The 115343-nt window shown below is 65.5% G+C and carries 103 protein-coding genes, 1 other RNA gene and 1 riboswitch (2 of these 105 only partly in view); of the genes, 77 read left to right on the top strand and 27 right to left on the bottom strand.

Annotated features, from left to right (window positions below):
- Nucleotides 1–356 carry the beginning of a nicotinate phosphoribosyltransferase gene (locus C4E04_RS06090; protein WP_109595924.1) on the bottom strand. Its footprint begins 1018 nt before the window's first position, so only the first 356 of its 1374 coding nucleotides appear in the window; the start codon lies at nt 354–356; its stop codon lies beyond the left edge, outside the window.
- Nucleotides 357–772: 416 nt separating this feature from the next.
- On the opposite strand from C4E04_RS06090, the gene C4E04_RS06095 reads away from it, so the two are divergent.
- From C4E04_RS06095 to C4E04_RS06105, 3 genes are all read left to right on the top strand, one after another.
- A complete protein-coding gene (locus C4E04_RS06095; RefSeq protein WP_109595926.1) occupies nt 773–1840 on the top strand; it encodes an isocitrate/isopropylmalate dehydrogenase family protein in 1068 nt (355 codons plus the stop codon).
- 149 nt (nt 1841–1989) lie between these two features.
- Nucleotides 1990–2766 carry a glucose 1-dehydrogenase gene (locus tag C4E04_RS06100; RefSeq protein ID WP_109595928.1) on the top strand — a complete coding sequence of 259 codons (777 nt, stop codon included), beginning with the start codon at nt 1990–1992 and terminating at the stop codon, nt 2764–2766.
- Nucleotides 2767–3018: 252 nt separating this feature from the next.
- Nucleotides 3019–3291 (top strand): hypothetical protein, encoded by a 273-nt coding sequence (locus C4E04_RS06105; protein ID WP_109595930.1) that lies wholly within the window; start codon nt 3019–3021, stop codon nt 3289–3291.
- Here C4E04_RS06105 and C4E04_RS06110 read toward each other — a convergent pair.
- Together C4E04_RS06110 and C4E04_RS06115 are read right to left on the bottom strand one after the other, a co-directional pair.
- Nucleotides 3245–3883: a hypothetical protein gene (locus C4E04_RS06110; protein WP_109595932.1), complete on the bottom strand. Its 639-nt coding sequence runs from the start codon at nt 3881–3883 to the stop codon at nt 3245–3247. The two genes, C4E04_RS06105 and C4E04_RS06110, sit on opposite strands and share 47 nt — an antisense overlap.
- A gap of 55 nt (nt 3884–3938) precedes the next feature.
- On the bottom strand, nt 3939–4778 hold the full coding sequence (locus C4E04_RS06115; RefSeq protein WP_109595934.1) for an aldo/keto reductase: 840 nt from the start codon (nt 4776–4778) through the stop codon (nt 3939–3941).
- Between the two features lie 463 nt (nt 4779–5241).
- Here C4E04_RS06115 and C4E04_RS06120 point away from each other — a divergent pair, with 463 nt between their 5' ends.
- From C4E04_RS06120 to C4E04_RS06130, 3 genes are all read left to right on the top strand, one after another.
- Entirely contained in the window at nt 5242–5706 is a 465-nt protein-coding gene (locus C4E04_RS06120; RefSeq protein WP_109595936.1) for a MucR family transcriptional regulator, read from the top strand.
- A 149-nt stretch (nt 5707–5855) separates the two neighbouring features.
- Entirely contained in the window at nt 5856–6773 is a 918-nt protein-coding gene (locus C4E04_RS06125; protein WP_109595938.1) for a PepSY-associated TM helix domain-containing protein, read from the top strand.
- A 110-nt stretch (nt 6774–6883) separates the two neighbouring features.
- On the top strand, nt 6884–7258 hold the full coding sequence (locus C4E04_RS06130) for a hypothetical protein (RefSeq protein WP_109595940.1): 375 nt from the start codon (nt 6884–6886) through the stop codon (nt 7256–7258).
- 18 nt (nt 7259–7276) lie between these two features.
- Here the strand turns inward: C4E04_RS06130 and C4E04_RS06135 are convergent, their stop codons facing one another.
- The 9 genes from C4E04_RS06135 to C4E04_RS06175 all read right to left on the bottom strand — a co-directional run bounded on the left by C4E04_RS06135 (nt 7277) and on the right by C4E04_RS06175 (nt 18174).
- A complete protein-coding gene (locus C4E04_RS06135) occupies nt 7277–8536 on the bottom strand; it encodes an AGE family epimerase/isomerase (protein ID WP_109595942.1) in 1260 nt (419 codons plus the stop codon).
- Between the two features lie 60 nt (nt 8537–8596).
- Complete coding sequence (locus C4E04_RS06140) at nt 8597–10168, bottom strand: ribulokinase (protein ID WP_109595944.1); 1572 nt, start codon at nt 10166–10168, stop codon at nt 8597–8599.
- Nucleotides 10169–10212: 44 nt separating this feature from the next.
- Entirely contained in the window at nt 10213–10902 is a 690-nt protein-coding gene (gene araD / locus C4E04_RS06145; RefSeq protein ID WP_109595946.1) for an L-ribulose-5-phosphate 4-epimerase AraD, read from the bottom strand.
- Between the two features lie 84 nt (nt 10903–10986).
- On the bottom strand, nt 10987–11937 hold the full coding sequence (locus C4E04_RS06150) for an ABC transporter substrate-binding protein (RefSeq protein WP_109595948.1): 951 nt from the start codon (nt 11935–11937) through the stop codon (nt 10987–10989).
- Nucleotides 11938–12024: 87 nt separating this feature from the next.
- A complete protein-coding gene (locus C4E04_RS06155) occupies nt 12025–13050 on the bottom strand; it encodes a ribose ABC transporter permease (RefSeq protein ID WP_109595950.1) in 1026 nt (341 codons plus the stop codon).
- Nucleotides 13047–14576, bottom strand: coding sequence for a sugar ABC transporter ATP-binding protein (locus C4E04_RS06160; RefSeq protein ID WP_109595953.1), 1530 nt, complete (start codon nt 14574–14576; stop codon nt 13047–13049). The genes C4E04_RS06155 and C4E04_RS06160 overlap by 4 nt, the downstream gene beginning before the upstream one ends.
- A 155-nt stretch (nt 14577–14731) precedes the next feature.
- Nucleotides 14732–16216 (bottom strand): xylulokinase, encoded by a 1485-nt coding sequence (xylB, locus tag C4E04_RS06165; protein WP_109600839.1) that lies wholly within the window; start codon nt 16214–16216, stop codon nt 14732–14734.
- A gap of 143 nt (nt 16217–16359) precedes the next feature.
- The gene (gene galE, locus C4E04_RS06170; RefSeq protein WP_109595955.1) at nt 16360–17391 is read right to left on the bottom strand and encodes a UDP-glucose 4-epimerase GalE; all 1032 of its coding nucleotides are present in this window, start codon (nt 17389–17391) and stop codon (nt 16360–16362) included.
- Between the two features lie 180 nt (nt 17392–17571).
- On the bottom strand, nt 17572–18174 hold the full coding sequence (locus C4E04_RS06175; RefSeq protein WP_109595957.1) for a MarR family transcriptional regulator: 603 nt from the start codon (nt 18172–18174) through the stop codon (nt 17572–17574).
- A gap of 264 nt (nt 18175–18438) precedes the next feature.
- Between C4E04_RS06175 and C4E04_RS06180 the strand changes: the two genes are divergently transcribed.
- From C4E04_RS06180 to C4E04_RS06230, 11 genes are all read left to right on the top strand, one after another.
- Nucleotides 18439–20196: a type I secretion system permease/ATPase gene (locus tag C4E04_RS06180; RefSeq protein ID WP_109595959.1), complete on the top strand. Its 1758-nt coding sequence runs from the start codon at nt 18439–18441 to the stop codon at nt 20194–20196.
- Complete coding sequence (locus C4E04_RS06185) at nt 20189–21586, top strand: HlyD family type I secretion periplasmic adaptor subunit (RefSeq protein WP_245416252.1); 1398 nt, start codon at nt 20189–20191, stop codon at nt 21584–21586. Before C4E04_RS06180 ends, C4E04_RS06185 begins: the two co-directional genes overlap by 8 nt.
- Nucleotides 21587–21939: 353 nt before the next feature.
- Nucleotides 21940–22680, top strand: a complete 741-nt coding sequence (locus C4E04_RS06190) for a calcium-binding protein (RefSeq protein ID WP_109595963.1) — start codon at nt 21940–21942, stop codon at nt 22678–22680.
- Between the two features lie 60 nt (nt 22681–22740).
- Entirely contained in the window at nt 22741–24969 is a 2229-nt protein-coding gene (locus C4E04_RS06195; RefSeq protein WP_109595965.1) for a glycosyltransferase, read from the top strand.
- Nucleotides 24966–25799 (top strand): class I SAM-dependent methyltransferase, encoded by an 834-nt coding sequence (locus C4E04_RS06200; RefSeq protein ID WP_109595967.1) that lies wholly within the window; start codon nt 24966–24968, stop codon nt 25797–25799. Before C4E04_RS06195 ends, C4E04_RS06200 begins: the two co-directional genes overlap by 4 nt.
- Nucleotide 25800: 1 nt before the next feature.
- Nucleotides 25801–27060: a glycosyltransferase family 4 protein gene (locus C4E04_RS06205; protein WP_109595969.1), complete on the top strand. Its 1260-nt coding sequence runs from the start codon at nt 25801–25803 to the stop codon at nt 27058–27060.
- A 19-nt stretch (nt 27061–27079) separates the two neighbouring features.
- A complete protein-coding gene (locus C4E04_RS06210; RefSeq protein WP_109595971.1) occupies nt 27080–27838 on the top strand; it encodes a hypothetical protein in 759 nt (252 codons plus the stop codon).
- An 8-nt stretch (nt 27839–27846) separates the two neighbouring features.
- The gene (locus C4E04_RS06215; RefSeq protein WP_245416253.1) at nt 27847–30108 is read left to right on the top strand and encodes a hypothetical protein; all 2262 of its coding nucleotides are present in this window, start codon (nt 27847–27849) and stop codon (nt 30106–30108) included.
- Nucleotides 30105–31403 carry a glycosyltransferase family 4 protein gene (locus tag C4E04_RS06220; RefSeq protein WP_109595973.1) on the top strand — a complete coding sequence of 433 codons (1299 nt, stop codon included), beginning with the start codon at nt 30105–30107 and terminating at the stop codon, nt 31401–31403. Before C4E04_RS06215 ends, C4E04_RS06220 begins: the two co-directional genes overlap by 4 nt.
- A 41-nt stretch (nt 31404–31444) precedes the next feature.
- Nucleotides 31445–32632 (top strand): polysaccharide pyruvyl transferase family protein, encoded by a 1188-nt coding sequence (locus tag C4E04_RS06225; protein WP_109595975.1) that lies wholly within the window; start codon nt 31445–31447, stop codon nt 32630–32632.
- Between the two features lie 10 nt (nt 32633–32642).
- A complete protein-coding gene (locus tag C4E04_RS06230; protein ID WP_109595976.1) occupies nt 32643–33836 on the top strand; it encodes a hypothetical protein in 1194 nt (397 codons plus the stop codon).
- Between the two features lie 38 nt (nt 33837–33874).
- Here the strand turns inward: C4E04_RS06230 and C4E04_RS06235 are convergent, their stop codons facing one another.
- From C4E04_RS06235 to C4E04_RS21550, 4 genes are all read right to left on the bottom strand, one after another.
- Nucleotides 33875–34972 (bottom strand): ribonucleotide-diphosphate reductase subunit beta, encoded by a 1098-nt coding sequence (locus tag C4E04_RS06235; RefSeq protein ID WP_109595977.1) that lies wholly within the window; start codon nt 34970–34972, stop codon nt 33875–33877.
- 42 nt (nt 34973–35014) lie between these two features.
- Nucleotides 35015–37825 carry a ribonucleoside-diphosphate reductase subunit alpha gene (locus C4E04_RS06240; RefSeq protein ID WP_109595978.1) on the bottom strand — a complete coding sequence of 937 codons (2811 nt, stop codon included), beginning with the start codon at nt 37823–37825 and terminating at the stop codon, nt 35015–35017.
- 108 nt (nt 37826–37933) lie between these two features.
- Nucleotides 37934–38132, bottom strand: a riboswitch (cobalamin riboswitch).
- A gap of 90 nt (nt 38133–38222) precedes the next feature.
- Nucleotides 38223–38963 carry a bifunctional 2-polyprenyl-6-hydroxyphenol methylase/3-demethylubiquinol 3-O-methyltransferase UbiG gene (locus tag C4E04_RS06245; RefSeq protein ID WP_109600843.1) on the bottom strand — a complete coding sequence of 247 codons (741 nt, stop codon included), beginning with the start codon at nt 38961–38963 and terminating at the stop codon, nt 38223–38225.
- A 93-nt stretch (nt 38964–39056) separates the two neighbouring features.
- The gene (locus C4E04_RS21550) at nt 39057–39185 is read right to left on the bottom strand and encodes a hypothetical protein (RefSeq protein WP_256385776.1); all 129 of its coding nucleotides are present in this window, start codon (nt 39183–39185) and stop codon (nt 39057–39059) included.
- 328 nt (nt 39186–39513) lie between these two features.
- On the opposite strand from C4E04_RS21550, the gene C4E04_RS06250 reads away from it, so the two are divergent.
- From C4E04_RS06250 to C4E04_RS06305, 12 genes are all read left to right on the top strand, one after another.
- A complete protein-coding gene (locus C4E04_RS06250) occupies nt 39514–40710 on the top strand; it encodes an ABC transporter substrate-binding protein (RefSeq protein ID WP_109595979.1) in 1197 nt (398 codons plus the stop codon).
- A complete protein-coding gene (locus C4E04_RS06255; RefSeq protein WP_109595980.1) occupies nt 40707–41759 on the top strand; it encodes an iron ABC transporter permease in 1053 nt (350 codons plus the stop codon). The genes C4E04_RS06250 and C4E04_RS06255 overlap by 4 nt, the downstream gene beginning before the upstream one ends.
- Before the next feature lie 4 nt (nt 41760–41763).
- Nucleotides 41764–42561: an ABC transporter ATP-binding protein gene (locus C4E04_RS06260; RefSeq protein WP_109595981.1), complete on the top strand. Its 798-nt coding sequence runs from the start codon at nt 41764–41766 to the stop codon at nt 42559–42561.
- A complete protein-coding gene (locus C4E04_RS06265) occupies nt 42558–43346 on the top strand; it encodes a class I SAM-dependent methyltransferase (protein ID WP_109595982.1) in 789 nt (262 codons plus the stop codon). The genes C4E04_RS06260 and C4E04_RS06265 overlap by 4 nt, the downstream gene beginning before the upstream one ends.
- Nucleotides 43347–43448: 102 nt before the next feature.
- Nucleotides 43449–44573, top strand: coding sequence for an alanine racemase (locus tag C4E04_RS06270; protein ID WP_162559297.1), 1125 nt, complete (start codon nt 43449–43451; stop codon nt 44571–44573).
- A gap of 154 nt (nt 44574–44727) precedes the next feature.
- Nucleotides 44728–45819 carry an ABC transporter ATP-binding protein gene (locus C4E04_RS06275; protein ID WP_245416254.1) on the top strand — a complete coding sequence of 364 codons (1092 nt, stop codon included), beginning with the start codon at nt 44728–44730 and terminating at the stop codon, nt 45817–45819.
- Nucleotides 45812–46945: an extracellular solute-binding protein gene (locus C4E04_RS06280; RefSeq protein WP_109595984.1), complete on the top strand. Its 1134-nt coding sequence runs from the start codon at nt 45812–45814 to the stop codon at nt 46943–46945. The genes C4E04_RS06275 and C4E04_RS06280 overlap by 8 nt, the downstream gene beginning before the upstream one ends.
- 85 nt (nt 46946–47030) lie before the next feature.
- The gene (locus tag C4E04_RS06285; protein WP_109595985.1) at nt 47031–47864 is read left to right on the top strand and encodes an ABC transporter permease; all 834 of its coding nucleotides are present in this window, start codon (nt 47031–47033) and stop codon (nt 47862–47864) included.
- Entirely contained in the window at nt 47861–48760 is a 900-nt protein-coding gene (locus C4E04_RS06290) for an ABC transporter permease (protein WP_109595986.1), read from the top strand. The genes C4E04_RS06285 and C4E04_RS06290 overlap by 4 nt, the downstream gene beginning before the upstream one ends.
- 13 nt (nt 48761–48773) lie before the next feature.
- On the top strand, nt 48774–49616 hold the full coding sequence (locus C4E04_RS06295) for an endonuclease/exonuclease/phosphatase family protein (protein WP_109595987.1): 843 nt from the start codon (nt 48774–48776) through the stop codon (nt 49614–49616).
- Nucleotides 49617–49868: 252 nt separating this feature from the next.
- Nucleotides 49869–50165 carry an HU family DNA-binding protein gene (locus C4E04_RS06300; protein WP_109595988.1) on the top strand — a complete coding sequence of 99 codons (297 nt, stop codon included), beginning with the start codon at nt 49869–49871 and terminating at the stop codon, nt 50163–50165.
- A 336-nt stretch (nt 50166–50501) separates the two neighbouring features.
- Nucleotides 50502–51308 carry a DUF1194 domain-containing protein gene (locus tag C4E04_RS06305; RefSeq protein ID WP_109595989.1) on the top strand — a complete coding sequence of 269 codons (807 nt, stop codon included), beginning with the start codon at nt 50502–50504 and terminating at the stop codon, nt 51306–51308.
- Nucleotides 51309–51430: 122 nt separating this feature from the next.
- Here the strand turns inward: C4E04_RS06305 and C4E04_RS06310 are convergent, their stop codons facing one another.
- The gene (locus C4E04_RS06310) at nt 51431–51670 is read right to left on the bottom strand and encodes a hypothetical protein (protein ID WP_162559298.1); all 240 of its coding nucleotides are present in this window, start codon (nt 51668–51670) and stop codon (nt 51431–51433) included.
- 271 nt (nt 51671–51941) lie between these two features.
- On the opposite strand from C4E04_RS06310, the gene C4E04_RS06315 reads away from it, so the two are divergent.
- Nucleotides 51942–52481 (top strand): pyridoxamine 5'-phosphate oxidase family protein, encoded by a 540-nt coding sequence (locus tag C4E04_RS06315; RefSeq protein WP_109595991.1) that lies wholly within the window; start codon nt 51942–51944, stop codon nt 52479–52481.
- Nucleotides 52482–52659: 178 nt separating this feature from the next.
- Here the strand turns inward: C4E04_RS06315 and C4E04_RS06320 are convergent, their stop codons facing one another.
- The 3 genes from C4E04_RS06320 to dapF all read right to left on the bottom strand — a co-directional run bounded on the left by C4E04_RS06320 (nt 52660) and on the right by dapF (nt 54772).
- Nucleotides 52660–53253, bottom strand: coding sequence for a YdeI family protein (locus C4E04_RS06320; protein ID WP_109595992.1), 594 nt, complete (start codon nt 53251–53253; stop codon nt 52660–52662).
- A gap of 284 nt (nt 53254–53537) precedes the next feature.
- A complete protein-coding gene (locus C4E04_RS06325) occupies nt 53538–53891 on the bottom strand; it encodes a RidA family protein (protein ID WP_109595993.1) in 354 nt (117 codons plus the stop codon).
- Nucleotides 53888–54772, bottom strand: coding sequence for a diaminopimelate epimerase (gene dapF / locus C4E04_RS06330; RefSeq protein WP_245416255.1), 885 nt, complete (start codon nt 54770–54772; stop codon nt 53888–53890). The genes C4E04_RS06325 and dapF overlap by 4 nt, the downstream gene beginning before the upstream one ends.
- Nucleotides 54773–54970: 198 nt before the next feature.
- Between dapF and C4E04_RS06335 the strand changes: the two genes are divergently transcribed.
- From C4E04_RS06335 to C4E04_RS06450, 24 genes are all read left to right on the top strand, one after another.
- On the top strand, nt 54971–55405 hold the full coding sequence (locus C4E04_RS06335) for an OsmC family protein (protein WP_109595994.1): 435 nt from the start codon (nt 54971–54973) through the stop codon (nt 55403–55405).
- A gap of 79 nt (nt 55406–55484) precedes the next feature.
- Complete coding sequence (locus C4E04_RS06340) at nt 55485–56366, top strand: hypothetical protein (RefSeq protein WP_109595995.1); 882 nt, start codon at nt 55485–55487, stop codon at nt 56364–56366.
- Nucleotides 56367–56451: 85 nt separating this feature from the next.
- Nucleotides 56452–57699, top strand: a complete 1248-nt coding sequence (locus C4E04_RS06345; protein ID WP_109595996.1) for an extracellular solute-binding protein — start codon at nt 56452–56454, stop codon at nt 57697–57699.
- Between the two features lie 91 nt (nt 57700–57790).
- Complete coding sequence (locus tag C4E04_RS06350; protein ID WP_109595997.1) at nt 57791–58723, top strand: carbohydrate ABC transporter permease; 933 nt, start codon at nt 57791–57793, stop codon at nt 58721–58723.
- A 5-nt stretch (nt 58724–58728) separates the two neighbouring features.
- Nucleotides 58729–59571, top strand: a complete 843-nt coding sequence (locus C4E04_RS06355) for a carbohydrate ABC transporter permease (RefSeq protein ID WP_109600849.1) — start codon at nt 58729–58731, stop codon at nt 59569–59571.
- Between the two features lie 10 nt (nt 59572–59581).
- Nucleotides 59582–60283: an N-acetylmannosamine-6-phosphate 2-epimerase gene (locus tag C4E04_RS06360; RefSeq protein WP_109595998.1), complete on the top strand. Its 702-nt coding sequence runs from the start codon at nt 59582–59584 to the stop codon at nt 60281–60283.
- A 29-nt stretch (nt 60284–60312) separates the two neighbouring features.
- On the top strand, nt 60313–61383 hold the full coding sequence (locus tag C4E04_RS06365; RefSeq protein ID WP_109595999.1) for an ABC transporter ATP-binding protein: 1071 nt from the start codon (nt 60313–60315) through the stop codon (nt 61381–61383).
- A 127-nt stretch (nt 61384–61510) separates the two neighbouring features.
- A complete protein-coding gene (msrP, locus tag C4E04_RS06370) occupies nt 61511–62455 on the top strand; it encodes a protein-methionine-sulfoxide reductase catalytic subunit MsrP (protein ID WP_109596000.1) in 945 nt (314 codons plus the stop codon).
- Complete coding sequence (msrQ, locus tag C4E04_RS06375; protein ID WP_109596001.1) at nt 62455–63111, top strand: protein-methionine-sulfoxide reductase heme-binding subunit MsrQ; 657 nt, start codon at nt 62455–62457, stop codon at nt 63109–63111. Before msrP ends, msrQ begins: the two co-directional genes overlap by 1 nt.
- A 49-nt stretch (nt 63112–63160) precedes the next feature.
- The gene (modA, locus tag C4E04_RS06380) at nt 63161–63964 is read left to right on the top strand and encodes a molybdate ABC transporter substrate-binding protein (RefSeq protein WP_109596002.1); all 804 of its coding nucleotides are present in this window, start codon (nt 63161–63163) and stop codon (nt 63962–63964) included.
- Nucleotides 63961–64659, top strand: a complete 699-nt coding sequence (gene modB / locus C4E04_RS06385) for a molybdate ABC transporter permease subunit (protein WP_109596003.1) — start codon at nt 63961–63963, stop codon at nt 64657–64659. The genes modA and modB overlap by 4 nt, the downstream gene beginning before the upstream one ends.
- Complete coding sequence (gene modC, locus C4E04_RS06390; RefSeq protein WP_109596004.1) at nt 64656–65759, top strand: molybdenum ABC transporter ATP-binding protein; 1104 nt, start codon at nt 64656–64658, stop codon at nt 65757–65759. Before modB ends, modC begins: the two co-directional genes overlap by 4 nt.
- An 85-nt stretch (nt 65760–65844) precedes the next feature.
- On the top strand, nt 65845–67110 hold the full coding sequence (locus tag C4E04_RS06395; RefSeq protein WP_109596005.1) for an aminopeptidase: 1266 nt from the start codon (nt 65845–65847) through the stop codon (nt 67108–67110).
- A gap of 168 nt (nt 67111–67278) precedes the next feature.
- Entirely contained in the window at nt 67279–69162 is a 1884-nt protein-coding gene (locus C4E04_RS06400; RefSeq protein ID WP_109596006.1) for an ABC transporter ATP-binding protein, read from the top strand.
- Between the two features lie 26 nt (nt 69163–69188).
- Nucleotides 69189–70715, top strand: a complete 1527-nt coding sequence (locus tag C4E04_RS06405) for an ABC transporter substrate-binding protein (RefSeq protein WP_109596007.1) — start codon at nt 69189–69191, stop codon at nt 70713–70715.
- An 87-nt stretch (nt 70716–70802) separates the two neighbouring features.
- Nucleotides 70803–71723 carry an ABC transporter permease gene (locus C4E04_RS06410; RefSeq protein ID WP_109596008.1) on the top strand — a complete coding sequence of 307 codons (921 nt, stop codon included), beginning with the start codon at nt 70803–70805 and terminating at the stop codon, nt 71721–71723.
- Nucleotides 71724–71728: 5 nt separating this feature from the next.
- Nucleotides 71729–72586, top strand: a complete 858-nt coding sequence (locus C4E04_RS06415) for an ABC transporter permease (RefSeq protein ID WP_109596009.1) — start codon at nt 71729–71731, stop codon at nt 72584–72586.
- Nucleotides 72583–74325 (top strand): M14 family zinc carboxypeptidase, encoded by a 1743-nt coding sequence (locus C4E04_RS06420; RefSeq protein ID WP_109596010.1) that lies wholly within the window; start codon nt 72583–72585, stop codon nt 74323–74325. The genes C4E04_RS06415 and C4E04_RS06420 overlap by 4 nt, the downstream gene beginning before the upstream one ends.
- 41 nt (nt 74326–74366) lie before the next feature.
- Nucleotides 74367–75065, top strand: a complete 699-nt coding sequence (locus C4E04_RS06425) for an SDR family oxidoreductase (RefSeq protein WP_109596011.1) — start codon at nt 74367–74369, stop codon at nt 75063–75065.
- A gap of 209 nt (nt 75066–75274) precedes the next feature.
- Nucleotides 75275–76615, top strand: coding sequence for an erythromycin esterase family protein (locus C4E04_RS06430; RefSeq protein ID WP_174219254.1), 1341 nt, complete (start codon nt 75275–75277; stop codon nt 76613–76615).
- Between the two features lie 540 nt (nt 76616–77155).
- Nucleotides 77156–77446, top strand: coding sequence for a hypothetical protein (locus C4E04_RS06435; RefSeq protein ID WP_162559299.1), 291 nt, complete (start codon nt 77156–77158; stop codon nt 77444–77446).
- 387 nt (nt 77447–77833) lie between these two features.
- On the top strand, nt 77834–79486 hold the full coding sequence (gene ettA, locus C4E04_RS06440) for an energy-dependent translational throttle protein EttA (protein ID WP_109596013.1): 1653 nt from the start codon (nt 77834–77836) through the stop codon (nt 79484–79486).
- Nucleotides 79487–79491: 5 nt separating this feature from the next.
- Nucleotides 79492–80178 (top strand): SDR family oxidoreductase, encoded by a 687-nt coding sequence (locus C4E04_RS06445; RefSeq protein ID WP_109596014.1) that lies wholly within the window; start codon nt 79492–79494, stop codon nt 80176–80178.
- Between the two features lie 75 nt (nt 80179–80253).
- A complete protein-coding gene (locus C4E04_RS06450; protein ID WP_109596015.1) occupies nt 80254–81732 on the top strand; it encodes an AMP nucleosidase in 1479 nt (492 codons plus the stop codon).
- A gap of 6 nt (nt 81733–81738) precedes the next feature.
- On the opposite strand, the gene C4E04_RS06455 is transcribed toward C4E04_RS06450, so the two are convergent.
- The gene (locus C4E04_RS06455) at nt 81739–82275 is read right to left on the bottom strand and encodes an AAA family ATPase (RefSeq protein WP_109596016.1); all 537 of its coding nucleotides are present in this window, start codon (nt 82273–82275) and stop codon (nt 81739–81741) included.
- A gap of 191 nt (nt 82276–82466) precedes the next feature.
- On the opposite strand from C4E04_RS06455, the gene C4E04_RS06460 reads away from it, so the two are divergent.
- The 5 genes from C4E04_RS06460 (at nt 82467) to C4E04_RS06480 (ending at nt 90176) form a co-directional block, all read left to right on the top strand.
- Complete coding sequence (locus tag C4E04_RS06460; protein ID WP_109596017.1) at nt 82467–83480, top strand: metalloregulator ArsR/SmtB family transcription factor; 1014 nt, start codon at nt 82467–82469, stop codon at nt 83478–83480.
- 2 nt (nt 83481–83482) lie between these two features.
- Nucleotides 83483–84385: a methylenetetrahydrofolate reductase [NAD(P)H] gene (gene metF, locus C4E04_RS06465; protein ID WP_371682054.1), complete on the top strand. Its 903-nt coding sequence runs from the start codon at nt 83483–83485 to the stop codon at nt 84383–84385.
- Nucleotides 84386–84533: 148 nt separating this feature from the next.
- Complete coding sequence (gene metH / locus C4E04_RS06470; RefSeq protein ID WP_371682055.1) at nt 84534–88250, top strand: methionine synthase; 3717 nt, start codon at nt 84534–84536, stop codon at nt 88248–88250.
- A gap of 305 nt (nt 88251–88555) precedes the next feature.
- Nucleotides 88556–89101, top strand: a complete 546-nt coding sequence (locus C4E04_RS06475) for a hypothetical protein (protein WP_109596019.1) — start codon at nt 88556–88558, stop codon at nt 89099–89101.
- A 70-nt stretch (nt 89102–89171) separates the two neighbouring features.
- On the top strand, nt 89172–90176 hold the full coding sequence (locus C4E04_RS06480; RefSeq protein WP_109596020.1) for a hypothetical protein: 1005 nt from the start codon (nt 89172–89174) through the stop codon (nt 90174–90176).
- A gap of 286 nt (nt 90177–90462) precedes the next feature.
- Here the strand turns inward: C4E04_RS06480 and C4E04_RS06485 are convergent, their stop codons facing one another.
- The 6 genes from C4E04_RS06485 to C4E04_RS06510 all read right to left on the bottom strand — a co-directional run bounded on the left by C4E04_RS06485 (nt 90463) and on the right by C4E04_RS06510 (nt 95781).
- Nucleotides 90463–91695 carry an ABC transporter permease gene (locus C4E04_RS06485; RefSeq protein WP_109596021.1) on the bottom strand — a complete coding sequence of 411 codons (1233 nt, stop codon included), beginning with the start codon at nt 91693–91695 and terminating at the stop codon, nt 90463–90465.
- Nucleotides 91692–92408 (bottom strand): ABC transporter ATP-binding protein, encoded by a 717-nt coding sequence (locus C4E04_RS06490; RefSeq protein WP_109596022.1) that lies wholly within the window; start codon nt 92406–92408, stop codon nt 91692–91694. The genes C4E04_RS06485 and C4E04_RS06490 overlap by 4 nt, the downstream gene beginning before the upstream one ends.
- 10 nt (nt 92409–92418) lie before the next feature.
- Complete coding sequence (locus tag C4E04_RS06495; protein WP_109596023.1) at nt 92419–93879, bottom strand: efflux RND transporter periplasmic adaptor subunit; 1461 nt, start codon at nt 93877–93879, stop codon at nt 92419–92421.
- 39 nt (nt 93880–93918) lie between these two features.
- A complete protein-coding gene (locus tag C4E04_RS06500) occupies nt 93919–94689 on the bottom strand; it encodes an N-acetylmuramoyl-L-alanine amidase (RefSeq protein WP_109596024.1) in 771 nt (256 codons plus the stop codon).
- Nucleotides 94690–94693: 4 nt separating this feature from the next.
- A complete protein-coding gene (locus tag C4E04_RS06505) occupies nt 94694–95419 on the bottom strand; it encodes a TerB family tellurite resistance protein (RefSeq protein ID WP_109600856.1) in 726 nt (241 codons plus the stop codon).
- 83 nt (nt 95420–95502) lie between these two features.
- The gene (locus C4E04_RS06510) at nt 95503–95781 is read right to left on the bottom strand and encodes a glycine zipper domain-containing protein (RefSeq protein WP_109596025.1); all 279 of its coding nucleotides are present in this window, start codon (nt 95779–95781) and stop codon (nt 95503–95505) included.
- A 294-nt stretch (nt 95782–96075) separates the two neighbouring features.
- On the opposite strand from C4E04_RS06510, the gene C4E04_RS06515 reads away from it, so the two are divergent.
- From C4E04_RS06515 to ftsZ, 18 genes are all read left to right on the top strand, one after another.
- Nucleotides 96076–96708, top strand: coding sequence for a transglycosylase SLT domain-containing protein (locus C4E04_RS06515; protein ID WP_109596026.1), 633 nt, complete (start codon nt 96076–96078; stop codon nt 96706–96708).
- Between the two features lie 72 nt (nt 96709–96780).
- Nucleotides 96781–97158: RNase P RNA component class A (gene rnpB, locus C4E04_RS06520), an RNA gene on the top strand.
- Between the two features lie 311 nt (nt 97159–97469).
- On the top strand, nt 97470–97967 hold the full coding sequence (gene mraZ, locus C4E04_RS06525) for a division/cell wall cluster transcriptional repressor MraZ (RefSeq protein WP_109596027.1): 498 nt from the start codon (nt 97470–97472) through the stop codon (nt 97965–97967).
- The gene (rsmH, locus tag C4E04_RS06530; RefSeq protein ID WP_109596028.1) at nt 97964–99013 is read left to right on the top strand and encodes a 16S rRNA (cytosine(1402)-N(4))-methyltransferase RsmH; all 1050 of its coding nucleotides are present in this window, start codon (nt 97964–97966) and stop codon (nt 99011–99013) included. Before mraZ ends, rsmH begins: the two co-directional genes overlap by 4 nt.
- Nucleotides 99010–99405, top strand: a complete 396-nt coding sequence (locus C4E04_RS06535; RefSeq protein WP_109596029.1) for a hypothetical protein — start codon at nt 99010–99012, stop codon at nt 99403–99405. The genes rsmH and C4E04_RS06535 overlap by 4 nt, the downstream gene beginning before the upstream one ends.
- Nucleotides 99406–99479: 74 nt before the next feature.
- Entirely contained in the window at nt 99480–101174 is a 1695-nt protein-coding gene (locus tag C4E04_RS06540; protein WP_245416299.1) for a penicillin-binding protein 2, read from the top strand.
- Nucleotides 101171–102637, top strand: a complete 1467-nt coding sequence (locus tag C4E04_RS06545) for a UDP-N-acetylmuramoyl-L-alanyl-D-glutamate--2,6-diaminopimelate ligase (protein WP_109596031.1) — start codon at nt 101171–101173, stop codon at nt 102635–102637. Before C4E04_RS06540 ends, C4E04_RS06545 begins: the two co-directional genes overlap by 4 nt.
- Nucleotides 102634–104067, top strand: a complete 1434-nt coding sequence (locus C4E04_RS06550) for a UDP-N-acetylmuramoylalanyl-D-glutamyl-2,6-diaminopimelate--D-alanyl-D-alanine ligase (RefSeq protein WP_109596032.1) — start codon at nt 102634–102636, stop codon at nt 104065–104067. The genes C4E04_RS06545 and C4E04_RS06550 overlap by 4 nt, the downstream gene beginning before the upstream one ends.
- Nucleotides 104068–104070: 3 nt before the next feature.
- Nucleotides 104071–105156, top strand: coding sequence for a phospho-N-acetylmuramoyl-pentapeptide-transferase (gene mraY, locus C4E04_RS06555; protein ID WP_109596033.1), 1086 nt, complete (start codon nt 104071–104073; stop codon nt 105154–105156).
- 4 nt (nt 105157–105160) lie between these two features.
- Entirely contained in the window at nt 105161–106555 is a 1395-nt protein-coding gene (gene murD, locus C4E04_RS06560; protein ID WP_109596034.1) for a UDP-N-acetylmuramoyl-L-alanine--D-glutamate ligase, read from the top strand.
- A 5-nt stretch (nt 106556–106560) separates the two neighbouring features.
- Entirely contained in the window at nt 106561–107709 is a 1149-nt protein-coding gene (locus C4E04_RS06565; RefSeq protein ID WP_109596035.1) for an FtsW/RodA/SpoVE family cell cycle protein, read from the top strand.
- The gene (gene murG / locus C4E04_RS06570) at nt 107706–108824 is read left to right on the top strand and encodes an undecaprenyldiphospho-muramoylpentapeptide beta-N-acetylglucosaminyltransferase (protein WP_109596036.1); all 1119 of its coding nucleotides are present in this window, start codon (nt 107706–107708) and stop codon (nt 108822–108824) included. The genes C4E04_RS06565 and murG overlap by 4 nt, the downstream gene beginning before the upstream one ends.
- The gene (murC, locus tag C4E04_RS06575) at nt 108821–110236 is read left to right on the top strand and encodes a UDP-N-acetylmuramate--L-alanine ligase (protein WP_109596037.1); all 1416 of its coding nucleotides are present in this window, start codon (nt 108821–108823) and stop codon (nt 110234–110236) included. Before murG ends, murC begins: the two co-directional genes overlap by 4 nt.
- Nucleotides 110236–111150 (top strand): UDP-N-acetylmuramate dehydrogenase, encoded by a 915-nt coding sequence (gene murB, locus C4E04_RS06580; RefSeq protein ID WP_109596038.1) that lies wholly within the window; start codon nt 110236–110238, stop codon nt 111148–111150. Before murC ends, murB begins: the two co-directional genes overlap by 1 nt.
- A gap of 60 nt (nt 111151–111210) precedes the next feature.
- The gene (locus tag C4E04_RS06585) at nt 111211–112134 is read left to right on the top strand and encodes a D-alanine--D-alanine ligase (RefSeq protein WP_109596039.1); all 924 of its coding nucleotides are present in this window, start codon (nt 111211–111213) and stop codon (nt 112132–112134) included.
- A complete protein-coding gene (locus C4E04_RS06590; RefSeq protein WP_109596040.1) occupies nt 112101–113078 on the top strand; it encodes a cell division protein FtsQ/DivIB in 978 nt (325 codons plus the stop codon). The genes C4E04_RS06585 and C4E04_RS06590 overlap by 34 nt, the downstream gene beginning before the upstream one ends.
- On the top strand, nt 113075–114397 hold the full coding sequence (gene ftsA / locus C4E04_RS06595; protein ID WP_109596041.1) for a cell division protein FtsA: 1323 nt from the start codon (nt 113075–113077) through the stop codon (nt 114395–114397). Before C4E04_RS06590 ends, ftsA begins: the two co-directional genes overlap by 4 nt.
- Nucleotides 114398–114502: 105 nt before the next feature.
- Nucleotides 114503–115343, top strand: partial view of a cell division protein FtsZ gene (gene ftsZ, locus C4E04_RS06600; RefSeq protein WP_109596042.1) — the 5' end (the start) only. Its footprint extends 896 nt past the window's final position; only the first 841 of its 1737 coding nucleotides appear in the window; the start codon lies at nt 114503–114505; its stop codon lies beyond the right edge, outside the window.

Below are 115343 nucleotides of genomic sequence, written 5' to 3' on the forward strand. Positions count from 1 at the left end.
TCGAGAAGCGGCTCGTTCGGAAAGACTGGCGTCCCTTCCGGGACCGCATAGACATCGCCCGTGAACTGGAAATCTCTCAGCTGATCGATGAACGTTTGGGGAAACAGGGGATGCGATGACAGGTAAGCCAGATCCGTCTCGCTGAAGGATAGGTTTTCCAGATCTTGTAGAAAGGGGTTGAGGCCGCAGGCCAGAAGATAGTTCCGCTGCGGGGGCAGCTTTCGGAAGAATAGGTCGAACACAGCAATGTCGCGCATGCTGAGTTCGCTGTAAGCGCGCAGCATCGTCAGTTCATAAAGATCTGTGAAGAGAGCATCGGTGCCGCTTGCACTCTCGGTCCAGACCGAATCGGGCATGATCTCACCTGAACCACTGGGTGGATCTTAGGGCCTGCCGCGCACCGTAATACGGCCCGTCAGACAGAAGCAGGACATGCGTCATGGAGTAACTCTCCACGCTATCGCAACAGCTTAAGGGAAACCCTTGCGACTCGCCTGACCTTGAGATTTATCAAAAGCAGGTTTGCGGGAAGGCCGGGCCATATTACCCGGATTGCTTCGCTGCGGACATCAACCCGGGAGGCAACCTGATTCCGAAATCCGTGGGTGGGCCTCCGTCTTTACGAGAATTGAACGCCGGAAGGGCAACCCAAGTGCTAAACAGGCCCGGCGTAGGATGCGGTGACGCGACGCTGACTTCTCTTCAGGGTGGAAAGACGCCGCGAGTAACCGTCCCCTAATGATTGAAATCTTATCTCGTGAGGTTGCTGAACATGAAGATCCTGGTTCTCCCCGGTGACGGAATCGGCCCTGAGATCACCGCCGCCACGACCAAGGTTCTTCAGGTTCTCGATGCAAGGGTTGGTCTTAACCTCAAGCTCGAAGCGCTGGACATTGGCCTGGTGACGCTGAAGTCGCAGGGCACGACCTTGCCCGACACGGTCATGAAGCGCATCCCGGAGGTGGATGGCGTCATCCTCGGACCCGTGTCGCACTACGAATATCCATCGCGCCAGGAGGGCGGCATCAATCCGTCCGGCGAACTCCGCGTCAAGTTCGAGCTCTACGCCAATATCCGCCCCTGCCGCTCCCGGGAGGGGCTGACGATCCTGCGCAAGCCCATGGATCTGGTGATTGTCCGCGAGAACACGGAAGGATTTTATTCAGATCGTAACATGTTCGCGGGCAGCGGCGAGTTCATGCCCGATCCCGATATGGCGCTCTCGATCCGCAAGGTGACGGCCAAGGGCTCGGCGCGGGTCGCCTGGGCCGCCTTCACGCTGGCCCGGGGTCGACGCAAAAAGGTCACGGCGGTTCACAAGGCGAACGTCCTCAAGCTCTCGGATAACCTCTTCCTGCGCGAGGTCCGCAAAGTGGCTCAGGACTTCCCGGACGTTGAACTGGACGACCTGATCGTCGATGCGGCGGCCGCGCATCTCATCCGCACCCCTGACCGTTTCGATGTCATCGTCACCACCAACATGTTCGGCGACATTCTCTCCGACGAGGCGTCGGAGCTGTCCGGCAGTCTCGGCCTTGGGGGCTCCATCAATGCCGGTGACGAGATCTGTGTCGCCCAGGCCCAGCACGGTTCTGCTCCTGATATTGCCGGGAAGAACATCGCCAACCCGACATCGCTCATTCTCTCGGCCGCGATGCTCCTCGACTGGCGCGGCCGGCGTGATGCGAACGAGAATCTAATCCGCGCGGCCGCTCTTCTCGAAGCCTCCGTCGAGATGGTCCTGGATCATCCGGCGACCCGTACGCGGGACATCGGCGGCACCCTCGGCACGGATGCCTTCGCGGAGGCCGTCTGCTCGAGCATCAGGACAGCGAACTGAGCCTCTCTGTCATTGACCAATCGCAATCCAGCGGATGGGGGCTCGGCTACTCTGTCTCGGCAACCCGTCTGGGATGCGATCCATTCGGGGCAACGGTCCGGCGGGAGGGCCGCCGGCATCGGCGCATGTGATCACGGGGAACGTTTGGGATGAACCGGGTCAAGGACAAGGTCGTGATCGTCACCGGAGCCGCGCTCGGTCTCGGCCACGCCTCCGCGATGATGCTGGCGCGCGAGGGTGCCAAAATCGTGCTCACGGACATCAAGGATGCCGAAGGCGAGGCGGCGGCTCAAGCGATCCGCGAGATCGGCAGTGAGGTGTTTTACCTCCACCACGATGTCTCCAGCGAGCCGCAATGGCAGCACGTCATGGCTCAGACACTGGACAGGTTCGGTCGCGTCGATGTTCTGGTCAACAATGCCGGCGTTGCCGATGGGTGCCCTCCCGAGGAGGAAACGCTCGAGCACTGGCACTGGCTGATGAGCATCAATCTGGACGGCGTTTTCCTGGGAACGAAGCACGCCATCCGCGCCATGAAGGCAGGAACGCCGCCCGGAGGCGCGATCATCAACCTGTCGTCCGTCGCCGGCATGATCGGCATTCCCGATCTCGGCGCCTACTGCACGTCAAAAGGCGGCGTCCGGCTCTACACGAAATCGGTCGCGCTTTATTGCGCCAAGGCAGGCTTGAACATTCGGGTGAACTCCATCCATCCCGGGTACATCTGGACGCCCATGGTGAAGAACTACCTGGCTCAGCACGGGGATGTGGAGGTGGGTCGCCGGACCGCGGACGAGCTTCACCCGCTCGGCCATATCGGTGAGCCGGACGACATCGCCTATGGCGTGGTCTATCTCGCTTCGGACGAATCCAAGTTCATGACAGGGGCCGAGCTTGTTATCGATGGCGGTTATACGATCCAGTGAATTCCTTCCGCTCCAGGAGCGAATACTAAGCCAGGTTTCATCGATTCTGATGCGGAATAGTTCTTTCCTCGCCGGCGCCATGGTTTAGCCCTGTCCATGGGGGAACCTCGGCCGATATCCGGGGTTCTCGCCCCATAAATACTTCGTGGCGCACAAGCACAGACATGCCCGATCTCGCCTCATCCCTCCGCTGTGCCCGACCAGGGCGTGCTGGCGCTCGGATGGCCGGGAGGGGCGACGGCGGAGAGTGACGTGGCGATCTCGCAATACCGGAACCTGATGTGGGACCTGGCGGTGATCTTCGCCGTGCTGTCCCCGTTTACCCTCATCATGGGCTATTATTCCCGCAGGAGGTTCCATGCACTCCTGAAGGCTCCGCTGAATGAGGAGGTCGAACAGGAGACCCATGACTGGGAGCACCGTGTTCGCCGCTGGACCATTCTGGAATTCCTCGTGCCCGGCCTCTCGATCCTCTCGTTCATCGCCTGGCTGGTCCTATCCCATCTCTCGGCCGGCGTCTCGTGACCGGCCCCAGGACCGGCGCAAGCGCCTGAGCGACGAAGAAAGCCATCTGCGGAAGGACCAGAAGAGCATCCCGGATGCCGTAGGCGAGTCCGTAGAGAAGAAGTGCCGGAAGTGACAGGACAGCAACGCTGAGCAGAAGGAGCGGCCGCCTCAGGAGTTCGACCTCGAAGGCAAGTTCGCCGAGACGGCGGAAGCGCGGGTCTTCGCCGATCGGAGCCGACCCGTCCACGCGCTGCGTGAACTCATGGGTACGGAACCGCTCCCATTCGATGTCCTCCAGGGGTGAGGGCCGGCAACTGGGGTGCCGACGGGCAAGTCCCATTTCCGTCATACCCCTCACGGCCAAGGCCAGGAGCGAGGCCGGCACGGCGGCAAGCAGGACCAGGGCCATGCCCGGTCCGAGAAGGGGCTCGAGGCTCTCATTCACACGGGCCCGGTCCGCCTCCCCATAGCGAGGATCCTCCTTCAGGGCGCGCGTGAGGGCCTCAAGCCGCGCATGGCGGCGGCGGGCGAACGGCGCGGTCGCAAGCGCCAGGATCCAGCCGGCGACCGGCACGGCGAAGAGCAGAAGGACGATCACGGACGACGTCATCGGGCCGCTCCCAGCAGACCAGCATACAGGGCCGGGTGGAGCCGGAACAGGGCGGTCAGATCATCGGCAGCGAGCGAGGTTTGGGACCGCGCGGGAAAGCGGCGTCGATCTCCGCAATCTCGGCGTCTGATAGGACAAGATCCCCGGCGGCTGCGTTCTGCCGCGCATGGTCCGCCGTGGAGGTTTTCGGAATGGCGAAGAGCGAGGGCTTGCGGGTCAGGAATGCGAGCGCGATCTGGCGCGGTGTGGCGCCATGCGCGGCGGCGATCTTTTGGAGCACTTGGCCCTTCGCCGTCCGCGGTGCTGGGAAATCGCCGCTCCCGAAAGGCGAATAGGCGACGAGCGCAACGCCGTGCGTTTCGCACCAGGGAAGCACCGCGTGCTCGATGGCGCGCTCCTCCAGATGGTAGAGCACCTGATTGCAGGCGATCCGGCCGGGGCCCGCGAGGGCCAGAGCCTCGGCGAGGTCCGCCTCGTCGAAATTGCTGACGCCCCAGGATAGGATCTTTCCGCTCTCGCGCAGGGTTTCGAGTGCGGCGACCGTTTCTTCGAGCGGAATACTGCCGCGCCAGTGCAGGAGATAGCAGTCGAGCCGGTCCGTTCCGAGCCGCGCAAGAGATCGCTCGCAGGCCGCAATCGTACCGCGGCGGGACGCATTTTGCGGCAGGACTTTCGACACCAGGAAGACCTCGTCGCGCCGACCGGCGATGGCGTCCCGGATCAGGGGCTCTGCCTCGCCATACATCTCGGCGGTGTCGATGTGGTTCAGGCCAGCATCGAGACCTGCGCGCAAAGCCGCAGCGGCTGTCTCGCGAGGGGCTTCGTCGAGACGCCACGTGCCCTGGCCAATGACGGATACCGGACACTCGAGAGGCCCAAAACGGCGGTGCGGCATGGTTGGCTCCTGAAAGCTATTCTCATGAATGACGTGCTCTTGTGCATCCCGAAGTCTCGTGATGCACTTGTCGATGCTGAAGTTCTGAGCTGTCTCGGGCGAATTCTTGAAGGTACCGTTTCAAGCGCGGCTCTTGCTGGAAGAACGTTAATTGCGGATTCTTTTCGCATATAGGGACTTCAAATACTTGTGAGAATGAGGGCGGGCGACATCGACGCAGTATATCGGATGTAGAAGCGATCCGAGGTTATAGGGCCCTATTTACCCTTTTCGGATAATAAAAACTGGAACAATTAGGGAACACTATCGAATTGCATCTTGCCAAAGCTGGTTTTCGGACATATTTCGCCTCTGCGTCTCAGGATTTATGACGACGAGGACCGTTGATCCTGCGACGCTGCGGAACACTCTCCCTTACTTCATCAATCCCAATGGTTCCTGCGTGGCTAAGGATAACAACATTATGAGCGAGAACGTGACCTCTCCGAACTTCATTGAGCTTGCTGCCGATATCGTCTCGGCCTACGTGAGCAATAACTCCGTTCCCGCCACCGATCTGCCGCTGCTTCTCAACTCGGTCCATTCGGCTTTGACGAAGACGGCCCAGGGTATTGCCGAGGCGCCGCAATCCGCGCTGACGCCCGCCGTGCCCGTGAAGAAGTCCATCACGCCGGACTTCATCATCTGCCTCGAGGACGGCAAGAAGTTCAAGTCGCTGAAGCGTCACCTGCGCACGACCTACAACATGACGCCCGAGCAGTACCGCGCTAAGTGGGACCTGCCCCGCGACTATCCGATGGTTGCTCCGAACTACGCCAAGGCCCGCTCCGAGCTCGCCAAGACCATGGGTCTCGGGCAGCAGCGCCGCAAGGCCGAGGACGAGAAGCCGGCCGCCACTAAGGGCCGCCGCAGCAAGAAGGCCGCCTGATCGGCGAAGCCTTTCCGGAATGAATGCAAATGCCCGCCTCCGGCGGGCATTTTCGTTTTGCGGATTCGCATTACCGATCCGTAACTTGCGGGCGCCCCATGGCGCAGCGATCATGGACTTGTCTTTTCTCAAGTCTGAGCTCGTCATCCATGAACAAGGCTTTGCTGTTGCGGCTGCACCGTTGGGTGGCCCTCGTCTTTGCGCTGCCGCTTCTCGCCGTCATCCTTTCGGGTCTGGTCCTGTCCTTCGAGCCGCTCGTCCTCCAGAACGCCATTGTGCCCGGCTCGCTCCCGGTCCAGACGGTCGAGGATCTTCTCGCGCGCCACGATACCCAAGGCACCGCCCGGGCTCTCTTTCTGCGCCCCTTGGAGGGGACGATGTCGATCGGCAGAGGAGCGGGCGGCACTGAGATCGATCTGTCGAGCGGCCAGCCGGCGGTTCGTGACGGTATGACCTTCTCGGATGTCTTCGGCACGGCGCGCCGCCTCCACGAGCATCTCATCGTCCGTGCAGGCTGGCTCGTGACGACCTCGACAATCGCGATGCTGGCGCTGATCGTCCTCGGAATCCTGATGGGCTTGCCCAAGCTGCGCAACACGATCCCGGGCTGGCACAAGGGGGCTGGCTGGCTGCTGCTGCCGCTGGTCATCCTCAGCCCTCTGACGGGCCTGCTACTGGCCCTTGGCGTGACGTTCGCATCGGCTCCTGCGGCGGCTCCGTCCTCCGGCCCGCCGACCTCGCTGCGGGAGGCTGTCCGCGTGATCGGGGCCGACCACGATCTCGCGGGGCTGAGCTGGATCCGTCCCATCGGCCGAAACCTCATGGCCCGTGTCGCCGAGGACGGCGAGATGAAGACCTATGTGCTGACCCGCGACGGCGCCGTTCCGGGTAGCCGGAACTGGCCGCGCCTCCTGCATGAGGGGACCTGGGGCGGCATGGTTCTGCCGGTCCTGAACGTTGTGACATCCGTGGCCCTGTTGGGGCTTCTTCTGACAGGCGCCTGGATTTGGGCACGCCGCAAGCTGCGTCCCAGACCGAACCGGCAGCGCATCGCTCGGGTGGCATGAGGGCGTTTTCGCGAGCCTGCTGGACGGTCCGTTAATGAGATCCTTACGGGTCCCGACGTTTCCTGCTCGGAAGCTATGACGAGAGGATCCGGGCCAGAGGGATTTCGCGGATGACGGACGAGAGCGCGTGGCGTCGCGACATCAAGCATTTTCTCGACGGTGCCCGCTACCGGATCCGGCACCATACGGGCCTTTACGCCGACGAGGACCTGATCGGCGCCGTTCTTCATGCCTGCCGGCAGGCGGAACAGGGCTGCGCGCCGGACCTGCGTCTCGAGGAAGCCAGACGCGAGATCGAGGCCCGCTGCAGGCGGCTCGCTCAGGCGGCCGACCGTTTCGCAGACCGTGATTTCGCCCGCCTCGGGGCCCTGCGCTCGCAGGCGCTCGCAGCCGTAGACACCTTTCAGGACATCGTTCTGCACAAAAGCCGCCTGCGTGAGGCAGGCCACAGCGCCGGCGCATTCCTGAGACGGCAGGCGCTCTGAGCGCTACCGGCCGAGGGATCACGCCTCGGTCCGGTTCTCCTGCGCGATAACGCGCGTGAGGCTTCCGGTTGCCGGGTAGAGGGGAATGAGGCAGGCCTGGAGCGCGTGGTAGAGGTCCGGCTTTCCGGTAAAGAGCGTCGATGCGGGGCGGAGCGTCTCTGAGAGTTCCGGATGCCATCCCCGATGCTGCTGGTCGATGAGGTGGAGAGCCGCGAAGTCCCATAGGTGCCGGTACCAGCTCTCGTGGAAATCGCTCGGAAGATGATCGCACAGGAAGGATGCGGCGCCGATCGCCTCCGCGCAGGGCCACCAGAGCTTCTGGCGAAGGGCCGGCCGGTTCTCCCAGTCGAGCGTATAGAAGAAGCCCCCGTTCTCCTTGTCCCAGCCCAGTTCGACCGATTGCCTGAAAAGGGCCGCGGCGGCGTCCCGCATCCAGGCATGGCGCCGGTCGCCGAGCACCCAGAGCTGGAGCAGGAGCCTGCTCCATTCGAGCCAGTGGCCGGGTGTCGTGCCCGCGGGGCGAAAAACGTCCGATCCGCGATAGTCGCGGTCGAGACTCCAATCCTCGTTGAAATGCTCCGCCACCCGGTGCCTGAGGGCAGTCGCATGACGTCCGATGATCAGGCTCGCGATGCGTTCCGCCTTGTCCAGATAGGCGCTCCTTCCGGTGGCTTCGAAAGCGGCCATGAGCGCCTCGGTCAGGTGCATGTTCGAGTTCTGGCCGCGGTAGCGGGTGAGAGGCGTCCAATCGCGGGCGAACTCTTCCGCCACGGCTCCGTGCCGATCCTCCCAGAACTTCTCCTCCAGCACCTGGGTCACGTCGTCGATCAGGCGATCCGCCAGGGGATGGCCGACGACCTTCGCGCTCGAGGCTGCGAGCAGGACGAAGGCATGGCCATAGGCCTGCTTGGTGTCGTCCTGGAAGCGCTCGCCGTCCAGGGACCAGACATAGCCGCCATGGTCGGGATCCCGGTGATGCTTCCAGAGGTAGTCCACACCGTGGTCCACGAAGTCAGCGCAGCCGGGCCGCCCGAGGAGGTGTCCGATGGCGAAGCAATGGACCATCCGCGTCGTGTTATGGATCTGGCGGATAGGGCTGCCGTCGTCGATGGGCTTGCCCGTTGTATCAAGGTCGAAGAAGCCGCCCTTCGGGTTGATCGCGCTGTGCTGGAAGAAGCCCAGGAGATCGGCCGCCTGGCCCGCGAGCCATTCCCGATGGGTCCGCCGCGCCCGCCAGGGCGAGCCGTCGGGGGGAAGAACAGGCAGGGACGAGGGCATGGGCGAACTCCGCTGGGCTTGGCTGCAATAAAGGCCGAAAGGGTTCCGCGCGCAACTCGCCTAAGGCGCAGGGCGAGCGAGGCGCTTGAGCTCTGGAAGAACCTGGTCGAGCGATACCGGACCGGTCTTTCCGCCGAAGCCGAAATAGAGCGTCCGGTAGAGCCCGTAGAGTTGCTCGTAGGTGTCCCGCGTCGCTGGGTCGGGCTCAAAGGTCCGGAAGGGACGGCAGATCGCTGCCTGGGCGCTCTCCACATCCGCATAGGAGCCCGCCGCGAGGCTCGCGAAGATGCTCGATCCGAGCCCGGTCGGCAGTCCGTCCGGGACCAGGACCGGCCGTCCGAGAACATTGGCGTAGACCTGGTTCAGGACAGGGTTGTTCTGCGGAATGCCGCCCGCATTGATGACGCGCTCGACCGGCACGCCGCCCTCGGCCATACGTTCGAGGATGATGCGTGTGTGGAAGGCGGTTCCCTCGATGGCGGCGAACAATTCGTCCTGGGCTGTGTGCAGCAGGTTCCAGCCGAGCGTGATGCCGCCCAGATCGGCCCTGACGAGCACTGTTCGGTCGCCGTTGTCCCAGGTAAGCCGCAGGAGGCCCGTCTCGCCGGCCCGGTAGCGCTCCAGCCCCTCGGAGAGCGTCCGGATATTGGTATTGGCCCGGCGCGCAATGGCGTCGAAGATGTCGCCGGTTGCGGACAGGCCCGCCTCGATTCCGACGAGGGACGGATGCACGCTTCCCGGCACGATGCCGCAGACACCCTGGACAAGGCCAACCTCCGGCCCGATGGCCATGACGCAGGTGGAGGTTCCGACCACGTTGACCACGTCACCGACGCTGCATCCCGCCCCGATGGCGTCCCAATGGGCGTCGAGCGCGCCGACGGGCACAGGGATGCCGGCCGGCAGGCCGAGGCGCTCGGCCCATGTGTCCGAGAGCCGGCCCGCGACCATGTCGGACGTCTTGTAGACCCCGCCGAGCTTCTCGCGAATGCCGTCGAACAGCGGATCGACCTTGGAGAGGAAGTCCTGCGAGGGAAGGCCGTCCCAGCGTGGGTTCCACATCCATTTATGGCCCATGGCGCAGATGCTGCGCCTGAGCTGTGAAACATGCGTCACACCCGTCAGCGTCGCGACGATCATGTCGCAATGCTCCAGGGCCGTGCCGAACCGTTCCCGCTTGTCCGGGTTGTGTCGCAGCCAGTGAAGGAGTTTCGCAAGGCCCCATTCGGAGGAATAGACCCCTCCGCACCAGCGGATGGCCTCAAGGTTCTCCTCATGCGCCAGCGCCGTGATCCGCGCCGCCTCCGCCTTCGCCCGATGGTCGCACCAGAGGTAATAATCGCCCAGTGGCCGCAGGTTCTCATCGACCGGGATGACCGTCGATCCGGTCGTGTCGACCGCGAGCGCTGCGACGCAGTCTCCGCGGATTCCCGCGGAGGCCAGCGCCCGCTGCATCGCGGTGACGAGCGCGTCCAGGTGATCCGCATGGGACTGGCTGGCGTGGTCCGGGTCGTCCCGCCTCCGGTGGAGCGGGTATTCGGCTGTGCCCAGCCCGAGCGGCCCCGTGTGGTCGTCCACGAGGGTTACGCGTACGCTGAGGGTGCCGAAATCGACTCCAGCGACGATCGCCATTCATGCTCTCCGAAAGACAAATGAGGTGAGGGGCGGCAGGGATCTCATGACTGCCCGTATGTAGCGGCCGCGCCGTGCTTCCTGAAGTAATGCCGGTCGAGGAGATTCTGGGAGATGCCCGCCCTTTCCGGAGCGAGGGAAACGGTATGGCTCGCCATGCGGGCGACCGCCTCCAGCACCACCGCGTTGTGCACGGCCTCGTCGGGGGTGCGGCCCCAGCAGAAGGGGCCATGGTCGGCGACGAGCGCCGCAGGCACCTCCAAAGGATCGCGGTTGCCGAAGCACTCGGCGATGGCGACGCCGGTGGCGCGGACATAGTCCTTCTCGATCTCCTCGGCGGTCAGCTCCCGCGTGACCGGGACGGGGCCGTGGAAATAATCCGCATGGGTCGTCCCCAAGGGCGGAATGGCGCGCCGTGCCTGCGCCCAGGCGGTGGCGAATTCCGAATGGGTGTGCACCACACCGCCGATTTCGGAGAACGACCGGTAGAGGTGAAGATGCGTCGCAAGGTCAGACGAGGGCCGCATTTCGCCCCAGACCTGCCGCCCTTCGAGGTCGGTGATCACCAGGTCGTCCGCGCTCATGCGCTCATAGGGAACGCCGCTCGGCTTGATGACAACGAGGTTCTCGGCACGGTCGATGCCACTAACATTGCCGAAAGTGTAGAGGACGAGCCCGCGGCGCACCACTTCCAGATTGGCTTCCAGAACCTTTTCCCGAAGCTCCCTGAGCATGTCCGTTTCTCCAACCGCCATCCCGGCTTCTCAAAAACGAACGGCCATGATCGCCGATCATGGCCGCCGTTCATGCCTATGTGCTCAACGCGCGGCCGTCCATCCTTTGTACTCTCCGACATTCTCGGCGGTGATCAGCTTCGGATCGAGCAGGATCACGTTCTTCTCGGGCTTCTTGCCGTTGAGGATGCCGGCTGCGAGTTCCAGGGCCTGCCCAGCCATCACGTAAGGATCCTGCGAGGCCGAGGCCTTGATGAGGGAGTTGCCGGATTTCAGCTCGGATTCGATGTCCGGCGCGCCGTCGACGGACGTAATGATGAACTCGTTCCGATTGAGCTGCTTGGCCGCAAGGCTTGCGCCGATGGCGGTCGGGTCGTTGATCGCGAAGATCGCGTCGATCTTCGGAAAACGGGTCAGCAGGCTCTGGGTCACGGCGAAGCCGCCGTCGCGGGAGCCCTTGGCGTCCTGGTTGTCGGACAGGATCTTGATGCCCGGGTTCTTGTCGAAGACGCCCTTGCAGCCCTTTACGCGGTCCGTGATGGAGGAGACCTGGGGACCGTTCACGATCAGGACGTCGCCTTTGCCCTTCAGGTGATCGACGATGTACTGGCAGGCGATCGCGCCGGCCTTGACGTTGTCGGTCATCACGGTCACGTCTGCGCCCGCTGCCGCCACGTCAAAGGCTGCCACCACCATGCCGGCCGCCTGGGCCCGCTTGACGGAGGGCTCGATGGCGACCGGATCGACCGCGTTGAGCATGAGGATGTTCACGCCGGACGCGATGAAGTTGTCGACCTGGGTGAACTGCTTGTTGAGGTCGTAGTCCGACGAGACCGAGGTGATTTTCACGTTCGGGTTGATGGCCTTCGCCTTGTCCTCGATGCCCTTGATGGTGGCGACGAAGAACGGATTGCCGAGGGATCCGACCGAGATGCCGACGCTCGTCAGGTCCTTGGCCAGGACCGGACTGGCCATGCCGGGAATTGCCAGGCCGGCAAGGACGGCGAGGCTGCAGGTAAGCCGGGACAGTTTCATCGTTTCCTCCTTGGTGACGGCGATCCGCCGAGGTTTCGGCCCCGGTCCTCGCCCGAACCATCGCCCTGCCGGGCCATGGAATCCGCTTCAGGTGCGCGCCGATCCCTTGAGGCGGTAGCGGTCGAGCGCCACGGCCCCGATGATCACGAACCCCTTGATGATGAATTGCCAGATGTCGGACACGCCGACGAGAATGAGCCCGTTCGACAGGATAGCGATGATCAGTGCGCCGATCAGCGTGCCCCAGATCGACCCGATGCCGCCCACGAAGCTGGTACCGCCGAGGATGACGGCCGCGATGGCGTCGAGCTCGTAGGATTGCCCGAGCTGCAGGCCGTTCGCCGCGTAGAGGCGCGCCGCCGACATCACGCCGCCGAGGCCGCTCGCGAGGCCCGAGATGGAATACACGAACAGCAGCACGGCCCAGACCTTGATGCCGGTGAGCCGCGCCGCATCGGGATTGCCGCCCACTGCGTAGATATGCACGCCGAGCACCGTCCGCCGCAGGATGAACCACGACACCAGCACCACGACGAGCGCGATTACCACCAGCCACGGAATGCCGAAGAGATTGCCGTTGCCGATGAACGCGAAGGGAAGCTGCGGGTTGAACTGGGTCGTGTCTCCGCCGAGAAGGCGCGCGAGGCCGCGCACGGCCGTGAGTGACCCAAGAGTCACGATGAAGGGCGGCAGCCGCATGAAGGCGATCAGCGCGCCGTTGATCGCCCCGAGCACGAGTCCTACGAGCAGGGCGGCCGGGATGCCGAGCATGCCCCAGTCAGGAACCTTGGATCCGATGATGGCGACCATCGCGGCCGCCGCCAGGATCGAGCCCACCGAGAGGTCGATGCCGCCGGTGAGGATGACGAAGGTCATGCCCGCCGCAAGCACGATGTTGATGGAGGCCTGCTGCGCTACGATGGACAGGTTCTGGACGCTCATGAACCGGCCGGACATCAGCTCGAACACGACGCCCAGGATGATGAGCACCGGCAGCATGCCGACGGCCTGCACGGTGGAGCGCCAGGCCAGGCGGCGCTGGCGCGCCTGTGCGCCTGCATCGGCGGCTCCCGGGCCGGGGATGGATGCGCCGGTCTCGTTCGGAGTCGTCATGCTGCTTCTTCCCTCACGCCTGTCGCGATGGCCACGATGTTTTCCTGAGAAATGGCGGGATGCCCGGTCCCGCCGACCTCGCCGGCGATCCGCCCTTCGCGCATGACCAGGACCCGGTCGCAGATCCCGACGATCTCGGGAAGCTCGCTCGAGATGACGATGACGCCGACGCCGTTGCGGGCGAGATCGTCAATTAGCCGGTAGATCTCGGACTTGGCGCCGATATCCACGCCCCGCGTCGGCTCGTCGAGGATGAGGATGCGCGGCCTCGTTTCCAGGAGCCGGGAGAGAAGGACTTTCTGCTGATTGCCGCCCGAGAGGCTGCCGACCGGCACCGCATCCCCCGCCACTCGGATGCCGAGCGCCCGGATGGCCGCCGCGGCACGGTCCTTCGCTGTCTTGAGGTTGAGGACACCGCCCGGGCGTGCGTCGCGGCCCAGAACGCTCAGGTTGATGTTCTCGCGCACCGTCAGGTCGAGGAACAGCCCGAGATGCTTGCGGTCCTCCGTCAGGTAGACCACGCCCGCGTCGATGGCATCCTGCGGAGAGTGGATCGAAAGGGATTGCCCACCGAGGAGGATTTCGCCGCCGGTGCGCGGATCGGCCCCGTAGATGAGACGGGCGAGCTCCGTGCGCCCGGCGCCGACAAGGCCTGCGATGCCGAGCACCTCTCCCTGATGCAGGTCGAACGAGCAATCGTGGACGCGCTGCCCGTCGCGCATGTCCCTGACGGAGAAGATCACGGGGCCGCGGCTGCCCTTGGCATTGTGCTCTTTCTTGTAGAACGACGAGAGGTCGCGCCCGACCATCATCCGCACGAGGCGCTCCGCCGAAATCTCCTCCCGCGGGAGCGTGCCCACATAGGTGCCGTCCCGTAGCACCGAGACCCGGTCGGCCAGCTCATACACCTCGGCCATGCGGTGGCTGATATAGATGATCGCCATGCCGTCTGAGCGGAGCTGGCGCACGAGGGCGAAGAGGGCGTCGGTCTCGCGGGACGAGAGGGAGGTTGTCGGCTCGTCCATGACCAGGATGCGCGAATTGGCGATGAGCGCGCGGGCAATCTCCACCAGCTGCATCTCAGCCATCGAGAGGGTGCTCACCCGGGTCGAGGGGCTGAAGGTCACGCCGAGCCGCTCAAGCACGGCCCGGCAGGCCTGCTCCATGGATCCCCTGTCGATCATGGGGCCGCTGCGGTGCTCCCGGCCCAGCAGTATGTTCTCGGCCACTGTCAGGTTCGGCGCGAGGGAGAGTTCCTGATAGATGGTCGAGATGCCGTGATGGATGGCGGCGAGCGGGTCCGTAATGGCGATGGGGCTACCGTCGATCCTGATCTCGCCGCCGGCATCCGCCTGATAGGCGCCTGACAGGATCTTCATGAGGGTCGACTTGCCGGCCCCATTCTCGCCCATCAGAGCATGGATTTCGCCCGGATAGACGGTGAGGGATACGTCCTTGAGCGCCTTCACGCCGGGGAATGTCTTGGAGATCCCCGTCATCTCCAGGATCGGGGCCGATCCTGTCATGAACGCACTCCGGGTCCGCGATCACGGTCAGCGGGCGCCGTGAGGCTGAAGGTTTCGCAGCTCCAACGCACGCTTTCCTCCCTCAAGACTTTGACGCGAAGTCCAGTCATTCTTCTTTTCAGGAAGAAGAAATACTATGGCGGCGGCGCATCCTGTCAATTGTCGCGTTGGGATGCCTTAGAGAACTCCGGTCGCAAAGCTTTGTACAAGCGCCGGAATGCCTCGATTCTCGGCCCATACCGCTCCACGCGCTCCGGATCGGGCACGATCCGGTCGAGGACGGGCGGCGCAGTGCAGACGGCTTCAGGCGCTGCCCCGGTGGCAGCCAGCATGGCGAGCCGCGCGGCCCCGAAGGCCGGCCCCTTCTCGCCGCCGCGGAGGCGCACGAGGGGCAAATCGAGGATGTCGGCCAGGATTCGGGTCCAGAAGGCGCTGCGGGATCCGCCGCCGATGACGCCCGCCTTCGACAGCTGCGCACCGGCCTGGACAAGGCAATCCTTCGCATCCGCGAAGCTGAAGGCCACGCCTTCGAGAACGGCCTGCGCCAGTTCCGCCGGGGTCGTCTCCGGCGAGAGGCCGAAGAACACGCCGCGCGCATGGGGATCGTTATGCGGGGTTCTCTCGCCTGTCAGGCAGGGCAGGAAAAGAACCTGCGACGGACCCCGATAGGAAGCCTCGGCGTCGCGCAGAAGGGTGTCTATGTCCCGGTTCAGAAGTCCCGACAGCCAGGCAAGGCAGCTTGCCCCGTTCAGCATCGCGGCCATCTGGAACCACAGCTCTGGGAGGGCATGGCAGAAGGCATGGACCAGCCTGTCAGGGGCCGGGCGGAAGGCTTCCGTGGCGATGAAGAGCTGACCCGAGGTGCCGAGCGACAGGAAGGCTGCGCCGTCGCCCGTGGCCCCGAGGCCGACCGCGCCGGCGGCCGCATCCCCGGCGCCCCCAGCAACGACGATTCCGGAGGGCAGGCCCCAGCGCGCCGCCAGGTCGGGCCGCAGGAAGCCCGCGGGGGCAGAGCCCTCGACCAAGCCCGGCATCTGCCGCCGATCGAGCCCTGTGGCAGCGAGCGCCTCGTCCGACCAGGCGCGTGCTGCCTCATCGAGCCACCAGGTGCCTGCCGCGTCCGACATGTCGGTGATGCGCTCGCCCGTCAGCTTGAGGCGGATATAGTCCTTGGGCAGGAGGACAGTCCCGACGGCGCGGAATATCTCCGGCTCATGCCGCGCCACCCAGAGAAGCTTCGGGGCCGTGAAGCCCGGCATCGGGACGACGCCCATGGCCCGGGACAGGTGGGGATGCAGCCTGCCCAGCTCCTCAGCTTCCCGGAACGAGCGCCCGTCATTCCAGAGGATCGCAGGGCGCAAGGGGCGGTCCCGGTCATCGAGCAGGACTGCGCCATGCATCTGGCCCGAGAGCCCGATGGCGCGTAAGTCAGCCCATGCGGCCGGCACGCTTGCGCGCAGCGCCTCGACGGCGCCTTCCACAGCCTCCCACCAGGATTCCGGATCCTGCTCGGACCACAGGTCACGCGGGCGGGAGATCGCGAGGGGCTGGCTCGCCTCGGCGAGCACCTCCTGCTCCTCGTCGACGATGACGGCCTTGACGGCCGAGGTCCCCACATCGATGCCAAGATATGCCGGCATGCCGCTGCTCCGTGTCCCGCCGATCGGCTGCGAATCGCTGCCGAGCTTTGCAGCTTCGGGCGGAGCGTTCAAATCCACGGGGGCTTCGTCACCCTGATGGGCGGCATGGTGACGAAGCCGAAAGGTGCAGACCTTCGGCGGGGTCAGACGGCCTGGGCCAGGGGGGCTTTGCCGGCGGGCGAGGTGCGGTCGTCGAAGCCCTTCGGGTGAGCAGAACGCCAGGCCCAGGCAGTGCGCACGATGTCGTCGAGGGAGGCGTATCGGGGCGACCATCCGGTATCGCGGCGCAGGCGCTCGTTCGAGGCGACGAGGACAGGTGGGTCACCGGGGCGCGGCGGGCCGAACCGATGGGGCACCTTGCGGCCCGAGACTCGCTCCACCGCGTCGATGACCTGACGGACCGAGTAGCCCGTGCCGTTACCCACGTTGTAGCAGCCGCCCTGACCCTCGGCGAGGCGGTCGAGGATCCGGCAATGGGCATCGGCCAGATCCGTGACGTGCACATAGTCGCGCACGGCGGTGCCGTCGACGGTGTCGTAGGTATTGCCGAAGACGGTCAGCTCCGGTCCAAGGCCGAGGGCTGCGTTGATGGCCAGCGGAATCAGGTGTGTTTCCGGATCGTGATCCTCCCCGAGCCTTCCTTGAGGATCGGCCCCCGCCGCATTGAAATAGCGGAGGGCGGACCAATGGAGGCCGTGGACCTTTTGCGCCCATTCCAGCCCCCGCTCGGCCATCAGCTTCGACTCCCCGTAGGGCGACAGGGGGTGGAGCTTGGATTCCTCGTCGATGGGAATGCGGTCCGGCATCCCGAACAGCGCCGCCGTGGAGGAGAGAACGAAGCGCATGCAGTCGGTCTTGATGGCGGCCTCGGCAACGCGCAGCGTGTTGCTCACGTTCTCGGAGAGATACATGAGCGGCTCGCGCATGCTCTCGCCCACGAGGGAACGCGCCGCGAAGTGAACGACCCCGTCGAAGCGCCAGCCTGCGAAGATTTCGTTGAGGCGGCGCGTATCCGCGATGTCCTCGACGATCAGCTCGACACCGGGCGGCACCGCTCCCCGATGCCCTTGGGAGAGATTATCGACAACGACGACATCGTCGCCGCGTTCTGCCAACGCGAGAACCGTGTGGCTGCCGACATATCCGGCACCGCCGGTGACAAGAAATCTGGCCATGTTGCAACTCGTGAAAGAAAATCCCCAGACGCGCGGGGCAGCCGGAGCACCTTTGAGGGAAAACTAGAGCATTTTTCGGCGAAGGGGATCCGGCCCCGGCCAAAAAACGCGGGAACGGAGAGCAGGCCGGTTCCAGACGGGTGGAAACGGCCGCGGGAGATGGAGGCGTAGGGGAGGGGGTCAGGCGATGCCGGTCTCTCCGTAGCGGAGGGCGCCGGTCCAGACATTCTCAAGGCGCTGCAAGGTCCTGAAGGCCGTCTCCAGGTCGCGCTTTTCCTCGGCATTGCGCGTCACGAGACGGTGGTAGGATTCGTCCATCCGGCGGACGTCCTCGCAGAGCTTGCGTCCTTTTTCGGAGAGGCGGATGCGCGCGGAGCGCCGGTCGCGCTCGGAGGCGCTGCGGTCGACATAGCCGCCCTCGACCAGACGCTTGAGGTTGTAGGATGCGTTGGAGCCGAGATAATAGCCCCGGTCGATGAGATCGCGGACCGTGAGCTCATCCGAGCCGATGGTGAAGAGCATCATGACCTGCGAGGGGCTGAGGTCGCTCACGCCGAGGCGGCCGAGATCGAGCCGGAACAGATCGAGGTACCGACGATGAAAGCGCTCGACCACGCGAACGAGGTCGAGGTGGGTGATGCCCGGCGGCTCGTCCGCGGACGAAGCGGATGCTTCCGCATCATCCTGTCCCTTGGCGGACCGCAGGGCTGGCGGCAGTTCGGCCAGGCCTCCGGTCGACACCTCCCGGAACAGGCCGATCTCATTGCTGTACTTGGGTTCCATGCCTTGTCTTCTCCTATCTCTCGATAGTGATTATTTCGAATTTCGAACTATTCGAGGGCGATTTCCCTAAACTTCTAAATTATTATGTTGTGTTGCGTTATAAAGGGAGTGCTTAGTCGGAGGTGGCATCCCGAAAGATCACCCTAGGAGGGTATAGAGATTTATCAACGTGTAAAGCGTGCGGAATTTATCCTTCCTTCGGATTGCTGATTACTCATTTCATCGTCATATTTTCGACGAACAAATCACTGCAGGAAGGGTCGCATGAACAAGGCGACTGTTTCCGGGGGAGCCGCGGACCTCATCCACCGCGGCCGTAAGGCGTTCTTTGTGGGGCTCGCCTATGCGGGCCTTTTGAGCGCCGTCATCAATGTCCTGCAGCTCACCGTGCCGCTCTTCATGCTGCAGGTGCACGACCGTGTCGTGAACAGCCAGAGCGTCGATACGCTCGCGATGCTGATCGTGATTGCGGCGGTGGGGCTGATCCTGTTCGGCGTCCTCGATTATGTCCGCGCCCTGACGTTTCAGGTCATGGGCAGTCTTCTGCTGCGCCGGCTGAACCTGCCGGTCCTGCAGGCCGCCGTGTCGGCTTCCGTCCAGAAGGGGAGCGGCCGTGCCGGGCAGGCGATTCGGGACATCAACGACCTGAGGGCCTTCATCACCGGCAATGCGATCGGCATTCCGCTGGAGGCAATCTGGTGCCCGATCTTCCTTGTGGTTCTGTTCGCGCTGCACCCGCTCTACGGCATCGTCGCCCTGATCTCCGCCACGATCATCGTGGTGCTGAGCCTTGTCTCGGATCTTCTGACGCGGCGCACGCTCAAGCGGGCCAACGAATCGACGATCCAGGGCATCGGCGACATGAGCGCGAGCCTCCGTCATGCGGAGGCCATCGAGGCGATGGGAATGTTGCCGGCCCTCGCGCGCCGCTGGCGCCACGGGCAGCTTCGTGCGCAGGACCTGCTCGATACGGCCACGCGGCGCGGACGCGCCATGTCGTCCCTGACGCGGACCTGCCGCTACATGATGCAGATCGCCGTGCTGTCCACCGGTGCGATTCTGGTCATCCGGCAGGAGGCGAGCCCGGGCTCCATGGTGGCGGCCAGCATCATCATGGGACGTCTTCTCCTGCCCTTCGATTCGATGGTGGACGGATGGCGGCAATGGGTGCTCGCCGGGGCGGCCTGGAAGCGAATCGTGAGCCTGCTCGAAGACGAGACGCCGCGGCGCGACACGCAGCCGACACCGCGGACCTCCGGCGAGCTCACGGTCGACCGGCTCGTTTTCGCTCCGCCCGGTTCCGATGTCCCGGTCCTCAAGGGGATCTCGTTCTCCCTGTCGCCGGGCGAGGTGCTGGGCATCGTCGGTCCCTCGGCGGCCGGAAAATCGACCCTCGCGCGCCTTCTCGTCGGCGTTCTGAAGCCGACCACGGGCGGCATCTATCTCGACGGTCACAACGTCTTCCTGTGGGAGCGCGAATCCTTCGGACGAATGGTCGGCTATGTGCCGCAATCCGTGTCGCTGCTGGAGGGGACCATTCGGGAAAACATCGCGCGGATGCAGGACGCCAATCCCCAGGCCGTTCTCGAAGCGGCGCGGCTCGCTGACGTGCACAACATGATCGGGCGCTTCCCGCTCGGCTACGACACCCGCCTCGGAGACAGCAGCTTCCTTTTGTCCGGCGGCCAGCGGCAGCGCATCGCGCTTGCCCGCGCGCTCTATGGGCGGCCGCGCATGATCGTCCTCGACGAGCCCAACGCGAATCTCGACACGGAGGGCGAGCGCGCCCTCATCCGGGCCATCGAGGCCGCGCGGGCGGACGGCGCCATCGTGATTCTCATCGCGCACCGGCCGTCGATCATGCAGGCGGTCGACAAGCTTCTCGTCCTCCAGGATGGCCGGATCGCCCAGTTCGGGCCGCGGGCCTCGGTGGTGGATATCGACGGACGCGGCGAAAGGATCGCCAAGCCCGCTCAGGCACAGCCCGTGCGGGCCGTTCAGGGAGATGCAACTCGTGGCTAGCACCGAGATTCTCGTCCAGAGCCGGCCCCGGGCCGCGCAGCTGCCGGTCCCGCATGAGCCGGACTCCATGCAGCCGTGGGCCGAGCGCTTCGAGAGCGAGGAGCGCGATGGCCCGTCCCTGCGCACGCCCCTTTTGGCCGGAACGCTTGCCATCGTGTTGGGGCTCGGCGGCTTCGTCGGCTGGGCCTATGCGGCGCGCCTCGACAGCGCGGCCGTCGCGAACGCGACCGTGATCGTCGATTCCAAGCGTAAGACGGTCAGCCATCTTGAAGGCGGCATTCTCAAGAGCCTGCTGGTTCAGGAAGGCGACGTCGTCCAGGCGGGGCAGCCGCTTCTGCAGCTCGACGACACCCGCGCCAAAGCGGAGCTCGAACAATTGAGAGCGAAGCGCATCGGTCTCGAAGCGCGCCTCGTGCGCCTGCGGGCGGAACAGTCCCGGCAGGATCAGCTGACATTCCCCGAAGAGGTTGTGGCCTCGACGAGCCCGATCACGGACGAGGTGCTCAAGGCGGAGCGAAACGTCTTCTCGTCGCGCCGCGAGATGTTCAAACGCAAGGTCGATATCCAGCACAAGACCGTGCAGCAGCAGGAGGCGGAGCTGGCCGCGATCGAGGCCCAGACGGTCGCCAATACCCGCCAGGCGGAACTCCTGAACCGCGAGCTACAGGCGGTCGCGTCCCTGGTGGAGAAGGGCTATGCGCCCCGTCCACGCCTTACGGAGCTTCAGACTCGTGAAAGCGAGCTCACCGGGCGGGCCGCCGAGCTGGTGGCCCGCAAGGCGAAAGCCGAACAGGCAAAATCTGCCGCCGAGCTCGAGATCCTGTCCATCGAGAACGATTTCCAGCAGCAGGTTGCGGCGGATCTCCAGGCGGCACAGCTGGAACTCGCGGAAACCATCGAGCGGATGAGCGCGGCCGGCGACGTCCTGCGCCGGATCGTGGTCGTGTCGCCGCAAGGCGGCATCGTGACGAACATCCGCAGCCGCACGCCTGGCGGAGTCATTTCGCCAGGGCAGCCCATCCTCGACATCGTTCCCGAGCAGGAGCCCCTGATCATCGAGGCGAAGGTAGGGTTGCGGGATATCGATTCCGTTCATGTGGGAGCGCCCGTGCAGGTGAGACTGACCGCTTACAACAACCGCAGCACCGCGCCGCTGGCGGGAACGCTGACATATCTCTCGGCCGATCAGCAGCTCGACGAGCGCAACGAATCCGCCTTCTATGTCGTGCGGGCATCGATCGCTCCGGAAAGCCTGGCGAACAATCCGTCCGTCAAACTCTATCCGGGCATGCCGGCGGAAATTCTCATCATCAACAAGCCGCGCCGAGCTGTCGATTATCTCCTCGCACCGATCACCGAGAGCTTTAATCGCGCATTCCGTGAAGAGTAATCAATTCTTAGCCCAGATCCTAATGCAGTCATGGAAATTATGCGGCCGACCAGGCAGGGAGGAATATTGATAAAATATTTCGAAAGTAAAACTAAATTTGACTTAGTTTGAATTCTATTTTGTTCCATAAGTAGACTTATTATTTAGCAAGCTATACTTGATCTTTCTGGAGTTTTATTGAATTTTGCGCTTTACAAATCAGTCTGTCTTGAGCAGTGTTTTTCTGCGGCGAACAGAACTGCGCATTCGCGCGGCCGGCATTTGGATATGCCAAGGGCGTTCGCCTGCATCGACTCCACCAATCCATCCGGCGGGCAGACGTCCCTCCGGTCCCAGCCAGCAAGGAGACAGGTATGGCAACTCTTGAAGGCGGTGCCTATCACGACACGCTTCACGGTACCCATTCCCCGGATGTGATCTTCGGGAATGGAGGGGATGACTTCCTCTTCGGCGGAGGGGGCAACGACGCCCTCTTCGGCGGTGAGGGCGACGACCTTCTCTTCGGCGGCAACGGCGAGGATGCGCTGTTCGGCGGAACGGGCGACGACAAACTCTTCGGCGGCAACGGCAATGACGTGCTGCAGGGCGGTGAGGGCGACGACGTTCTCTTCGGCGGCAATGGCGACGACGTGCTGCAAGGCGGCGCCGGTGACGATTACCTCCGGGGCGGCAACGGCAACGACGTCGTCCAGGGCGGCGATGGAAACGACATCCTCGAGGGCAATTCCGGCAACGATCTGTTGCAGGGCGGCGCCGGCGACGACGTCATCCGTGGCGGCTCGGGCGACGACATCATCCACGGCGGCGCAGGCGACGATGTTCTGTACGGTAATTCCGGACAGGATGTCTTCGTGTTCTCCGGCGGCGGCGGCAACGACGTCGTCATGGACTTCAAGGTCGGCGAGGACCTGCTGCAGGTCTCCAAGGGAATCAACGGTACCGACATCGCGTCGGCCGACGATCTCGCAAGCCGCGTTCACCAGGTGGGTGGCAACACCCTCGTCGATCTCGGCAATGGCGACACGGTCACGCTCGTCAATGTCAATGCGGACGACGTGCAGAGCAACCCGAACGACTACTTCTCGGTCCATTAACCTGTCGGGGCGCTGCGGCCACACGCTGCAGCGCCTCCTCCTACGAGGTGTTTGAACGGCATGGCGCTGCTCGATCTATCGGACGTGGTTTTAACGGAAAACGAGGCGGATCTGCCACGGGCCTTTCATCTGGGCGGCGCGGCGATGCTGATCGTCTGGGATGTTCCCGAGCCGGTCCAGGTTCCCGCGTCTCTGTCGGTCGCGGATGCGGTCGTTGCGCCGACGGCATCACTGCGCCTTCCGCGCCAGGATGGCGGAACCCGTCTTCTTTGGGTCCTGCGCCGGCCCGAGCGTGTTTCCCTGCGGGCCGTACTGTCGGCGGAAAGTCTCGGTTTGAACACCGAACTGTCGCTGGCGGGTGATGCGCCTCTTCCGGCATTCGATGCGGCTGCGCTCCTCGACGATCTTGAAAGACAGGCAGGCGCCACGCTCGTGTCCACCCTGCTGGGCCTATGGAGCGGCCTTTTCCGTCTTCAGCGCAACACGACCTTTCTTCGCAACGTGAAGATGCTGCTGCGTCGGCTGGAGCCCTCGCCGCAGCCGGCCGCCATTGTGGCCCGGGCGGTCGACGGACTCGTCCTGCTCCAGACCCCTTTCCCGGCAGGCTTCGGGACGATCCACGCAATCCATCGGGTTAGCCCTCGTGGCGTGGAACGCCTGAAAGGGCAGCCGCATCGCTCGCGCCTGGGGCGGGGGCGTGAGGCGCTGCATCTCCTGACCGTGGCCGAAGAGGCAGGCGAGCAATCCGACTGGCTCGTCTTCACCGGGCCTGACGGTCTCCAGGCAAGAACCATCCTGCGGCCCGACAAGAAAATACAATCCTTGACGGCGTGGCTGCGCGAGCATGGCAAGCGCGCGGCCGGCCTGCGTGAACATCTTCTGATGGAGATGCCGGGCCTTACGACTTCGGGCGATGTCGCGTCCGTGGAAGCGCAGCTCGGCGCCCCTCTGGACCGTCAGCGGGTCACGGGTGCGGGCCTCTCTGCCGAGATCGCCTGTGCGCTGTCCACCGCGCGCGGAACGCTCGTGACGGGCTGGTTCCGTGACCCGCTGAATCTCGTCGCCGGCGTGGCCGCCATCGGGCGGGACGGCACGGTCCATGATCTGACCGGGGAGCTGCGCCGGTTTCCGGTTGCTGCCGAGGATGCAGGGGGCGGCCGGGTGAGCGCAGTCGGCTTCGCGGCCCTGGCGCCTGCAGCCGGCGGAGCGGCGCCCCTGCTCCAGCCGCGCTTTCGCCTGCTTCTGCGCTCGGGCGCCTATCATCCCCTCGTTCCTGCCCCGCAGTCGGCCGATCCGGTCGAGGCCCGTGCAGCGGCCCTGCGTGCCGTGCCGCCGCAGCACGTGGACGAAGCGCTCCTGGCGGATGTGCTCGCGCCCGTCATCGCCGACCTTCACGAGAAGGCGCGCGCGGGCACGAATGAGCCGCGCGTCCATCAGATCGGCCAGCCGCTGCTGCGCCCGAAAGTCTCGGTCGTCATCCCCCTCTACAAAGCGCTGGACTTTCTGCGCTTCCAGATCGCCGCCTTCGCGACGGATCCGTGGTTCAGGCAGAATGCCGAGCTGATCTATGTGCTCGACTCGCCTGAGCAGGCTGCGGAGGTCGAGCACCTGATCGGCGGACTGCATCTCGTCTATGAGCTTCCGATTCTGCTTGCCGTGATGGAGCGCAACGGCGGCTATGCCCGCGCCTGCAATGCGGGCGCCGCCCTGGCGCGCGGCGAGGTTCTGGCGCTCGTCAATTCGGATGTGGTCCCGGTCGCGCCGGGATGGCTCGAAGCGCTCGTGATGCGGCTGTCCGGCCGCCGGCGTGTCGGCGCCGTGGGTCCGAAGCTCCTCTTCGAGGATGGCTCCCTTCAGCATGCGGGCATGTATTTCGAGCGCGACCACCGCGGACGCTGGCTCAACCACCACTACTACAAGGGCATGCCGCGCTTTTATGCTCCAGCGACGGAAGAGCGCCTCGTGCCCGCCGTGACCGGAGCCTGTCTGGTGATGTCTCGGCCGCTCTTCGAGACGGTCGGCGGCTTCACGGAGGATTACGTAATCGGCGATTATGAGGACAGCGACTTGTGCCTCAAGATCACGGCCGCGGATCGCCGGATCCTCTATGCGGCCAATGTCGAGCTCTATCACCTGGAGCGCAAGTCGATGACGCTCAGCAGCGACTACATGAAGGGCGTCGCCTGGCAATACAACTGCGCTCTTCATGCCTCCCGCTGGGGAGACAGGATCGCGGCCATCATGAACGCGCAGCTCCGAACTTCAAAAAACAAGAGGACAGCCGCATGAATGCTCAGGTTGGCAGCAAGGTCAGCGCCTATCGGCCCTTGCTCTCCCCCGCCGAGGAGGCACGCCTCTCGGTCACCGTCGAAGGGATCACGCGCAACCGCTTCCTTCCTGCGCCGCCGCCCGAGAACGTCTTCGTCGGGGATGGGGATTATCGCGCGATCGGAGCGGAATATCTCGGTCATTTCGTGCGCCTGGGCGGCCTCAAGCCGACGGATCGCGTTCTCGACATCGGCTGCGGCATCGGCCGCATGGCGGTGCCGCTGACCCAGTATCTGGATGGCCAGGCGGGCTGCTACGAGGGCGTCGATCCCGTGCGGGAAGGGATCGAGTGGTGCGTGCAGAACATCACGCCTGCCTATCCGCATTTCCGGTTCTGCCAGATCGACTTGGCGCACGAACTCTACAATCCCGGCGGTTCCCTCGCGGGGCACGAGGTGGTCCTGCCGTTCTCGGACGCGAACTTCGACTTCGTCGCCATGGTGTCGGTCGCGACGCACCTGCCGGTGTCGGAGATCGCTGCCTATGCACGCGAGGTCATGCGCCTGATGGCCCCGGGCGGGCGGCTTTTTATGACGGCCTTCCTGGTCCTCGACGGAGATGTGGATAGGGCAAACGCACGCCCCCGCTTCACGGCCGGCAAGGAGGAGGGAACCTGGTACGGCGATCCGGACGCGCCGCTCGCGGCGATCGGCTTCGACCGTCACCTGGTCGAGCAGGCCGTGCGCGAGGCCGGACTCAACATCGAGCGGGTCAGCCTCGGCCACTGGCGCAACATCGACAGCACTCATTACCAGGATGTGGTGATCGCGACGAAACCGGAGGCCGCCTGACATGCGGGTTCTCGTCGTCGCCCATAACCATCCGGACCTGCATCCAGGAGGGACCGAGATCTTCGCCCACGACCTGTTCCGCGAACTGCGGACACGGCCTGGCATCGAAGCTCTGTTCCTCGCGGCTACCAACAGGGTTCACCGAGAGCCGCGCCCCGGCACGAGCTTCCAGGCCGTGACGGATGCTCCCGACGAGGTGGTGCTCTGGAGCGGACATTTCGATCATTTCTACCTGAGCCAGGTGGACACCTACGGGGTCGTCCCGCAGCTGGCCGCGCTCCTGCGGGAGTTCCGTCCCGACGTGGTTCATATCCACCATGTCCTGCTTCTCGGCGTGGAGTTCATTGCGCTCATCCGGCGCGTGCTGCCGCAGGCGCGCATCGTGATGACGCTCCACGATTACTACGCCATCTGCGCCCATGACGGCTTGATGATGCGGACCAAGGGACGCGAGCGCTGCGAGCGCGCCTCGCCGAACCGGTGCAGCGGATGCTTCCCTGACATTCCCGCCGACCGCTTCCTCCTGCGCGAGCGCTATCTCAAAACCCTGCTCGCACAGGTCGACCGTTTCATCGCGCCGAGCCGCTTCATCAAGGAGCGTTTCGTCGCCTGGGGGTTGCCTGAGGCCGTCATCGACGTGGTGCCGAACGGTCGGCCCGAAGCTCCTGTGGCCGCACATCGTGCCTCGCCAGACGGACGACGCCCCGTCTTCGGCTATTTCGGCAACCTGAATCCCTGGAAGGGGGCGCCCGTGCTGCTGCGGGCCGTGCAACGCCTGATCGCCGAAGGTCGGGAGGATTTCGAGCTGCGCATCCATGGCGGCGCGCCGTTTCAGGCGGAGAGCTTCGTCGAGGAGGTCGACGACCTCGCGCGTGCGGTCGAGCCTCACGTGGTGCGCCTCGGTCCCTATCGCCGGGAGGAGCTTCCGGCCCTCATGGCGGCGGTGGACTGGGTCATCGTGCCGTCCATCTGGTGGGAGAACGCGCCCCTGGTGATCCAGGAGGCCTTTCATCATCGGCGCCCCGTCATCGCGAGCGGCATCGGCGGGATGGCAGAGGCCGTGACGGACGGCCGGGACGGGCTCCACGTGCGCCCGGACGATCCCGTCGCGCTCGCCCGCACCATGGCGCAGGCCATGGACGAGCCGCAGCTCTGGAGCAGGCTGGTCGAAGGGATCCGGCCGCCTCCAACCATTGCCGAAACGGCCGAACGGCATCTTCGCCTTTATGGCGACCTCGATATTTCCGCACAGGCAGCCTGATGCAGGGAGGGACGACCTCATGAGCATGGCAGAAGTCAAAGCGCCGATCCGGCAGGCTCCGGAGCCGACGGGTGGCCAGATCCAAGGACGGCTCGATGCCGTCGAAAGCCGGCGCCTCTACGGCTGGGTCTGGGACCGCGCGCAGCCACAGGAAAGGCTCCTCGTGCGCGTGCTCTTCCGGGGGCGCATGGTGGCCTCTGCCACGGCCGACCGTCCGCGTGTCGACCTGAGGCGCAACGGCATCGGCGACGGGGCCTATGCGTTCGAGGTCGAGCTGCCGGTCAGCGTCAGCCAGGACCTTGGAGATCTTGAGGTCGTGGCGGTCTCGCGCAAGACCGGGGAGGAGATCATCCTCCCGGCACCAACCCAGGACGAGCGTGCCGCGGAGGCGGCGATCAGCGCTCCGCTCAATCGGGTCCTTCAGCAGCTCGAAGTGCTGATCACCGCGCAGCACCGTTCGCAGATCATCCTGCGGGAAGCCGTGGAGGGGATCCGTGAGACGGCCGGGCAGGTGGAGCGCATGGCCTCTCAGGAAGACGGCATCGGTGCGGCCCTGGAGGTCGTCCGTTCCAACCACGGCGAGCTCGCCCAGCGCATTGCCGACGTGGAGGTGTTCCACATGCGCTTCGACAAGATGATCGCCGGCTTCGACGAGCGGATCGCCGAGCTGGCGAACGCGGCCGACCGGCCCATGCGCCGCGCCGTCGCGATCCTGATCGCCCTGGCGGGCATCTCGGCCGCCAGCGCCCTTTCGACCCTTGTGATTGCGCTGCGATAGGAGAATTCATGACGATTGCAGTCCGCCATCCGCCGCAGAGCGATGTGCCGCGCGCCGTTCGCGCCGACCCTGTCGGAGGTGGCGCCTTTCTGGCCGATCCCCTGAGCCTGCCGACCGACGGCGAAACCGTCATCGCCGCACCCGTAGGAGAGGACCTTCTGCTCCTCGCGGGCGTGACGGACGCCATGTCCCGCTCGGTCCCGGTCCTGCTCAACGGCGACCCTGCGCTGTCGATGACCGCGAACGTGGTCACATGGGTGCGCAAGGAGGCGCCTCCGGAAGCCTGCATCGGATTCGTGGCGGTCGTCCCGGTCAAGGTCGCGGGCCGGGTCCGCATTCGCTCCATCGTGATGCGCCGCAAGGGGCAGCCGCTCCGCTACACCCTGGTGAGGCGGGCCCTGCCGCTCATGGGCCTGATGAACATCGTCGCTGTCGATGCCGAATCCGAGTTTCCGAAGGTCGCGGACGGCGTCGCCCAGGCTCTGGTCAGCGGACGGTCGGATCCCAAGCGCGTGGCAGCGGCCCTGTCCATGCTCACGGCGGCCGCACGGGCGGACGGTTTCGTCGAGGTCATGGGCGCGCTCGATACAGGCGAGATCCTGCTCCAGGGCTGGTCGAGCGAGTTGCCCCTCGATCGCTCACGGCTGATCGTCTCCCATGAGGGCCTCACGTCCGGCGACTTCGCGGCCGCCAAGGTGGTGCGCGACGATCTGGGGGAGCGGGGATACGGCTTCGTCGGCGTCCTCAACACCGGCGAGGCGACGGTCGACCTCGAAAGATTGCAGCGGCTCTTCTTCCGTGGGCCGCAGGGCTGGCGAACGCTCGAGATCTATGACAGGCGCGTTCGCCTCGCACCGATCGACGTGCCCGCCCATATCCGCGATGTGCTTCCCCGGGCGGCCGCCGAGGCCGAAACGTTGGCCCTGCTGCAGAAGATGGGCGCGCGTTACGACGGGCGCGACACGGTCTCATCCCTCAAGGAGCCCGTCCGGATCGGCATGGATGCGGTTCTGGACCTGGCGAAGGGAGGCATTCTCGTCAGCGGCTGGATGCTGGACCCCGAGCAGGCCGTCAGGGAGGTCATCCTCCATGCGGGCAAGCAATCTGCCCGCATCGACGGAACATGGACACGCCTGGCCCGGCCCGATGTGACGGCGGCCTTCCAGCACGATCCGGCCTTCGGCCACAGCATCGATCCGCACCGGCACGACCACGGCTTCCTGGCTTTCGTGCCCGGGCTCGCCCCCGGGAGCGAAGATCCGGTCTATTTCGAGATCGTGACGGGGGAGGACACGTCCGCATTCTATCCGCTCAAGCCCGTGCGGGCCTCGTCCCGCCGCGCTCTGGACCGGATCGTGGCGGCGCTCGATCCGCGCTCCGCCGCGACCGGTATGGCGATCGAAACCCATATCGGGCCGATGATCCAGGTGTTCGACCACCCCAAGCCGCGGCCCGTGGAGCAGCGCGATTTCGGCTATGATGAGAGCGCATCCGGCCTCGCATTGGCGCTCGGCGGCCGCCGTGACGGTGAGGAGGTGCTCGTCACTCTCTCGCTTCTGGCCCTCGACCCCGCGATGCATGACATTCCTATCATCGTCTGCGTGCCGATGGAGCTCTACGGCAAGATCGCCGCGGAGGTGCAGCGTCTTGCGAGGTTCTACGGCCTCGGCGTCAGGCTCGTGGGCGCCGAGGGCGTGCAGGATGCGTGCGACGCTCTCGATGCGGCCGCCCAGGCCACGAAGGTCGAGACGCTCGCGTTCCTGTCCGCCGGCGTCATGCCGCGCCGCTCCGGATGGCTGCCGGTTCTCGAACGGGCCCACCGCAACCGGAACGGAAAGGCCCTGGTCAGCCCGACGATCCTGTTCGAGGACGACTCAGTCTGTTTCGCCGGCACCATTCTGGACCCGCGGGAGCGGCGCCTGGTTGACAGTTTCCTGGGCTATCCGTGCGACGTCATCCGCGGCGCGGAGCCCATGGAAGTCATGGCCGGGTCGAGTGCCTGCTGCATCCTCTCCCGCGCGGCGTTCCACGATATCGGCGGTTTCAGCCAGTCCTATCTGAGCGTCCGGGAAAAGAGCCGCGATCTGAGCCTGAAACTGAAGCTCGCCGGCACGCCTTCGATCTGGCTGCCGGACATCGAGATGGTCGCGGCGGATGGCGACCCGGCCGAAGTAGGCCTCTCGTGGCAGCGGCTAGTGCAGCACGTGGACCGCTGGAGCTTCGACCGGCGCTGGTCTCTCCTGGTCGCCAACATGCGAGGAGCCGAATGACTGTTCACCCGTTACGCGTTCTCGTGGTTTCCCACGGCCATCCGAGCCTGTCCCTCGGTGGCGCGGAGGTCGCCTCCTATAACCTCCACAAGGGGCTGAACACCCTCGAGGATGTAAATTCCCGCTTCCTTGCCCGCGTCGGCCATCCGGTCGTGCGACATGGGGGGACGGCGCTTCTGAGCCTGCGCCAGAAACAGGGAGAGATTCTCTACCACGCCGACGATTACGACCATTTCTTCCTGTCCAACCGGAACACCGAGGAGGTGGAGCGCGACTTCATGCGCGTGGTGCTCGACCTCAAGCCGGACGTGATCCATTTCCATCACTTCATCGGCCTCGGTCTCGAATGCCTCTATGCGGTCCGGCGGGCCCTGCCGGACACGGTCATCGTCGTGACGTTCCACGAGTTCCTGTCCATCTGCCACCACCACGGCCAGATGGTGAAGACCGGCAACGGCAACCTGTGCCGGCAATCCTCTCCGGCCGATTGCAACGCCTGCTTCCCGGACATCTCGCCCGCGCGCTTCCTGCGCCGGGAGAAGTTCGTGCGCGGGCTTTTGGAGCTGGCGGACCATTTCGTCTCGCCGAGCCACTTTCTGGTGGACCGCTACGTGGATTGGGGGCTCGACAGATCGAAGTTCACGGTGATTGAGAACGGCCTCGACATTGTGGAGCCGACGCCGCCCCGGCCCCTGCCGCCCGGCGGTCGCCGCGCCCGGTTCGCCTATTTCGGGCAGATCACCGCGTTCAAGGGTGTCGACGTCCTGCTCGATGCGGTGGCGCGCATTCCGGAATCCGTCTGGGGCGACGATGCCCAGCTGATGATCTTCGGCGGCAATCTCGAACGGCAGCCGGAAGCCTTCCGGCAGAAGATCGAGAAGCTCGTCGAGCAGGCAGGCTCACGGGCACGCTTCTACGGCGCCTATCAGAACGCCGAGATGCCGCGCCTCATGCAGTCCATCGACTGGACCGTCATTCCGTCGATCTGGTGGGAGAACTCGCCCATCGTGATCCAGGAATCCTTCTTCCACGGTCGCCCCATGATCGCCAGCAATATCGGCGGCATGGCCGAGAAGATCACCGACGGGGTCAACGGCCTGCATTTCAGGGTCGGATCGCCCGAGGACCTGATCGACCGGATGGTCGAGGCCCTGACGGATCCGGGACTCTGGGACCGGCTTCGCGCCGGCATCGCGCAGCCGATCAGCTACCGGGACTGCGCCCAGAAACACCTCGACCTCTACTACACCGTCGCGGCGAACCGCGACTCCGTACCCGCCGTGCGTTCGGCCTGACATTCGCCCGGCATACGCCTATAACCAGAAGGAGAGACAACGTGGCCCGCATTCTCGTGATGATCCCCTCAGGGGAAGTCTATGACCACGACAACGTTCGCTGGTACCGCTACAAGGACGTCCAGAACCACATCAACCACTACCACAACATCGGCGACGCCTTCGTCTTCGACTCGTCCCTGAAGCTCCTGAACTTCGACAAGCTCGGAGTCCTGCCGATCGCGAACCCCAATCTCGACGACATCGACCGGCTCAACGAGGAATACGACTACGTGTTCCTGCGCGGGTCCAACTATGTCCACAAGGACATGCGCTGGAGCCAGACCATCGAGGTCCTCAAGCGCCTCAAGATCCCGGTGATCGCCTACGGAATCGGCGCCCAGGCTCCCGTGAAGGGCAAGATCGAGCTGTCCGAAGAGACCAAGACGGTGCTCCGCATGATGGCGGATTCGACCACCTCCATCGGCGTGCGCGGCACCTATTCGGCCCAGGTCCTGTGGGATATCGGCATCCGCAACGTGCGCATCATCGGCTGCCCGACCGCGTTCCGGAGGAACAACCCGAACCTGTCGATCCAGCTGCCGTCCCTCGACAAGGTCCGCTATGCGGGCATCACCATGCGGCGGGAGGTCTCGCCGGCCTACGCGCAGGACATTAAGCGCTATCTGACCTTCCACCGCGACCTCGTCAAATCCCTGGCGCAGCGCTTCGACGTGGTCCTCATGGCCCAGGGCGAAGTGGAGGAGAAGAAGATCGTCTTCGGAACCCAGGAGCAGAAGGAGGAAGCCTTCGCGGCCCTGCGGGCGAACAAGTGGGTCTCCGACTGGTACATGGACGAGACCATGGAGCAGCTCCACCGCGAGCGCCTGTTCTATTCCGACGTGGTCTCGGACTACGAGGACCTGGTGCAGCAGAAGGACCTGGTTCTCGGCTACCGCCTCCACGGCAACCTGATGGCCCTGTCGAACGGAACGCCGTCGATCTACTTTACCTATGACAGCCGGACGACGGAATTCGCCGAGACCTTCCAGATCCCGAGCTTCGACGTCTTCTCCGGGAAGGACTTCGTCCTCGAGGATTACTGGGACCAGTCCCTGTTCGACAAGTTCAACCGGGCCTATCACCACACCTATCGCGAGATGCGGCAGTTCCTGGTCGAGAATGGCGCCGACACCAAGATGGTCGACGTCATGGAGAAGGTCCAGGAGCCTGTCCAGAAGGTGGCGTGAGGGCACACCGATGAAGCGGCCGCTGGCGCTTCTCGCTCTCTCTCTCCTGGCGGGAAGCGCGCTGTGGACCGGCGCTCGGGCCGAAACGGCCGGGCGCCGGGACTTCACCCTCGTGCCGTCCGGACCCGTCGAGACGGTGTTCGACTGGTCACGGGATGCCTGCGCGAAAAGCCACGTGCCGGATGCTTCGGCGCGGGCCTTCCGCGACGCGGACGGGGAGGTCCGCGTGATCGCGAGTCACAACGACAACCGCGCCTTCGTAGGGCCGGACCTCGATGCAGTCCGTCCCCGCTGCGACGTGGTGTATCAGGGAAGTCGCTCGGCCCGCCTTGCCGATTTCGACGACCTGAGCTGGATCGGCGCCGTCTACACCCGGGATGGCCGGACCGTTTATGCCCTCGCGCATACGGAGTTGCGCGGCGAGCGCACGCCCGGGCAATGCCCGGCGGGGCGCTACAGCGCCTGTCTCCTCAACACCGTCACGGGCCTCGTCTCCCACGATGGCGGCCGTCGGTTCGAGAAAGCCTCCGCCACACCCCCGGTCGTGGCGACGCTGCCTTACGCCTATCCCACGGACCGCAAGGCGCGGGTCGGCTATGCCAACCCGTCGAACATCATCGAGCGAGACGGGTGGTATTACGCCTTCATTTTCGCGGACGGCTACCGGGACCAGCGCAGGGGCAACTGCCTCATCCGCACCAAGACCCTGGACGATCCGGGCTCCTGGCGCGCCTGGGACGGAAAGGGCTTCACGGTCACTTTCACTGACCCGTTCCGGGCGCCTGAAAGCGATGTCGCCTCCCATGTCTGTCAGCCGGTCGCCCCCAACGTGATCGGCCGGATGATCGGCAGCATCTCCAAGGTGCGCGGGACGGATGCGGTCGTCGCCGTGTTCGGCGATAAGCGCCGCACCGCGGACGGGCGGACGATCGAGGGGTTTTATGCGTCCACCTCCGGCGATTTGCTGACATGGACGCCACCGACCCTCGTGATGGAGGCGCAGCTTCTCTGGGACAAGGATTGCGGCCGGCCGGAAGCCTATTTCTATCCGAGCCTCCTCGATCCGCAGGCACAGACGCGTTCCTTCGAGGATGTCGGTTCCAAGGGGTATCTCTACCTGACCCGCTACCAGCTCACCGGTTGCAAGGTTACCTGGGACCGGGATCTGGTGCGTGTCCCCGTGGAGGTCCGCACGGCTCCCTGACGCGACGGGGAAGGGCTCCCCGCCGCATCGCGCCGTTTTCAATCCCAGGCCAGGGAGCCGCCGTTCTGGTAGTCGATGACCCGGGTCTCGAAGAAGTTCTTCTCCTTCTTCAGGTCCATGGCCTCCGACATCCACGGGAAGGGGTTCTCGGTCGGCGCAAAGACCGGCGCGAGGCCGAGCTGGGCGCATCGCCGGTTGGCGATGAAATGCATGTACTGCTCGCACTGGGCCGCGTTGAGGCCCAGGAATCCGCGCGGCATGGTGTCCCGACCGTAGGCCGCCTCGAGCTCCGCCGCCTCGGTGAGCATTCCCCGGATCTCGTCCTGGAATTCCGTCGTCCAGAGATGCGGGTTCTCGGCCCTGATCTGGTTGATCACGTCGATCCCGAAATTCAGATGCAGGCTCTCGTCGCGCAGGATGTACTGATACTGCTCGGCAATGCCGACCATCTTGTTGCGCCGCCCCAGGGCCAGGATCTGCGCAAAGCCCGTGTAGAACCACATCCCCTCGAACACCACGTAGAACGCCACGAGGTCGCGCAGGAAATCCCGGTCGCGCTCCGGCGTGCCGGTGCCGAATGACGGATCGTCGAGATGGCGGGTGTGCCGGAGCGCCCAGGCGGCCTTGTCGGTGATCGACGGGACCTCCCGGTACATATTGAACAACTCACCCTCGTCGAGGCCGAGGCTCTCGACGATGTATTGGAATGTATGCGTATGGACCGCCTCCTCGAAGGCCTGACGCAGCAGGTATTGCCGGCATTCGGGGTTCGTGAGGTGCCTATAGATGGCGAGCACAATGTTGTTGGCCACGAGGGATTCGGAAGCCGCGAAGAAGCCGAGATTGCGCTTGATCATGCGTCTTTCGTCTTCTGTCAGCCCGTCCTTGGCCTTCCAGAGGGCGATGTCCGCATGCATGGAGACTTCGGTCGGCATCCAATGGTTGTTGCAGGCGGCAAGATATTTCTCCCATGCCCATTTGTATTTCAGGGGGAGGAGCTGGTTCACGTCGGCGCGGCAATTGATCATCGCCTTGTCGTCGACAGTGACGCGCCGCCCCTGGCGGTCGATGTCGCCAAGTCCCGTGGGCGTAAGAGAGGCGGGCGCGGCTGCGCGGGTGTCTGCCAGGTCGAGCATGGCTGTCCTTTCGGGGAATGAGAGCAAGAGAAAGGCGCCGCCTTACTGGCAGGCCTCGCAATCCGGGTTGTCGATGGAACAGGCAAGCGCCTCCGGAGACGGAACCGGGGCAGGCGTGATGCGCACGGCATTCAGGCTGCCGTCCGTCGCCGTCAGGGTCGACTTCTCCACATGGGTCGCGGCCGTGGCGCGCAGGTAATAGGTGGTCTTGAGGCCACGGTGCCACGCCAGCTTGTACATGGCGTCGAGAGCGCGTCCGTTCGGGGTGGCGATGTAGAGGTTCAGGGACTGTGCCTGGTCGATCCATTTCTGGCGCCGGGCCGCAGCCTCGATCAGCCAGGATGAGTCGATTTCGAAGGCGGTCGCATAGAGCGCCTTGAGGTCGTCCGGGATGCGGTCGATCCGGCTGAGGCTTCCGTCGAAATATTTCAGGTCAGAGATCATCACCTCGTCCCAGAGACCCCGCTCCTTCAGGTCGCGGACCAGGGCCGGGTTGATGACCGTGAAATCCCCCGACATGTTGGCCTTCACGTAGAGATTGCGGAAGGTGGGCTCGATGGACTGGGACACGCCGCAGATGTTGGAGATGGTCGCGGTCGGCGCGATGGCCATCACATTGGAATTGCGCATGCCGACGGTTCTGACGCGCTCGCGCAGGCTCGCCCAGTCAAGCCGCGAGGAGCGGTCGAGGTCGAGACCGCCCCGCGCCTCGGCGAGGCGTTCGAGCGAGTCGATGGGCAGGACGCCCTGGGACCAGAGGGATCCCTCGAAGCTCGGATAGCGCCCCCGCTCGGCCGCAAGGTCGCAGGAGGCCGCGATGGCATGATAGCCGATGGCCTCCATGCTCTCGTCCGCGAAGGCGACGGCCGCATCCGATCCCACCGGCAGACGCAGGGCGTAGAGTGCGTCCTGGTAGCCCATGAGGCCGAGGCCGACCGGGCGATGGCGCAGGTTGGAGCGGCGCGCCTCCGGAATGGTGTAGAAGTTCACATCGATCACGTTGTCGAGCATCCGCATGGCGGTCCGCACCGTCCGGGCGAGGCGGTCGTGGTCGAGCCCCTGCGGCGTCACGTGGTTGGCGAGATTCACCGAGCCGAGATTGCACACTGCCACCTCGTCGTCGGAGGTGTTGAGGGTGATTTCCGTGCACAGGTTGGAGGAATGCACGACCCCGACATGGCCCTGGGGCGAGCGGAGGTTGCACGGGTCCTTGAAGGTGATCCAGGGGTGCCCGGTCTCGAACAGCATGGTCAGCATCCGCCGCCATAATTCGATGGCGCGCAGGCGCTTCCAGACCTTGATCTCGCCTCGTGCGGCGCGCTCCTCGGCGACCCGGTAGGCTTCCGCGAAGGCGGTCCCGTAGAGGTCGTGGAGATGGGGCACTTCGTCTGGCGAGAACAGCGTCCAGTCCCCGTCCTCCAGAACCCGCTGCATGAACAGATCCGGAATCCAGTTCGCGGTGTTCATGTCATGGGTGCGGCGGCGTTCGTCGCCGGTGTTTTTGCGCAGGTCGAGGAATTCCTCGATGTCGATGTGCCAGGTTTCGAGATAGGCGCAGACTGCGCCCTTGCGCTTGCCGCCCTGATTCACGGCAATGGCCGTGTCGTTTGCGACCTTCAGGAAGGGCACGATGCCCTGGGATCGGCCGTTCGTGCCGCGGATATGGGCGCCGAGGCCGCGCACGCGCGTCCAGGAATTGCCAAGACCGCCGGCATATTTGGACAGGAGCGCGTTGTCCTTGATGGCCTTGAAGATCCCGTCCAGATCGTCGGGAACCGACGTGAGGAAGCAGGAGGAGAGCTGCGGCCGCGGTGTGCCCGCATTGAAGAGGGTCGGGGTGGAGCACATGAAGTCGAAGGACGACAGCAACTCGTAGAACGCGATGGCGTGCTCCTCCCGGTCCACCTCGCGGATCGCGAGCCCCATGGCGACGCGCATGAAGAAGGCCTGGGGCATCTCGAAACGGATGTCGTCCCGGTGGAGGAAATAGCGGTCGTAGAGGGTCTGAAGGCCGAGGAACTGGAACAGGTCGTCCCGCGCGGGCCTGAGCGCCCGGGCGAGGCGGGCAAGATCGAAGCGGGCAAGCTCAGGATCGAGCAGGCCGGCCTCGATGCCGGTCCGAACGAAGGCCGGAAAGTAGGCGGCGTAGTCGGGTGTCTCCCGGACGAAGCCCGTGGCCGAAAAGGCTTCGCGCTTCAGCTTGCCGAGGAGGAGCCGTGCGCTGACGAAGGAATAGTTCGGCTCCTGCTCGATGAGAGTGCGGGCCGCCATGATTTGCGCCAGGGCGAATTCCTCGCTTGTGATCCCGTCATAGAGATTGCGCAGGGTCTCCTGAAAGATCGGCTCCGCCGAGACGCCTTCGAGCCCTGCACAGGCAGCCTCGATGGCTCGCTTGAGGGCATCAAGATCCAAGGGGGCCGTGCTCCCATCGGGCTGGCGGATCGTCAGGCGCGGAGCCGGGGAGGGGGCCTGCGCTCGCTGCCGCTCGCGGGCGCGCTCCTCCCGGTAGAGGACATAGGCGCGGGCCACCTTCTGGTGCTCGGCGCGCATGAGTGCGAGTTCCACCTGGTCCTGAACCTCCTCGATGTGGAAGGTCCGGCCCGAATCCGCCCGGCGCAGGAGCGCCGTGACGACCCGGTCCGTGAGCTCCGCGACCGTTTCGTGGATGCGGCGCGAGGCGGCCGCGGACGAGCCCTCGACGGCCAGGAACGCCTTGGTGAGTGCCACAGCGATCTTGTTCTGGTCGAAGGGCGTCACGCTGCCGTCGCGGCGGATGAGTCGGTATTCCGGTGCGGTGAACGGCGGTGCAGAGGCCGGCAGATGCGCCGGCATTGGGTGAGTGGACAGAGACATTCGGCAACCCCTTTGAAGCAGGGGAGTGGGCCGAAGGAGCGCAGATCAGGATTACGGACGCAGAGGGACGCCGCCATCGGATTGCGATCCAACGGGGCACCCCGCCCGTGACGATCGAAACGCGAAGGCAGGTCTCCTGGCTCGCGGGTCAGTGCCGCTGTCGTCCTTCCCGGCGCGTCCACGCCAGTGGTTCGTTCGACAGATGCTCGCCGCTTACAGTTGCGGGGGCAGCCTCGGTATCGCACCGAGTTCCCTCTTAGCCTCCGAGCCCGTGCGACTCGGAAGAACCTTCGCTAGATATGGTAGGGATGCGGCCGGGCATGTCAATATGTGGATGGCGCATGGGTTGCCATGCGCCATTCCCGCATGATCCGGACGGCCATGCCGCGGCGCCCTCTTAACGCGCTTCTGTCTTTTGCGCGGAGACGAGGAGCATCATCGGCCGCTCCAGTTCTTCGGCCAGGTCGGGCCATTGCTCAATCTGTTCGTGCGTCGGCGCGAATTCCTCGATCCGGCGCAACGTGAAGCCTGAATCGATCAGCGTGTTGAGCGTCGTGCCGAGCGTCCGGTGATACTTCAGCACGCCCCTGGCGAACCAATCCGTGCGGCGCTCGCCCTCCATCGAGTAGCCGTTGACCGGCCAGGTCTTGCGGCCGTCTTCAGCCGCAATCCAATGCGGATGCGCCGCAGCCATGAAGATCGGATGCTCGATCGTGAAAACCAGATCTCCGCCCGGAACCAGCGCATTGTGAATCATGCGCGTGAGACGGCCAAAATCCTCGACATAATGAAAGGTGAGGGCGCTGTAGACGAGGTCGAAAGCCGCCTCGGGCAGTTCCAGCGTCTCGAGATCGGCGATCCGATAGTCGATAGCCGGGTCCGAGGTATCGGCCGTAGCGCGTGCAACCATGTTTTCAGACAGGTCGAGCCCGAGAACCGAGGCCGCGCCCTGCGTGCGCATCCAGCGTGAAGCCCAGCCGAACCCGCAGCCCAGATCCGCCACGCGCTTTCCGGTGAGCGCGGGCAGCATGGCCCGGATCGCAGGCCATTCGGGCGCACCGTCCAGGCCTTTCACCTGTCGCGGCAACTGGCTGTAGCCAGCGAAGAATTCGGGATTGTCGTAGATATTCTGTGCCATGTTGATCTCCATAACGAAAGGAGGACGAGGCACGTTTCAATGCGGAAAGACCTCGTCCGTGAGGGGCGAGGCCAAGGCTGGCGATCCGCGTGTTCAGTTCGCGTGGTCGACATCCCGGCACCCCGCCGTGGGGATGCCGGCCAACCGGGCGACAATATGGGTGTCCTTCTCGACCATGGCCCATATCTCGGCAAGACCTCCGGAGGAGTCAAGCGCCGACATGGCCATGATGGCTGCTTCGTCCGCACGGCCGCTTTCGATCAGCGCGATTTCAACCCATTGCGCGTCGCTATCAGGGCGGGCCCTTCTCCCTGTCGGCGAGTGCCGAGCCCGAGCGGAAGAGGATGCAGTGCGGACAGGACTATCGCTTTGAAGTGGCTCGCGATGTCGGGCCTATCGAGAAGAATTCCAAAGTAGAGCCAGATAAGAAGTGTTCTAAGTTATTGATTTATAATTGATTTTTGTAAATTTTAGTCTTAGCGGTGCCGCGACGCCAAGGGCGTGACACTCAACCCGGGGCCTTGACCCCCAGGATCCATGAGGACAGCCGATGCCGAGCTTCAGACGGCGCGAGAACGGTTCTGCGACCGCGCGCTTCCCTTTCCTTTTCCTTCTCGCCTTCTTCGCCACCGCCAGCCTCTTGTGGTCGGTGTCCGCGATCTCTCCGGCCCATGCCCAAACGGCCGAGACCGTCGAGGTCACGGATCTCGCGGGCCGCACGGTGCGGGTCAAGAAGGGCGTGCAGCGCATGATCCTGGGCGAGGGCCGCCAGCTCTATGGGCTGGCCGTGCTCGAAAGGGACAACCCCTTCAAGCGGGTCGTCGGCTGGCGTGATGACCTGAAGGTCAACGATCCGGACGCATGGCGCAAGTACCGCGCCAAGTTCCCGGAGGCCGAGAAGATCGCGGATTTCGGCAATCCCTATACGAGCGATTTCAGCGTCGAGAAGGTGCTGGCGCTCGATGCGGACGTGGTGGTGCTCGATCTCGGCAACTACTTCAAGGCCCAGGAATCAGGAACCATCGCGAAGCTCGAGAAGGCCGGTATCCCGGTCGTGTTCATCGACTGGCGCGAGGATCCGAGCCAGAACACCGTGCCGAGCCTCATTCTCCTCGGACGCATCATGGACCGGGAGAAGGAGGCGCTCGCCTTCGCGGATTTCTATCTACGCCAGATCCGCCTCGTCTATACGCGCGTCGGCAATCTCAAGGAGAAGGACCGTCCGCTCGTGTTCATGGAGCGCGCGGCCGGCTATAACCCCAACAATTGCTGCTCCACCTGGGGCGCCACCAACTTCGGCAAGTTCGTCGAGGAGGCCGGTGGCCGCAATTGGGGAAGCCGCTTCTTCAGCTCCACGAGCGGCGGCGACGTCAATGTCGAGAAGGTCATCGCCGACGATCCTGATTTCTACCTGATGACCGGCGCGAACTGGTCCGAGGCCATCCCGAGCAGCACCGCGGCGCCCATGGGTTACGAGGCCACGGACGAGAAGGTCCAGGCGAGCCTCAAGACCCTGACGGCGCGGCCGGGCCTGTCCCTGCTCCGGGCCGTGCGCGAGAAGCACGTGATGGTGCTCTACCATCAGTTCTACAACTCGCCCTATTCGTTCGTAGCCGTCCAGGCCGTGGCCAAGATGCTTCATCCCGACCGGTTCAAGGATGTCGATCCGCAGGCAACCTGGACGGAGCTCCACGCGAAGTTCCTGCCGGTCGAGACCTCGGGCCTTTTCTGGGCCACGATGAAATGACGAGCATCGCGCTCACGGCGGTCGCGGGCTACCGGCGCGCTACGCGCCGGCGCCTCGGCCTCTTCGGCCTGGGACTGGTGGCGCTCCTGGCCGCCTTCGTGACCGACCTCGCCGTGGGCCCGGGCCCGGCAACGCTCGGCCAGGTGATCTCCGCGCTCATCGACCCGTCCGCGGCCGATGCGCGGCTTCGACTGGTGGTGTTCGATCTGCGCCTGCCCATCGCCCTTATGGCGGTGCTGGTCGGTGCGATGCTCGGCCTCGCGGGCGCTGCCATGCAGACCATCCTCAACAACCCACTCGCCGACCCGTTCACCCTCGGCGTGTCGGCGGCCGCGAGCGTCGGCGCGTCGCTCGCCATCGCGTTCGGCTGGGTTCTGCTCCCCGTCGGCGGGACCATCGCGATTACGACGAACGCCTTCGTGTTCGCCCTCATGGCGTGCCTTGCCCTGTTCGGCCTGACCAAGCTGCGGGGCGTGAGCGCCGAGACCATGGTGCTCGTCGGCATCGCGCTTCTCTTCACGTGCAACGCGCTCCTCGCCCTCATCCAGTACCGCTCAAATGAGACGCAGCTTCAGCAGATCGTCTTCTGGATCATGGGCAGCCTGAGCCGCGCGAGCTTCGAAAAGATCGGAATCTGCGTCGTTGCGCTAGGTATCGCGCTGCCCTGGATGTTGGCGCGCGGCTGGGCGCTCACGGCCCTGCGCCTGGGCGACGAACGCGCCGAGAGCATGGGCATCAAGGTCGACCGTCTCCGCCTGGAAATCCTGGCCCTGGTGTCGCTGCTCGCGGCAATCTCGGTGGCCTTCGTCGGCGCCATCGGTTTCGTCGGGCTCGTGGGTCCCCACATCGCCCGCCTCGCCATCGGGGAGGATCAGCGCTTCTTCCTGCCCCTGTCGGCTGCCACAAGTGCCATCATCCTGTCCCTGGCCTCGACCCTGTCGAAGGCCGTGACGCCGGGCATCATCTATCCCATCGGGATGATCACGAGCCTCATCGGCGTCCCGTTCTTCATCAGCCTCATTCTCTCGATCCGAAGCCGAGGAGCCTGATGCCGTGTCCCTCCTGATCGACGACCTCAGCTTTTCCTACGGTCCGCACGCGGTCCTGAGCGGGCTTGCGGCCGGGCCTCTGGAGCGCGGCGCCCTGACGGCGCTCGTCGGACCGAACGGCTCGGGAAAATCGACCCTGTTCCGGTGCTTCTCGGGCACCGCGAAGCCGCAAAGCGGGCGCATCGTCCTGGACGCGCAGGATCTCGCGACCTTCAAGGACAGCGAGCGCAGCCGCCGGGTCTTCCACCTGGCGCAGGACCTGTCGGCGCGCGCCGCCCTGACGGTGTTCGAGGTCGTCCTTCTGGCCCGCAAGAGCCTGACGGGCGGCTTCAACCTGCGCGCGGGCCTGTGCGATCTGCGCATGGTCCAGAACGTCCTGGGGAGCCTTGAACTCGAGGCCCTGAGCCAGCGTCCCATTGGCGCCCTGTCCGGAGGCCAGAGGCAGCTCGTCGGCATAGCCCAGGCGCTCGTGCGCGAGCCCGACGTGCTTCTTCTCGACGAGCCGACGAGCGCGCTTGACGTGCGCCGTCAGCTCGAGGTCCTTCAGACCGTCCTCCGCGTGACCCGCGAGCGGTCCATGATCACCCTCGTGGCCCTGCATGACCTGTCCCTGGCGGCCCGCTTCGCCGACCGTCTTCTCGTCCTGAAGGAAGGGCGGATCGCCGAGGAGGGAGAGCCGGAGGACACCCTGCGCAAGCACGCCACGGCCGAGGCCTACCGCGTCGGCCTTCATCTCGAGCGGTCCACCCGCGGATCGCTCCTCGTCGAACCCTATCTTTCATCCCTGCGAGCCGCCGAATGACGAGCACCCTGCACCCCTCCACCAACTGGTCCCTGAAGGAAGACATCCGCAGCTATTGGTCGAAGCGTGCCGAAACCTTCGACCGTGCCTTCGGGCACCGGATCCCGAAGGGACCCGAGCACGACGCCTGGGCGGCTGAGATCCGGGACCATTTCGGCGAGGCTCCCCTCGACGTGCTGGAGCTCGCCTCGGGAACCGGAGAGGTGACCGGCGTCCTGCTCGACCTCGGCCACAACGTTACCGGGATCGATTTCTCGGAAGCCATGATCGAGCGCTCCCAGGCGAAGCACCGGGGGAATACGCGGGCCCGGTTCCTGCTGGGCGATGCCGAGGGCACCCTGGAGCCTGATGATACCTACGATGCGGTCGTGTGCCGCCATCTCGTCTGGACGCTGACGAACCCCGAAGCGGCTCTTCGGGACTGGCACCGGGTGCTCCGGCCCGGCGGGCGTCTCCTGATCTTCGACGGGGATTTCGTGAACCAGCCCTGGCAGGGTCGCCTGGCAAAGCGGGCGATGACCCTGCTCGAAAAACTGACGGGTCCCGATCTCCACCGGGATCCCCCCCTGGCGCAGCAGCATACCGCGATCCTGGAGCAACTGCCCTTCCGGGATGGCCTGACCTTCGCGCGCCTCAAGGGGATTGCCGAGGAGGCGGGCTTCACGGATGTGGCGTGCAGCAGCTACCGGCGCATCCAGCGTGCCCAGCGGCGCATCGCCGGCCCGCATGACTGGCTGCGGACCTGGCTTCATGACCGGTTCATCCTCACCGCAAGAAAGATGTAATCCGCAGCCGCACGGAGGACACGCCTCTTTCGCAGTTCCGGTCCGGCGCCGAACTGCGATACGGAAACGGAATGGGGGAGGCCGCGAAGACCGATGAATTCCATGGATTGGGCAGATCTGCCGGACCTGAAGACGCCTTACGTTCTGGTCCAGAAGGAGAGGCTTCTCCGCAACATCCGCCGAGGAGCGGCCATCGCGACCGAAGCGGGCATCCGCCTGCGCCCTCACGTGAAGACGCATAAATCGATCGAGCTGGCCGCACTTCAGCACGAGCACGGCGCCGAGGGGCTGACGGCCTCGAAGCCCAGCGAGGCGGAGATCTTCGTCCGCGCGGGCTTCAAGGACGTGCTGGTCGCCTATCCGGTCATCGATCCCGAGCGCATCATCCCTCTCCTTCGAGCAGCCGATTGCAACCGAGCCTCGGTCACCTTCATCGCGGACAGCCGGGAAGGGCTTACGGCTGTCGAAAAAGCCGCGCAGGCCGCGGGGCGCAGCGTTCCCGTGCGCATCAAGATCGACGTGGGGCTGCACCGCTGCGGCATCGCGGCGGAATCGCCCGCTCTGGAGGGGCTTGCCGAAATTCTCAAGCGTTCTTCCGCGCTCATCTTCGACGGCCTCGTGTCCCATGCGGGTCACGCCTATGGCCGCACGGGGCGCGATCAGATCGGCGAGGTCGCCGCGGAAGAGCGGCGCCTCATGCTCCTCGCGAGGGAGCGCCTGACGGGCCTCGGCCTGCCGGACGCGAAGATCTCGGTCGGGTCCACGCCCACGGTCTTCTCGTCGGAGACCTTTGCGGGCATCGACGAGATCAGGCCCGGAAACTACGTCTTCCTCGACCTGACCGCCGTCCGGCTCGGGATCGCCACCCATGACGACATCGCCCTTGCGGTGGTCGCGACTATCGTGAGCGCCAACGAGGATTATTACATCGTCGATGCCGGCTCGAAGGCGCTGACCTCAGATCTTGGAGCGCATAGCTCGGGAGGGGCCGGCTTCGGCCTCGCCTCCACGTTCGACGACCGGGCGAGCCGTCTTCCGGTGGTGCGCCTTTCGGAGGAGCATGGCTTCGTGGAGAGGCGGGGCGGAACCCTTCCGGTCGGGACCCGGATGCTCATTTACCCCAATCACGCCTGCCCTGTGGTCAACCTCTTCAACCGTCTGGCGGTCTATGACCCGGAGGGCGAGCCGTCCCTCTGGTCGGTGGACGCGCGTGGGCGGAGCGTCTGATCCGGGCCGCGCCGTGCCTCTCGTCCGGAAGGGCAAGGCCTAGCCGGCTAAAATTGCGATCCCTTTCTGATCGCAGGCTTTCCAGTGTCATTTAAATGTGATTGTCTCATCCCATAAGGACGCGAAAAGCGCCGACAGGGAGGGAAGTGAGGCCGTGGACAATAATGTCTTGCCCGCGATCGAGGTCGATCATCTGCAAGTGAGCTACGGCAGCCAGCCGGTGCTCCACGGGGTCAGCCTCTCGGTCGCGCCGGGAGAGTTCATCGCCATCCTGGGCTCCTCCGGATGCGGGAAGACCACGCTGCTTCGCACCATCGCGGGATTCCAGAAAGCCTCGGGAGGCGCCATCCGCCTCTTCGGGCGCGACGTGGTCGATGTGCCGCCCGAGAAGCGCGGCATGGCCATGATGTTCCAATCCTATGCCCTCTGGCCGCACATGACCGTGCTGGGCAATGTGGGCTACGGCCTTCGCCTGCGCGGCGTCGCCAAGGAGGAGATCCGGACCCGGGTCGCCGCCGTCCTCAAGATGCTCAACCTGACCGGCCTCGAGGGCCGGAAGGTGACCAACCTGTCCGGCGGCCAGCGCCAGCGGGTGGCCCTGGGCCGGGCGCTGGCCATCGAGCCGGAGATCCTTCTGCTCGACGAGCCCCTGTCGAACCTCGACGCGAAGGTGCGAATCCAGCTCCGCTCGGAAATCAAGGCGCTCCAGTCCCGGCTCGGCTTCACGGCAATCCACGTCACGCACGACCGGGAAGAGGCCATGACCATGGCGGACCGGATCGTCGTGATGGATGCGGGCCATATCGCCCAGGTGGGATCTCCGAAGGAGGTCTACGACCGGCCTAATTCGCCTTTCGTGGCGAGCTTCATGGGCGCCGAGAACACCATTGCGCTCGATATCCGGCCCGCGGGTGACCGCGTCGAGATCAGCACCCGGGACGGGCGTTCCATGCCCTATGGGGGCGACGTGCCGGTCGGCGCCGTCACGGCCTATTTCCGCGACGATGTCGCGTCCCTCGACGATCCCGATGCGTGGGTCGAGGATTCCATCGTTCTGCCCGGGACAATTACGCAGAGAACGTATCCCGGCGGACACTACAGGTACGTGGTCGCGATCGGCGACCGTCATTTTACCGTGACGGACGACCGCTACCACGACGTCGACCGCCCCGTCGGCCTGAGGCTGCCGGTGGCGTCGTTACACCTGTTCCCCACCGAACAATCCAAGGGAGGAATTCATGCGTAAGGCTCTTTACGCCGCGGGCTTCGCGGCGCTTCTGATGACGAGTAGCGCCAGTGCGCAGACGCTCAATGTCGCCACCGCGGGCGACCAGAACATGGTCGACTACATCAAGGATTATCTCGGCCCGCTCTTCGAGAAGCAGCATCCGGGCGTCAAGGTCGTGGCTGTCGGCACAGGGCCGGGCGACGGCGGATCCCAGAAGATCTACGAAAAGCTGGAGGCGCAGAACAAGGCCGGCGCGCCCGCGGATTTCGACGTGGTCGTGATTCACCAGAAGGCGGCCGGCACCATGGTGCAGGAGAACCTGCTCAAGAAGTACCGCGACAGCCTCCCCACCGGGAAGCTCGTGACCCGCGACACGGCGACGAACTCCCTTGGCACGGACGTCTCCGGCTACGTCATGCCCATGTTCCATTCGCAGACCGCCATTGCGTACAACCCGGACCTCATCAAGGACGTGCCGAACAGCTATGTGGAGCTGCGCGACTGGGTGAAGAAGAACCCGAAGCAGTTCGGCTATAACGGCATCAAGGGCGGCATGTCCGGCGTCGCCTTCGTGACCGGGTGGGTCGCGGCCTTCGGCGGTGACGCTGCGAAGCTGGAGAAGGGCCCGTACGATGCGGCCGAGAAGGCTGCCTGGGACAAGTCCCTGGCCGACCTGAAGGAGTTCAACAAGAACGTCGTGATCACGCCCGGCAATGCCGGCACCCTCGACATGCTCAACCGCGGCGAGATCGCCATGGGGCCCGTCTGGGTCGACATGTTTTATACCTGGAAGGCCGAGGGCAAGCTTCCGCCGAACATGCGCCTGAAGCTCGTGTCGCCCGGCATGCCCGGGCAGCCCATGTACTACGCCGTCCCGGCGAAGACCGCGCAGGATAAGCTGGCGACCGAGTTCATCGCGCTCGCGACCAGCCCCGACGTGCAGGCCGAGGGCATCGTGAAGCGGTTCAACTGGTATCCGGGCATCGACGCCAAGAACCTGGAAGGCAAGCTCGACCAGGCCGTGTGGAATCAGCTCTTCGCCGACATCCCGCCGGATGCGCTCTCGTCCAACGGCAAGCCGTTCCCCATCGGTCCGTACTTCAACGACATTCTCGAATCCTACGAGAAGAAGGTCGCGAACTGATCCTGTTCACGCCACGGGCGGCCTTCTGGGCCGCCCGTGGCCATTCGGCTCCGGCTTTCTGCCGAAACCGGGATGTTGCTCGACCATGGCACGACCTTCCTTCTTCGGCCTTCTGCTCATCGCCCCGGCTCTGGCGATGATCGGGGTGCTGTTCCTGTACCCACTGGGATTTTCGCTCGTCTCCGCCTTCGCGGGGCCGGACGGCGGGGCGTCCCTCGCGTCCTTCCATAAGGCCTACGAGCTTTATTCCACCGACATTCTCTTCACCCTGTTCATCGTCATCGTCTCGACGCTTCTGACGGCGCTTTTTTCCATCGCGATCGCCGGCATCCTCACCTTGAGCGAGACGCCGTGGCTGGTCTCTGTGCTGCGCAACCTCTATCGCTGGCCGCTCTTCATCCCGTTCATCGTGGCGGCCCAGTGCATGCGCACCTTCCTGGCGAAGAACGGGCTCATGAACAATTCCTTCGTGGCTCTCGGGATCATCGAGCCGATCCAGGCCACGAGCCTGTTGGATTGGCGCGGCATCATCATCACGTTCGTCTGGAAGCAGGTGCCCTTCGTAACCCTCATGCTGGCCGGCGCCATGGCGTCCATCGATCGGGCGACCATCGAGGCGGGACGTAATCTCGGCGCCTCGCGCCTGCGCGTCCTGATCGAGCTCGTGCTGCCGCAGGTCGCGCAGACTCTCCTCGTCGGCCTCGTCCTGTCCTTCGTGACCATGCTGTCGGTCCTCTCGGTGCCGATGATGGTGGCAGGCTCGCAGCCCACCATGCTGACCGTCGACATGGCCTTCCGCATCAACTCCTACGGGGACTACTCCACCGCGAACGCCCTTGGGGTGATCTCCTACATCATCGCCGGCACGGTCGCGTGGATCTATCTGCGCCACAATGTGAGGCGGGAGGCGCAGGCATGAGCGGGAAGACCGTGCTTTCCCCCGCGACAGGCAGCTTCCCCCTGAAAAACGCGGGAAGGGCGGACGTGCGCCGCTCCGCGCCGGCAAGGACCTGGGCATTCGGCTCCACGCTCCTCAAGGTGCTGGCGCTGGCGCTCTTCGCTTTCCTGCTGTTCGGCCCCCTGGCCAACCTTGTACTTTGGTCAGTGGCGGAGCGGTGGTATGCGCCCTTCAAGCTGCCGGTCTCCTACGGCATGCGTTATTGGGAGGTGGTCTTCCGGCCGACCGGCGATGCCATGTCGTCGCTCGCCACCAGCGTCGCCATCGCGTGCCTGACCGTCGTCGTCGCGCTCGCGGTTTCGGTGCCGGCGGGCTATGCGCTCGCCCGCCTCAGGCTGCCCTGGCGGACCGGCCTCATGATCCTGTTCCTCCTGCCGCAGGCCTTCCCGTCCGTGGCGATCTACATCAACGTGGCGCGGGTCTTCTACGGCCTCGGGCTGACCGGGACGATTCCCGGCGTCGTGCTGGTCCATGCAGCCCACGGGCTCGTCTATTCCGTGTGGATTGCAGCGGCCGCCTTTGCGGCAGTGGATAGGGACCTGGAGCTGGCAGCGCGCAACATCGGCGCGTCGCCCCTGCGCACCTTCTTCACCATCACGCTGCCGCTGGCGGCACCCGGCATCATGGCGAGCGCCATCTTCGTCTTCCTCGAATCCCTCGACGAGTTCACCGGCACCTTCTTCGTGGGCGTGCCGCAGGTGACAACCCTGCCGCTTCTCCTTTACAACGCCAGCATGGGCGGCAATTACCAGATTGCCTCCATCACGGCTCTCATCCTTCTCGTGCCCTCCGTTCTGTTCATGATCGTCATCGAGCGTTTCCTGAAAGCCGACGTCCTGAGCAAGGTCGGGCAGTAATCGCAGGACATCCATGCTCAGGATCATCACCTGGAACATCCAGTGGGGGCTCGGCATCGACGGGCGCGTCGATCTCGAACGCCTCATCGCGGAGGCCCGCGGCATCGCCGATTTCGACGTGCTGTGTCTTCAGGAGGTTTCGGACAATTTCGATACCCTTAAGAACAACGACGGCAGCAACCAGTTCGCGGCCCTTGCGGCTCTGCTGCCCGGATACACGGCCGTCGAAGGCGTTGCGCTCGACATTCCCGACGAAGCCGGAGGGCGCCGCCGCTTCGGCAACATGATCCTTTCGCGGCTCCCGGTCACGCAGGTCCTGCGCTACACCCTGCCATGGGAGGCGGCCCCCACCCGCAACATGCCGCGCCTGGTGCTCGAGGCGACCGTGGAGACGGGCTCCGGTCCCTTGCGGATCATGACGACCCATCTCGAATATTCCTCCGACAAGCTGCGGCGGGCGCAGGTGGAGGGGATCCGCGAGGCGCACCGCACGGCGCACGAGCGGGTCATCACGCTTCGCGAGGACGGTGCCGGCACCTATGTCCGGCACCCGGTCACGTCGTCGGCCGTCCTGACGGGCGACTTCAACATGCGCCACGAGGATGGCGCAAAGAAGCGGCTCTCCGACCCTTTCGAGAACGGCGCTCCGGCGCTGGTCGATGCCTGGCAGGCGCTCAATGGCGAGAAGGCCCACCCATGGTCCTTCTGCATCTACGAGCAACAGCACGGCGAGCCCCATTGCTGCGACTTCATGTTCGTGACCGAGGATCTCGTGCCCCGGCTGCGCAGCATGACCTATGATCAGCGCTCGCAGGCGTCGGACCATCAGCCGGTGCTGATCGAGCTCGACCTTTGATCCCCGTCCGCTCTCGGAACGGTTCCGGGCAGGGCAACGGCACAGCGGCCGGAGAACTGCACATGCTCCAGATGAGGCTGCGTATTGGGGCTGTCTCGCAAGATAAGTGACGTAACGGAGGCTTGCGGAGAGCTGCGAATCGAGAAAAACCCGCTTGACGCCGAGGTTAGACCCATGCAAACGCGGCGAATGAGCTAACCTTACGGGGAAAGCTCATCTATCAGGCTTTCCTCTGGGATCGAAGGAACACCCATGAACAAGAACGAACTTATCGAGCAGATCGCTCAGGAGTACGAGCTGACGAAGACCTTCGCGCGGGATCTCGTCGAACATGTGTTCGAGTCCATCTCCGACGCCGTCCACAAGGGCGAAGAGGTCGCGATCTTCGGTTTCGGCAAGTTCAAGCTTGCCGAGCGCAAGGCGCGCAAGGGCCGTAACCCCCAGACGGGCGAGGCCATCAAGATCGCCGCCTCCAAGAACGTGAAGTTCGAGCAGTCCAAGTCCCTGAAGGAGCGGGTCAACGCCAAGCGCCGTTCCCGCAAGGGCTGAGCTGACGCACATCTCTGTGGCGGTTGGGCGCCTTCGGGCGCCCAAATCGTTTCTGAGGGCCGCCGCTGCCCGATTGGCCGCCTGAGACACACAGCGACGAGGCGGTCCTGTCCGAAAGGAGTACCCTTTACGGACGCCTCAGAGAGACAGGGCCGCGCCGCAGGAAAGGGGTGATGCCGGCAAACGCGCGGATGTTTCTTTCAGCCCGGCCCCCGGCAGGCAGATCCACGCACCTGCGGGCGGAACCTGCGGCATTCCCTGCCGTTCAAGCTCAGTGCGGGCCACGGGGCCGGAAAGGTCCGTTCGGGCTGGGGACACTCTTGAACGGAGGCGGCAATGCTTCATTTGCCACGATCCCTGCGTTTGTGTCTCCTCCTCGCCACCTGCCTTCTCGTCCGGCCCGCGCAGGCCGAACCACGGCTCGATCTTGCCCTCGTCATCGCCGTAGACGTGTCCTCCTCGATGGATCCCAAGGAGCAGAAGCTGCAACGGGACGGCTTCGTGGAGGCCTTCAGGTCGCCCTTGGTCCATAAGGCCATCAAGCAGGGCATCCTCGGGCGCATCGCCGTCACATACGTGGAATGGTCGTCCTCGGACGATCAGACGATCGTGGTGCCATGGACGGTGATCGACGGGCCGGATTCCGCGAGCACCTTTGCCCAGAGACTATCTTTCCAGCCTACGCGCCGGGGAACGACCACATCCATCTCGGCGGCGCTCGATTTCGGCGCCCGTCTCCTGCGGGAGATCGAGCCCGAAACGGTCCGGAAGGTCATCGACGTTTCGGGGGACGGCACCAACAATGACGGGCGGCCCGTGACCGATGCCCGGGATCAGGTCGTCGGCGCCGGGGTCACCATCAACGGCCTTCCGGTCATGATCAAGAATCCGGAGGCCATGTGGGACATGGATGTGCTCGATCTCTATTACCGGGATTGCGTGATCGGCGGGCTCGGCGCCTTCATGCAGCCCGTCCGGGACGTGAGCGAGTTCGCGACCCTGGTCGAGCTGAAGATCCTGCGTGAGGTATCCGGGATCGATGGTCAGATCCTGCCCACCATTCCGGCCGCAATGAGCGTGGATTGCCGAACCGGCGAAAAGAAGCGCGAGGAGCCGGAGGTGCCGCTTCTGAAAAAGCCCTGATCCGGTTCCTTCGACGAAACCGATCCGCAGCGCATCGCGCCTGGCGGATAGCCTCGTCCGTCCGGGGCGCCCGCCCTGTGAGCCATGCCCTGCATGGGAGGTGCCGGCGCCCGGGGAGGGGATCAGTTGACGCTGTTGCTCGGCGCGTCGCCCATGAGAGCCGCTTCGGCGGCCATCAACAGCGCCTCGCCGAGTTCGCGAGCCCGGTCCGCCGTCATGGCCACGGGCATCTGGTGGCGAATGCCACGGGCGAAATCGTCGGGCGTTGCGGCAATCTCGATGACCATCATCGCATCGCGGCCGTCGAGCGTGCCAACCGAGAAGCTTGTCAGAGCGCCAATCAGATCGAAGTCCTGGGTCATCTCGACCTCCATGTTTCTGCCTTGGTGCCGTTTTCCCTCGGAAACAGAAAATTGTCTGCTCTCCGGGTGAAGAGTGGATTATGTTACAAATTTGTTTCTATCGTTATTTCAAAAGCTTAGGGTAAATTTTTTTTACATTTTTCTTCTTTTGGATGCTTGGAAGTCTTTTGGCGGCCGTTCGTTGCCCGTCTGAGGATCGCGCTCCTGACGTAGGGGAGCCAAGGGCATTCCGTTGTGGTAGGATCCTTCGGCGCATGGGAGGCATACGACCATGGACGAAACCTTACGGCGTGAGATTGTCGATATCCTGAATCGGGCCCAGGACCTCACCCTCGCGACGATCCGGCAGGACGGCTATCCTCAAGCCACGACGGTGTCCTATGCCAGCAGCGGCTTTCACATCTATTTCGGCTGTGCGGACCAGTCCCAGAAGGCCCAGAACATCGCCCACGATGCCCGGGTCTCTGCCGCCGTCACCCTTCCGTACGAGAATTGGGAGCAGATTCGGGGCCTGTCCTTTGCCGGGCGGGCAGAGCGCCTGACGGATCCTGCTGCGATCCAGCAGGCGGTGCGGTTGATGCTCGCCAAGTTTCCCCAGCTCGCCCAATATGCCACGGAAGGACTCGAAGGCGTGGCGCTCTACCGGATCGACCCGGAGGTGTTCTCGGTCCTCGATTACCGGAAGGGGTTCGGCCACACCGAATTCTCGACGGTATCCGACGAGGCGCGGCTCGATGCGGTCGAGGAAGCGGATCTCGAATCCTTCCCGGCGAGCGATCCCCCGTCCTGGACCGGCACGTCTCTGCTCTAAAGAGCGGCCGTGAGATCGAACTCACGCCCGAGATTTCGGGTTTCCGGTCTCGAGCACCTTTTCCGGCAAAGCCGGTTTCCACTTTACGACCGATGGTCCGGTGGATGATTTCTGACGCTTGGAATCCAAGCCGCAGGTCCGCTCAAGATTACGGGCAGGCCTTCAACATTGAGCGGGATCATGAGGATTTCGTTGGATAGATCGTTTGTCCGAGCGCCAGCATCGAGACGAATTTTTCAATTCGCGCCGCACGGGTCTTTTCCGTCTTCGCGTCATGGATCCGGTAGAGGACGGCGTATCGATTAGCGCCCTTCAGCGTCGAAAAGAATGCCTTCGCGGCCGGCTCGGCATCAAGGGCAGCCTGCAGGTCATCTGGGATCTCGGCTTTGCTCTGCGGAGCATAAGCGGCGTCCCAGCGGCCATCAGCCTTGGCCTTCTCGACCTCGGCAAGTCCCGCCGGAGTCATCCGTCCAGCGGCTGAAAGCCTTGTGGCTGTCTCCACATTGACCTGTGACCACTTGCTCCTGGGTCCACGCGGGGTAAAGCGCACGAGCCAGAATTGGTCGTCGAACCGGTCAAGCTGCCCGTCGATCCACCCGAAGGCGAGCGCTGCCTCGATAGCCTCGGATTTGCCGACGCCGGCGATGCCGGATGTTTTCTTGGCAAGCTTCATCCAAATGCCTCGTGAGGCGGACCCGTGTTCTGCCAGCCAACTTTCCCAAGCGTCGCGCGACGCAAAGGCAAGAACGGGTAATCCTTTGTGTTCGGTCATGTCCACTCTTCGAATGCCGTCCGGGTGTGTAAGACGAACCCACAAATCAATCCTGGCTTAAACGGGCGGGCGTTTGCCGAAACTTCGTAGAGGCGATGAATATCCTTCGGTGGTCGGGCACCGGGCGTTGGAAGCCGCCCACAAGTTCGCCCTACAGCATCGGACCCAAAAGTGGACCCACTTTTGGGATCAATCCGATGCTTCTTCTCTGGGCTGGAGCATCGTTCGGGGCGGAAACCGGGTCCACTTTTCGCTGACGCGGCCCTCTGGGTCCGCACGATGCTCTAGAGAGCGGCCGTGACCTGGATTTCGAGGGCGTAGTCCGGATCCGCGAGCTTCGCCTCTACGCAGGCGCGGGCCGGGGTGTGGCCGGGCGCGACCCAGGCGTCCCAGACAGCATTCATCTCGTCGAAGCTTCCGATATCCGACAGCCAGATCGTGGCGCTGAGAAGCCGCGTCTTGTCGCTGCCGATTTCGGCGAGCGATTGGGCGATCTGGTCGAGAATGTCCTTCGTCTGTTCGGTGACGGACCCGCCCAGGGTCGTCTCCGGCACATAGCCGGAGAAGTACGCCACGCCGTCCTTGATGACGAGATCGCTGTAGCGGGCCGCAACGCCCACGCGGGAAATCGCCGTCATGGCCGGCTCTCCTTGTCTGGAGCCGCGCCGGCCCGTTGCATGGTCTCGGGGATATGTCCGGAGAACGCGACCGCCACCGGGCCGGTCAGGACGAGCCCGTCATCGTCCCGGACTTCGACCTCCAGGAGGCCGCCGGGCATGTCCACGGCAACGCGGCTCTCCGACGTCAGGCCCCGACGGCGTGCCGCCAGCACGGCCGCGCAGGCTCCGCTTCCGCAGGCGCGGGTCAGGATGCCGGGCCGCTCCCAGACGACGAGGCGGAGCCTGTCCGGCGCGACGAGTTCCGCCACGCCGATATTGGCACCCTCGGGCAGGAGAGGGGCATTCTGGAGCGCCGGCGCCCAACGGGGAACGTCGACGGCATCCCGGTCCGCCACGAAGCAGACGAGATGCGGGTTGCCCAGGCTGAGGGCGGTCGGCTCCGCGAGGGGGCCGGACGCCAGGTCGAGGCGAAGGGTGTCCCGGGACTCCGCCAGCGGGATGGCGTCCCAGTCCCAGCGCGGGGCTCCGAGCCGGAGGGCGACCCTTTCGGCATCCGGGCTGGAGCCTTCGATGGCGCCGCCGAGGGTCTCGAGCACGACCGAACCTTTCCGGCTCTCCTGAAGCAGGAGCCAGATGACGCAGCGCGTGGCGTTCAGGCAGGTCTGGGCCTCCGTGCCGTCCACGTTGTAGATCCGCATCCGGCCATCGGCACCGGGCACGGTCGGCTGTTCGATGACGAGAAGCTGGTCTCCGCCGATGCCCTCGTGGCGGTCGCAGATGAGGCGGATGACCTCGGCCGAGGGGCGGAACGGCTCGGCGCGGCCGTCGACGATGACGAAATCGTTGCCCAATCCATGCATCTTGAGGAACGGACGACCAGGGAGAGCGAAGGACAGCAAGGGACTTCCCGAAAGAAAGACGGCTGAAGGGAGCGGGCGGGCCAGGCCCGCGACACTGGGTGCTCCCCTCAGGCCTGTCAAGCGCGTCCGCTTCTTCCGCGGGCTCTCTTCCAGGCAGGGCCCGAACGGAGTATTCGCCTTGGGGCACGCGCCGGGAAGGCGCATGGTTCGAACCGGACGAAAGCCGAGGAGCACATCATGAAGGCAAGGGTGAAATGGGTCGACGGAATGGCCTTCGTCGGCGAGTCGGGCAGCGGCCATGCCATCGTGATGGACGGGGCACCCGAATATGGCGGGCGCAACCTTGGCATCCGGCCCATGGAGATGCTGCTGATCGGCCTCGGCGGCTGTACGGCATTCGACGTGGTGCAGATTCTCCGGCGCGGTCGGGAGCAAGTGACCGATTGCATCGTCGAGGTGGAGGCCGAGCGGGCCGAGACCGACCCCAAGGTCTTCACCAAGATCCATGTCATCTACCGCGTGAAGGGGCGGAATCTTGCGCCCGCCAAGGTGGAGCGGGCCATTTCCCTGTCGAAGGAGAAATATTGCTCGGCCTCGATCATGCTTGGCGCGGTGGCCGAGATCACGCACGAATGGTCGGTCGTCGACGAGGCGGAGGAAGTCGCCTCCTGAAGGCCGTCTATCCGGCTCTTCCTCATGTGAAAAGCCCATAAGACCACTATGGACAGGAAGCGACCAATATGAGACCAGTGTGAGCGTGAGCGAAACTGGTCCTCATACCCGCTTCCGGTCCCTCTACGGGCAATCGCTTCCCGGCACTCGTGTCAACGAGGATGGTTGCGGTCTGCACGGTCGCCATGCGTGGATCGTCGACGGCGCAACGGGCGTTTCGGACGGGCAGATCGGGTCCGCTCCGAGCGACGCGGCATGGCTGGCCGAGACCATTCAGAGTATCCTGCCGGAACTCACCGGCGCCGAGAGTGCCAACTGTGACCTTCTCGAGGTCCTCCAGGCCCATGTCGGCCAAGCCTTCGAGGCGGCCGCAGGACCGGCGAAGGAAGGTGCAGGCCTTGGGGATGTCGGGCCTTCGGCCTGCCTCGGCCTGCTCGGGCTGGAAACCTCCCATAATTCTCTTCGCGTGAGCGGCCGCTTTCTGGGCGACGTCGTCGCGCTGGTTCAGACGGACGGAACGGTGCTGCGCTGGACCGACGAGCGGTCCAAGCCCTTCGAGCGGATGACCCTGGCGGCCCTCGGCGATGGCGGCTCCGATGCGAGCGGCATGTCCGAGCCGGTCCGCCGCCAGATCCTGGAAAACCGCGCAAGGCTCAACCACCCGGACGGGTACTGGGTCGTGAACCCGCGCCGTCCCTGGGCCGGACGGGAGCTCCGGTTCGAGGCGACGATTGCGCCCGGCTCACCCATCGTGCTTGCGACCGACGGCTTCATGCGCCTCGTGGACGTGTTCGGCGCCTATACGGACGCGTCGCTCCACGCGGCCCTGGCGGCCGGGGAGGGCGATGCCCTGTTCCAGGAGCTGCGCGAGCGCGAGCGGCGCGACGATGGGGGCCGTGCATTCCGGCGCGTGAAGATCCACGACGACGCCACCGTGCTGGTGATCGCCGCGGGGCCTTAAGAATCAAGGAATTCCGAAAGACGGACCTCAAACGGCAGGTCTTTCGGTGTTAAAGGAGGAGACTTCCACAATGAGGGGAACGACGATGAAGCTGACGAGACGAATGCTGATGGGCGTCGCCATGGGCGGCTATCTGCTCTCGGCCGGGGCCGCCATGGCCAAGACCGAGCTGACCTTCTGGAGCTGGCGCCAGGAGGACAAGGCCTTCTACCAGGACATCATCAAGAAGTTCCAGGAGAAGGAGCCGGACATCTCGGTGAAGTTCGAGACCTACGCGCCCGAGAACTACCAGACCATCCTGTCGACCGCTCTCGCGGCCGGGCGCGGCCCGGACGTGATCCAGGCCCGCGCCTACGGCAACCTGGAATCCATCGCGACGCCCGGCTACCTGCTCGCCCTCGACAAGCAGAACGTGCCGGAACTGGCGAACTTCCCCGAAGCCGCGCTCGCGGCCGAGACCCTGCGTTCGGACGGCAAGGTCTATGCGGTGCCCTTCGCGATGCAGGCCCAGCTCGTGGTCTACAACAAGAAGCTCTTCAAGGATGCAGGCGTTAACCCGCCGAAGACCTGGGACGAGCTGATGGCCCTGTGCCAGGCCCTCAAGGCGAAGAACATCAACCCCTTCTCGAACGGCACGGCGACCGCCTGGCAGAACGAGACCATCGTGGGCGGCCTCCTGTCCTCCATGCTGGGCAAGGACTTCGAAGCCGACATCGTGTCCGGCAAGGCGAACTTCACGGACCCGCGCTTCGTCAATGCCCTCACCAAACTGAAGGACGTGAGCCAGTATTTCGCGCCGAACTTCACGGGCGTGGATTATCCCTCCTCGCAGCAGCTCTTCGTGGCGGGCCGCGCGGCCATGTTCGCGGGCGGTTCCTATGAGGTCGCGAACTTCAAGACCCAGAACCCCTCGCTCGATCTCGGCGTATTCCCGGCTCCTGTCCTGAAGGCGGGCGACGAGGCGCTCATCGCCACCTATTACGACGGCGGCTACGCGGTGAACGCGAAGTCCGACAAGAAGGACGCGGCGCTCAAGTTCGTACGCTTCCTGGCGACCCCCGAGTACGGCACGGCCTTCACCAACACCCTGAAGAACCTCTCGCCGATCAAGGGCATCAAGATCGAGGATCCGATCACCCAGGAGGTCGCGAAGCTCGCCGAGCATTCCATGTCCTACCTGATGCTCGTGCGCTTCCGTTACCAGGAGCCGAGCGGCTCCGTCCTGCTGCAGTCGAACGTGCAGAAGATGCTCGCCGGCCAGCAGACCCCCGAGCAGGCCGCGGCCGAGATCAACAAGGGCATCGCGACCTACTACAAGCCGTTCCAGAAGTAAGCTTATTCCTCGTAGTCCCCGGGGCTCGCGCCCCGGGGATTCGCGTCTTTGAATCGCGGATGCTCTCCGCACGATTCTCCGAGGCCGATCCATGCCCGTCTCGCCGAAGCAGGCTCGAACACTGAAGCACCGCAGCTGGGTGGCGTTTCTCGTCATCCCGCCTATCGTCTTCATGTCCCTGTTCGTGGTCTATCCGATCCTCTCGGCCTTCGCCTACGCGTTCTACGAATGGCGCGGCCTGGCGCGCGGGGAATTCGTCGGCCTTGCCAATTTCCGTGAGGTGCTCTTCGGGGCCACCATGGGGCCGGTGGTCTGGAACGCCTTTCTGCACAACGTCTACGCGCTCGTGGCGCTGATGATCATCCAGAACGGGGGCGGGTTCTTCCTCGCCTGGCTGCTCTACAAGGAGCCCTTCGGCTTCCGCTTCCACCGGGTCGCGGTCTTCGTCCCGGTCGTGCTCTCGACGATCATCGTCGGCTTCCTGTGGAAGCTGTTCCTCAATCCGAATTTCGGTATCGTCAACCAGGCGCTTTACACGCTCGGTCTCGACTCCCTCGCCAAGCCCTGGCTGGGGGATTCCTCGACGGCCCTCGGCGCCCTCATCCTGGCGAATGCCTGGCACTTCATCGGCTTCCCGACCCTGGTCTATCTCGCGGGCATGCAGCGCATCCCGTCCGAAATCATCGAGGCGGCGCGCCTCGACGGCACCAGCGAGTGGCAGCTCCTGAAGAGCGTCGTGTGGCCGCTCGTGGCGCCGAGCACCACGATCCTCTTCACGCTCCTCTTCATCGGCGCGTTCAACTGGTTCGAGATTCCTTACGTGATGGTCGGCCTCGACGGCTCGCCCTTCGGCACCACGGACGTGCTCGGCCTGGTCTTCTACCGCACGGCCTTCGGCAACCAGAGCGCCAGCATCCAGAATTTCGGCCAGGGCTCGGCGCTTGCGACGCTCCTGTTCCTGTTCATCGTCGTCTTCGCGTCGATGCTCACCCTGTGGCTCCGCCGACGGGAGATCCAGTTTTGACGACCATGACCTCTCAGGCCGCGCCGCAGCGGGCCCTTTCGTTCGCACTCCTGGCGCAGATCATCCTGATCGCGAACTCATTCATCATGCTCTACCCCGTGGTGGTCATGGTGTTCTCAGCCTTCAAGACGACGGGCGAGATCTTCGAGCATCCCTTCGCGCTTCCCGACTTCACGCAGGTTCAGAACTTCACGCGGGTGCTCGGCGAAACCTCGATGCCGACCTATTTCGTGAATTCCATCCTGGTCACGGGCACGTCGATCATCCTGATCCTGGTGCTCGGCACCATGGCGGGCTACGCGGTGGCGCGCTACGAGTCCCGCACGAACACACTCGTGCTGCTGTTTTTCCTCGCGGGCCTGATGCTGCCCCTCAAGCTCGCCGTCATTCCGCTCTTCATCCTGCTGCGGGACCTGAACCTGCTCGACAGCCGCTGGAGCCTCATCGTCACCTATACGGCCATCGGCCTGCCCTCCACGGTCTTCATCATGGCGGGCTTCCTGCGCTCGCTGCCGAACGAGCTGGAGGATGCCGCGCGCATCGACGGGGCCTCGGAGCCACGGATCATGTGGTCCGTCATGCTGCCGCTCGCCCGGCCGCCCATGGCGATCGCGGCGATCCAGAACGCGGTCCCGATCTGGAACGACTTCTTCTTCCCGCTCGTCTTCATCCAGACAGATTCGGCCAAGACCCTGCCGCAGGGCCTCACGACCTTCATGGGCGAATACACCACCGATTGGGGCATGCTGTTCGCGGGGCTCACCATCGCGGCGGCGCCCATCACGCTGCTCTACATCGCGCTTTCACGCCAGTTCATTCAGGGCATGACGGCCGGTGCCGTCAAATAGGAGATCGGCCATGCTCATTCCGAAAGGCGCCCTCGTCGTCTCGTGCCAGGCCCGCGTCGACAACCCGCTCCACGGCCCGATCTTCATGTCCGCCATGGCCCGCGCGGCGGCGGCCGGCGGCGCAAAGGGCTTTCGCGCCAACGGCGCCGAGGACGTGGCGGCAATCCGCGCCCTGTCCACCATGCCGATCATCGGCATCGACAAAGCCTTCGACGACGATTTCCCGGTCTACATCACGCCGGATTTCGCCCATGCGTCCCGCATCGCCCAGGCGGGCGCGGACATCATCGGGATCGACGCGACGCCGCGGCGCCGCAACGGCGAGCCGGTCGAGACCCTGATCCGGCGGATCCGCGATGAACTCGGGCGTGAGGTCTTTGCGGACGTCTCGACCCTGGAGGAGGGGCAGGCGGCGGCCGCGCAGGGCGCGACCTATGTGGCGACCACCCTGTCGGGCTACACGGACGCGACGGCTGCGCTCAAGGAGAAGGGTCCGGACCTCGACCTCATCGAAGCCCTGGTCCGAACCGTTTCGGTCCCGGTCGTCGCGGAGGGCCGGTTCGACACGCCCGATCTCGTCGCCGCCGCCTTCGCGCGCGGCGCCCATGCGGTCGTGGTGGGCACCGCCATCACGAACCCGCGCGAGATCACCAGGAAGTTCGCCCAGGCGGCAGAGCCGTGGGCGGGCGAAGGAAATGCTGGCGCCCCGTGAAACGGCGCAGATCTGTCACGGAGTGAATCATGGCCGATGTATCGATCCGCAATATCCGCAAGTCCTTCGGGCCGGTTGCGATCATCAAGGGCGTCGACGTCGATATTCAGGACGGTGAGTTTGTCATCCTGGTCGGCCCGTCCGGCTGCGGAAAGTCGACCCTGCTGCGCATGATCGCGGGGCTGGAGGACATCACGGACGGCGAGATCCGCATCGGCTCGCGGGTGGTGAACGACGTGCCGCCGAAGGACCGCGACATCGCCATGGTGTTCCAGTCCTATGCGCTTTATCCGCACATGACGGTCGCCGAGAACATGGCCTTCTCGCTCAAGCTCAAGGGCACGCCAAAGGCCGAGATCGACAAGCGCGTGAAGGAGGCGGCCGCCTCCCTCGGCCTCGTGCCGCTTCTCGACCGCTATCCGCGCCAGCTCTCGGGTGGCCAGCGCCAGCGCGTCGCCATGGGTCGGGCGATCGTGCGCGACCCGCAGGTGTTTTTGTTCGACGAGCCGCTCTCGAATCTCGACGCCAAGCTGCGCGTGCAGATGCGCACGGAAATCAAGGAACTGCACCAGCGCCTGAAGACCACGACGGTTTATGTGACCCACGACCAGATCGAGGCCATGACCATGGCGGACAAGATCGTCGTGATGCATGACGGCATCGTCGAGCAGATCGGCGCGCCGCTGGACCTTTATGACCGTCCGGCCAACCTGTTCGTCGCGGGCTTCATCGGCTCGCCTGCCATGAACTTCATCGAGGGGACGCTCGCCGGGCAGGGAATCGCCCTGAAGAGCGGGGCGTCTCTGCCCCTGGAGGCCCGCCCGAATCTCGCCGAGGGTGCCCCGCTGACCGTCGGAATCCGTCCCGAGCACCTGCAGATCGTTCCGGCCGGGACGCCCGGTGCCATCCCGGCGACGGTCGCCGTGGTGGAGCCGACAGGCTCGGACACGACCGTCATCGCCAAGGCGGAGGGTGGGAACCTTACCGTGGTGGTGCGGGACCGGGTCTCCCTCAAGCCGTCCGAGACCATCGCCCTCAAGCCCTTGGCCCATCAGGCACATTTGTTCGATGGGCAGGGAAAACGGGTGGCCACGGCCTGACGCCGGGATCGGTGGCGCAGACGCGGATCCTCTCCGGAAAGCGGACCTTATAACGCAAACGTGAGATCACGGCGCGGCTGCTCGGGTGTAACCCAGGAGGCATGGGTTCAAACGAGGTGCCATCGTCGTGCAGATCCGCCGTCCTTCAGACATCCCGCCGTCCGAGATCACCCCTCGGAGCGATTATCTCAACCGTCGCCAGCTCTTCGCCGGTGCAGCCGGTCTTGCCCTGGCGTCCGGCCTGTCCGGCCAGGTTCAGGCCGCGTCGCTCGCGACCCAGAAGAGCCCATTCTCGACGGACGAGAAGCTCACCAGCCTTCAGGACGTGACGAGCTATAACAATTTCTACGAGTTCGGCGTGGACAAGGGTGCGCCGGTCGCCCATGCCCACACCCTCAAGACCTCGCCCTGGACCGTGAAGGTGGACGGGCTCGTGGCCAAGCCGGCGGAGTTTTCCGTCGACGACCTCATCAAGGGCTCGGCCCTGGAGGAGCGCATCTACCGGATGCGCTGCGTCGAAGGGTGGTCGATGGTCATCCCCTGGGACGGGTTCCCGCTCGCCGATGTGCTCAAGCGCGTCGAGCCCCTCGGCAACGCGAAATACGTGGCCTTCGAGACTGCCTACCGGCCCGAGGAGATGCCGGGGCTGCAATCCATGTTTCCGGTCCTCGACTGGCCCTATGTGGAGGGCCTGCGGCTTGACGAGGCGATGCATCCCCTCACCATCCTGGCCGTCGGCCTCTATGGGGAGCGGTTGCCGAACCAGAACGGCGCTCCCATCCGCCTCGTGGTGCCGTGGAAATACGGCTTCAAGGGCATCAAGTCGATCACGCGGATCCGCCTCGTCGAGAAGCAGCCGGAGACCTCCTGGAACAAGCAGGCGCCGGACGAATACGGCTTCTATGCCAACGTGAATCCGAGTGTGGACCATCCGCGCTGGAGCCAGAAGACCGAGCGGCGGATCGGGGAGGGCGGGCTGTTCGTGAAGCGGCGTCAGACGCTGCCCTTCAACGGCTATGCCGACCAGGTGGCGCAGCTTTATTCCGGCATGGACCTTCGGAAGTTCTACTGATGGATGCCCGCAGCCCGAAACCGGCCGCGCGGGCGGGCGCCTCCGCCCTCCGCGTGCCGAAGCTCCTCCTCTACGTAGTCGGCTTCGTGCCGGCCGTGTGGCTGTTCTATCAGGGGATCAACGACAATCTCGGCGCCGATCCCATGCGCTACCTGGAGCAGTCTCTGGGCCTGTGGGCGCTGCGCTTCCTCGTGGCGACGCTGGCGATCACGCCCCTGCGCCAGATCCTCGGCATCAACCTCCTGCGCTACCGGCGCGCCCTCGGGTTGTTGTGCTTCTATTATGCGGCCCTGCACTGGACGACCTATCTGGTCCTCGATCAGGGGCTCGATTTCGAGGCGATCTGGGCCGATCTCGTGAAGCGGCCCTACATCACCATCGGCATGGCGACCTTCCTTATCCTGGTTCCCCTGGCCGTCACGTCGAACAACGCCTCCATTCGGCGTCTCGGCGGGCAGGCCTGGGCGCGTCTGCACCGGCTCGTCTATGTCGCGGCCATCGGGGCGGTGCTGCACTTCCTGCTCGTCGTGAAATCCTGGCCGCCGGAGCCGCTGGTCTATACGGCCATCGTTCTCGCGCTGCTCGGCTACAGGTTGGGGCGCTCCGTCCTGCGGAAGCTTGCCCCCAAGCCGGAGCCCCGTCGCCGCGCGGCTTGAAGAGCGCCGCCGCTCGGATAGGATGCGGCCGAAACGAGAGGGCCGTTCCATGGCGACGCACCGGATGTCGAAGCTGTTCCGAACCGCCTTTGCGGGTCTCGTCGCGGTCATGGTCCTGTCGGCTCCCGCAGGTGCGCAGGATCAGGACGTGGTGGTCTTTGCGGCCGCGAGCCTCAAGAACGCCCTCGACGAAGCCAACGCCGCCTGGCAGCGGGACACCGGCCGGACGGCCGCGATTTCTTACGCGGGCAGCAACGTCCTCGCCAAGCAGATCGAGGCGGGCGCGCCCGCGGACATCTTCGTCTCGGCCGATCTCGATTGGATGGACGAGGTCGCGTCCAAAGGGCTCATCGATCCTGCGAGCCGCATGAACCTTCTCGGCAACGCCCTCGTGCTGATCGCCCCGAGGGACGAGGGCGCCGACATCGCGCTCGAGCCGGGCGTCGATCTCGCGGCGGCGCTCAAGGGCGGGCGTCTCGCCATAGCCAACGTGACGGCGGTGCCGGCCGGCAAATACGGCAAGGCGGCACTCGAAAAGCTCGGCGCGTGGGAGAGCGTCAAGGATCGCGTCGCCCAGGCCGAGAACGTGCGCGCCGCTTTGCTCTTCGTGTCCCGCGGCGAGGCGCCGCTCGGGATCGTCTACCGGACGGATGCCGCCGCGGATCCCGGGGTCAGGATCGTCGGCACGTTTCCCGAAGGGACCCACCCACCCATCGTCTATCCGGTGGCGCTGACCAGGACGGCCCGGCCCGACGCAAAGCCCTTCCTCGACTTCCTGCGCTCGCCGAAAGCCAGGCCGATCTTCGAGCGGCAGGGCTTCTCGGTTCTCGACAGGCCGGTTTCCGGCTCTTGAGCGCGTGGCTGTCCCCTGAGGAGTGGTCCGCCGTCACCTTGAGCCTGAAGGTGGCGACGGCCGCGATGGCCGGCAGCCTTGTGCCCGGGATCGCCGTGGCGATGCTCCTCGCCCGCGGGCGCTTTCCGGGGCGCCAGGCGCTCGATGCCCTGGTGCACCTGCCCCTCGTCCTGCCGCCCGTGGTGGTGGGGTATCTCCTGCTCCTGGTCTTCGGCCGCCGCGCGCCGGTCGGAGCATTCCTGGCCGAGCATGTGGGCCTCGTCTTCTCGTTCCGCTGGACCGGCGCGGCCTTGGCCTGCGCTGTCATGGGCTTTCCCCTGCTGGTGCGCGCCGTGTGCCTCTCCATCGAGGCGGTGGACCGCAGGCTCGAGAAGGCCGGCGAGACGCTGGGCGCCCATCCGGCCTGGGTGTTCCTTCTCGTGACCCTGCCGCTCATTCTTCCGGGCATCCTGGCCGGGATGGTCCTGTCTTTCGCCAAGGCCATGGGCGAGTTCGGAGCCACGATCACCTTCGTGTCCAACATCCCCGGCGAGACCCAGACCCTGCCGACCGCCATCTATTCCCTCACGCAGGTGCCGGGCGGCGAGGCGGGGGCGCTGCGCCTGACGCTCATCTCCGTAGCGCTCTCCATGGCGGCCCTGTGGGCGTCCGAATGGCTGGCGCGGCGGGTGCGGCGGAGGATCGCCGCCGAATGAGCCTCGAGGTCGACATTCACCATGGGCAGGGCGCCTTCACGCTCGATGCGCGCTTCCATTCCGAAGGGAGGCTGACGGCGCTGTTCGGGCGCTCCGGGGCGGGCAAGACGACCCTCGTCAATGCCATCGGCGGTCTCGTCCGGCCGGACCGGGGGCGGATCGTCGTCCAGGGGCGGGTGCTGCTCGATACGAACAAAGGCATCGACGTGCCGGTCCACCGGCGCCGGGTCGGTTACGTGTTCCAGGAAGGGCGCCTGTTCCCGCATCTCACGGTTCGGCAGAACCTGCTCTTCGGGCGCTGGTTCACCCCCCGCCGCGAGCGGGCGGCGGATTTTGACGGCGTTGTGGAGCTTCTCGGCATCGGCCATCTCCTCGGGCGGCGGCCCGGCACCCTGTCGGGCGGCGAGAAGCAGCGGGTCGCCATCGGCCGGGCCTTGCTCGCCGATCCGCGGATCCTGCTCATGGACGAGCCGCTCGCCTCCTTGGACGACACCCGCAAGGCGGAGATCTACCCCTACATCGAGCGCCTGCGGGACGAGGGCCGGGTGCCCATCGTGCTCGTCAGCCATTCGGTGCCCGAGATCGCAAGGCTCGCGACCTCCGTGGTGGTCCTCGCGGAGGGCCGGGTCGCCGCCTGTGGGCCAGCGGCCGAGATCCTGCGCCATCCGGAGCTCTTCCCGGAGCCCGGCCCCGCCGAGGCCGGGGCCCTGGTCGAGACCTGGGTCCTGCGGCACGAGGAGGCCTTCGACCTGACGATCCTCGAATCCCGTGCCGGCTCCCTGACGGTCCCACGGCTCGACCTGCCTGTCGGCGCGCCCTTGAGGGTGCGCATCCGTGCCCGCGACATCATCCTGGCCCTGGAGCGGCCCGAGGGCCTAAGCGCCCTGAACATCCTGTCCGGCACCGTGACGGACGTCGCGGCCGGGGAGGGGCCGAGCCTCGACGTGACCCTCGATTGCGGGGGCGAGCGCCTCCTGGCGCGGATCACCCGCAAATCCGCCGAGCATCTCGGCATCGCGCCGGGACGGGCGGTTCACGCCATCGTCAAGAGCATCGCGTTCGATCCGCAGGTGGTGACCCGCATCCCCCGCGGGGAGTGAGGCCGGACGCCAATTCCTGAGGCTTGCACCCGCGGCCAGGGGGTGTAGCTTGCCCGGCAGCAATCCCTTTCCATGAGGCAGGATCATGAACGACCAATTCCGGAATCCGTCCGAGGCCACCTCCCATGCGCAGCGGCTCGACCGGTTGGCCGAGGTCGCGGTGCGCGTCGGTCTCGGCCTGAAGCCGGGGCAGGAGGTCGTCATGACGGCGCCCCTGGAGGCCGTGGCCCTGGCCCGTCGCATCACGGAGCATGCCTATGAGGCCGGCGCATCCCTGGTCACGACCCTCTTCTCCGACGAGGAGGCGACCCTCATGCGTTTCCGCCATGGGCGGGAGGATAGCTTCGATACGGCCTCCGCCTGGCTCTATGAGGGCATGGCGAGCGCCTTCAAGAACGGCGCGGCGCGCCTTGCCATCGTGGGCGAGGATCCGTCGCTCCTTGCCCAGCAGGACCCGGAAAAGGTCTCGCGGGCGAACCGGGCACGCTCCAAGGCCTATATGCCGGCCCTGAACCTCATCGCGGGCTTCGACACCAACTGGACCATCGTGTCCGCCGCGACCCCCGCCTGGGCCAAAGCCGTGTTCCCGAACGATCCGGAGGACGTGGCCGTCGCCAAGTTGTGGGATGCGATCTTCTCCGCCTCGCGCGTCGACGCGGACGACCCCATCGCGGCCTGGGCGGCCCACAACGGCAATCTCCAAACCCGCACCCGGATGCTCAACGAGAAGAGCTATGCGGCCCTTCACTTCAAGGGCCCGGGCACGGACCTGCGCGTCGGCCTCGCGGACGATCACGAGTGGAACGGCGGCTCGACGACGGCCAAGAACGGGATTGTCTGCAATGCCAACATCCCGACCGAGGAGGTCTTCACCACCCCGCACAAGGACCGGGTGGACGGCACGGTGACGAGCACCAAGCCGCTCTCCTATCAGGGCACCCTGATCCAGGACATCCAGGTGCGGTTCGAGGCGGGTCGGATCGTGGAGGCCAAGGCCCGCACCGGCGAGGCGGTCCTCAACAAGGTGCTGGAGACCGACGAAGGCGCCCGCCGCTTGGGCGAGGTCGCCCTGGTGCCGAATTCCTCGCCGATTTCCCGCAGCGGGCTTCTTTTCCTGAACACCCTCTTCGACGAAAATGCCTCCAGCCACATTGCCCTTGGGCAGGCCTACAGCAAATGCATCAGGGGCGGCGGCACCATGAGCGAGCAGGAGCTTGCTGCCCGCGGCGCGAACAAGAGCCTCATCCACATCGACTGGATGATCGGATCCGGCCAAGTGGACGTGGACGGGATCACGGCGGACGGGCAGGCTGAGCCGCTGATGCGCGGCGGCGAGTGGGTGACGGCGTAACATCGTCGGCCGGCAGGACACGTCGTCGCGCCCCTGGGTACGGGTTATTTGCCGGCTCAGCGGCGCGGCGGGCTTGACGCTAGGGCCCTGCCGCTGCGAAGTGGAGAGGTATCAAAGAGGTACAGCCGTCGCCTGGCGACGCGCAGCTTCTCGGTGAGCACAGGATTCATGTCGGATATTCCATCCCATCGTCGGCGGCAGGACGGGCCGCTTCTGTCGGTCCGCTCTCTTTCGGTCGAATTCGGATCGGGGCCGGGCGCCTTCCGGGCCGTGAAGGAAGTCAGCTTCGATGTCGAGCCGGGCAAGACCCTCGCGATCGTGGGGGAATCCGGCTCGGGCAAGTCCGTCACATCCCTCGCGATCATGCGCCTGACCGACTATACGGGCGGGCGCATCGCGGGCGGCGAGGTGCTGTTCCGCCGCTCCGGGGGTGAGACGCTCGACCTCGTCGGAGCCTCGGACGCGACGCTCCGGGCGATCCGCGGCAACGAGATCGCCATGATCTTCCAGGAGCCTATGACGTCCCTCAACCCGGTCTTCACCATCGGCAACCAGATCGCCGAGGCGCTGACCCTGCACGAGGGGCTCAATGCCCGTGACGCGCGCCTGCGGGCGAAGGAGCTTCTGCAGAAGGTCCGCCTGCCCGACGCCGACAAGCTCCTTGACCGTTATCCACACCAGCTCTCCGGCGGCATGCGCCAGCGCGTGATGATCGCCATGGCGCTCGCCTGCGGGCCCAAGCTCCTGATCGCCGACGAGCCGACGACCGCCCTCGACGTGACGATCCAGGCGCAGATCCTCAACATCATCCGCGATCTGCAGGCCGAGATGGGCACGGCCGTCATCTTCATCACCCACGACATGGGCGTGGTGGCCGAGATGGCGGACGACGTGGTCGTCATGTGGAAGGGCGAGAAGGTGGAGCAGGCGCCCGTGCGCGAGATCTTCGCAGCGCCGAAACACCCCTATACGCGCGCGCTCCTTTCGGCCGTGCCGCGCCTGGGCAGCCTGACGGGCCAGCCTCTGCCGAAGCGCACCCCCGTGATGGTGATGGATGCGGGCGAGCCGAAGGAGGTGGGCGAGACCCATGTGCAGGACACGGCCGATTATTCGAAGCCGATCCTTCAGGTCGAGAAGCTGACCACCCGTTTCGACGTGGGCAAGACCTTCTTCGGCCGCGTCACCCACCGGGTTCACGCGGTGGAGGAGGTGAGCTTCGACATCTATCCGGGCGAGACGCTGGCGCTGGTCGGCGAATCCGGCTCCGGCAAGTCGACCATCGGGCGCACGCTCCAGCAGCTTGTGGAACCGACCGGCGGCACGGTGCGGTTCGACGGGCGCGACATGAACGCCATGAGCCAGCCGGAGCGCCGGCGCCTGCGTCAGCAGATCCAGTACATCTTCCAGGACCCCTTCGCGTCCCTCGACCCGCGCCACACGGTCGGGTTCAGCATCGCGGAGCCCATCGTGGTGCACGGCCTCATCAGGGACCGCAAGGCCATCGAGCGGCGCGTGCACGAGCTTCTGGAGCAGGTCGGCCTGCAGCCGCAGCACGCCAAGCGCTATCCGCACGAATTCTCCGGCGGCCAGCGACAGCGCATCTGCATCGCCCGCGCGCTGGCAAGCGATCCCAAGCTCGTCATCGCGGACGAATCCGTCTCGGCTTTGGACGTGTCGATCCAGGCGCAGATCGTGAACCTGCTCATGGAGCTTCAGGAGCGCCGGCGGCTCTCCTATCTTTTCATCACCCACGACATGGCCGTGGTGGAGAAGATCAGCCATCGGGTCGCCGTGATGTATCTCGGGCAGATCGTCGAGATCGGCTCCCGCCAGGCCATCTTCGAGAACCCGCAGCATTCCTACACCCGCAAGCTCCTGTCGGCGGTCCCCATCGCGGATCCGGAGCGTGCGCGCGCCGGGACGCGGGTCGAGGGTGAGATCCCGAGTCCGGTCCGTCCCGTCGGGCAGGAGCCTGCAATTCATCGCATGCGGGAGGTCGAACCGGGCCACTGGGTGGCCATCGAGGCCGACCAGCTCCGCGGCGCGGCATGAAAGAACTCTTCAGAGGAGAGAGCAGAATGAAAGTTTCAACCACCCTTCGGGCGCTCGGCTTTACGGTCGCGGCCGCCCTGGCGCCGCTTGCGGCGACCCAGGCCCAGGCCGCCGGCACGCTGACGACCGCAATCGCGCTGGATCCCGGCAGCTGGGATCCCATCGACACCTTCGTGGTCGACTGGTCGTCCGCCGCCAACAACATCTTCGACGGCCTGACCGCCCGCGGCGCCGACATGAAGCTGAAGCCCGGCCTCGCGACGAGCTGGGAGTTCCTCGACAACAACAGCCGCATCCGCTTCAAGCTGCGCGAGAACGTGAAGTTCCACAACGGCGAGCCCTTCAACGCGGAAGCCGTGAAGTTCACCTTCGACCGGCTCCTCGGCGACGAGGGCAAGAAGGGGCCGCAGCAGTCGAACTACACCTCCATCGATCACGTCGAAGTGGTCGACGCCAACACCGTCGATTTCATCATGAAGCAGCCCGACCCGGTGCTGCTCACCAAGCTCGCCGGCTACGGCGCCATGATCGTCCCGCCGCAATACATCAAGGAAAAGGGTGACGATTACTTCAACAGCCACCCGGTCGGCACGGGGCCTTTCAAGTTCGTCAGCTACGAGCCCAAGGTCAGCCTGACCCTCGAGGCCTTCCCTGAGCATTGGGGCGGCGCGCCGAAGCTCGACAAGCTCGTCTTCCGCATGATCGCCGAGGCCAACACCCAGATCGCCGAGCTCCAGGCCGGGCGCATCGACGTCGCGACCCTGATCCCGTTCGGCCTTGCGCCGACCGTCGAGAAGGATCCGAAGCTCAGCCTCATCAGCATCACGGGCCCGACGGTCGTGGCGCTGCGCCTCAACACCAAGAACGGCATCACCAAGGACGTGAACGTCCGCAAGGCGCTGATCATGGGCATCGACCGCGATGCCATCATCAAGGCGGTGCTCCTCGGCCACGGCAAGCCCATCGCGAGCTTCCAGGCGGACCTGTCCTTCGGCTACGACCCGAACCTGAAGCCGCTGCCCTTCGACCTCGCCAAGGCGAAGCAGATGCTCCAGCAGGCGGGCGTGCAGCCCGGCGCGCCGGTGAAAATCGACTTCCGCGGCAACGACGCGACCTTCCGCGAAGTGGCGCAGGCGGCGGCCGGCTTCCTGCAGGCGCTCGGCCTGAAGGCCTCGCTCCAGCCCTACGAGACCCCGGTCCTGCTCAACGACATCATCCCGAACGGCAAGACGGACGAGGCCTGGCACAATGCCTGGGGCGGCTGGACCTTCGACTACGACAACACCGCCTACCTGATGTACCACTCGGGCGAGAAGTGGAATCCTTACGACAAGGATCCCAAGCTCGACGCCATGCTCGAGAAGCAGCGCAGCATCTACGACGTGAAGGAGCGCGAGAAGATCCTTCAGGAGATTGCCCGCTACGTGGCCGATCAGGCCCTGGAGATCCCGCTCTACAACCAGAACACCATCTACGGCGTGAACAAGCGGGTGAAGAACTTCGATGCGCCGGCGGACCGCCGCTTCCGCTTCACCGAGACGTCGGTGGAATAATCCGCCGGCGCTTTTTCGCATCTTGAATGACATGGCGGCCCCGCTCCGGCGGGGCCGCCTCACGACAACAAGAACAAGGATCACCCGATGGCGGGCTTCATTCTCAAGCGATTGTTGCAGGCTGTATTCGTGATCCTGGCCGTGACGCTGATCGTGGCCTTCGCGATCCGCCTGTCCGGCGACCCGGCCGTCATGCTGGCGGGCGGCAGCAACATCACCGAGAAGGACCTGCAGAACATCCGCCAGGCGCTCGGCCTGGAGCGGCCCTTTTACGTGCAGTATCTCGACTTCCTGAGAGGAGTGCTGGTCGGCGATTTCGGCCGCAGCTTCATGGGCGGCACCCCCGTGTCGCTCCTCATCTCCAAGGCCTTGCCCGCGACCCTGCTCCTGGCCTTCGCGTCGCTCCTGATTTCCATCGTGCTGTCGGTTCCGCTCGGGGTCTATGCGGCCGTGCAGCGCGGGCGCTGGCCGGATCAGCTCATCCGCATCCTGTCCCTCGTCGGCCTGTCATTCCCGAATTTCTGGCTGGCGATCATGCTGGTGCTGTTCTTCTCGATCACGCTCGGAATCCTGCCGCCGAGCGGCATGGAAGGGCCTGAAAGCTTCGTCATGCCCGCGCTCACCATGGGCATCATCCTGACGGCCACCAACGTGCGGCTGGTGCGCACCTCCATGCTGGAGACCCTGTCCCAGCAATACATCATGGTGGCGCGCTCCAAGGGGCTGAAGGATTGGGTGGTGCTCTACAAGCACGCCTTGCGCAACTCCGCGATCCCCCTCGTCACCTATATCGGGCTCCAGTTCGGCAGCCTCATCGGCGGCATCGTCATCGTGGAGCGGGTCTTCAACTGGCCCGGCATGGGAACGCTCGCCTTCGACGCGATCTCGGCCCGCGACTATCCGGTCCTCCAGGGCTCCATCACGGTGCTGGCCCTCTTCATCGTGCTCATCAACCTCCTGGTCGATATCGCCTACGGGCTCATCGACCCGCGCATCCGGACGGAGTGACGCCCATGGCCCTTGCCCAGGCAGCCGCCGCATCGCGCCGGCACTTCAGATCCTTCGAGCTCGTCCTCGGCGTCCTCCTGACGGGCGGCATGACGCTCGCGGTCCTGTTCTCCGGCTTTCTCTTTCCTGACGGCGGCGAGAGCATGGACCTGATGGCCCGCCTCCTGCCGCCGTTCCAGAACCCGGCCCATATTCTCGGCACCGATCCGCTCGGGCGCGACGTGCTGGCCCGCGTGATCGTCGGCGGGCGCATCTCGCTCACGGTCGGCGTCCTGTCGGTCCTCGGCGCCGTGGTGCTCGGGACCCTGATGGGTCTCATCGCGGGCTATTACCGCGGCATCGCCGAAGTCATCCTGATGCGCTTCGCGGACGTGCAGCTCGCGCTGCCCTTCATCCTCATCGCCATCATGTTCCTGGCCATTCTCGGCACGGGCATCGACAAGGTGATCTTCTTCATGATCATCGCCCAATGGGTGCAATATGCCCGCCTTGTGCGCGGCTCCGTGCTCGCTTTGCGCGACCGGGAGTTCATCCTCTCGGCCCGGGCCATCGGCGTCGGCAACGGGCGGATCATCTTCCAGCACATCCTTCCCAACGTGCTGGGGCCCATCGTCATCCTGATGACGCTGAACGTCGCCAACAACATCCTCCTCGAAAGCAGCCTGACCTTCCTGGGCCTCGGAGTCGATCCCCTCATTCCGAGCTGGGGCGGCATGCTCGCGGACGGGCGCACCTATCTCCAGTCGGCCTGGTGGGTCAGCGTCTTCCCGGGCCTCGCCATCATGTTCACGGTGCTCGGCCTCAATCTGCTCGGCGACTGGCTGCGCGATTTCCTCGATCCTACAGGGCAGACCTCCAAATGACCGTTCTTCTCGACGAAAGGGTGCCGCGGACCCTCGATGCCCTCGTGGCGGAGTGGTCGGCCGAAGACAGGCGCGGGGCACGTCTCGAAGCCTGGCTATTCGAGGACGAGCCCGCGCGGCGCAAAGCGGAGGCCGCCCTTGCCGAGGCCGGCGTCACGGCGCGCCTGCGCAGCGCCTACAAGCCCCTCGTCCACGCCTTCCTGGAGGAGATCGACACAAAGGACCTCGCCCGCGTCGAGATCGTCTATCCGGTCCACCCCACGGCTAACCCCATCCGATTCCTCTCCGAGGCCTATCCGCTGGCGGGGCTTCTGGAGGGCGTCGAGACAGTCTTCACGCCCGGCGACGAGAAGCCCGTCTACCGGGTGACGGCGCAGTACCGCGACGGCCGGACGGCCGAGCACGAGGTCTTCGCGCCGAACCGCATCCGCCGCAACCATCTCGGCCTGGCCGATCTCTGCCCGACCGGGTGGATGCGCGCCTCCGCGCCATCGGGCCTTGCCCGCGACGAAGCCCTCACGACCGAGATCGAGACGGTGTTCGACAGGGTGATGGCGACCGTCGCGGCCCATCCCTGGCCGGCCGAGGAGCCCTATGCGGAGACCCTCGCCATCGACGTGAGCATCGCGGGGATCGAGCGCCCGCTGGATTACGGCGACGAGGTGATGAGCACCCGCGAGGCGCTGCACGAGGATTTCTATTTCTCCCTGCTCGAATTCTTCAAGCACCGCTCGGGCCGCCCGCCGGAGGATCGCGGGCTCCAGCCGGGCCAGATCGTGCCGGATATCCGGGCCGGGGAGGGGGATGCGCATGTGCGCGTCGCGCTTCTGGCATTCGGCCGCCCGCAGGATCCCGTCCGGCCTGAGCAGGTGCTCGAGACCGCCGATGCGGCGCCGGGCCTCGCGCAAATCTATCGGGATCTCGCGGAACTGCCCGGCCAGACCTTCGAGGGCATCTCGCGGGAGGGGCGTCCCGTGCGCGGGATCTACCGCCCGGGCCGTCGCCCGGCAATTCTGGTCTCGGCGGGCCAGCATGCCAACGAGACCTCGGCGCCCGTCGGTGCCCTGCGCGCCGCGCGCCGGCTCCTCGCCGATCCGGACGTCAACCTGGCGCTGATCGCCGTGGAGAACCCGGACGGCTATGCGTTGCACGGCCGGCTCTGCGAGGCCAATCCGCGCCACATGCATCACGCGGCCCGCTACACCTCGCTCGGCAGCGACGTGGAGTTCGACCGGGGCAACCCGACCTACGAGATCGGTGCGCGAAATCAGGCGCTGGAGCTCTCGGGCGCCGAGCTTCACGTGAATCTCCACGGCTATCCGGCCCATGAATGGACGCGGCCCTTCACGGGCTATCTCCCGCGCGGCTTCGAATTGTGGGCGATCCCAAAGGGCTTCTTCCTCATCATGCGCCACCATCCCGCCTGGGCCGGGCAGGCGAGGGCGCTCATCGAGGCGGTCACGAAGCGTCTCCAGGCCATTCCGGGCCTGGCCGCGTTCAACCGGCGCCAGATCGAAATCTGCGCGATCCATTCCGGCGGCACGCCCTACGAGATCGTCAACGACATTCCCTGCCTCGTCACCGCCGAGGAAAGGCACCCGTCGCCGCTCACCCTCATCACGGAATTCCCGGACGAGACCATCTACGGCGAGCCCTTCCGCTTCGCCCACACGGTCCAGATGACGACCGTGCTGGCAGCAGAGGAAGCCTTCGCGGCCATGATGGCGCAGACGGTCTGAGCGCGATAGGCTCAGGCCCGAGTCGGGAAACGGGAGCCATCATGTCGTCAGTCGCCATCGTTACCGCCGCCAGCAAGGGCATGGGTGCGGCCATTGCCAGGGAGCTGCACAGCCGGGGCTATCGCCTCGCGCTTCTGGCCCGCTCCGATGATCTGCAGGCCGTCGCGCAGGAGACGGGCGCGCTCGCCGTCCAGGGCTCCGTCACCGAGCCGGCCGACTTGGACCGCCTCGTCAAAGAAACCCTCGACCGCTACGGGCGCATCGACGCGGTCGTGAACCATACCGGCCACCCGCCGAAGGGCGATCTCCTGGCCATTCCGGATGCGGATTGGCATCTGGGCCTCGACGTGGTGCTCATGAACGTGGTGCGCATGGCCCGCCTCGTGACGCCCGTCATGGAGAAGGCCGGGAAGGGAACTTTCGTCAACGTGTCGAGCTTCGCGGCCTATGAGCCGGATGCGGATTTCCCCGTCTCGGCCGCGCTGCGCACGGCGCTCGCCGCCTTCACCAAGCTCTATGCGGAGCGCTACGCCAAGGCGGGCATCCGCATGAACAACGTGCTGCCCGGCTTCATCGACAGCCTGCCCGAGAAGCCGGAGCGCAAGGCCCGTATCCCGATGGGGCGCTACGGGACCGTTGGCGAGATGGCCAAGACCGTGGCGTTTCTCCTGTCGGACGATGCCGGCTACATCACGGGCCAGAACATCCTGGTCGATGGCGGCCTCGTCCGCGGCATCTAGAGCATCGTGCGGAAAAGTGGACCCGGTTCTCCGCTCGGACGATGCTCTCATTGAGAGAGAAAGCATCGGATGGGTCCCAAAAGTGCAAATCCACTTTTGGGTCCGATGCTTTAGGCCAGCGCGCAGCCGGAACAGGACAACCGAACCTTCCGTTAAGGAAGGGTGCCGGGGCAACGCGGCTCCGGCTTCCCTGTCCGGAAGGTGCCACCATGGCCGGTCTGTCCTGGAAGCAGCGCGAGAACGATGCCGCGCTCGAAGAGACCATCGGAATCGTCCGCCACAACGGCGAGCCCCTGCCGCCCCTGGAGGATGCGGAGGCCTTCGGCGCGGCCTTCGACCGCTTTGCCGACGCGAGGGTCGTGCTGCTAGGGGAGGCGACGCACGGCACGTCCGAATTCTACCGCGCCCGGGCGGCGATCACGCGCCGGCTCGTGGAACGGCACGGCTTCACCATCGTGGCCGCCGAGGCGGATTGGCCGGATGCCGCCCGCATCGACGCCTATGTGCGCCACCATCCCGTTCCACCCAGCGACGATGCAGCCTTCCAGCGCTTCCCCGCCTGGATGTGGCGCAACGAGGAGGTGGAGGATTTCGTCAACTGGCTGCGGGACTTCAACCGTGACCGTGCGGACGACAGGCGCGTCGAGTTCCGCGGTCTCGACGTCTACAGCCTCGACGCCTCGATCCGCGCGGTGATCGACTATCTCGACAGGGTCGATCCCGATGCCGCTCGGGAGGCGAGAGGGCGCTATGGTTGCCTCAGCCCCTGGCAGTCCGACCCGGCCCGCTACGGCCGGGCCGTTCTCACGGGCCAGAAGCGCCCCTGCGACCAGGCCCTGCTCACCCAGCTCCAGGACATGCTTGCCAAGCGCATCGCCTACATGAGGGCCGACGGCGAGGCCTTCTTCGATGCGGTCCAGAACGCCCGCATCGTCCATGCGGCGGAGCATTACTATCGGATCATGTACGAGGGAGCGACCGAGTCCTGGAACCTGCGCGACCGGCACATGTTCGACACCCTCCAGCGGCTCCTCGCCCGGCGCGACGGCGCCAGGGCGGTGGTCTGGGCGCATAATTCCCATATCGGCAACGCGGCCGCCACGGCCATGGGCTGGCAGGGCGAGTTCAACATCGGAGAGCTCTGCCGCACTGCCTACCAGGACCAGGCCGTGCTCATCGGCTTCGGTACAGACCGCGGCACGGTGGCGGCCGCAAGCGACTGGGATTCACCGATGGAGATCAAGGATGTCCGCCCGGCGCGGCCGGACAGCCACGAGCGCCTCTTCCGCGATGCCGGCCTCGGCCGTTTCCTCACGGATTGGCGCGGACCCGGCCGCCTCGACCTGCGCCGCGCCCTGTCCCGCCCCCGCCTGGAGCGGGCCATCGGCGTGATCTACCGGCCCGAGACCGAGCTCTACAGCCATTATTTCGAGGCGGTCCTGCCGGAACAGTTCGACGCCTTCGTCTGGTTCGACGAAACCCGGGCCGTGACGCCCCTGACCGAAGCGCACGGGGAGGGCATGCCGGAGACTTATCCGTTCGGGCTGTAATGAGGCCCGCGCCATTCCGGCGCGCGTAGCATCTCTCCAGGAGTGACGCGGGGGCGCCTCCGTGCCCTCTCCCCCTTGTGGGGGAGAGTTGGAGAGGGGGTGTTGGCGCAGGATTTTCAGACCGTAGCGCTCACACCCCCACCCTGACCCTCCCCACAAGGGGGAGGGGATCGCGGCGCGCTTGCCCTAACTGTTCTTCTTTCGTTCTTGACAGGCCGGTAAAGCTAAGCTATATCCTTTCACATCTGCTCCCGCCGAGGGGCGCGCTCGCGAGGCGTCGCCGAATGCGGGGAGCGGAACGGTCCTGCGGTCACACCCGACGCAAGGTGGGGCCCAGGTGGCCCCGGCAGAGCCGGAGGTCCGGGCAGTACGTGGACCTTCCGCGGCCGGTCCGCCGAAACAAACCGTGCGCGCTGACGCTTCGGCTCACCGCATTTTCCCATCATCCCAGCAGAGCCGGAGCGATCCTCTCGTCCCCTCGATCCTGCATTCTCCTCCGGGCTTCACCGCCCGGAGGACAAAGCGGCATGCCTTCTTTTCATGAATTCATTATCCGAAAGCCATTGCGCCATGACCCGAGCCGATTACGTCCTGTCCCATCTTCCCGATCCCGACGATGCCCTGCGCCGTCTGGCCGACGTGCTGCATGTGCCGGCCAAGTGCCGCCGTCGCGCGTGCCGCCGCGAACGCGGCTGTCAGGGCGGCTACGGTCCGCCGTGCTATTTCGAGCACCGGGCCATGTTCGCCGATCCGCTGGCGGACGGGCTGCAGGAAATCCGATCCTACTGGACAGAGCAGCGCGAGAGCCTGCGCGCCTTGCTGCGACGGTGACTATCGTCAGGCCCGGTCTTGGCCCGGGAAACCATGTCTTTGCAGCACTGTGGTTCTCATGACGTGGATGGCCGGATCACGTCCGGCCATGACGGAGTGGGGTTGCAGATGATGCACCGTCATTCCGGGGCGCACCTTCAGGTGCGAGCCCGGAACCCATAACCACCAGCGTCTCAGAATGAAGAGCCCTGATAGCCGCTGAGCTTTATCCTGCCGCGTTAGCGGTTATGGGTTCCGGGCCCAGCGCTCCGCGCTGTCCCGGAATGACGGGGGAGCCTCAAGTCCCCCGAACCGACCGGCGACCTTTGCCCACCTTGCTCCTTCAGGCCGCCCCTGCTAACTGACCGGGCAATTCCCCCAACACGATCCTATTCGGCAGGTTTTTACGTGTCCCGTCAGTTCATCTATCACATGCGCGGTCTGACCAAGACCTATTCGAGCGGCAAGAAGGTCTTGGACAACGTCCATCTCTCCTTCTATCCCGACGCGAAGATCGGCGTCCTCGGCGTCAACGGCGCCGGTAAGTCGACGCTCCTGCGCATCATGGCCGGCATCGACACCGATTATAACGGCGAAGGCTGGGTCGCAGAGGGCGCCCGGGTGGGCTACCTGCCCCAGGAGCCGCAGCTCGACCCGACCAAGAACGTCCGCGAGAACGTCATGGAAGGCGTCGCGGCCAAGAAGGCGATTCTCGACCGCTACAACGAGCTCGCCATGAACTATTCCGAGGAGACGGCGGACGAGATGACCCGCCTCCAGGACGAGATCGAGGCGAAGGGCCTCTGGGATCTCGATTCCCAGGTCGACCAGGCCATGGACGCCCTGCGCTGCCCGCCGGACGACTGGGCCGTGGACAAGCTCTCGGGCGGTGAGCGCCGCCGCGTCGCGCTTTGCAAGCTGCTTCTCGAGCAGCCCGAACTTCTGCTCCTAGACGAGCCGACCAACCACCTCGACGCCGAAACGACGGCTTGGCTGGAAGGCCACCTGCGCAGCTATCCGGGCGCAATCCTGATCGTCACCCACGACCGTTACTTCCTCGACAACGTTACCGGCTGGATCCTCGAGCTCGACCGCGGCCGGGGCATTCCCTACGAGGGCAACTACTCCTCCTGGCTCGAGCAGAAGCAGAAGCGCCTGGAGCAGGAGGGTCGCGAGGAGGAAGCCCACAAGCGCACCATCGAGCGCGAGCGGGAATGGGTCTCGGCCTCGCCGAAGGCCCGCCAGGCCAAGTCCAAGGCGCGTATCCAGCGCTATGAGGACCTCGTCGCCAAGGCCTCCGAGAAGGGGCCGACCACGGCCCAGATCATCATCCCGATCGCCGAGCGTCTGGGTAACAACGTCATCGAGTTCGACGGTCTGAAGAAGGCCTTCGGGGACAAGCTCCTCATCGACGGCCTGTCCTTCAAGCTGCCGCCGGGCGGCATCGTGGGCGTCATCGGCCCGAACGGCGCCGGTAAGACCACCCTATTCCGCATGATCACCGGGCAGGAGCAGCCGGACGAGGGCACGATCCAGATCGGCGAGAGCGTCAAGCTCGGCTATGTGGACCAGAGCCGCGACACCCTCGACGCCAACAAGACCCTCTACGAGGAAATCTCCGGCGGCAACGAGGTGATCTATCTCGGCAAGCGCGAGATCAACGCCCGTGCCTATTGCGGCGCGTTCAACTTCAAGGGCGCGGACCAGCAGAAGAAGGTCGGCGTGCTCTCGGGCGGCGAGCGCAACCGCGTTCACCTCGCCAAGATCCTGAAGTCCGGCGCCAACGTCCTGCTCCTCGACGAGCCGACCAACGACCTCGACGTGGACACCCTGCGGGCGCTCGAAGAGGCGCTGGAGGATTATGCGGGCTGCGCCGTGATCATCAGCCACGACCGCTGGTTCCTCGACCGCATCGCGACCCACATCCTGGCCTTCGAGGGCGACAGCCACGTGGAATGGTTCGAGGGCAACTTCGCCGATTACGAGGAGGACAAGAAGCGCCGCCTCGGAACGGATTCCACGATCCCGCACCGGATCAAGTACAAGAAGTTCGCGCGGTAAGGGCTATGGGGACCTTCCTCGTCACCGGGATCGGACGCGGCATCGGGCAGGAGCTCGCCCGCGTCCTCCTGGAGCGTGGCGACCGGGTCGTCGGCACCGTCAGGGGCGGTGGCACGGCTCCCGCCGCGTTGCGGGAGCACGAGGAGGTGGGCCGCCTTCGCGTCCTCGGCCTCGACGTGCGCGATCCCGCATCCATCGCGGATGCGGCCCGTGCCGTCGACGAGCCGATCGATGTCCTCCTGAACAATGCGGGCGTGATCGGCCCCCAACGCCAGTCTACCCTCGACATGGATTTCGACGGGTTTCTCGACACGCTTGCGGTCAACACCCTCGGGCCGCTGCGGGTGGTCCAGGCTTTCCTGCCGCATCTGCGCCGCTCCTCGAACGGCAGGATCGTGACCATCAGCAGCCGCATGGGGTCCCTGTCCCATGCCAAGTCGGACCGGATCGCCTACCGGGCGTCGAAAGCCGCCGTGAACAAGGTGATGCAGGGCCTTGCGACCGATCTCGCGCCCGAAGGGATCGCGGTGATCTGCGTCCATCCGGGCTGGGTGCGCACCGATATGGGCGGCGCGGGCGCCGATATTAACGTTGGGGAAAGCGCGGCGGGGATCGTGTCGCTGATCGACCGTCTCTCCATGGCCGAGAGCGGCCGCTTCTTCGACTGGCAGGGGGAAAGCCTGCCCTTCTGATCACCGGGAGGTTGGGTTCCGGCCCGAAACAGTGTAAGACCCTTGAGGCACGAGAACACCAGAGAAGATGTCACCGTGCCCGCCGATGAGATGAAGTCCTTCCAGTCCGTCGCCTCTCCCGAAGAAGCCGTCGATGAGCTCGTTCTGCTCTATGACGCCGCCATCGAGGCGCAGCGCCATGCGCTGGAGCATTTCTTCGCCACAAAAATTCCCCCTACGGCCGAGGAGCGCACCCGCTTCCGCTATCCGGAGCTGCGCGTCGTCTACAGGGCCACGGCGCTCCCGCCCGTGAAGCAGCGGGCCTATGCGAAGCTCCAGGCGCCGGGGGTCTATGCGACCACCGTCACCCAGCCGGCCTTCTTCCGGAACTACCTGCTGGAGCAGCTCAGGCACCTCGTGCGCGATTACGGCGTGACGCTGGAGGTCGGCGTCAGCCAGCAGGAGATCCCCTATCCGTACATCTTCGAGCGGGGCGACGAGCTCGGCCGCGGCGCCCATTCGGCCGCGGAACTCGCCCAGTTCTTCCCGACCCCGCTCCTCGCATCGGTCGGGGACGAGATCGCCGACGGGATCTGGGAATTCGTCGAGCATGCGCCCCGGCCCCTGTCCCTCTTCGATGCATCGCGGACCGACTATTCCCTGCGCCGCCTCGTCCATTACACGGGCAGCGACTGGCGCGCCGTGCAGCCCTGGATCCTGCTGACGAACTATCACCGCTACGTGGACCAGTTCGTGCGCTGGGCCGTCGCCGAGCTCGCCAACCCGGACAGCCCCTTCGAGAAGCTCATCCTGCCGGGCGGCATCGCCATCGAAAGTGGTCTGTCGGAGGATGCGGTCGCGGAGCTGATCGGCTCCTCGCCCTGGCACCGCTTCCAGATGCCGTCCTATCACCTCACCCGACGGGACGGGCACGGGGTCACGCTCGTGAATATCGGCGTCGGCCCGTCCAACGCCAAGAACATCACGGATCATCTCGCGGTCCTGCGGCCCCATTGCTGGCTGATGGTGGGCCATTGCGGCGGCCTGCGCCAGTCGCAGACCATCGGCGACTACGTGCTCGCCCACGGCTATCTGCGCCGCGACCGCATCCTCGACAATGCGGTGCCGCCGGAAATCCCGGTGCCGGCCCTCGCGGAAATCCAGGTCGCTCTCCAGGAAGCCGCCGTGCAGGTCACGGGCGAGCGGGGTGACGCCCTGAAGCGCCGCCTGCGGACCGGAACCGTGGTGACCTACGACGACCGGAACTGGGAGCTGCGCTGGAGCCAGGAGCGGCGGCAGATCAACCTGTCCCGCGCCATCGCGGTCGATATGGAAAGCGGGACCATCGCGGCGCAGGGCTATAGGCTGCGGGTTCCCTACGGGACTCTCCTCTGCGTGTCGGACAAGCCGCTCCACGGGGAAATCAAGCTGCCGGGCGCCGCGAATGCCTTCTATGAGCGCGCAGTCGGCGAGCACCTGATGATCGGGCTTGCGGCCCTCGACATCCTGCGCGACCAGCGCACCTCCCTCCATTCCCGCAAGCTGCGCAGCTTCGACGAGCCGCCGTTCCGCTGAGGTCGCTCAGGGCAGACGGAACGCCTGGCTCCGAACGGCTGCCGATATCGCACGCAGGAGATCCTGCCGGCTGTCTTCCCCGGTCGGGAGCGCATGGCGTTCGAGTTCTCCGAGCGACGAGAACTGCCAGTGGAGCTCTGTGATTGTTTCCGGATCGGTCAGCGTCTCGCCGCCCCGCTCCCGGCAGCGCCGGATGGCAATATCGAGCGGCGGGCGCAGGACCAGATAGTGGAGCGGCACGCTCAAGGCCCGAAAGGGCGGCAGGAACCAGGGCCCGATAATGCCGTCCACGATCACGAAATAGCCGCCCTCGGCATAGCCTTCGGCCGCCTTGGCGAGAACGTCGATCACGACCCCGTTCTGCCGGTGGGCCTCCGGCCGGTAGGGCGAAACCGCGCCGTTCCCGATGAAATGCCAGAAATCGTCGGCATGGAGATGGACCTTCGAGGAGCCCGGCTCAGCCGCAAGGGCACGGGCCGCCGTCGTCTTTCCGGAGCCCGGCGGCCCGGTCAGGATGAGAATTTCGCCCGCAGAATCGACCATGCCGTTCTCTACCACGCTTAAGCCAGGGTGTGGGGCCGAGGGGCTCGGGCAGCACAGGAGCCTCCTTTCGCACTTGCTGGCTGCCCTTGCAGAGGGCGCATGCCTATGGGGCAGCCGGACCCAAGGTTTAACTTGCCGGATTTCCAAAGAAGATATAAATATATCTTTATATGTGAGAGCGAGTTTCAATCGTGCCGGATACCGCATCGCCATCGCTGGATCTGACACTGGGCATCCTCCGGGCGGCCGCCGAGGAGACGCGTCTGCGGATCCTGGCCCTGCTGACCGAGGGGGAATTGTCCGTGACCGATCTCACGGACATTCTCGGTCAGTCCCAGCCCCGCATCTCCCGCCATCTCAAGCTCCTCGTCGAGGCCGGGCTAGTGGAGCGGCACAGGGAAGGGGCCTGGGCTTTCTTCCGGCTCACGGACCGGGGCGAGGCTGCCCATATCCTCCGGCCGATGCTCGACAGCCTCAACCGGTCCGACCCGCTCCTCCTCGACGACCGCACGCGGCTGGAGGCGGTCAGGGCCCAGCGCTCCCATGCGGCCCAGGCCTTCTTCTCCCGGCTCGCGCCCGATTGGGACCGGATCCGCTCGCTCCATGCGCCGGAGGCGACCGTGGAGGCGGCAGTCCTGGAAATTCTCGGCGACAAGCCGATCCGCAATCTGGTCGATCTCGGCACCGGAACGGGCCGGATGCTCCAGCTCCTGGCGCCGCGGGCCTCGCGCACAGTCGGGCTCGATGCAAGCCACGCCATGCTGTCGGTCGCCCGCGCCAACCTGGAAAAGGCCGGCCTGCGGGGCATCGAGCTGCGCCAGGGCGACATCTATGCGCCGCCTTTCCCGCGCGACACGTTCGACCTCGTGGTGATCCATCAGGTCCTGCATTATCTCGACGACCCGGCCCGCGCGATCCGCGAGGCCTCGCGGCTGGTGACGCCGGGCGGGCGGATCCTCGTGGTCGATTTCGCGCCCCACAGCCTCGAGTTCCTGCGCGAAACCCAGGCCCATCGCCGACTCGGCTTTGCGCCCGAGCAGGTGGCCGACTGGCTCGACGAGGCCGGGCTCGACTGCACCCTCAACCGGCAGATCGCCCCCGTCCGGACAGGCGACGAGCAGCTCATTGTTTCCCTATGGCTCGGGCAGGACCGCCGCATCGCGACGGACTGGCCGATTTCCGCACCCGACAGAGAGGTCGCCTGATGTTGCCGCTCGCTTCGCGCCCCAGCCGGCAGGCGTCCTGCCCGATCAAGGTCTCGTTCGAGTTCTTCCCGCCCAAGACGGCCGAGATGGAGACGACGCTGTGGTCCTCCATCGAGCGCCTCGCGCCTCTCGATCCGCAATTCGTGTCCGTCACTTATGGGGCCGGTGGCTCCACCCGCGAGCGCACCCACGCGACCGTCTCCCGCCTCGTGCGCGAAACGCGGCTGAACCCTGCCGCGCACCTCACCTGCGTGGCCGCCACGAAGGAGGAGGTCGACGGAGTCGTGCGTTCCTATTGGGATGCAGGCGTGCGCCATGTGGTGGCCCTGCGGGGAGACCCGGTCGGTGGGCTGGGCACGGCTTATGAGCCTCACCGGGAGGGCTATCAGCGCACTTGCGATCTGGTGGCCGGGATCAAGGCCATCGGCGATTTCGAGGTGTCCGTTTCCGCTTATCCCGAGAAGCACCCGGAAGCCGCCTCCCTGGACGAGGACATCGACGTGCTGAAGGGCAAGGTGGATGCGGGCGCGGACCGGGCCATCACTCAATTCTTCTTCGATAACGACGTCTATTTCCGCTATCTCGACCGGGTGCGGGCGCGGGGCATCGACATTCCGATCGTGCCCGGCATCGTGCCGGTGCAGAACTTCCGCCAGACGGCGAACTTCGCGGCCAAGACTGGCGCGAGCATCCCGGCCTGGCTGGCCGCCCGCTTCGAGGGCCTGGAGGAGGATGTGGAGACACGCCGGCTCATCGCGGCCGCGGTGGCGGCCGAGCAGGTGATCGACCTCGTCGATCGCGGCGTCCATGAATTCCATTTCTACACCATGAACCGGGCCGATCTCGTCTACGCGATCTGCCGCCTTCTCGGGCTGCGCAGCGAGGCCGAACGGGTGGCCGCCTGAACTCCCAACGGTCGAGCCAGCGCCCGGCCATTTTGTGTCAAACCCGCTGCCGCGCGGTAAGGGCGGCTGCAACCGGGCAAACCGGTAACGACGAAAGATAACGACGATGACGATCGATGCTCCCTGTCCCGCCGATGGCGCCGCGGTGATGAAGGCGCTCCGGGAGGCTGCCGCACGGCGCATTCTTGTGCTCGACGGCGCGATGGGCACGGAGCTGCAGCGATCCCGCTTCTCCGAAGAGGATTTCCGGGGTGCGCGCTTTAAGGACTGGAAGCAGGATGTCAGGGGCAACAACGACCTGCTCATCCTCACCCAGCCCGATTCAGTCCGGCAGGTGCATCTCGATTATTTCCGCGCGGGCGCCGACATCGTCGAAACCAACACCTTCTCAGGGACATCCATCGCCCAGGCCGATTACGGCATGGAGGAGATCGTCTACGAGCTCAACGTGGAGGGCGCGAAGCTCGCCCGCGAGGCGGCCCTGCAGGCCGAGAAGGAAGACGGCCGTCGCCGTTTCGTGGCCGGCGCGGTCGGCCCGACGAACCGCACCCTCTCGATCTCGCCGGACGTGAACAACCCGGGCTACCGGGCCGTCACCTTCGACCAGGTGCGCGCCTCCTATGCGGAGCAGGTGAGGGGACTTGTCGACGGCGGCGCCGAGATCATCCTCATCGAGACGATCTTCGACACCCTCAACGCCAAGGCCGCCATCGTGGCGACCTATGAGGTCTTCGCCGAGAAGGGCGTCAGGCTCCCGGTCATGATCTCCGGCACGATCACGGACCTGTCCGGGCGCACCCTGTCGGGCCAGACGCCCACGGCCTTCTGGCATTCCGTGCGTCATGCAGCGCCTTTCGCCATCGGCCTCAACTGCGCGCTCGGCGCGCGGGAAATGCGGGCGCATATCCAGGAAATCGGCAAGGTCGCCGATACCCTGGTCTGCGCCTATCCCAATGCGGGTCTTCCCAACGAGTTCGGCCTCTATGACGAGCGGCCGGAGGCGACTGCCGGCATGCTGGCCGAGTTCGCCGATGCGGGCCTCGTCAATGTCGTCGGCGGCTGCTGCGGGACGACGCCCGACCACATCCGGGCGATTGCCGAGGCAGTAGCCGGCAAGGCACCGCGACAGGTGCCCGTCGTGAAGCCGATGATGCGCCTGTCGGGTCTCGAGCCCTTCGTGCTGACGCCGGACATTCCCTTCGTGAATGTGGGCGAGCGCACGAACGTCACGGGCTCCGCCAAGTTCCGCAAGCTCATCACCAACGGCGACTACGCGGCTGCCCTCGACGTGGCCCGCGACCAGGTGGCGAACGGCGCGCAGGTGATCGACATCAACATGGACGAGGGCCTGCTCGATTCCGAAAAGGTGATGGTGGAGTTCCTCAATCTCGTCGCAGCGGAGCCCGACATCGCCCGCGTGCCGGTGATGGTGGATTCTTCCAAGTTCCACGTGATCGAGTCCGGCCTGAGATGCATCCAGGGCAAGGCTATCGTGAACTCGATCTCCATGAAGGAGGGCATCGAGGCCTTCATCGAGCAGGCCAGGATCTGCCGCGCCTACGGGGCCGCAGTCGTCGTCATGGCCTTCGACGAGCAGGGCCAGGCCGATACTTTGGAGCGCAAGGTCGAGATCTGCACCCGCGCCTACAAAATCCTGACCGAGGAGGTGGGCTTCCCGCCGGAAGACATCATCTTCGATCCCAACGTCTTCGCGGTTGCTACCGGCATCGAGGAACACAACGGCTACGGCGTCGCCTTCATCGAGGCGACGCGCATCATCCGCGAGACCCTGCCGCACGCCCATATCTCGGGCGGCGTGTCGAACCTGTCCTTCTCGTTCCGCGGCAACGAACCCGTCCGCGAGGCGATGCACTCCGTGTTCCTGTTCCACGCGATCAAGGTCGGCATGGATATGGGCATCGTCAATGCGGGTCAGCTCGCCGTCTATGACGAGATCGACCCGGAGCTGCGGGAACTCTGCGAGGACGTGGTGCTCAACCGTCGTCCCGATGCCACCGAACGGCTCCTGGAAGCTGCGCCGCGGTTCAAGGGCGACGGCGGGGGCCAAGTCAAGGCGGCGGATCTCGAATGGCGCTCCTGGCCTGTGCAGAAGCGCCTGGAGCACGCGCTGGTCAACGGCATCACCGAGTTCATCGTGGAGGATACGGAAGAAGCCCGCCAGCAGGCCGAGCGGCCCCTGCACGTGATCGAAGGCCCGCTCATGGCCGGCATGAACGTGGTCGGCGACCTGTTCGGCGCCGGCAAGATGTTTCTGCCGCAGGTGGTGAAGTCGGCCCGCGTGATGAAGCAGGCCGTGGCCTATCTCATGCCTTTCATGGAGGCCGAGAAGGAGAAGAACGGCAGCACCGAGCGCTCGGCGGCCGGCAAGGTCCTCATGGCGACCGTCAAGGGCGACGTGCACGATATCGGCAAGAACATCGTCGGCGTGGTCCTGGCCTGCAATAACTACGAAGTCATCGATCTCGGCGTCATGGTGCCGGCCCAGAAGATCCTGGACACGGCGCGCAAGGAGAAGGTGGACATCATCGGCCTCTCGGGCCTCATCACGCCCTCCCTCGACGAGATGGCCTATGTGGCAAGCGAGATGGAGCGCGAGGGCTTCGACATCCCGCTCCTGATCGGCGGCGCCACCACGAGCCGGGTCCACACGGCCGTGAAGATCCATCCCCATTACAACAAGGGGCAGGCGGTCTACGTGACCGATGCGAGCCGCGCGGTCGGCGTGGTCTCGGCGCTCCTCTCGCCGGACGCCCGGGACGAGTATATCGGCACGCTCCAGGCCGAGTACCGGAAGGTGGCCGACGCTCATAAGCGCTCGGAGGCCGACAAGCTGCGCCTTCCCATCGAGAAGGCGCGGGCCAATCGTTTCCCCATCGACTGGGCCGCCTACCAGCCGCCGAAGCCGACCTTCACGGGTGCGCGCGTGTTCCGCAGCTATGATGTGGGCGAGCTGGTGCCCTATATCGACTGGACGCCCTTCTTCCAGACCTGGGAGCTGAAAGGGCGCTTCCCGGCGATCCTGGACGATCCCGAGCAGGGGGAAGCCGCGCGGCAGCTCTTCGAGGATGCGCAGGCGATGCTGAAGCAGCTCGTCGAGGAGCGCTGGTTCAACCCCAAGGCCGTGATCGGCTTCTGGCCCGCCAATGCGGTCGGCGACGACATCGCGCTTTACACGGGCGAGAGCCGCGCAGATGTGCTGGCGATGCTCCACGGGCTGCGCCAGCAGCTCTCGCGGCGCGACGGCAAGCCGAACCTGTGCCTGTCAGACTTCGTCGCTCCTCGCGAGAGCGGGAAGGCGGATTACGTGGGCGGCTTCGTGGTCACGTCCGGGATCGAAGAGGTACGCATCGCCGAGCGCTTCGAGCGCGCCAACGACGATTACCGCTCGATCCTCGTCAAGGCGCTGGCCGACCGTCTGGCGGAGGCCTTCGCGGAGCGCATGCACCAGCGGGTGCGCAAGGAATTCTGGGCCTACGCGCCGGATGAAAACCTCGGCAACGACGGGCTGATCCGCGAGGAATACCAGGGCATCCGCCCCGCGCCCGGCTATCCGGCGCAGCCCGACCATACCGAGAAGTCGACGCTCTTCAGCCTGCTCAACGCCGAGCGCAGCATCGGCGTGGCGCTGACCGAGTCATACGCCATGTGGCCTGGTTCCTCGGTCTCGGGTCTCTACCTGTCGCACCCGGAGGCCTATTATTTCGGCGTCGCCAAGGTGGAGCGCGACCAGGTTGAGGATTACGCCGCCCGCAAAGGCATGAGCATCGCAGAAGTCGAGCGCTGGCTCTCCCCCATCCTCAACTACGATCCGGCTTCATACAGCAGCATCATGGCGGCCGAGTAGGCACGCGGTGGACGTGCAATCGCGAAGCAAATGAGACGTGTCAGAGACACGGGGACAAATGCACCATTACGTGCATTGAATGGGGTCAGGAGCCGCCAGGCTCCTGACCCCAACGTTTTATAACGTCCCATTATCGGAATGGCGTGATCGAACGCGCGGCGGTGGTCCTGCTTCGCGCGCTCGGAGCTGAATCCTATAAGAATTCTACTCCCTCGCTTCAGAAGCATCGGCTATAAGCGCGCAAGCTTAACAGTAGTACCGCGACTTGGGGGCTCCCCACGACCGGCACTCGAAAGATTAAAGTCATGCCTCGCATCCTTGAGACGATCTCACGCCAACTCCGCTGGGACTGGCAGCATACCAACACAGGGGAGAACAAGAACCAGACCGCCTGGTGGGGTAACTACGAGCCTCAGTGGGATGTGATGGACGCGAAGATCGCGAACCTCGTCTGTGAGCTTGAGGACGACCAGTGGGAGGTGAAGTCGGTAACCCCGCTCACCTCATCGCGATACACGGGGGTAGGCCTCGACAATCGCGGCGGAGGGACGACGGTTTGGGGCGGTGGCTACGGTTATGCCACTCCTGTTACTGTAGGTGTCATTGTCCTGGCCCAACGATGGGTTGAAGTGTCTGAAGACGAGCTTGCGCAACGTTCTCGGGAGCGCGCTGAGCGTCAAGCCTCCCAGGCCACCGCAGCGCGTCGCGCTGAGCACGACAGAATCATGGCGCTACCGATCAAGGCCTCTGGGATCTTCTCCAAAGAATGGGTTTTCAATGGCGAGAAGTACCCCTCGGAGGGTGCAGCCGTGGTGGCCAGGAAGTCCTTAGCGGAAAAGGCGCTGGGATAGTATTGCCCAGTTGTCCAAGTAACCTTGAGAAATTATGGGCTGTTGGCGTCCCCGTGCCCGGGGGAAATCAATGGACAGCGAGATGATGTACGGTCTCACAAAGGCTATGGCCAAGAACCTGGGCCTGCTTGCAGCTGCTGTCGGATTGGTGCTTGCTGCATCCTTGGCACAGGCTCAGGACAAGCACTTCTATCTTGGGCCACGCACCCCCCGCATTGATGTAACCAAAGTCACAGGCTTTGGCACAGAAAATGCGGTCGCCGAAGGCACCGTCACCGAGGCCGCGGCCAGGGAATTCTGCGAGACCTTCCGCGTCCTCGACACACCGGAAGAAACCAGGGAGTGCATTGCCGGAAAGCTGGCGCAATACGGAAAGACCTACAGGGTGACGGCGGACTGTGTGGCCGGGTCGATCACGTCAGTCTACGAAGAAACCTTCTACTACGTAGGTCAGCGCGTGCGCAGGAGTGACACCGACTCTCCGAATATCTCTCTCTGGAAGGATGAGGAAGGCGAAACGCTTGATTTCACGCGGCCCTATGACCCTGGTCATGTGGTTGCTCAGAACTGGAGTACGGTCTGCGGCGCATCCCATCGGCCTGACACTCATGCCCAGCTTCAGGCACTCATAAAGCGGTCCAACAAAGCCGGAACCGGAAAGGCTCAGTGGACCATGGGGCCGCGTAAGAAGGGCTTCGACGGCCTCTCCTATCTCCACAACGGCTCATACATGCTCGTCGATGAGCGCCACGGCGAAATCCGCTACGAAGAGCCGAAGCGGGCAATTGCAGGCACTGTTGCTCCAGGCACGGTACTGTTTAGAGGCTCCTTCAGCGACACCGAGTCCGACCCAACCAAGGGCTACGCCAAAGGCGTGGTGAAAGGCACCGCCTACACCTTCAAGAAGGGCTGCCCCCCAGCTCCCTATGAGGTTGAAGGCACCTATGACTCCGGTACCATCACCCTAAGAGGCCAAGCGCCAAAGCGCGACAAGAACTCGTGCGCTGTTCTCGGCACAACCAGCAACAGCCCCCACACGGTTTTGAGGTTTGAGGAGGCGCCCATAGGCGACTGACGCCGTGCTCCCATTCTGAGAGCGCAAAGCGTGGGTGCCTATTCCGCTCCCCGAGACGCACCCAGCCTTTCCCATGAATGGCGTTCAGCGCAATTCGAGGGAAATGCCTTTGAGATTGGCTCACGAAGTCAGCTAATCGCACAATTCGTCTCAGAGACTGTGACTTCCTCAGTGGGATGGAGCGCGACCTGTTTCCCTCCTCTTGTGGCGAGGAGGGCATGTAGCGCTTTCCACGTCATTCCGGGCCCAGTGCTCAGCACTGTCCCGGAATGGCGATGTTGCGTTCCTATTCCCGCCGCAGCGCTTCGATGGGGTCGAGCTTCGCGGCGCGCTGGGCCGGGTAGAATCCGAAGAAGATGCCGACAAGGGCCGAGAAGCCCACGGCGATGACGACGGCGTTCGTCGACACGAGCGATGGCCAGCCAGCGAGCTGCGCCACCAGATAGGCGGCGCCGGCGCCGAGACCGATGCCGAGGATGCCCCCGATGGTCGACAGGGTGGTGGCCTCGATGAGGAACTGGCTGAGGATGTCCCGCGGCCGCGCGCCGACAGCGAGACGCAGGCCGATCTCACGGGTGCGCTCGGTTACGGAGACCAGCATGATGTTCATGATGCCGATGCCGCCGACGAGGAGCGACACCGCCGCGACGGCCGCGAGCAGCATCGAGAGCGTGTTCGCGGAGGCCGAGGCCGTATTGGCGATCTCGGTCAGGTTGCGGATCGAGAAGTCGTCCTCCTGCTCGCCGAGGATGCGGTGGCGCTGCCGGAGGAGCTGGGTGATCTGCTCGATGCCCGGCTCGATCTCGTCTTCCTGCGCGAACTTCACGAAGATCGAGCCCACGGACCTGTCCTTCGCGTAGTTGCGGCCGATGACGCGGCGGCGGCCCGCATCGAGGGGCACGAAGATCACGTCGTCCTGGTCTTGTCCGAAGGCGGACTGGCCCTTGGGCGCCATGACGCCGATGACCCGGAACGGCACGTTGCGCACGCGCACGGTCTGGTCGATGGGGTCGTCCTCGCCGAAGAGGTTGCGTGCCACCGTCTGCCCCAGGATGACGACGATGTCGCCGCGGCGCACCTCTTCCGGGTCGAAGGTCCGGCCGGAGGCGACGTCCCATTCGCGCGCTTCGAACCAGTCGTTGTCGATGCCGTAGATGCGGGTGGCCCAGTTGCTGCCGCCCGCGACGACCTGCGTTCCACCCTGCACGAAGGGCGCGGCCGCGACCACGCCGTCGATCTCGTGGCGGATCGCCTCGGCGTCTTCGTCCGTGAGGGACGAGGATGCGCCTGCGCCGAGCCGCGCGCCGCCCTGTGTGACGTTGCCGGGCGTGATGATGGCAAGATTGGCGCCGAGGGACCGGATCTGCCGGTCGACCAGATTGCGCGCACCTGAGCCGATCGCCACCATGGCGATCACGGCCGCCACGCCGATGACGATGCCCAGCATGGTGAGCAGGCTGCGCAGGGCATTCGCCGCGATGGCCGAGAAGGCGGACCGGATGGCTTCGAACCACCTCATGCGACGACCTCCTCGATGCGGGCGTCAAGGGGCGTCTGGCGCACGTCCTCGATCACGCGGCCGTCCCGGAAGCGCACCAGACGGCGCGCATGGCGCCCGACATCGGCGTCGTGGGTGACGAGCACGATGGTGGCGCCTTCGCGGTTGAGCTCTTGGAACAGGGCCAGGATCTCCCGGGCGGTGCGGCTGTCGAGGGCGCCGGTGGGCTCGTCGGCGAGCAGGAGGCTCGGCTCGTTCACGAGCGCTCGCGCGATGGCGACACGCTGCTGCTGGCCCCCCGAGAGCTGCATGGGGCGATGATGCGCCCGCCCGGCAAGGCCGACCCGCTCGAGGGCGCTGAGGGCGCGCGCATGCCGCGTCTTCCGGTCAACGCCCGCATAGATCATCGGCAGCTCCACGTTGCCGATGGCGTCGATCCGCGGCAGCAGGTTGAATTGCTGGAACACGAAGCCGATCTCGCGGTTGCGCAGTCGTGCCAGCCCGTCCGCGTCGAGGCCCTCCACGGCCGTGTCGGCGAGCCGGTAGTGGCCCTCTGTCGGCCTGTCGAGGCAGCCGACGAGGTTCATGAAGGTGGACTTTCCGGAGCCCGACGGACCCATCACGGCCACGAAGTCGCCAGCCTCCACGTCAAGGTCCACATGGTCGAGGGCGACGACGCGCCCGCCGTCCAGGTCGTAGACACGTCTCAGGCCCCGGGTTTCGATGAGCGGCACGACGGCGCTCCTAGAACATGCGCGGCGCGCGGCGGCGCGGCGGGGAACTCGGCTGGTCGGAATCCTGCGCTCCACCCCGTGCCCCACCTCCGACCACGATGGCATCACCCTCCTTCAGGTCGCCCCGCAACACCTCCGTGTAGGAGCCGTCCGTGACGCCGACCCGCAGGGGCACGAGTTCCGGATTTCCATCCACGAGGCGATACACGCGTCCGTCGAGGCCGGGATCTGCCGCTGCCGGGCGCGCGCCGCGGCGGCGCTGCGGGTTCTGTGCCGTCTCCGGAGTGGACTGCCTGACCGCCGCCACCGTCGCGCCGGAGGGGCGGTAGCGGAGGGCAGCGTTGGGGATGCGCAGCACGTCCTCGCGCTCGTCCGTGATGATCTGGAGATTGGCCGTCATGCCGGGCAGAAGCGCGAGGTCGGCATTCTTCACGCCGATGACGGCCGTGTAGGTGACCACGTTCTGCACGGTCTGCGCGCCGAGGCGCACCATCCTGACGCTGCCGGCGAAAGTGCGGTTCGGATAGGCATTGACCGTGAAGCTGACGGCCTGGCCCTCTTTGAGGCGGCCCACATCCGCCTCGTCGATATTGGCGTAGATGTCGATCTCGCGCAGGTCCTGCGCGATGGTGAAGAGGGTCGGCGCCGAAAGCGAGGCCGCGACGGTCTGCCCGAGTTCGATATCGCGCTTCACCACGACGCCTTCGACGGGTGAGCGGATCTCGGTTCGGGCGAGGTCGATCTCGATATCCCGCAGCTTCGCCTCCTTCTGGAGGATCATCGCCTCGGCCGACTTAAGGTTTGCCTGGGCGAGCGCGAGGTCAGCACGCAGGCCTTCCGTCTCGGCCTTGTTGGAGGCGATCTGGGCCTGGGCCGAGACCAAGGTGGCCTTCTGGACGTCGAGCTGCGTCTTCGCCTGGTCGAGGGCGTTCTGCGTGCCGGCCGCACGGGCGAAAAGCTCGTTCTGCCGCTCGAAGGTGCGCTGCGCATCGGCGAGCTGCGCCTGTGCGCGGTCACGCTGGGCCGCGATATCCGTCGTGACGGCCTCGGAGCGCTGGAGCATCGATTGCGCCTTGTCGATCTGCGCCTTCTTCGTGTCCCGGTCGGCCTTTGCCTGGGCGAGGTCGGCGAGCGCCGCGTCGCGTCGGGACTTGATCTGCTCCGAATAGAGACGGGCGACGACCTGGCCTTCCTTCACGGGGGTGTTGTAGTCGGCGAGGATCTCCACGACCTGGCCCGAGAGCTGCGAGCCCACCAGGACCGTCGTCACGGGATTGAGCGTTCCGGTGGCGCGCACGCTCGCCGTGACCGGTCCCCGCTCCACGGCCGCGAGCCTGTAGGCCGCGTCCGACGCGTTGCCGCCGGCAGGCCGCCACAGGAAGAACCCTGCTGCCCCCGCGACCGCCAGAACGCCGATGACCCAGAACCAGACCCGCCGCACGCCGAAAACCCTCTCAAGCTCGCCATGCATTGTGACGGAGAACCCGGCGGGATTCGAGTTAACTCTTTGTCATGCGACGCTTTGTGGTCGCGTGGCGATCAGGTCGCGCAGGGTGGTGATGGTTGACGCATCGGCAACCCCATCGACCCGTTCGGGCCGGAAATGCCGCTGGAAGGCCGCCACGACCTTCTCGGTGTTTTCGTCGAACACGCCGCTGATCTTCAGCCCGTAGCCGTACATGGTGAGCATGGCCTGGAGCGCCTCGATGGGCATGCCCTCGTCGCCGCGGGCGAAGAAGCGTCCGTCGCGGATGGAGGCGGGCGCCACCCAGTGGCCGACGCCGGCCTCATGCAGCCTGTGCCAGGGGAACAGCTCACCCGGGTCGACCTTGCGCCCCGGGGCGACGTCCGAATGGGCGAGCACCCGCGTCGGCGGGATCCGCCAGCGCGAGACGATGTCCCGCGCAAGCGCCGCGACGCTGTCGATCTGGGCGTCGGGGAAGGGTGGCAGGCCACCCGGATGCCCCGGATTGGCGATTTCGATGCCGATGGAGCGGGAGTTGAGGTCCGTCTCGCCGTCCCAGTAGGAGGCGCCCGCATGCCAGGCCCGGCGGGCCTCCGGCACCATCTGGATCACCCGTCCGTCCTCGAACACGAAGTAGTGGGCTGAGACCTGCGAGATCGGATTACAGAGCCATTGCAGGGCCTCGCCCGCATCCGGCATGCCCGTATAGTGCAGGATCAGCATGTCGGGCCGCCGTCCGTCCTTCCGCTCCCCATGGTTCGGCGAAGGAAAGACCTTCGCGGCGACTGTGGTTTCGGGGCGGGGAGGGGGGCTCATCGGTTCACCTGAGCTGTCGTTCGGCCGCGACGCGTTCCCAGGCGGCGTTGATGACCGCGAGCCGCTCGGTCGCGATCTTCACGGCCTCCGGCGGCAGTCCGCGCGCAATTTCCCGGTCGGGGTGGTTCTCGGCCACAAGCTTGCGATAATGGCGGCGCAGGTCTTCGTCGCTCATGGCGCGATCCGCCTTGAGGATGAGATAGGGATCGTCCGCCTGCCGCACATGGCGCGCGGCAATGCGCTGGAAATCCGCGTCCGAGAAGGAGAAAATCGCGGCCACGTCGCGCAAATAGGCGAATTCGGCCTCATGCACGGCGCCGTCCGCCTTGGCGATGTGGAACAGGCCGTCGAGCACGTCTTCCAAAAGGGCGGGCTCGTCCTTGAAGAGGTCGCCGATCTGGCGCGCATAGGCCTCGAAGCCTTCGGGGGTCTGCTTGGCCAGATCGAACAGGCGCTTCACGCGCTCATGCTCCCCGGCCGGAACCTCTACGATCTGCTCGAAGGCCTCGACCTCCCGGTCTACCACCACGCCGTCGGCCTTTGCCATCTTGGCCGCGAGGGCGACCAGGCCCATGGTGAAGACCACATCCCGCGGCGGACGCCCGAAGATCGCCCCCTCGCGGTCAATCAGCATATGACCCGCGACGCCGCCCAGAAGGGCGCCGATCGGCCCCCCCAGAGCGAGGCCGAGGCCCACGCCGCCCAATTTGCCCCAAATCGACTGAATCATCTTGGGATTGGTAAGCGCAAGTCCGGGCAAAAGAAAAGGGGCCGGAACGATCCGGCCCCCTGAATTTCGACCTGGGAAGACGATTAGCGGCAGTAGATGTTGCCGTAGACGTCCTGATACGTGCCATAGGGGCAGGCCGGACGGGAGGGCGTGGTCGCAGCGCCGACCATCGCACCGCCGGCAGCGCCGATGGCTGCGCCCGCAAGAGCGCCACCCGCGCGGCCCGTCGCAGCGCCGCCGATGGCTGCACCCGCGAGACCGCCGATGGCTGCACCGCCGACTGCACGCTCGCCAGGCGTATTGCAGGCTGCCATCGAGAGGGTGAGGGCGCCAGCTGCGATGGCTGTGATGATCTTTTTCATGGAAGCTTCCCTGTCGTTAGCGGGCTGTGGAGCGCCCAGCCCTACTTAGCTTGACCTTACGCTGACGCCAACTCTCGGATGACCAAACAGTTCCTTGGAACAGGAATTATCTGTAGAAAATTCTCACGCGTTAGAGACATGAAGAACTCGCGGAATTTCGCAAGGTTTCCTTGGCTTCTTATTGTCTAGCTTAAGCAAAAATCGAATATCGTTGCGCCTTGTCGTGTCACATCTTCGCCCCATTTCGGCCCCACCGAGCGAATGATCGCAGCCGTATGATCCTGGGGGACCGATATGACTTTGCCGCATCTCATGAGAACGGTCGCGGTTGCATCTCTCGGCATTGCAGTTCTTGCCATAGCGACCCGCGCTCATGCGGAGGGTGGCGAAGGTGCGAGCGTCGTTCCGCCCGAACCGCTCTTTGAGAATCAGGTTGCGGACGCTGCCGTGACAGATTCGGCTCCTGAGGCGGCCAAGGCAGACGACAAGGCGACCACTGCTTCCATCGTGCCGGCGATCCGGATCAGGACGCGGGTGTCCGACGAAGCCCGCGCCGAGACTCTGAAGCCTCTCATCCAGCGTTATGCGGCCGAGCACGAGCTGCCTTATTCCCTTGCGGATGCGGTCGTTCGGGTGGAGAGCCGCTACAATCCCGCTGCCCGCAACGGCCCGAATATGGGGCTGACCCAAATCAATGTCCGCACCGCCCAGGCGCTCGGCTACCAGGGCAATGCGGCCGGCCTTCTCGATGCGGAGACGAACCTGCGCTACGGCCTCAAATATCTTGCGCAGGCCTACAGGCTCGCCGGCGGGGACACCTGCGGCACTATCCTCCGCTACCAATTCGGCCACCGCACCCAAACCATGACCCGCGCGTCGCGCGCCTATTGCGCCAAGGTGAAGGTCATCACGGCGAAGGCCGATTAACGTCGCTTTGTGCCCCCGCAAGGCGTAAGCCGCCCTTGACGAATGGGCGCTGCTTCCCCCACATCCACCGCGTCAGTCGGCCGGGCGGCCGCTCCGCTTGTCGGAGAGGAAAGTCCGGGCTCCATGGAAGTACGGTGCCGGATAACGTCCGGCGGGGGTAACCCTAGGGAAAGTGCCACAGAAAGCAGACCGCCCCGCTCATGCGGGGTAAGGGTGAAAGGGTGCGGTAAGAGCGCACCGCGGACGCAGTAATGCGGACGGCACGGCAAACCCCACCGGGAGCAAAACCGAATAGGGACGACAGGCGTTCGCGCCAGGCCCGTTTCCAGGCTCGTCGTCCGGGTTGGTTGCTTGAGGCGGTCAGCAATGACCGTCCCAGAGGAATGGCCGCCACGTCCGGGGTTCGCGCCCCGGGCCCTACAGAACCCGGCTTACAGGCCGGCTGACAACTTTTCCACAGGGCGAAATTTGGGGAAATCGAGGGCAAACCGTTGCCCCGCTTACGATTCATTAACCCTAAACAATTCTGATGGCGGTTGTCTGCCGACAAGCCTTCGCTCCAGTCCCATTTCGTTGACGCCCATACCCTCCCATGTTATCCCAAATCATCCCGTCGACGATGTCTTCTGAAGGGATGGTCAGGCCCACACAAGGCACTGGCCGCAAGGTTCAGAACGAGGCGTCCACATCGGCGTCGGGGTGCGGTGGATCTCTTCGATCCGCCGGGGGGCTGACAATCAGGAGTGCGCGAGCCGCGGCCCATGAACCGCTTCGTGTCCAATTTCACCAACAAGTTGGATTCGAAGGGTCGGGTCTCGATCCCCGCATCCTTCCGCTCGGTGCTGGCGGCGGATGGGTTCGAGGGGCTCTACGTTCATCCGGCGCTGGATGCGCCGGCATTGGACGCAGGCGGCAACGTGCTCCTGAACGAAATCGATGCGTTTTTGTCGACGCTGTCGCCCTATTCGGACGAGCGGGATCAGCTGTCGACGGCGTTGTTCGGAACCAGCGAAATCCTGAAAGTCGATCCGGAGGGGCGTGTCATCCTGACGGAGACGGTGAAAGTACATGCCGGAATCACGGACGCGGTGACGTTCGTGGGGCTCGGTCACAAGTTCCAGATCTGGGAACCCGAGCGTTTTCGTGCGCATCTGGAGGAGGCGCGCACAAAAATGCGGGACCTGAAAAAGGTTTTAGGCAACCGGGTCATGGAGCAGCGTTCGGTGCAGGACATCTCACCAGGAGTACGGGGGCGATGATGGGACGCGGCGACGGCCCAGGAGCCGGAGCCGCTGGCGGACCGACCCGTCACGTCCCCGTGCTTCTGGCGGAGGTCTGTACAGCGCTGGATGCCGCAAGCAGCGGCACGTATGTCGACGGCACGTTTGGGGCCGGCGGCTATACCCGCGCCATCCTGGATGCGAATTCCAAGAACATCGTTCTTGCCATCGACCGCGATCCCGATGCGATCGCGGGCGGCGAAGCGCTTGTCGCGCGGTACAAGCGTCGGCTCACGCTCGTGCACGGGCGCTTCGGCCAGCTCGACGAGATTGCCCGGGCGCAGGGCCACGAGAGCGTCGACGGTGTCGTGCTCGATATCGGCGTCTCGTCCATGCAGCTCGACGAGGCCGAGCGCGGCTTCTCGTTTCGCGGCGACGGTCCGCTCGACATGCGGATGGAGCGCGAAGGCCCGAGCGCGGCAGATCTCGTAAACGAGTCGTCCGAAGCGGAGCTGGCGGACATCTTCTACCATTACGGCGAGGAACGGCGGTCCCGCGCGGTGGCGCGAGCCATCGTCGAAGCACGCCGCCGGAAGGCCTTCGAGACGACCGGCCAACTTGCGGAACTGGTCGCCTCGCTGATCCGTCAGGAGCCCGGCGGCATTCATCCGGCGACGCGCGTTTTCCAGGGGCTTCGCATTGCGGTCAATGACGAGCTCGGGGAGCTCGTTCGGGCCCTGCACGCGGCGGAGCGCATCCTGAAGCCCGGCGGGCGTCTGGTGGTCGTGACCTTCCATTCCCTCGAAGACCGCATCGTGAAACAATTCTTCGCCACGCGTACAGGGCGCAGCCCAGGCGCATCGCGCCATCTGCCGGGCCTTGCGGCTCCCGAGCCGACATTCGAAGCCATCACCCGGGGCCCGGTGCTGCCTGGCGACGAGGAGACGGCGCGCAATCCGCGTGCGCGTTCGGCGAAGCTGCGTGCCGGATCGCGCACGCAGGCTCCGGCGCAGGAGCCGTTGAGCGCCATCACGATGCTCGCGGAATTGCCGCAGACGGCCGACAAGAGGGGAGGGCGCCGGTGATCCGCCTGCTTCACATCATCGCCATCTCCCTGCTCATTGCGTCGGCAGGGTATGCATACTCGGTCAAGTACGACACGCTGTTCTACGTCGAGCAGGTCGCGAAGCTGAAGAGCAAGGTGCAGCGCGAGCGCGACGCCATCGCGGTGCTCCAGGCCGAGTGGCAATATCTCGACCGTCCCGACCGCCTCCAGGCGGCCGCTGATCAGCATCTCGACCTCCAGCCCCTGAAGATCCAGCAGCTCGCCCGCCTCTCGGATCTGCCGGACAGGCCGGCCCGCGAAGACGAGATCGGCCGCAAGCTGGAGGCCCTTGGGCTGTTCGGGCCGACCTCGACGCCCAAGGACAAGAACGCCGACGCCCGTATCCCGACCACGCAAACCCCGAGACGGTAAAGCCCGTGCTGCAAAAGTTCGATCCGGATCTGATCGGCCAGAACGCCGCACCCCGGCGCGGCGTTCTGGCCCATATGCGTGAACTCTTCCGCCTTCGCGTGGACAAGAGCACCACGCGCGTCGGTTTCACGGCGCTCTGCTTCGCGAGTTTGTTCTGCGTCATCGGCGGGCGCCTCGTCTACCTCGCCATGACGAGCGACGCATCGAGCGAGGTGCGCCGCGCTACCTCCCTCGAAATTTCCGCTGCGCGTCCGGATATCGTCGACCGCAACGGCAATATCCTCGCGACGGACGTGAAGATGGTGTCGGTCTTCGCGGAGCCGCGCAACATCATCGACAAGGACGAGGCCGTCGAGCTGTTGACGGCGGTCCTGCCCGATCTCGACGCTACGGATCTGCGCAACAAGCTCGGAACCAAGAAAGGCTTCGTCTGGGTCAAGCGCGAGATCACGCCGCGCCAGCAGGCGGAGGTGCATCGCCTCGGCATCCCGGGCATCGGCTTCCTGCCGGAGAACAAGCGCGTCTATCCGAACGCGGAGGCGGCCGCTCACGTGCTCGGCTTCGCGAACGTCGACAACGTCGGCATCGCGGGCATCGAAAAATACATCGACAGCCAGGGCCTTCAGGATCTCAACGGCGCGGGCTTCGCCATCTCGGCCGCGGACCTCAAGCCGGTGCAGCTCTCCCTCGACCTGCGGGTGCAGCATGCTTTGCGCGACGAGCTCGCCAAGGGCATGGCGAAGTTCAAGGCCAAGGCCACGGCCGGCGCCATCATGGATGTGAACACGGGCGAGATCATCGCCCTCGTGTCGCTGCCCGATTTCGACCCGAACAACCCCGTCGACGCGCTGGAGGCGGACCGGATCAACCGCGTCAATGTTGGCGTGTTCGAGATGGGTTCCACTTTCAAGGCCCTGACGGTCGCGATGGCGCTCGACTCCGGCAAGTACAACATCAACTCGACCCTCGATGCGCGCTCGGGCCTTCGCTACGGCAAGTTCACCATCGGCGATTACCACGCCACGCGTCGCGTGCTGACGGTGCCCGAGGTCTTCATCCACTCGTCGAACATCGGCACTGCCCGCATGGCCCTCGGCATCGGCGTCGAGGGGCACAAGGCGTTCCTGCGCAAGATGGGCCAGCTCTCGCGGCTCAAGACGGAGCTGCCGGAATCCGCCGAGCCGATCATTCCGCCCCGGTGGGGCGAACTCAACACCATGACGATCGCGTTCGGTCACGGCCTCGCGGTGGCGCCGCTCCAGGCGCTGATGGCCGTGGGTGCGCTGGTAAACGGCGGCATGCTGATCACGCCCACCTTCCTCAAGCGTGACGAGGCGGCGGCGCGCCAGAACGCCCTGCAGGTTCTCAAGCCCGAGACCAGCGAGGCGTTGCGCTACGTGATGCGTCTCAATGCGTCGAACCCGGCGGGCTCCGCCTCCTCGGCGGCCATCGCGGGCTTCTACGTGGGCGGCAAGACCGGCACGGCCGAGAAGGTCATCAACGGCCGCTATTCGAAGAACAAGAACTTCACCACCTTCACGGCCATCGTGCCCTCGGACAAGCCGAAATACGTCTTCCTGACGATCATGGATGAGCCTCAGGCAGTGGAAGGCACTTATGGCTTCTCCACGGCAGGGTGGAACGCCGGCCCGGTGACCGGAAACATCATCGAGCGCGTGGCGCCGTTGCTCGGCGTGCCGCCGCGCTTCGAGCCGCCGGTCAATCCCTTCCCGCTCATGACGCGCCTCGGCGCCTGGGGCACCAAATGACGAAACCGACGACCCTCGGCGATCTTCAGCCTGAAGCGCAAGCCGGTGAGGCAGCCGCGCGTCCCGTCTCCGGAATCGCGTCCGACAGCCGGAAGGTGAAGCAGGGTTTTGTTTTCTTCGCCGTGCCGGGCACGAAGGCGGACGGGATGAGCTTCGTCCCCCAGGCCGCAGCCGCAGGCGCCGTTGCCGTCGTCGGCGAGGCGGAGCGGCCCGCGGACCTGCCGGCAGATATCGCCTTCCTGCGCGTACCTGACGTGCGCCGCGCCCTGTCGACGGCCGCCTCCCGTTTCTTCCCGCTGCAGCCCGAAAAGATCGTCGCTGTCACCGGGACGAGCGGCAAGAGCTCGGTCGCCGATTTCGTTCGCCAGCTTTTCGCCGTGCTCGGGCACAAATCCGCGAGCCTCGGCACCCTCGGGGTCATCACGTCGGACGGTGCCGCCTACGGCTCGCTGACCACGCCGGACCCGATCTCGCTCCACGAGACCCTCGACCGGCTGGCACGGGACGGGGTCACGCGGCTCGCCATGGAGGCGTCCTCCCACGGCATCGACCAGAGGCGGCTCGACGGGGTTCGCCTGGATGCGGCCGGCTTCACCAATCTCGGCCGCGATCACCTCGATTATCACGGCACGACGGAGGCCTATGCGGCCGCGAAACTGCGCCTCTTCGATACGCTTCTTCAGCCCGCTGGGCCGGCCATTGTCAACGCGGACGGGCCCTTCGCGGACGTGTTCATGGAGGGCATCCGACGCGCCGGGCGGACGCTCCTGACGACGGGTTCCGCCGGCACGACCCTGCGCCTCGTCGCATCGGAGACGGAAGGCTTCGACCAGAGCCTCACCGTGGAGGCCTTCGGCCGGACCTGGCGGACGCGGCTTCCGCTCCTCGGGCGCTTCCAGATCGAGAACGCCCTCGTGGCGGCCGGTCTCGTCCTCGCGGTCGAGGGTGAGGACAAGGCCGGGGCGGTGCTGGAAGGGTTTGCCCGCCTCAAGGGCGTCCCGGGCCGCCTGGAGCGGGTCGGCGAAGTCGATGGTGCCCTGTGCATCGTGGATTATGCCCACAAGCCGGATGCGCTCGCCCATGTGCTCGATGCCCTGCGGCCCTTCACGAAGGGGCGGCTCGTCTGCATCGTCGGATGCGGCGGCGACCGGGACCGGGGAAAGCGGCCCCTGATGGGTCGCATCGCGATCGAGAAGGCCGATGCGGTCATCGTTACGGACGATAATCCTCGCTCGGAGGATCCGGCGGCGATCCGCGCCGAGGTCATGCAGGGCGCGCCCGGCGCAACCGAGATCGGCGACCGGGCCGAGGCCATCCGAACGGCCGTAAGGGGCCTTCAAAGCGGCGATGTGCTGGTCGTGGCGGGCAAAGGCCATGAAACGGGCCAAATCATCGGCGACCGGACCCTGCCGTTCTCGGACCACGACGAAGTCCGGGCGGCCATTGCGGAGAGGCAGGGATGACCACCCCCTTATGGACCCTTGAGGAAATCGCCACGGTGACCGGCGGTCGGATCGGCGCGGGCGTCGTGCCGGCCTCCGGCGCCTCCATCGACACGCGCACTCTTGCGCCGGGCGATCTCTATTTCGCCATCAGAGGCGACGTGCATGACGGGCACGATTTCGTGCCGGCCGCCCTGGAAAAGGGCGCCTCTGCGGCCGTGGTGTCCGACGAGAAGGCTGCCGCCTTCAAGGATTCCGGCCGGCTTGTGGTGGTGCCGGACGTGCTGGAGGCCATGCGCCGCCTTGGGCGCGCCGCTCGTGCGCGCAGCCAAGCCAAGATTGTCGCCATCACAGGATCGGTCGGCAAGACCGGGACCAAGGAGGCCCTGCGCCTCGCCCTCGCCCGGCAGGGCGCGACCCATGCGTCGGTCGCCTCCTACAACAACCATTGGGGCGTCCCGCTGACGCTCGCCCGGATGCCGCGCGAGAGCGAATTCGGCGTCTTCGAGATCGGCATGAACCATGCGGAGGAAATTCTTCCGCTGACCGCCATGGTGCGCCCCCACGTGGCGGTCGTCACCACGATCGAGCCTGTCCATATCGAGTTCTTCCGCTCCATCTGGGGTATCGCCGACGCCAAGGGCGAGATCTTCTCAGGACTAGAGCCCGGCGGGACGGCGGTCCTGAACCGGGACAATCCTTATTTCGAGCGCCTGCGCGCCCATGCGCTCGCGTCTCCGGCCGGGCGCATCCTCACCTTCGGCGAGACCGAGGGGGCGGATATCCGGGCCGAACGGATCGTCGTGAAGCCCGATCTCTCGGTCGTCGAGGCGCGGGTCTTCGGCCAGCCTCTGACCTATCGGATCGGGATGCCGGGGCGGCACATCGCCCTCAATTCCCTCAGTGTCCTCGCGGCCGCCCATGCGCTCGGCGCGGACCTTGCCCTGACGGCGCTCGCCTTCTCGGACCTCAAGCCCCCGGTGGGCCGCGGCGAGCGGACCATGCTATCCCTGAGAGACGGGGAGGCGCTTCTCATCGACGAGAGCTACAACGCCAACCCGGCTTCCATGCGGGCGGCGCTCGCCAATCTCGGCGCGGTGGAGCTTGCGCGCCACGGGCGCCGCATCGCGGTCCTCGGCGACATGAAGGAGCTGGGGGAGGAGGGGCCCGCCCTCCATGAGGGACTGGTCGAGGCCGTCGAGGCTGGCCGGGTCGACCGTCTCTATGCGGCCGGCGCCCTGATGGGGCATCTGGTGGAAAAACTCCCGAAGGCCAAGGTGATCGCCCATGCGCCGAGCTCGACCGAGCTTGTCGAGGCCGTGTGCGCCGATCTGCGTCCGGGGGACGCCGTGATGGTCAAAGGGTCGCTGAGCATGAAGATGGCTTTGGTTGTCAAAGCTTTGAAAGAACGTTACGGCGCTGGCCAGACGAGCCAAGCGCTGAAAGGATAATCGATGTTGACCTGGTTGGCTGAGTTCAGCCCCTATTTCAGCCCCCTCAATATTTTCCGCTACATTACATTTCGCACCGGCGGCGCCACCGCGACGGGGCTTCTCTTCGTGTTCCTGTTCGGGCCCGGAATGATCGCCCTCCTGCGCATGCGCCAGGGCAAGGGCCAGCCGATCCGCGAGGACGGGCCGCAATCCCACCTCCTGACGAAGCGCGGTACGCCCACCATGGGCGGTCTCATGATCATGGCCGGCGTGCTGGTCTCGACCCTGCTTTGGGCCAACCTCGCCAATCATTATGTCTGGGTCGTGCTCTTCGTCACCGTCGGCTTCGGCGCCATCGGCTTCTACGACGATTACCTCAAGGTGACGAAGCAGTCCCACAAGGGCTTCTCGGGCCGCTCGCGGCTTGCCATCGAGGCGCTGATCGCAGCGGCCGCCTGTCTCGCCATCTCGTACATGGCGACCCCCGGCCTCGCCAACAAGCTGGCGCTGCCCTTCTCCAAGGAACTGATCCTCAATCTGGGGTGGTTCTACATCATCTTCGGCGGCTTCGTGATCGTGGGCGCCGGCAACGCGGTCAACATCACGGACGGTCTCGACGGCCTCGCCATTGTGCCCGTGATGATCGCGGCCGGTACCTTCGGGTTCATCGCCTACCTGGCCGGCAACGCCGTCTTCGCCAATTACCTGCAGATCCACTTCGTGCCCGGCACCGGTGAGCTTGCGGTCATCTGCGGCGCCCTCATCGGCGCAGGCCTCGGCTTTTTATGGTTCAACGCGCCGCCGGCGCAGATCTTCATGGGCGACACGGGCTCACTCGCCCTCGGCGGGCTTCTCGGCACCATCGCGGTCGCGACCAAGCACGAGATCGTGCTCGCCATCGTGGGCGGCCTCTTCGTGCTCGAGATCATGTCCGTGATCATCCAGGTCACGTCCTTTAAGCTCACGGGCAAGCGCGTGTTCAAGATGGCGCCGATCCACCACCATTTCGAGCAGCTCGGCTGGACCGAGCCGCAGGTGGTGATCCGGTTCTGGATCGTCTCCGTCGTGCTGGCCCTCGTCGGGCTCGCGACCCTCAAGCTGCGGTGAGCGCATGATCCCGGTCACCACCTTCGCGGGACAATCGGTTGCGCTCTTCGGCCTCGGCGGGTCGGGGCTCGTGACGGCGCTTGCCCTGAAGGAGGGCGGAGCGCGGGTCGTCGCCTGCGACGACAACCCCGCCAAGATGGCGGAGGCGCAGGCCAGGGGCATCGAGACCGCCGACTTGCGGGAGGCAGACTGGTCGCGCTTCTCCGCCCTCATACTGTCGCCGGGCGTGCCGTTGACCCATCCGGAGCCGCATTGGTCCGTGCGGCTCGCGGAAGAAGCCGGCATCGAGATCGTGGGCGATATCGAGCTCTTTTGCCGGGAGCGCGCGAAGGTGGCGCCAAATGCGCCATTCGTGGCGATCACCGGGACCAACGGCAAGTCCACCACCACGGCGCTCGTGGCGCATATCCTGCGCCAGGCCGGCCGCGACGTGCAGATGGGCGGCAATATCGGCACGGCGATCCTCTCCCTCGAACCGCCTGCGGGCAACGGCATCCACGTGGTCGAGTGCTCCTCCTTCCAGATCGACCTCGCGCCCTCGCTGGCGCCGAGCATCGGCGTGCTCCTCAACATCTCGCCCGACCATCTCGACCGGCACGGCACGATGGAGAACTACGCTGCCATCAAGGAGCGGCTGGTCGCGAAGGCGAAGACCGCGGTCATCGGCATCGACGACGATCTCAGCCGCGCCATTGCGAAAGCTTGCGCTGCGCGAGGCGTCAGGGTCGTGCCCGTATCGGCCGGAAGCACTGGCAACGAGGGCGTCTTCGCCGAGGGGGCGCGGCTGTTCCGGGGGGCGCCCGACGGCCCCATTCCGGTGGCGGACCTCGACGGCATCCACTCCCTGCGCGGCGCCCACAATGCCCAGAATGCCGCCGCGGCGGTCGCCATTGCCCAGGCGCTGGGCATGTCCGAGGACGAAATCCGGTCCGGTCTCAGGAGCTTCCCGGGATTGCCTCACCGGATGGAAGAGATCGGCCGCATCGGCGCGGCCCTGTTCATCAACGACTCGAAGGCCACCAACGCGGATTCCACCGAGAAAGCCCTCAAGTCCTTCGACAACATCCTCTGGATCCTCGGCGGCAAGCCGAAGGAGGGCGGGATCGAGCCCTTGCGCCCGTACTTCCCAAAGATCCGCAAGGCCTATCTGATCGGCGCCGCCTCCGACGCATTCTCCGAAACGCTGGGGGAGGGCGTGCCGCATGAGCGTGCCGAGACCCTCGACCGGGCCGTGGCGCATGCCGCGCAGGACGCCGCTGCTCTCAGCGCCCCGGCTGTCGTGCTGCTGTCGCCAGCCTGCGCGTCATACGACCAGTATCCGAATTACGAGGTGCGCGGGGACCATTTCCGCGAACTCGTCAAAGCACTGCCCGGCATCAACCCCACGATGGGAGCTTAGACGTCATGGTGTCACGCGCGGAACGTTCGGCCTTCGGCGATTGGTGGTGGACCGTCGACCGGCTGCTCCTGGCCGCACTGGCGATCCTCTCGCTCGCCGGTCTCGTGTTCCTCATGGCGGGCGGCCCGCCCGTGGCGGAGCGGCTTGGCCTGTCGACCTTCCACTTTGTGAACCGGCAAGTCCTCTTCCTCGTTCCGGCCCTCGCGATCCTGCTGCCGGTCTCGTTCCTGTCCCTCCGCCATGTGCGGCGGCTTGCGCTCCTCGTCTATTTCACCGGCATGGCGCTCATCCTCCTGGCCTTCCAGTTCGGCCCGGAAATCAAGGGCGCCCATCGCTGGATCATGATCGGGCCGCTCGGCATCCAGCCTTCCGAATTCGTGAAGCCCGCCTTCGTGATCCTGGCCGCCTGGGCCTTCTCTGAAGGCGCCAAGCGCAAGGACATGCCGGGCGCGCTGCTCGCCTTCCTGATCCTTCCGGCCACCATCGTGCCCCTGATCCTCCAGCCGGATTTCGGCCAGACCATGCTGATCACCGCCGTGTGGTGCGGCCTGTTCTTCGTGGCCGGCCTGCACTGGTTCTGGGTGATGGGCCTCGGCGGCGCGGGCCTGGTCGGCGTCGTGGCGGCCTATGAGTTCCTGCCGCACGTGCGCGCCCGCATCGAGCGCTTCATGGACAAGTCCTCCGGCGACACCTTCCAGGTCGACATGGCGATGGAATCCTTCTCCCGCGGCGGCTGGCTCGGGCGCGGCCCGGGCGAGGGCTCGGTGAAGCGCATCCTGCCCGACGCCCATACGGACTTCATCTTCGCCGTCACGGCCGAGGAATTCGGCATCGTGGTCTGCATCGGCCTGCTGCTCCTCTTCGCCTTCATCGTCCTGCGCGGCCTGACGCTTGCCCGCCGCAACGAGGATACGTTCTGCCGCCTTGCGGCTACCGGCCTCGTCATGATGTTCGGCCTTCAGGCTGCCATCAACATGATGGTGAACGTCCACCTCATGCCCGCCAAGGGCATGACGCTGCCGTTCATCTCCTATGGCGGTTCGTCCCTGCTGTCGCTGGCGCTCAGCATGGGCTTCCTCATCGCCCTCACGCGGCGCCGCCCGCGCGCCGAGACCATGGACTACTTCACGCAAGGCTCGGCGGCGCGTTCATGACGGGGCCCCTCATCCTCCTCACGGCAGGCGGCACGGGCGGCCATCTCTTTCCGGCCGAGGCCCTGGCCAATGCCCTGAAGGCTTCCGGCGCGCGGGTGGTCCTGGCGACCGACAAGCGCGCCAATGCCTATGCGGGCTCCTTTCCGGCCGACGAGATCGTGGAAGTGCCCTCCGCCACGCCTTCGGGGCGCTCGCCGCTGCAGATGGCGAAGGCCGCCCTTGTGCTCGGGCGCGGGACGCTTGCGTCCATGCGGACCATCCGGCGGCTGAAGCCCGCCGTCGTAGTGGGCTTCGGCGGCTATCCGACGGTTCCGCCAGTCCTGGCAGCCTCGTTCCTCGGCGTGCCAACGGTGATCCATGAGGCCAATGCGGTCATGGGGCGCGCCAATCGGCTGCTGGCCCGTCGTGCGACGCTAATCGCGACCGGGTTCGAGGCCATCAAGGGTGTGCCGGCCGGCGTTCCTGGCAGGACGGTCCATACGGGCAACCCGGTGCGGCCTGCGGTGCTCGACGCCGCGAAGGCCGGCTATCCGCCTCTCCCGGCCGACGGCATGTTGCGACTTCTCGTGGTCGGCGGCAGCCAGGGCGCGCGCGTCATGAGCGACGTGGTCCCGCCGGCGATCGAGCGCCTGCCTCCCGAATTGCGCGCGCGCGTCAGCGTGTGCCAGCAGGCCCGCGGCGAGGATCTGGAGCGCGTCCGGGCCCATTATGGGCGACTCGGCCTCCCGTTCGAGGCGGAGCCCTTCTTCAAGGACTTGCCGCAGCGCATGGCCGCGGCCCATCTGGTCGTCGCCCGCTCCGGGGCATCGACCGTGGCGGAACTTGCGGTCATCGGACGGCCCTCGATCCTCGTGCCGCTGCCGGGCGCCCTCGACCAGGACCAGGCGGCCAATGCCCGGACCCTCGGAGACCGGGGCGCCGCCATCGTTCTGCCGCAGACTGACTTCACCCCCGAGCGGCTGGCGCAGGAGATCACCACCTTCCTGCGGGAGCCAGACCGCTTGACGCGGGCCGCCGCTGCCGCAAATAGCGCCAGCATCACGAATGCGGCCGAGCGTCTCGCCCAGGCCGTGCTCCAACTCGCCTCATCCGCCAAGAAGGATAAAAACCCATGAAGCTGCCGCCGAAACTCGGACCCATTCATTTCATCGGCATCGGCGGCATCGGCATGTCGGGCATCGCCGAGGTAATGCACAATCTCGGCTACACGGTGCAGGGCTCGGACGCGGCCGACAACTACAATGTCCGGCGCCTCGCCGAGAAGGGCATCAAGACCTTCATCGGCCACAAGGCCGAAAACGTGGACGGCGCCGAGATCGTGGTCGTGTCGACGGCGATCAAGCGCGACAACCCGGAGCTCACCACCGCCCGCGAGAAGCGCCTGCCGGTCGTGCGCCGCGCCGAGATGCTGGCGGAGCTGATGCGCTTCAAGTCCTGCGTGGCGGTTGCCGGCACCCACGGCAAGACCACCACCACCTCCCTCGTCGCGACCCTGCTCGATGCGGGCGGCCTCGATCCCACGGTCATCAACGGCGGCATCATCAACGCCTACGGCACCAATGCCCGCATGGGCGAGGGGCAGTGGATGGTCGTGGAGGCGGACGAGTCCGACGGCACCTTCCTCAAGCTCCCGGCCGACGTTGCCATCGTGACTAATATCGACGCGGAGCATCTCGATCATTTCGGCAATTACGACGCCATCAAGGACGCGTTCCGCTCCTTCATCGACTCGATCCCGTTCTACGGCTTCGCGGTGATGTGCATCGACCATCCGACCGTGCAGGACCTCGTCGGGCGCATCGAGGACCGGCGCATCATCACCTATGGCGAGAACCCGCAGTCCGACGTGCGCCTGATGGACGTGGACACGCGGGGAGGGCAGACCCGCTTCCGCGTGATGATCCGCGACCGCCGCCCGGGCTTCCGCCTCGAACTCGAGGATCTCGTCCTGCCTATGCCGGGCGCGCACAATGCGCTGAACGCCACGGCGGCCATCGCGGTCGCGCACGAGCTCGGCGTCTCGCCCGATTCCATCCGCAAGGCGCTTGCGGGCTTCGGCGGCGTCAAACGGCGCTTCACCCGCACGGGCGAGTGGAACGGCGTCACGATCTTCGACGATTATGGCCACCATCCCATCGAGATCGCAGCCGTCCTCAAGGCTGCCCGCGCCTCGACGGATGGGCAGGTCATCGCGGTCGTGCAGCCCCATCGCTACACGCGCCTGTCCTCCCTGTTCGACCAGTTCTGCACGTGCTTCAACGATGCGGATTCGGTGATCGTCGCGCCGGTCTATGCGGCAGGCGAGCAGCCGATCCCCGGCGCCGACCGGGACGGTCTGGTGTCCGGCCTCAAGACGCGCGGCCATCGCAACGTGATGGGCCTCGAGAAGTCCGAGGATCTGGCTGGCCTGATCAAGGGCATCGCCAAGCCGGGCGACTACGTGATCTGCCTGGGAGCCGGCAACATCACCCAATGGGCCTATGCCCTGCCGGGTGAACTCGAGGCGCTGGGCGAGAAGGCGGCCTGATGTTCGCGGACATCACGCCCGAACTGAAATCAGCCATGCCGGACCTGCGGGGGAAGCTGGAGGCCAATGCGCCGACCGCGCCTCTCTCCTGGTTCCGCACGGGTGGGCCAGCGCAGGTGCTCTTCACACCGGCCGACGAAGAGGATCTTGCCTATTTCCTCTCCCGTCTCGACCGGCAGGTGCCTGTCCTCGTGGTCGGCCTCGGCTCGAACATGCTCATTCGCGACGGCGGCTGGGAAGGCGTGGTGATCCGCCTCGGCAAGGGATTTGCCGAGATCGCCGTGGACGGAAACCGCCGGATTCGCGCTGGTGCGGCCGCGCCCGACGTGAAGGTGGCGCGTGTGGCCGCGGAGGCGGGCATCGCGGGTCTCTCCTTTCTCCGCGGAATCCCGGGCACCATCGGCGGCGCGCTGCGCATGAACGGCGGCGCCTATGGGGGCGAGACCAAGGACGTCCTCGTCGAGGCGAGGGGCCTGACCCGTTCGGGCGAGAAGGTCGCCTACACGAATGACCAGATGGGTTTCACCTATCGACACTCTGCCGTGCCGGACGATGTGATCTTCACCGAGGCCCTTTTCGAAGGCCGTCCCGGCGATCCCGAGGCCATCTTAGCCGAGATGAACACGATCACCGAGGCGCGCTCGTCCACGCAGCCGGTCAATACCCGTACGGGCGGCTCGACCTTCAAGAATCCCGACGGCCGCAAGGCCTGGGAGCTGATCGATGCCGCCGGCTGCCGGGGGCTGCGCATGGGCGACGCGCAGGTCTCGGAGATGCACTGCAACTTCCTGGTCAATCACGGCGCCGCCACGGCCACCGAGATCGAGGCGCTGGGCGAGGAGGTGCGCCGCCGGGTGCGCGAGGCCTCCGGAATCACGCTGGAGTGGGAGATCAAGCGCGTCGGGCATACCTGACGCGCCCACGAATCACTGTTAGGGCCCGGCGGAAGGCCATGGGTCCCAAGGGAGCAGATCATGGCCAAGCACGTTGCCGTCCTCCATGGCGGCTGGTCCGCAGAGCGCGAAGTCAGCCTGGCGTCGGGCCGCGCCTGTGCCCGGGCGCTGGAAGAGCGTGGCTACAAGATCACGCCCATCGACGTGCAGCCCGACATCGCCACCGTTCTCCAGGCGACGGCGCCGGACGTGGTCTTCAACGCCCTGCACGGCCGGGTGGGCGAGGACGGCACGATCCAGGGCCTCCTCGAAATCCTGCGCATCCCCTACACCCATTCGGGCGTCCTCGCCTCGGCGCTCGCCATGCAGAAGGACCGGGCCAAGACGGTCATGCAGGCGGCCGGGGTTCCGGTCCCGCGCGGCGTGGTCGTTAACCGTTTGGACGCGGCCAGGGCCCATGTGCTGCCCGCGCCCTACGTGATCAAACCGGTCAGCGAGGGCTCGTCCGTGGGCGTCATCATCGTGCGCGAGGAGCGCAGCCATCCGCCCCAGGAGCTGCTTCGGGAAGATTGGGCCTTCGGTGAGCAAGTCCTTGTGGAATCGTATGTTGCGGGCCGGGAGCTGACCTGCGCTGTCATGGGCGACCAGGCGCTGGGCGTCATCGAGATCAAGCCCGCCACGGGCGTGTTCTACGACTATGACGCAAAGTACGTGAAGGGAGGCTCCATTCACGTCCTCCCGGCAGAAATTAAACCGAATATTTACCAAAAGGTCCAAGAGTTGGCGTTAACGGCGCATCAAGCGCTCGGCTGTCGGGGAATCAGCCGCGCCGACTTACGGTATGACGACACGCCCGGTGGAACGGGTGAACTCGTTGTTCTTGAGGTCAATACGCAACCCGGCATGACCGAGACGAGCTTGGTGCCAGAACTGGCAGCCCATGCGGGCTATTCGTTTGGCGAGCTTGTGCAATGGATGGTGGAGGACGCTACCTGCAACCGATGACGGCCCACCGGGCCGGCGCTCCGGTTGCGCGCGCGACTGCCGAGCCCCGCCGGTCCGTCACACCGCGATTCGGTCTCATCCAGCGTTTCCGCCCCACCCGCAGCGTCCGCCGCCGTGGCGCCGGCATCCCGATCGAGAAGCGCATTCCGCGTCATCTCGGAACGTTCCTGGCCTTGGGATTCTTCGGGGCCGTCGCCGTCACGGGCCTCTGGCAGGGCGGCCATCTCGACGATTTCATCCGCCAGAACGGCCAGCCGCACCATGCCCTGGCCCGCATGCTCGGCCTCGGCCTGGAGCAGGTCACCATCTCGGGCATCGCGCAGATGCGTGAGTCGGAGGTCCTCGCGGCCGCCGGGCTCGACGCGAAGCTGTCCCTGGCCTTCCTCAATGTGAACGACGTGCGCGAGCGCCTCGAGCGCGTGCCGATGATCAAGAGCGCAACCGTGCGCAAGCTCTATCCGAACGAGCTCGTCATCGGCCTCACGGAGCGCGAGCCCGCGGCGATCTGGCAGCTGAAGGGCGAATTGTTCGTCATCGCGGCCGACGGCACCGTCATCGACCTGATGCAGGACGCGCAATATGCCGACCTGCCCTTCGTCGTGGGCGAGGAGGCCAATGCCCGCAGCAAGGATTACATCGCGCTCCTCGAAGCCGCCGGTCCCCTCAAGAACCGGATCCGCGCCGGGATGCTGGTCGCGGGGCGGCGCTGGAACCTCAAGATGGACAACGGCATGGACGTGAGCCTGCCGGAGCTCGGGGCCGCCGATGCGCTGGCGCGGCTCGTGAAGCTCGAGCGCGAGCAGCGGATCCTTGAGAAGGACGTGCTGGCCGTCGACCTGCGAATGGCCGACCGGGTCATCGTCCGCCTGACGGAGGAAGCGGCCTCGGCACGGGCCGATGCCTTGAAGAAGAAGCCGGTGCGCGGCAAGGGAGTGGAAACATGAGTCGCTCGGGTCATGGTCTGACGCCGCGCATGAAGCCTTTGTCCGCGCGCAAGAGTGCCATCCTGTCGGTTCTCGATATCGGGACGAGCAAGGTGGTGTGCATCGTGGCGGAGCTGAAGCCCGCCGACGAGATCGAGTCGCTGCGCAGCCGCACCCATGTGGCGCGCATCCTCGGCATCGGCCATCAGCGCTCCGTCGGCCTCAAGGGCGGCGTGATCGTCGACCTGGAGGCCGCCGAGACGTCGATCCGCCAGGCGGTCCACGCGGCCGAGCGGATGGCGAAGGTCGAGATCCAGTCCGTCATCGTGAACCTCACGGGCGGCCGGCTCGGCTCCGAACATTTCGAGGCGCATGTCCCCGTCCGCGGCGCGGTCGGCCCGGGCGACGTGCACCGGGTGCTCGACATCGCCAGCAGCCATGATTCGCGGCGGGGCAGGGCGGTCCTGCATGCCTTGCCGACGGGCTTCTCGCTCGATGCGCAGAACCACATCGTCGACCCGGCCGGCATGATCGGCGAGCGCCTGGGCGTCGACCTGCACGTGGTTACGTCCGAGGCAGCGGCCGCCCGCAACCTGATGCTGGCGGTCGAGCGCTGCCATCTCGGCGTCGAAGCCGTGATCGCCACGCCCTACGCGGCCGGCCTTTCGGCCCTCGTGGACGACGAGGCTGACATGGGCTGCGCCGTGGTCGACATGGGCGGCGGCACCACGAGCGTCGGCATCTTCATGAACGGGCACCTGGTGCATGCCGACGCCATCGCGGTCGGCGGCCACCACGTGACCATGGATATCGCTCGCGGCCTGACGACGCGCGTGTCCGCCGCGGAGCGCCTCAAGACGCTCTACGGCTCGGCCATCACGTCGAGCGCGGACGACCGTGACATGATCGCGGTCCCGCAGGTCGACGAGGACGAACGCGATGTTCCGAACCATCTGCCGAAGTCGCATCTGGTCAGGATCATCAAGCCGCGGGTCGAGGAGATCCTCGAACTCGTCCGCGACCGGCTGAAAGCGGCGGGCTTCGCCGCGCAGGCCGGTCGGCGCGTCGTGCTGACGGGTGGCGCGAGCCAGCTCGTCGGCCTTCCGGAAACGGCGCGACGCATCCTTCAGGGACAGGTCCGCGTCGGGCGCCCGCTCGGCATCAAGGGGCTGCCCGAAGCCGCCAAGGGTCCCGCCTTTTCCGCGGTGGTCGGCCTGCTGGTTTATCCGCAGGTGGCGCATATCGAGTATTTCGAGCCGCGCTCCGGCGGCTTGTTCCAGGGTACGGGAACCGACGGCTACATCTCCCGGGTGGGCCGCTGGATTCGCGAGAGTTTTTAATGCGTAGGGCGATGGCGCGGCGGCCATGGCCCAGAGTTCAAGTCAACCAAGGGTAAGCGTCGGCCGAACGCTGTCGGTACAAAGGCCAAAGAAGGCAAACAGGTCATGGCACTCAATCTGCAAGCTCCGGATATCCGGGAACTCAAGCCGCACATCACGGTCTTCGGCGTCGGTGGCGCCGGTGGCAATGCTGTGAACAACATGATCGAGTCCGGGCTTCAGGGCGTCGAGTTCGTGGTCGCGAACACCGACGCGCAGGCCCTGGCCTCTTCCAAGGCGGACCGCATCGTCCAGATGGGCATCCAGGTGACGGAAGGCCTCGGTGCCGGCTCGCAGCCCGAAGTCGGCCGCGCGGCCGCCGAGGAGGTGATCGACGAGATCCGCGATCAGCTCTCCGGCTCCCACATGGTGTTCATCACGGCCGGCATGGGCGGCGGCACCGGGACCGGCGCGGCGCCGGTCGTGGCCCGCGCGGCCCGCGAGCTCGGCATCCTCACGGTCGGCGTCGTCACGAAGCCGTTCCAGTTCGAGGGCGTTCGCCGCATGCGCCTCGCCGAGGCGGGCATCACCGAGCTGCAGCAGTCGGTCGACACCCTCATCGTCATCCCGAACCAGAACCTCTTCCGTGTCGCAACGGAAAAGACCACCTTCGCGGATGCCTTCGCGATGGCCGACCAGGTGCTCTACTCGGGCGTTGCCTGCATCACCGACCTCATGGTGAAGGAAGGCCTCATCAACCTCGACTTCGCGGACGTCCGCTCGGTCATGCGCGGCATGGGCAAGGCCATGATGGGCACCGGCGAATCCTCCGGCGAGAAGCGCGCCATCCGGGCCGCCGAGGCCGCGATCGCCAACCCGCTCCTCGACGACGTGTCCATGAAGGGCGCCCGCGGCCTGCTGATCTCCATCACGGGCGGCAACGACCTCACGCTCTACGAACTCGACG

It is taken from the genome of Microvirga sp. 17 mud 1-3, assembly GCF_003151255.1.
In the GTDB taxonomy this organism is placed as follows: domain Bacteria; phylum Pseudomonadota; class Alphaproteobacteria; order Rhizobiales; family Beijerinckiaceae; genus Microvirga.

Excerpts from the sequence above, each read along its gene's own strand:
- C4E04_RS06095 (WP_109595926.1), top strand. The coding sequence starts at position 773 with ATGAAGATCCTGGTTCTCCCCGGTGACGGAATCGGCCCTGAGATCACC.
- C4E04_RS06100 (WP_109595928.1), top strand. The coding sequence starts at position 1,990 with ATGAACCGGGTCAAGGACAAGGTCGTGATCGTCACCGGAGCCGCGCTC.
- C4E04_RS06110 (WP_109595932.1), bottom strand. The coding sequence starts at position 3,883 with ATGACGTCGTCCGTGATCGTCCTTCTGCTCTTCGCCGTGCCGGTCGCC.
- C4E04_RS06115 (WP_109595934.1), bottom strand. The coding sequence starts at position 4,778 with ATGCCGCACCGCCGTTTTGGGCCTCTCGAGTGTCCGGTATCCGTCATT.
- C4E04_RS06120 (WP_109595936.1), top strand. The coding sequence starts at position 5,242 with ATGAGCGAGAACGTGACCTCTCCGAACTTCATTGAGCTTGCTGCCGAT.
- C4E04_RS06125 (WP_109595938.1), top strand. The coding sequence starts at position 5,856 with ATGAACAAGGCTTTGCTGTTGCGGCTGCACCGTTGGGTGGCCCTCGTC.
- C4E04_RS06130 (WP_109595940.1), top strand. The coding sequence starts at position 6,884 with ATGACGGACGAGAGCGCGTGGCGTCGCGACATCAAGCATTTTCTCGAC.
- C4E04_RS06135 (WP_109595942.1), bottom strand. The coding sequence starts at position 8,536 with ATGCCCTCGTCCCTGCCTGTTCTTCCCCCCGACGGCTCGCCCTGGCGG.
- C4E04_RS06140 (WP_109595944.1), bottom strand. The coding sequence starts at position 10,168 with ATGGCGATCGTCGCTGGAGTCGATTTCGGCACCCTCAGCGTACGCGTA.
- araD (WP_109595946.1), bottom strand. The coding sequence starts at position 10,902 with ATGCTCAGGGAGCTTCGGGAAAAGGTTCTGGAAGCCAATCTGGAAGTG.
- C4E04_RS06150 (WP_109595948.1), bottom strand. The coding sequence starts at position 11,937 with ATGAAACTGTCCCGGCTTACCTGCAGCCTCGCCGTCCTTGCCGGCCTG.
- C4E04_RS06155 (WP_109595950.1), bottom strand. The coding sequence starts at position 13,050 with ATGACGACTCCGAACGAGACCGGCGCATCCATCCCCGGCCCGGGAGCC.
- C4E04_RS06160 (WP_109595953.1), bottom strand. The coding sequence starts at position 14,576 with ATGACAGGATCGGCCCCGATCCTGGAGATGACGGGGATCTCCAAGACA.
- xylB (WP_109600839.1), bottom strand. The coding sequence starts at position 16,216 with ATGCCGGCATATCTTGGCATCGATGTGGGGACCTCGGCCGTCAAGGCC.
- galE (WP_109595955.1), bottom strand. The coding sequence starts at position 17,391 with ATGGCCAGATTTCTTGTCACCGGCGGTGCCGGATATGTCGGCAGCCAC.
- C4E04_RS06175 (WP_109595957.1), bottom strand. The coding sequence starts at position 18,174 with ATGGAACCCAAGTACAGCAATGAGATCGGCCTGTTCCGGGAGGTGTCG.
- C4E04_RS06180 (WP_109595959.1), top strand. The coding sequence starts at position 18,439 with ATGAACAAGGCGACTGTTTCCGGGGGAGCCGCGGACCTCATCCACCGC.
- C4E04_RS06190 (WP_109595963.1), top strand. The coding sequence starts at position 21,940 with ATGGCAACTCTTGAAGGCGGTGCCTATCACGACACGCTTCACGGTACC.
- C4E04_RS06195 (WP_109595965.1), top strand. The coding sequence starts at position 22,741 with ATGGCGCTGCTCGATCTATCGGACGTGGTTTTAACGGAAAACGAGGCG.
- C4E04_RS06200 (WP_109595967.1), top strand. The coding sequence starts at position 24,966 with ATGAATGCTCAGGTTGGCAGCAAGGTCAGCGCCTATCGGCCCTTGCTC.
- C4E04_RS06205 (WP_109595969.1), top strand. The coding sequence starts at position 25,801 with ATGCGGGTTCTCGTCGTCGCCCATAACCATCCGGACCTGCATCCAGGA.
- C4E04_RS06210 (WP_109595971.1), top strand. The coding sequence starts at position 27,080 with ATGAGCATGGCAGAAGTCAAAGCGCCGATCCGGCAGGCTCCGGAGCCG.
- C4E04_RS06215 (WP_245416253.1), top strand. The coding sequence starts at position 27,847 with ATGACGATTGCAGTCCGCCATCCGCCGCAGAGCGATGTGCCGCGCGCC.
- C4E04_RS06220 (WP_109595973.1), top strand. The coding sequence starts at position 30,105 with ATGACTGTTCACCCGTTACGCGTTCTCGTGGTTTCCCACGGCCATCCG.
- C4E04_RS06230 (WP_109595976.1), top strand. The coding sequence starts at position 32,643 with ATGAAGCGGCCGCTGGCGCTTCTCGCTCTCTCTCTCCTGGCGGGAAGC.
- C4E04_RS06235 (WP_109595977.1), bottom strand. The coding sequence starts at position 34,972 with ATGCTCGACCTGGCAGACACCCGCGCAGCCGCGCCCGCCTCTCTTACG.
- C4E04_RS06240 (WP_109595978.1), bottom strand. The coding sequence starts at position 37,825 with ATGTCTCTGTCCACTCACCCAATGCCGGCGCATCTGCCGGCCTCTGCA.
- C4E04_RS06245 (WP_109600843.1), bottom strand. The coding sequence starts at position 38,963 with ATGGCACAGAATATCTACGACAATCCCGAATTCTTCGCTGGCTACAGC.
- C4E04_RS21550 (WP_256385776.1), bottom strand. The coding sequence starts at position 39,185 with ATGTCGGCGCTTGACTCCTCCGGAGGTCTTGCCGAGATATGGGCCATG.
- C4E04_RS06250 (WP_109595979.1), top strand. The coding sequence starts at position 39,514 with ATGCCGAGCTTCAGACGGCGCGAGAACGGTTCTGCGACCGCGCGCTTC.
- C4E04_RS06255 (WP_109595980.1), top strand. The coding sequence starts at position 40,707 with ATGACGAGCATCGCGCTCACGGCGGTCGCGGGCTACCGGCGCGCTACG.
- C4E04_RS06265 (WP_109595982.1), top strand. The coding sequence starts at position 42,558 with ATGACGAGCACCCTGCACCCCTCCACCAACTGGTCCCTGAAGGAAGAC.
- C4E04_RS06270 (WP_162559297.1), top strand. The coding sequence starts at position 43,449 with ATGGATTGGGCAGATCTGCCGGACCTGAAGACGCCTTACGTTCTGGTC.
- C4E04_RS06280 (WP_109595984.1), top strand. The coding sequence starts at position 45,812 with ATGCGTAAGGCTCTTTACGCCGCGGGCTTCGCGGCGCTTCTGATGACG.
- C4E04_RS06285 (WP_109595985.1), top strand. The coding sequence starts at position 47,031 with ATGGCACGACCTTCCTTCTTCGGCCTTCTGCTCATCGCCCCGGCTCTG.
- C4E04_RS06290 (WP_109595986.1), top strand. The coding sequence starts at position 47,861 with ATGAGCGGGAAGACCGTGCTTTCCCCCGCGACAGGCAGCTTCCCCCTG.
- C4E04_RS06295 (WP_109595987.1), top strand. The coding sequence starts at position 48,774 with ATGCTCAGGATCATCACCTGGAACATCCAGTGGGGGCTCGGCATCGAC.
- C4E04_RS06300 (WP_109595988.1), top strand. The coding sequence starts at position 49,869 with ATGAACAAGAACGAACTTATCGAGCAGATCGCTCAGGAGTACGAGCTG.
- C4E04_RS06305 (WP_109595989.1), top strand. The coding sequence starts at position 50,502 with ATGCTTCATTTGCCACGATCCCTGCGTTTGTGTCTCCTCCTCGCCACC.
- C4E04_RS06310 (WP_162559298.1), bottom strand. The coding sequence starts at position 51,670 with ATGACCCAGGACTTCGATCTGATTGGCGCTCTGACAAGCTTCTCGGTT.
- C4E04_RS06315 (WP_109595991.1), top strand. The coding sequence starts at position 51,942 with ATGGACGAAACCTTACGGCGTGAGATTGTCGATATCCTGAATCGGGCC.
- C4E04_RS06320 (WP_109595992.1), bottom strand. The coding sequence starts at position 53,253 with ATGACCGAACACAAAGGATTACCCGTTCTTGCCTTTGCGTCGCGCGAC.
- C4E04_RS06325 (WP_109595993.1), bottom strand. The coding sequence starts at position 53,891 with ATGACGGCGATTTCCCGCGTGGGCGTTGCGGCCCGCTACAGCGATCTC.
- C4E04_RS06335 (WP_109595994.1), top strand. The coding sequence starts at position 54,971 with ATGAAGGCAAGGGTGAAATGGGTCGACGGAATGGCCTTCGTCGGCGAG.
- C4E04_RS06345 (WP_109595996.1), top strand. The coding sequence starts at position 56,452 with ATGAAGCTGACGAGACGAATGCTGATGGGCGTCGCCATGGGCGGCTAT.
- C4E04_RS06350 (WP_109595997.1), top strand. The coding sequence starts at position 57,791 with ATGCCCGTCTCGCCGAAGCAGGCTCGAACACTGAAGCACCGCAGCTGG.
- C4E04_RS06355 (WP_109600849.1), top strand. The coding sequence starts at position 58,729 with ATGACCTCTCAGGCCGCGCCGCAGCGGGCCCTTTCGTTCGCACTCCTG.
- C4E04_RS06360 (WP_109595998.1), top strand. The coding sequence starts at position 59,582 with ATGCTCATTCCGAAAGGCGCCCTCGTCGTCTCGTGCCAGGCCCGCGTC.
- C4E04_RS06365 (WP_109595999.1), top strand. The coding sequence starts at position 60,313 with ATGGCCGATGTATCGATCCGCAATATCCGCAAGTCCTTCGGGCCGGTT.
- msrQ (WP_109596001.1), top strand. The coding sequence starts at position 62,455 with ATGGATGCCCGCAGCCCGAAACCGGCCGCGCGGGCGGGCGCCTCCGCC.
- modA (WP_109596002.1), top strand. The coding sequence starts at position 63,161 with ATGGCGACGCACCGGATGTCGAAGCTGTTCCGAACCGCCTTTGCGGGT.
- modC (WP_109596004.1), top strand. The coding sequence starts at position 64,656 with ATGAGCCTCGAGGTCGACATTCACCATGGGCAGGGCGCCTTCACGCTC.
- C4E04_RS06395 (WP_109596005.1), top strand. The coding sequence starts at position 65,845 with ATGAACGACCAATTCCGGAATCCGTCCGAGGCCACCTCCCATGCGCAG.
- C4E04_RS06400 (WP_109596006.1), top strand. The coding sequence starts at position 67,279 with ATGTCGGATATTCCATCCCATCGTCGGCGGCAGGACGGGCCGCTTCTG.
- C4E04_RS06405 (WP_109596007.1), top strand. The coding sequence starts at position 69,189 with ATGAAAGTTTCAACCACCCTTCGGGCGCTCGGCTTTACGGTCGCGGCC.
- C4E04_RS06410 (WP_109596008.1), top strand. The coding sequence starts at position 70,803 with ATGGCGGGCTTCATTCTCAAGCGATTGTTGCAGGCTGTATTCGTGATC.
- C4E04_RS06415 (WP_109596009.1), top strand. The coding sequence starts at position 71,729 with ATGGCCCTTGCCCAGGCAGCCGCCGCATCGCGCCGGCACTTCAGATCC.
- C4E04_RS06420 (WP_109596010.1), top strand. The coding sequence starts at position 72,583 with ATGACCGTTCTTCTCGACGAAAGGGTGCCGCGGACCCTCGATGCCCTC.
- C4E04_RS06425 (WP_109596011.1), top strand. The coding sequence starts at position 74,367 with ATGTCGTCAGTCGCCATCGTTACCGCCGCCAGCAAGGGCATGGGTGCG.
- C4E04_RS06430 (WP_174219254.1), top strand. The coding sequence starts at position 75,275 with ATGGCCGGTCTGTCCTGGAAGCAGCGCGAGAACGATGCCGCGCTCGAA.
- C4E04_RS06435 (WP_162559299.1), top strand. The coding sequence starts at position 77,156 with ATGAATTCATTATCCGAAAGCCATTGCGCCATGACCCGAGCCGATTAC.
- C4E04_RS06445 (WP_109596014.1), top strand. The coding sequence starts at position 79,492 with ATGGGGACCTTCCTCGTCACCGGGATCGGACGCGGCATCGGGCAGGAG.
- C4E04_RS06455 (WP_109596016.1), bottom strand. The coding sequence starts at position 82,275 with ATGGTCGATTCTGCGGGCGAAATTCTCATCCTGACCGGGCCGCCGGGC.
- metH (WP_371682055.1), top strand. The coding sequence starts at position 84,534 with ATGAAGGCGCTCCGGGAGGCTGCCGCACGGCGCATTCTTGTGCTCGAC.
- C4E04_RS06475 (WP_109596019.1), top strand. The coding sequence starts at position 88,556 with ATGCCTCGCATCCTTGAGACGATCTCACGCCAACTCCGCTGGGACTGG.
- C4E04_RS06480 (WP_109596020.1), top strand. The coding sequence starts at position 89,172 with ATGGACAGCGAGATGATGTACGGTCTCACAAAGGCTATGGCCAAGAAC.
- C4E04_RS06485 (WP_109596021.1), bottom strand. The coding sequence starts at position 91,695 with ATGAGGTGGTTCGAAGCCATCCGGTCCGCCTTCTCGGCCATCGCGGCG.
- C4E04_RS06495 (WP_109596023.1), bottom strand. The coding sequence starts at position 93,879 with ATGCATGGCGAGCTTGAGAGGGTTTTCGGCGTGCGGCGGGTCTGGTTC.
- C4E04_RS06500 (WP_109596024.1), bottom strand. The coding sequence starts at position 94,689 with ATGAGCCCCCCTCCCCGCCCCGAAACCACAGTCGCCGCGAAGGTCTTT.
- C4E04_RS06505 (WP_109600856.1), bottom strand. The coding sequence starts at position 95,419 with ATGATTCAGTCGATTTGGGGCAAATTGGGCGGCGTGGGCCTCGGCCTC.
- C4E04_RS06510 (WP_109596025.1), bottom strand. The coding sequence starts at position 95,781 with ATGAAAAAGATCATCACAGCCATCGCAGCTGGCGCCCTCACCCTCTCG.
- C4E04_RS06515 (WP_109596026.1), top strand. The coding sequence starts at position 96,076 with ATGACTTTGCCGCATCTCATGAGAACGGTCGCGGTTGCATCTCTCGGC.
- mraZ (WP_109596027.1), top strand. The coding sequence starts at position 97,470 with ATGAACCGCTTCGTGTCCAATTTCACCAACAAGTTGGATTCGAAGGGT.
- rsmH (WP_109596028.1), top strand. The coding sequence starts at position 97,964 with ATGATGGGACGCGGCGACGGCCCAGGAGCCGGAGCCGCTGGCGGACCG.
- C4E04_RS06540 (WP_245416299.1), top strand. The coding sequence starts at position 99,480 with ATGCGTGAACTCTTCCGCCTTCGCGTGGACAAGAGCACCACGCGCGTC.
- C4E04_RS06545 (WP_109596031.1), top strand. The coding sequence starts at position 101,171 with ATGACGAAACCGACGACCCTCGGCGATCTTCAGCCTGAAGCGCAAGCC.
- C4E04_RS06550 (WP_109596032.1), top strand. The coding sequence starts at position 102,634 with ATGACCACCCCCTTATGGACCCTTGAGGAAATCGCCACGGTGACCGGC.
- mraY (WP_109596033.1), top strand. The coding sequence starts at position 104,071 with ATGTTGACCTGGTTGGCTGAGTTCAGCCCCTATTTCAGCCCCCTCAAT.
- murD (WP_109596034.1), top strand. The coding sequence starts at position 105,161 with ATGATCCCGGTCACCACCTTCGCGGGACAATCGGTTGCGCTCTTCGGC.
- C4E04_RS06565 (WP_109596035.1), top strand. The coding sequence starts at position 106,561 with ATGGTGTCACGCGCGGAACGTTCGGCCTTCGGCGATTGGTGGTGGACC.
- murG (WP_109596036.1), top strand. The coding sequence starts at position 107,706 with ATGACGGGGCCCCTCATCCTCCTCACGGCAGGCGGCACGGGCGGCCAT.
- murC (WP_109596037.1), top strand. The coding sequence starts at position 108,821 with ATGAAGCTGCCGCCGAAACTCGGACCCATTCATTTCATCGGCATCGGC.
- murB (WP_109596038.1), top strand. The coding sequence starts at position 110,236 with ATGTTCGCGGACATCACGCCCGAACTGAAATCAGCCATGCCGGACCTG.
- C4E04_RS06585 (WP_109596039.1), top strand. The coding sequence starts at position 111,211 with ATGGCCAAGCACGTTGCCGTCCTCCATGGCGGCTGGTCCGCAGAGCGC.
- C4E04_RS06590 (WP_109596040.1), top strand. The coding sequence starts at position 112,101 with ATGGATGGTGGAGGACGCTACCTGCAACCGATGACGGCCCACCGGGCC.
- ftsA (WP_109596041.1), top strand. The coding sequence starts at position 113,075 with ATGAGTCGCTCGGGTCATGGTCTGACGCCGCGCATGAAGCCTTTGTCC.